This window comes from Nocardia sp. NPDC004860 (assembly GCF_040609015.1).
Classification (GTDB): Bacteria; Actinomycetota; Actinomycetes; order Mycobacteriales; family Mycobacteriaceae; genus Nocardia.
On sequence record NZ_JBEXJI010000002.1, the window covers coordinates 112,181 to 227,523 of the forward strand.

At 68.4% G+C, this 115,343-nt stretch carries 108 protein-coding genes and 1 pseudogene (2 of these 109 running past the window's edge); 61 read left to right on the forward strand and 48 right to left on the reverse strand.

Translation table 11 applies throughout. The annotated features are described in order from the left end of the window. Positions 1–32, forward strand: the 3' portion of a protein-coding gene (locus ABZV44_RS04475) for a hypothetical protein (protein ID WP_354831958.1). 334 nt of this gene lie to the left of the window's left edge; 32 of the gene's 366 nt are visible here — the last part of the coding sequence; its start codon lies off the left edge, out of view; its stop codon occupies positions 30–32. Between the two features lie 96 nt (positions 33–128). Here the strand turns inward: ABZV44_RS04475 and ABZV44_RS04480 are convergent, their stop codons facing one another. Continuing rightward, the gene (locus tag ABZV44_RS04480; RefSeq protein WP_354831960.1) at positions 129–413 is read right to left on the reverse strand and encodes a hypothetical protein; all 285 of its coding nucleotides are present in this window, start codon (positions 411–413) and stop codon (positions 129–131) included. Between the two features lie 7 nt (positions 414–420). Further along, a complete protein-coding gene (locus tag ABZV44_RS04485; RefSeq protein WP_354831962.1) occupies positions 421–810 on the reverse strand; it encodes a hypothetical protein in 390 nt (129 codons plus the stop codon). Between the two features lie 161 nt (positions 811–971). On the opposite strand from ABZV44_RS04485, the gene ABZV44_RS04490 reads away from it, so the two are divergent. From ABZV44_RS04490 to ABZV44_RS04500, 3 genes are all read left to right on the forward strand, one after another. Beyond that, positions 972–1,856, forward strand: a complete 885-nt coding sequence (locus tag ABZV44_RS04490) for a helix-turn-helix transcriptional regulator (RefSeq protein WP_354831965.1) — start codon at positions 972–974, stop codon at positions 1,854–1,856. Positions 1,857–1,858: 2 nt separating this feature from the next. Beyond that, a complete protein-coding gene (locus ABZV44_RS04495; protein WP_354831968.1) occupies positions 1,859–2,071 on the forward strand; it encodes a DUF397 domain-containing protein in 213 nt (70 codons plus the stop codon). A 389-nt stretch (positions 2,072–2,460) separates the two neighbouring features. After that, a complete protein-coding gene (locus ABZV44_RS04500; protein WP_354831969.1) occupies positions 2,461–2,970 on the forward strand; it encodes a hypothetical protein in 510 nt (169 codons plus the stop codon). A gap of 313 nt (positions 2,971–3,283) precedes the next feature. Here the strand turns inward: ABZV44_RS04500 and ABZV44_RS04505 are convergent, their stop codons facing one another. Continuing rightward, the gene (locus ABZV44_RS04505; RefSeq protein WP_354831971.1) at positions 3,284–4,546 is read right to left on the reverse strand and encodes a lipase family protein; all 1,263 of its coding nucleotides are present in this window, start codon (positions 4,544–4,546) and stop codon (positions 3,284–3,286) included. Between the two features lie 364 nt (positions 4,547–4,910). Here ABZV44_RS04505 and ABZV44_RS04510 point away from each other — a divergent pair, with 364 nt between their 5' ends. Further along, positions 4,911–5,474 (forward strand): GNAT family protein, encoded by a 564-nt coding sequence (locus ABZV44_RS04510; RefSeq protein WP_354831973.1) that lies wholly within the window; start codon positions 4,911–4,913, stop codon positions 5,472–5,474. Positions 5,475–5,635: 161 nt separating this feature from the next. Here the strand turns inward: ABZV44_RS04510 and ABZV44_RS04515 are convergent, their stop codons facing one another. Next, positions 5,636–6,112 carry a hypothetical protein gene (locus ABZV44_RS04515; RefSeq protein ID WP_354831976.1) on the reverse strand — a complete coding sequence of 159 codons (477 nt, stop codon included), beginning with the start codon at positions 6,110–6,112 and terminating at the stop codon, positions 5,636–5,638. An 857-nt stretch (positions 6,113–6,969) separates the two neighbouring features. On the opposite strand from ABZV44_RS04515, the gene ABZV44_RS04520 reads away from it, so the two are divergent. The 4 genes from ABZV44_RS04520 (at position 6,970) to ABZV44_RS04535 (ending at position 13,103) form a co-directional block, all read left to right on the forward strand. Beyond that, complete coding sequence (locus ABZV44_RS04520) at positions 6,970–7,449, forward strand: DUF6301 family protein (protein ID WP_354831979.1); 480 nt, start codon at positions 6,970–6,972, stop codon at positions 7,447–7,449. Positions 7,450–8,999: 1,550 nt separating this feature from the next. Then, positions 9,000–10,196 carry an SPFH domain-containing protein gene (locus ABZV44_RS04525; protein WP_354831981.1) on the forward strand — a complete coding sequence of 399 codons (1,197 nt, stop codon included), beginning with the start codon at positions 9,000–9,002 and terminating at the stop codon, positions 10,194–10,196. Positions 10,197–11,531: 1,335 nt separating this feature from the next. Next, positions 11,532–12,578, forward strand: a complete 1,047-nt coding sequence (locus ABZV44_RS04530) for a hypothetical protein (RefSeq protein ID WP_354831984.1) — start codon at positions 11,532–11,534, stop codon at positions 12,576–12,578. A gap of 24 nt (positions 12,579–12,602) precedes the next feature. Further along, entirely contained in the window at positions 12,603–13,103 is a 501-nt protein-coding gene (locus ABZV44_RS04535; protein WP_354831986.1) for a hypothetical protein, read from the forward strand. Positions 13,104–13,108: 5 nt separating this feature from the next. Here ABZV44_RS04535 and ABZV44_RS04540 read toward each other — a convergent pair whose 3' ends face one another. The 3 genes from ABZV44_RS04540 to ABZV44_RS04550 are packed head-to-tail and all read right to left on the reverse strand — an operon-like array spanning position 13,109 to position 15,708. Beyond that, positions 13,109–13,804, reverse strand: a complete 696-nt coding sequence (locus ABZV44_RS04540) for an HAD family hydrolase (RefSeq protein ID WP_354831989.1) — start codon at positions 13,802–13,804, stop codon at positions 13,109–13,111. Then, the gene (locus tag ABZV44_RS04545) at positions 13,801–14,757 is read right to left on the reverse strand and encodes a methyltransferase (protein ID WP_354831992.1); all 957 of its coding nucleotides are present in this window, start codon (positions 14,755–14,757) and stop codon (positions 13,801–13,803) included. The genes ABZV44_RS04540 and ABZV44_RS04545 overlap by 4 nt, the downstream gene beginning before the upstream one ends. 60 nt (positions 14,758–14,817) lie before the next feature. Then, positions 14,818–15,708: a YdcF family protein gene (locus ABZV44_RS04550; RefSeq protein WP_354831995.1), complete on the reverse strand. Its 891-nt coding sequence runs from the start codon at positions 15,706–15,708 to the stop codon at positions 14,818–14,820. Positions 15,709–15,938: 230 nt separating this feature from the next. Here ABZV44_RS04550 and ABZV44_RS04555 point away from each other — a divergent pair, with 230 nt between their 5' ends. Next, the gene (locus ABZV44_RS04555; protein ID WP_354831998.1) at positions 15,939–16,787 is read left to right on the forward strand and encodes a bifunctional 5,10-methylenetetrahydrofolate dehydrogenase/5,10-methenyltetrahydrofolate cyclohydrolase; all 849 of its coding nucleotides are present in this window, start codon (positions 15,939–15,941) and stop codon (positions 16,785–16,787) included. A gap of 101 nt (positions 16,788–16,888) precedes the next feature. On the opposite strand, the gene ABZV44_RS04560 is transcribed toward ABZV44_RS04555, so the two are convergent. Both ABZV44_RS04560 and ABZV44_RS04565 read right to left on the reverse strand, forming a co-directional pair. Continuing rightward, entirely contained in the window at positions 16,889–17,635 is a 747-nt protein-coding gene (locus tag ABZV44_RS04560; RefSeq protein ID WP_354832001.1) for a L,D-transpeptidase, read from the reverse strand. 203 nt (positions 17,636–17,838) lie between these two features. Continuing rightward, complete coding sequence (locus tag ABZV44_RS04565; protein WP_354832002.1) at positions 17,839–18,477, reverse strand: cyclodeaminase/cyclohydrolase family protein; 639 nt, start codon at positions 18,475–18,477, stop codon at positions 17,839–17,841. 126 nt (positions 18,478–18,603) lie between these two features. Between ABZV44_RS04565 and ABZV44_RS04570 the strand changes: the two genes are divergently transcribed. Further along, complete coding sequence (locus ABZV44_RS04570; RefSeq protein ID WP_354832004.1) at positions 18,604–19,641, forward strand: LLM class F420-dependent oxidoreductase; 1,038 nt, start codon at positions 18,604–18,606, stop codon at positions 19,639–19,641. Between the two features lie 94 nt (positions 19,642–19,735). On the opposite strand, the gene ABZV44_RS04575 is transcribed toward ABZV44_RS04570, so the two are convergent. The 7 genes from ABZV44_RS04575 to ABZV44_RS04605 form a co-directional block, all read right to left on the reverse strand. Beyond that, positions 19,736–20,065 (reverse strand): STAS domain-containing protein, encoded by a 330-nt coding sequence (locus tag ABZV44_RS04575; RefSeq protein ID WP_354833096.1) that lies wholly within the window; start codon positions 20,063–20,065, stop codon positions 19,736–19,738. A 197-nt stretch (positions 20,066–20,262) separates the two neighbouring features. Then, positions 20,263–22,566 carry a SpoIIE family protein phosphatase gene (locus tag ABZV44_RS04580; RefSeq protein ID WP_354832007.1) on the reverse strand — a complete coding sequence of 768 codons (2,304 nt, stop codon included), beginning with the start codon at positions 22,564–22,566 and terminating at the stop codon, positions 20,263–20,265. Between the two features lie 87 nt (positions 22,567–22,653). Beyond that, positions 22,654–23,307, reverse strand: coding sequence for a SpoIIE family protein phosphatase (locus ABZV44_RS04585; RefSeq protein WP_354832009.1), 654 nt, complete (start codon positions 23,305–23,307; stop codon positions 22,654–22,656). Beyond that, positions 23,300–23,713, reverse strand: a complete 414-nt coding sequence (locus tag ABZV44_RS04590) for an ATP-binding protein (RefSeq protein ID WP_354833098.1) — start codon at positions 23,711–23,713, stop codon at positions 23,300–23,302. Before ABZV44_RS04590 ends, ABZV44_RS04585 begins: the two co-directional genes overlap by 8 nt. After that, positions 23,703–24,092, reverse strand: coding sequence for an STAS domain-containing protein (locus tag ABZV44_RS04595; protein ID WP_354832012.1), 390 nt, complete (start codon positions 24,090–24,092; stop codon positions 23,703–23,705). The genes ABZV44_RS04590 and ABZV44_RS04595 overlap by 11 nt, the downstream gene beginning before the upstream one ends. Positions 24,093–24,106: 14 nt before the next feature. Then, entirely contained in the window at positions 24,107–25,000 is an 894-nt protein-coding gene (locus ABZV44_RS04600; protein WP_354832015.1) for an STAS domain-containing protein, read from the reverse strand. Between the two features lie 166 nt (positions 25,001–25,166). Continuing rightward, entirely contained in the window at positions 25,167–25,673 is a 507-nt protein-coding gene (locus tag ABZV44_RS04605; protein WP_354832017.1) for a MarR family winged helix-turn-helix transcriptional regulator, read from the reverse strand. Between the two features lie 280 nt (positions 25,674–25,953). Between ABZV44_RS04605 and ABZV44_RS04610 the strand changes: the two genes are divergently transcribed. The 7 genes from ABZV44_RS04610 (at position 25,954) to ABZV44_RS04640 (ending at position 32,305) form a co-directional block, all read left to right on the forward strand. Next, positions 25,954–27,630 (forward strand): fumarate hydratase, encoded by a 1,677-nt coding sequence (locus ABZV44_RS04610; protein ID WP_354832019.1) that lies wholly within the window; start codon positions 25,954–25,956, stop codon positions 27,628–27,630. Positions 27,631–27,648: 18 nt separating this feature from the next. Then, positions 27,649–28,218: a M15 family metallopeptidase gene (locus ABZV44_RS04615; protein WP_354832022.1), complete on the forward strand. Its 570-nt coding sequence runs from the start codon at positions 27,649–27,651 to the stop codon at positions 28,216–28,218. 29 nt (positions 28,219–28,247) lie between these two features. Continuing rightward, on the forward strand, positions 28,248–28,820 hold the full coding sequence (locus tag ABZV44_RS04620; RefSeq protein ID WP_354832024.1) for a M15 family metallopeptidase: 573 nt from the start codon (positions 28,248–28,250) through the stop codon (positions 28,818–28,820). 326 nt (positions 28,821–29,146) lie between these two features. Beyond that, positions 29,147–29,755, forward strand: coding sequence for a carbonic anhydrase (locus ABZV44_RS04625; RefSeq protein ID WP_354832027.1), 609 nt, complete (start codon positions 29,147–29,149; stop codon positions 29,753–29,755). Positions 29,756–29,826: 71 nt separating this feature from the next. After that, entirely contained in the window at positions 29,827–30,297 is a 471-nt protein-coding gene (gene cynS / locus ABZV44_RS04630) for a cyanase (protein ID WP_354832029.1), read from the forward strand. A gap of 126 nt (positions 30,298–30,423) precedes the next feature. Continuing rightward, positions 30,424–31,821, forward strand: coding sequence for a metallophosphoesterase (locus ABZV44_RS04635; protein WP_354832032.1), 1,398 nt, complete (start codon positions 30,424–30,426; stop codon positions 31,819–31,821). A 211-nt stretch (positions 31,822–32,032) separates the two neighbouring features. After that, positions 32,033–32,305, forward strand: coding sequence for a hypothetical protein (locus ABZV44_RS04640; RefSeq protein ID WP_354832035.1), 273 nt, complete (start codon positions 32,033–32,035; stop codon positions 32,303–32,305). A gap of 306 nt (positions 32,306–32,611) precedes the next feature. On the opposite strand, the gene ABZV44_RS04645 is transcribed toward ABZV44_RS04640, so the two are convergent. The 5 genes from ABZV44_RS04645 to ABZV44_RS04665 form a co-directional block, all read right to left on the reverse strand. Beyond that, positions 32,612–33,805, reverse strand: coding sequence for a hypothetical protein (locus ABZV44_RS04645; RefSeq protein WP_354832037.1), 1,194 nt, complete (start codon positions 33,803–33,805; stop codon positions 32,612–32,614). Positions 33,806–34,138: 333 nt separating this feature from the next. Next, entirely contained in the window at positions 34,139–38,605 is a 4,467-nt protein-coding gene (locus tag ABZV44_RS04650) for an SbcC/MukB-like Walker B domain-containing protein (RefSeq protein ID WP_354832040.1), read from the reverse strand. Next, on the reverse strand, positions 38,605–40,044 hold the full coding sequence (locus ABZV44_RS04655) for a TIGR02678 family protein (protein ID WP_354832042.1): 1,440 nt from the start codon (positions 40,042–40,044) through the stop codon (positions 38,605–38,607). The genes ABZV44_RS04650 and ABZV44_RS04655 overlap by 1 nt, the downstream gene beginning before the upstream one ends. Beyond that, positions 40,044–41,630: a TIGR02677 family protein gene (locus ABZV44_RS04660; RefSeq protein WP_354833100.1), complete on the reverse strand. Its 1,587-nt coding sequence runs from the start codon at positions 41,628–41,630 to the stop codon at positions 40,044–40,046. The genes ABZV44_RS04655 and ABZV44_RS04660 overlap by 1 nt, the downstream gene beginning before the upstream one ends. 161 nt (positions 41,631–41,791) lie before the next feature. Then, positions 41,792–42,364 (reverse strand): heme-binding protein, encoded by a 573-nt coding sequence (locus ABZV44_RS04665; protein ID WP_354832044.1) that lies wholly within the window; start codon positions 42,362–42,364, stop codon positions 41,792–41,794. 232 nt (positions 42,365–42,596) lie between these two features. Between ABZV44_RS04665 and ABZV44_RS04670 the strand changes: the two genes are divergently transcribed. The 5 genes from ABZV44_RS04670 (at position 42,597) to ABZV44_RS04690 (ending at position 47,302) form a co-directional block, all read left to right on the forward strand. Continuing rightward, the gene (locus ABZV44_RS04670; protein WP_354832046.1) at positions 42,597–43,772 is read left to right on the forward strand and encodes a sensor histidine kinase; all 1,176 of its coding nucleotides are present in this window, start codon (positions 42,597–42,599) and stop codon (positions 43,770–43,772) included. Further along, positions 43,769–44,410: a response regulator transcription factor gene (locus ABZV44_RS04675; protein ID WP_354832048.1), complete on the forward strand. Its 642-nt coding sequence runs from the start codon at positions 43,769–43,771 to the stop codon at positions 44,408–44,410. Before ABZV44_RS04670 ends, ABZV44_RS04675 begins: the two co-directional genes overlap by 4 nt. Before the next feature lie 263 nt (positions 44,411–44,673). Beyond that, the gene (locus ABZV44_RS04680; protein ID WP_354832051.1) at positions 44,674–45,036 is read left to right on the forward strand and encodes a DUF202 domain-containing protein; all 363 of its coding nucleotides are present in this window, start codon (positions 44,674–44,676) and stop codon (positions 45,034–45,036) included. Beyond that, entirely contained in the window at positions 45,033–45,404 is a 372-nt protein-coding gene (locus ABZV44_RS04685) for a DUF202 domain-containing protein (protein ID WP_354832054.1), read from the forward strand. Before ABZV44_RS04680 ends, ABZV44_RS04685 begins: the two co-directional genes overlap by 4 nt. Further along, positions 45,401–47,302: an alkyl sulfatase dimerization domain-containing protein gene (locus tag ABZV44_RS04690; protein WP_354832056.1), complete on the forward strand. Its 1,902-nt coding sequence runs from the start codon at positions 45,401–45,403 to the stop codon at positions 47,300–47,302. The genes ABZV44_RS04685 and ABZV44_RS04690 overlap by 4 nt, the downstream gene beginning before the upstream one ends. A 129-nt stretch (positions 47,303–47,431) precedes the next feature. Here the strand turns inward: ABZV44_RS04690 and ABZV44_RS04695 are convergent, their stop codons facing one another. Further along, a complete protein-coding gene (locus ABZV44_RS04695) occupies positions 47,432–48,025 on the reverse strand; it encodes a TetR/AcrR family transcriptional regulator (RefSeq protein ID WP_354832058.1) in 594 nt (197 codons plus the stop codon). Between the two features lie 205 nt (positions 48,026–48,230). Here ABZV44_RS04695 and ABZV44_RS04700 point away from each other — a divergent pair, with 205 nt between their 5' ends. Beyond that, positions 48,231–50,306: an alkyl sulfatase dimerization domain-containing protein gene (locus ABZV44_RS04700; RefSeq protein ID WP_354832060.1), complete on the forward strand. Its 2,076-nt coding sequence runs from the start codon at positions 48,231–48,233 to the stop codon at positions 50,304–50,306. Positions 50,307–50,476: 170 nt separating this feature from the next. On the opposite strand, the gene ABZV44_RS04705 is transcribed toward ABZV44_RS04700, so the two are convergent. Both ABZV44_RS04705 and ABZV44_RS04710 read right to left on the reverse strand, forming a co-directional pair. Then, positions 50,477–51,277, reverse strand: a complete 801-nt coding sequence (locus tag ABZV44_RS04705; protein WP_354832063.1) for a DUF2127 domain-containing protein — start codon at positions 51,275–51,277, stop codon at positions 50,477–50,479. A gap of 84 nt (positions 51,278–51,361) precedes the next feature. After that, positions 51,362–52,477 (reverse strand): XRE family transcriptional regulator, encoded by a 1,116-nt coding sequence (locus ABZV44_RS04710; protein WP_354832066.1) that lies wholly within the window; start codon positions 52,475–52,477, stop codon positions 51,362–51,364. Positions 52,478–52,746: 269 nt separating this feature from the next. On the opposite strand from ABZV44_RS04710, the gene ABZV44_RS04715 reads away from it, so the two are divergent. Continuing rightward, a complete protein-coding gene (locus ABZV44_RS04715; protein ID WP_354832068.1) occupies positions 52,747–53,052 on the forward strand; it encodes a hypothetical protein in 306 nt (101 codons plus the stop codon). A gap of 70 nt (positions 53,053–53,122) precedes the next feature. On the opposite strand, the gene ABZV44_RS04720 is transcribed toward ABZV44_RS04715, so the two are convergent. Next, entirely contained in the window at positions 53,123–54,016 is an 894-nt protein-coding gene (locus ABZV44_RS04720; RefSeq protein ID WP_040857388.1) for a PAC2 family protein, read from the reverse strand. 116 nt (positions 54,017–54,132) lie between these two features. Between ABZV44_RS04720 and metH the strand changes: the two genes are divergently transcribed. From metH to ABZV44_RS04740, 4 genes are all read left to right on the forward strand, one after another. Continuing rightward, the gene (gene metH, locus ABZV44_RS04725) at positions 54,133–57,711 is read left to right on the forward strand and encodes a methionine synthase (RefSeq protein WP_354832071.1); all 3,579 of its coding nucleotides are present in this window, start codon (positions 54,133–54,135) and stop codon (positions 57,709–57,711) included. Between the two features lie 81 nt (positions 57,712–57,792). Next, a complete protein-coding gene (locus ABZV44_RS04730; RefSeq protein WP_354832074.1) occupies positions 57,793–59,502 on the forward strand; it encodes a serine/threonine-protein kinase in 1,710 nt (569 codons plus the stop codon). Between the two features lie 81 nt (positions 59,503–59,583). Continuing rightward, a complete protein-coding gene (locus ABZV44_RS04735) occupies positions 59,584–60,255 on the forward strand; it encodes an HAD family phosphatase (protein WP_354832076.1) in 672 nt (223 codons plus the stop codon). A gap of 74 nt (positions 60,256–60,329) precedes the next feature. Further along, positions 60,330–60,701 carry an MmcQ/YjbR family DNA-binding protein gene (locus ABZV44_RS04740; protein ID WP_354832078.1) on the forward strand — a complete coding sequence of 124 codons (372 nt, stop codon included), beginning with the start codon at positions 60,330–60,332 and terminating at the stop codon, positions 60,699–60,701. A gap of 48 nt (positions 60,702–60,749) precedes the next feature. On the opposite strand, the gene ABZV44_RS04745 is transcribed toward ABZV44_RS04740, so the two are convergent. Further along, on the reverse strand, positions 60,750–61,874 hold the full coding sequence (locus ABZV44_RS04745; protein WP_354832080.1) for an epoxide hydrolase family protein: 1,125 nt from the start codon (positions 61,872–61,874) through the stop codon (positions 60,750–60,752). A gap of 117 nt (positions 61,875–61,991) precedes the next feature. Between ABZV44_RS04745 and ABZV44_RS04750 the strand changes: the two genes are divergently transcribed. Next, positions 61,992–62,951, forward strand: coding sequence for a YafY family protein (locus ABZV44_RS04750; RefSeq protein ID WP_354832081.1), 960 nt, complete (start codon positions 61,992–61,994; stop codon positions 62,949–62,951). A 39-nt stretch (positions 62,952–62,990) separates the two neighbouring features. Here ABZV44_RS04750 and ABZV44_RS04755 read toward each other — a convergent pair whose 3' ends face one another. Beyond that, positions 62,991–63,905 (reverse strand): toprim domain-containing protein, encoded by a 915-nt coding sequence (locus ABZV44_RS04755; protein ID WP_354832083.1) that lies wholly within the window; start codon positions 63,903–63,905, stop codon positions 62,991–62,993. A 302-nt stretch (positions 63,906–64,207) separates the two neighbouring features. Between ABZV44_RS04755 and ABZV44_RS04760 the strand changes: the two genes are divergently transcribed. The 6 genes from ABZV44_RS04760 to hisG all read left to right on the forward strand — a co-directional run bounded on the left by ABZV44_RS04760 (position 64,208) and on the right by hisG (position 70,621). Beyond that, positions 64,208–65,107 (forward strand): arpA protein, encoded by a 900-nt coding sequence (locus tag ABZV44_RS04760; protein ID WP_354832085.1) that lies wholly within the window; start codon positions 64,208–64,210, stop codon positions 65,105–65,107. A gap of 13 nt (positions 65,108–65,120) precedes the next feature. Further along, the gene (locus ABZV44_RS04765; protein WP_354832087.1) at positions 65,121–65,951 is read left to right on the forward strand and encodes a class I SAM-dependent methyltransferase; all 831 of its coding nucleotides are present in this window, start codon (positions 65,121–65,123) and stop codon (positions 65,949–65,951) included. A 69-nt stretch (positions 65,952–66,020) separates the two neighbouring features. Beyond that, a complete protein-coding gene (locus ABZV44_RS04770; protein ID WP_354832089.1) occupies positions 66,021–67,382 on the forward strand; it encodes an NAD(P)/FAD-dependent oxidoreductase in 1,362 nt (453 codons plus the stop codon). A gap of 188 nt (positions 67,383–67,570) precedes the next feature. After that, positions 67,571–69,373, forward strand: coding sequence for a choline/carnitine O-acyltransferase (locus tag ABZV44_RS04775; protein WP_354832091.1), 1,803 nt, complete (start codon positions 67,571–67,573; stop codon positions 69,371–69,373). A 43-nt stretch (positions 69,374–69,416) separates the two neighbouring features. After that, the gene (locus tag ABZV44_RS04780) at positions 69,417–69,680 is read left to right on the forward strand and encodes a phosphoribosyl-ATP diphosphatase (RefSeq protein ID WP_033085388.1); all 264 of its coding nucleotides are present in this window, start codon (positions 69,417–69,419) and stop codon (positions 69,678–69,680) included. 89 nt (positions 69,681–69,769) lie between these two features. Continuing rightward, positions 69,770–70,621, forward strand: coding sequence for an ATP phosphoribosyltransferase (gene hisG, locus ABZV44_RS04785; RefSeq protein WP_354832094.1), 852 nt, complete (start codon positions 69,770–69,772; stop codon positions 70,619–70,621). Positions 70,622–70,632: 11 nt separating this feature from the next. On the opposite strand, the gene ABZV44_RS04790 is transcribed toward hisG, so the two are convergent. Beyond that, positions 70,633–71,490, reverse strand: a complete 858-nt coding sequence (locus ABZV44_RS04790) for a RecB family exonuclease (RefSeq protein WP_354832096.1) — start codon at positions 71,488–71,490, stop codon at positions 70,633–70,635. A 103-nt stretch (positions 71,491–71,593) separates the two neighbouring features. On the opposite strand from ABZV44_RS04790, the gene ABZV44_RS04795 reads away from it, so the two are divergent. After that, positions 71,594–72,427, forward strand: a complete 834-nt coding sequence (locus ABZV44_RS04795; protein WP_354832098.1) for a tRNA (adenine-N1)-methyltransferase — start codon at positions 71,594–71,596, stop codon at positions 72,425–72,427. 116 nt (positions 72,428–72,543) lie between these two features. On the opposite strand, the gene ABZV44_RS04800 is transcribed toward ABZV44_RS04795, so the two are convergent. Both ABZV44_RS04800 and ABZV44_RS04805 read right to left on the reverse strand, forming a co-directional pair. After that, a complete protein-coding gene (locus ABZV44_RS04800) occupies positions 72,544–72,969 on the reverse strand; it encodes a hypothetical protein (protein WP_354832100.1) in 426 nt (141 codons plus the stop codon). Positions 72,970–73,003: 34 nt separating this feature from the next. Further along, complete coding sequence (locus ABZV44_RS04805; protein ID WP_354832102.1) at positions 73,004–73,450, reverse strand: hypothetical protein; 447 nt, start codon at positions 73,448–73,450, stop codon at positions 73,004–73,006. 243 nt (positions 73,451–73,693) lie between these two features. Here ABZV44_RS04805 and arc point away from each other — a divergent pair, with 243 nt between their 5' ends. After that, entirely contained in the window at positions 73,694–75,454 is a 1,761-nt protein-coding gene (gene arc / locus ABZV44_RS04810) for a proteasome ATPase (protein WP_354832104.1), read from the forward strand. A gap of 70 nt (positions 75,455–75,524) precedes the next feature. On the opposite strand, the gene ABZV44_RS04815 is transcribed toward arc, so the two are convergent. From ABZV44_RS04815 to ABZV44_RS04825, 3 genes are all read right to left on the reverse strand, one after another. Continuing rightward, complete coding sequence (locus ABZV44_RS04815) at positions 75,525–75,935, reverse strand: hypothetical protein (RefSeq protein WP_354832106.1); 411 nt, start codon at positions 75,933–75,935, stop codon at positions 75,525–75,527. A gap of 118 nt (positions 75,936–76,053) precedes the next feature. Beyond that, the gene (locus tag ABZV44_RS04820; protein ID WP_354832108.1) at positions 76,054–76,494 is read right to left on the reverse strand and encodes a nuclear transport factor 2 family protein; all 441 of its coding nucleotides are present in this window, start codon (positions 76,492–76,494) and stop codon (positions 76,054–76,056) included. Positions 76,495–76,577: 83 nt separating this feature from the next. Then, positions 76,578–77,990, reverse strand: a complete 1,413-nt coding sequence (locus ABZV44_RS04825) for an aminotransferase class I/II-fold pyridoxal phosphate-dependent enzyme (RefSeq protein WP_354832110.1) — start codon at positions 77,988–77,990, stop codon at positions 76,578–76,580. 124 nt (positions 77,991–78,114) lie between these two features. Between ABZV44_RS04825 and ABZV44_RS04830 the strand changes: the two genes are divergently transcribed. From ABZV44_RS04830 to ABZV44_RS04860, 7 genes are read left to right on the forward strand one after another with little or no spacing between them, the layout of a single operon-like run. After that, positions 78,115–78,951, forward strand: coding sequence for a nitrilase-related carbon-nitrogen hydrolase (locus ABZV44_RS04830; RefSeq protein ID WP_354832112.1), 837 nt, complete (start codon positions 78,115–78,117; stop codon positions 78,949–78,951). Continuing rightward, positions 78,948–80,369 carry a dihydropyrimidinase gene (gene hydA, locus ABZV44_RS04835; protein WP_354832114.1) on the forward strand — a complete coding sequence of 474 codons (1,422 nt, stop codon included), beginning with the start codon at positions 78,948–78,950 and terminating at the stop codon, positions 80,367–80,369. Before ABZV44_RS04830 ends, hydA begins: the two co-directional genes overlap by 4 nt. A gap of 30 nt (positions 80,370–80,399) precedes the next feature. Further along, complete coding sequence (locus ABZV44_RS04840; protein ID WP_354832116.1) at positions 80,400–81,437, forward strand: TIGR03842 family LLM class F420-dependent oxidoreductase; 1,038 nt, start codon at positions 80,400–80,402, stop codon at positions 81,435–81,437. After that, positions 81,434–82,387, forward strand: coding sequence for an ABC transporter permease subunit (locus ABZV44_RS04845; RefSeq protein WP_354832118.1), 954 nt, complete (start codon positions 81,434–81,436; stop codon positions 82,385–82,387). Before ABZV44_RS04840 ends, ABZV44_RS04845 begins: the two co-directional genes overlap by 4 nt. A 37-nt stretch (positions 82,388–82,424) precedes the next feature. Continuing rightward, a complete protein-coding gene (locus ABZV44_RS04850) occupies positions 82,425–83,282 on the forward strand; it encodes an ABC transporter ATP-binding protein (protein WP_354832120.1) in 858 nt (285 codons plus the stop codon). Continuing rightward, positions 83,279–84,052 carry an ABC transporter permease subunit gene (locus tag ABZV44_RS04855; RefSeq protein ID WP_354832122.1) on the forward strand — a complete coding sequence of 258 codons (774 nt, stop codon included), beginning with the start codon at positions 83,279–83,281 and terminating at the stop codon, positions 84,050–84,052. The genes ABZV44_RS04850 and ABZV44_RS04855 overlap by 4 nt, the downstream gene beginning before the upstream one ends. Further along, on the forward strand, positions 84,049–85,194 hold the full coding sequence (locus ABZV44_RS04860; protein ID WP_354832124.1) for an ABC transporter substrate-binding protein: 1,146 nt from the start codon (positions 84,049–84,051) through the stop codon (positions 85,192–85,194). Before ABZV44_RS04855 ends, ABZV44_RS04860 begins: the two co-directional genes overlap by 4 nt. Before the next feature lie 353 nt (positions 85,195–85,547). On the opposite strand, the gene ABZV44_RS04865 is transcribed toward ABZV44_RS04860, so the two are convergent. Beyond that, positions 85,548–86,066 carry an NUDIX domain-containing protein gene (locus tag ABZV44_RS04865; RefSeq protein ID WP_354832126.1) on the reverse strand — a complete coding sequence of 173 codons (519 nt, stop codon included), beginning with the start codon at positions 86,064–86,066 and terminating at the stop codon, positions 85,548–85,550. A gap of 131 nt (positions 86,067–86,197) precedes the next feature. Between ABZV44_RS04865 and ABZV44_RS04870 the strand changes: the two genes are divergently transcribed. Then, a complete protein-coding gene (locus ABZV44_RS04870) occupies positions 86,198–86,578 on the forward strand; it encodes a nitroreductase family deazaflavin-dependent oxidoreductase (protein WP_354832128.1) in 381 nt (126 codons plus the stop codon). 61 nt (positions 86,579–86,639) lie between these two features. Here ABZV44_RS04870 and ABZV44_RS04875 read toward each other — a convergent pair whose 3' ends face one another. Next, a complete protein-coding gene (locus ABZV44_RS04875; protein ID WP_354832130.1) occupies positions 86,640–87,143 on the reverse strand; it encodes a nitroreductase family deazaflavin-dependent oxidoreductase in 504 nt (167 codons plus the stop codon). Between the two features lie 154 nt (positions 87,144–87,297). Between ABZV44_RS04875 and ABZV44_RS04880 the strand changes: the two genes are divergently transcribed. Continuing rightward, positions 87,298–88,839: a glycosyltransferase family 39 protein gene (locus ABZV44_RS04880; RefSeq protein ID WP_354833102.1), complete on the forward strand. Its 1,542-nt coding sequence runs from the start codon at positions 87,298–87,300 to the stop codon at positions 88,837–88,839. 100 nt (positions 88,840–88,939) lie between these two features. On the opposite strand, the gene ABZV44_RS04885 is transcribed toward ABZV44_RS04880, so the two are convergent. From ABZV44_RS04885 to ABZV44_RS04895, 3 genes and pseudogenes are all read right to left on the reverse strand, one after another. Continuing rightward, the gene (locus ABZV44_RS04885; protein ID WP_354832132.1) at positions 88,940–91,000 is read right to left on the reverse strand and encodes a CocE/NonD family hydrolase; all 2,061 of its coding nucleotides are present in this window, start codon (positions 90,998–91,000) and stop codon (positions 88,940–88,942) included. Between the two features lie 228 nt (positions 91,001–91,228). After that, complete coding sequence (locus ABZV44_RS04890) at positions 91,229–92,440, reverse strand: helix-turn-helix domain-containing protein (protein ID WP_354832134.1); 1,212 nt, start codon at positions 92,438–92,440, stop codon at positions 91,229–91,231. Between the two features lie 10 nt (positions 92,441–92,450). Further along, positions 92,451–92,870, reverse strand: a pseudogene (locus tag ABZV44_RS04895) (long-chain fatty acid--CoA ligase); the annotation flags it as partial. Positions 92,871–93,169: 299 nt separating this feature from the next. Here ABZV44_RS04895 and glnA point away from each other — a divergent pair. Beyond that, entirely contained in the window at positions 93,170–94,606 is a 1,437-nt protein-coding gene (gene glnA / locus ABZV44_RS04900; RefSeq protein ID WP_354832136.1) for a type I glutamate--ammonia ligase, read from the forward strand. A 419-nt stretch (positions 94,607–95,025) separates the two neighbouring features. Here glnA and ABZV44_RS04905 read toward each other — a convergent pair whose 3' ends face one another. From ABZV44_RS04905 to helR, 6 genes are all read right to left on the reverse strand, one after another. Further along, positions 95,026–95,352: a DUF3467 domain-containing protein gene (locus ABZV44_RS04905; RefSeq protein WP_354832138.1), complete on the reverse strand. Its 327-nt coding sequence runs from the start codon at positions 95,350–95,352 to the stop codon at positions 95,026–95,028. A 98-nt stretch (positions 95,353–95,450) separates the two neighbouring features. Beyond that, a complete protein-coding gene (locus tag ABZV44_RS04910) occupies positions 95,451–95,963 on the reverse strand; it encodes a hypothetical protein (RefSeq protein ID WP_354832140.1) in 513 nt (170 codons plus the stop codon). A gap of 197 nt (positions 95,964–96,160) precedes the next feature. Continuing rightward, positions 96,161–96,520 carry a hypothetical protein gene (locus tag ABZV44_RS04915; RefSeq protein ID WP_354832142.1) on the reverse strand — a complete coding sequence of 120 codons (360 nt, stop codon included), beginning with the start codon at positions 96,518–96,520 and terminating at the stop codon, positions 96,161–96,163. 292 nt (positions 96,521–96,812) lie between these two features. Beyond that, the gene (locus ABZV44_RS04920) at positions 96,813–97,298 is read right to left on the reverse strand and encodes a YbaK/EbsC family protein (protein ID WP_354832144.1); all 486 of its coding nucleotides are present in this window, start codon (positions 97,296–97,298) and stop codon (positions 96,813–96,815) included. 107 nt (positions 97,299–97,405) lie between these two features. Continuing rightward, complete coding sequence (locus tag ABZV44_RS04925; RefSeq protein WP_354832146.1) at positions 97,406–97,645, reverse strand: DUF6374 family protein; 240 nt, start codon at positions 97,643–97,645, stop codon at positions 97,406–97,408. A gap of 198 nt (positions 97,646–97,843) precedes the next feature. Beyond that, complete coding sequence (helR, locus tag ABZV44_RS04930; protein ID WP_354832148.1) at positions 97,844–100,042, reverse strand: RNA polymerase recycling motor ATPase HelR; 2,199 nt, start codon at positions 100,040–100,042, stop codon at positions 97,844–97,846. Positions 100,043–100,541: 499 nt separating this feature from the next. Between helR and ABZV44_RS04935 the strand changes: the two genes are divergently transcribed. The 3 genes from ABZV44_RS04935 to ABZV44_RS04945 all read left to right on the forward strand — a co-directional run bounded on the left by ABZV44_RS04935 (position 100,542) and on the right by ABZV44_RS04945 (position 102,821). Beyond that, the gene (locus tag ABZV44_RS04935) at positions 100,542–100,760 is read left to right on the forward strand and encodes a hypothetical protein (protein ID WP_354832149.1); all 219 of its coding nucleotides are present in this window, start codon (positions 100,542–100,544) and stop codon (positions 100,758–100,760) included. Between the two features lie 278 nt (positions 100,761–101,038). Then, positions 101,039–102,412, forward strand: coding sequence for a hypothetical protein (locus tag ABZV44_RS04940; RefSeq protein WP_354832151.1), 1,374 nt, complete (start codon positions 101,039–101,041; stop codon positions 102,410–102,412). A gap of 46 nt (positions 102,413–102,458) precedes the next feature. After that, on the forward strand, positions 102,459–102,821 hold the full coding sequence (locus tag ABZV44_RS04945) for an arsenate reductase family protein (RefSeq protein WP_354832153.1): 363 nt from the start codon (positions 102,459–102,461) through the stop codon (positions 102,819–102,821). Positions 102,822–102,824: 3 nt separating this feature from the next. Here the strand turns inward: ABZV44_RS04945 and ABZV44_RS04950 are convergent, their stop codons facing one another. Further along, complete coding sequence (locus ABZV44_RS04950) at positions 102,825–103,280, reverse strand: nitroreductase family deazaflavin-dependent oxidoreductase (RefSeq protein ID WP_354832155.1); 456 nt, start codon at positions 103,278–103,280, stop codon at positions 102,825–102,827. Positions 103,281–103,408: 128 nt separating this feature from the next. On the opposite strand from ABZV44_RS04950, the gene ABZV44_RS04955 reads away from it, so the two are divergent. After that, entirely contained in the window at positions 103,409–104,098 is a 690-nt protein-coding gene (locus ABZV44_RS04955) for a TetR/AcrR family transcriptional regulator (protein ID WP_354832157.1), read from the forward strand. Positions 104,099–104,116: 18 nt separating this feature from the next. Here ABZV44_RS04955 and ABZV44_RS04960 read toward each other — a convergent pair whose 3' ends face one another. Together ABZV44_RS04960 and ABZV44_RS04965 are read right to left on the reverse strand one after the other, a co-directional pair. Next, positions 104,117–104,467 (reverse strand): DUF4873 domain-containing protein, encoded by a 351-nt coding sequence (locus ABZV44_RS04960; protein ID WP_354832159.1) that lies wholly within the window; start codon positions 104,465–104,467, stop codon positions 104,117–104,119. Then, positions 104,464–105,384: a diiron oxygenase gene (locus tag ABZV44_RS04965; RefSeq protein ID WP_354832161.1), complete on the reverse strand. Its 921-nt coding sequence runs from the start codon at positions 105,382–105,384 to the stop codon at positions 104,464–104,466. The genes ABZV44_RS04960 and ABZV44_RS04965 overlap by 4 nt, the downstream gene beginning before the upstream one ends. A gap of 94 nt (positions 105,385–105,478) precedes the next feature. Between ABZV44_RS04965 and ABZV44_RS04970 the strand changes: the two genes are divergently transcribed. After that, positions 105,479–106,210, forward strand: coding sequence for a TetR/AcrR family transcriptional regulator (locus tag ABZV44_RS04970; protein ID WP_354832163.1), 732 nt, complete (start codon positions 105,479–105,481; stop codon positions 106,208–106,210). Between the two features lie 74 nt (positions 106,211–106,284). Here the strand turns inward: ABZV44_RS04970 and ABZV44_RS04975 are convergent, their stop codons facing one another. Then, positions 106,285–107,508 carry a DUF418 domain-containing protein gene (locus ABZV44_RS04975; RefSeq protein WP_354832165.1) on the reverse strand — a complete coding sequence of 408 codons (1,224 nt, stop codon included), beginning with the start codon at positions 107,506–107,508 and terminating at the stop codon, positions 106,285–106,287. Between the two features lie 132 nt (positions 107,509–107,640). On the opposite strand from ABZV44_RS04975, the gene dop reads away from it, so the two are divergent. The 8 genes from dop to ABZV44_RS05015 form a co-directional block, all read left to right on the forward strand. Further along, on the forward strand, positions 107,641–109,140 hold the full coding sequence (gene dop / locus ABZV44_RS04980; protein WP_354832167.1) for a depupylase/deamidase Dop: 1,500 nt from the start codon (positions 107,641–107,643) through the stop codon (positions 109,138–109,140). Between the two features lie 192 nt (positions 109,141–109,332). Next, positions 109,333–109,527 carry a ubiquitin-like protein Pup gene (locus ABZV44_RS04985; protein ID WP_033089305.1) on the forward strand — a complete coding sequence of 65 codons (195 nt, stop codon included), beginning with the start codon at positions 109,333–109,335 and terminating at the stop codon, positions 109,525–109,527. Continuing rightward, a complete protein-coding gene (gene prcB / locus ABZV44_RS04990) occupies positions 109,524–110,384 on the forward strand; it encodes a proteasome subunit beta (RefSeq protein ID WP_354832170.1) in 861 nt (286 codons plus the stop codon). Before ABZV44_RS04985 ends, prcB begins: the two co-directional genes overlap by 4 nt. Then, on the forward strand, positions 110,381–111,151 hold the full coding sequence (prcA, locus tag ABZV44_RS04995; protein WP_354832172.1) for a proteasome subunit alpha: 771 nt from the start codon (positions 110,381–110,383) through the stop codon (positions 111,149–111,151). Before prcB ends, prcA begins: the two co-directional genes overlap by 4 nt. 202 nt (positions 111,152–111,353) lie before the next feature. Then, positions 111,354–112,712, forward strand: a complete 1,359-nt coding sequence (pafA, locus tag ABZV44_RS05000; protein WP_354832174.1) for a Pup--protein ligase — start codon at positions 111,354–111,356, stop codon at positions 112,710–112,712. Between the two features lie 134 nt (positions 112,713–112,846). Next, positions 112,847–113,839 carry a YafY family protein gene (locus tag ABZV44_RS05005; protein ID WP_354832176.1) on the forward strand — a complete coding sequence of 331 codons (993 nt, stop codon included), beginning with the start codon at positions 112,847–112,849 and terminating at the stop codon, positions 113,837–113,839. Next, positions 113,836–114,939, forward strand: a complete 1,104-nt coding sequence (locus tag ABZV44_RS05010; protein ID WP_354832178.1) for a YafY family protein — start codon at positions 113,836–113,838, stop codon at positions 114,937–114,939. Before ABZV44_RS05005 ends, ABZV44_RS05010 begins: the two co-directional genes overlap by 4 nt. Further along, positions 114,936–115,343: the beginning of a 2-dehydropantoate 2-reductase gene (locus ABZV44_RS05015; RefSeq protein ID WP_354832180.1), read on the forward strand. The gene runs 624 nt beyond the window's last position; 408 of the gene's 1,032 nt are visible here — the first part of the coding sequence; its start codon is at positions 114,936–114,938; its stop codon lies off the right edge, out of view. The genes ABZV44_RS05010 and ABZV44_RS05015 overlap by 4 nt, the downstream gene beginning before the upstream one ends.

Sequence of the window (115,343 nt, forward strand, 5' to 3'; positions counted from 1 at the left end):
CCTACAGCTGGGACCGTCCTCCCTCGCAGTGAGGTGCCCGCACAGCGGCTTCGACGGGGCAGGCTGTCGACCAGCCATCGGAGACCTGCCGGCTCGGCCAGGTGCCTGCATCGACCCGCTGGCCGGATTCAGTTCACGGGCACGGTGTGGCGGGCGATGACGTCCTCGATCGGTCGGCTCGCGACATCGTGGCTCGCGGGTTCGGTGCCGTCGAGGATGGTGTCCAGAATGGCGGCGCGGTCGAGTGTGGCTGGGAGGCGGTGGGATTCGCGAGCGCTGACGATGACCGCGTGCAGCAGGGTCGCGTAGACGCGGGAGCGGGGGACGGTCAAGCGCCAACCGTGGCGTTCGCGGTCGCGCAGACGGGTTTCGATGGTGTCGAGGACGTCCTGAATGACCTGGATCTCGATCATGTCCGGATCATCGCAGGGCATGGCGACCACCGAAAAGCAGTGTGCTGTACCCGAATACGGCGGCACGTAACAGGGTGAACAGGGATCTGTGCGCGGTCGGCGGCGTTCGCGCCGCACGGGGGTCGAGGACCATGCGCCCGGATGCGACCAGGGCGGTGCGCGCCCGCCAGCGCACCGCGCAGGTGTCGACTCCGCATTGGAGATGCAGTTGCATCGCGACATGTGCTTGTGCGGCAGTCAGTTCGCCGGGATCGGAGTAGCACGACCACAGTCCGCGCACCGAATACCCGACCGTGGCGCTCTCGTTCGATGGAGGTTCGCTGTCGGCGGCTTGTCGCCTCTCTCGTTCGATGCGGTCGATGATCGCCTGTACAGACCACGGGTTGTTGCTGGACATAGTCACCTACCTGTGTGCCGTCGTTGTCGTCCCAGCACACCACCATCGACCTCCTATGACATTGTCATTCCGGGATTTTCGGGAAACGAGGGCAAAGCCCCAGTAGCGGTGTCACTCTGGGATCGGAGCAGTGCCATCCTGACAGAGTCGAGGAGTTAGCGATGCCCGAGGAGAATCCGCGCGCTTCGCTGCCACGTCGGCAGCTCGGGCGATACATACGCCGTCAACGCGAGGAGAACACGGTACTCACGCAGGCCGAGGTTGCGGCTGCGATGCAATGGAGCCACAGCAAATACTCCCGATTGGAGCGGGGTGAGCCCGGCAGGATTCTCGATCGAGACCTTCGTGAGCTCGGCAAGATCCTCGAGATCGCAGACGAGAAGACCGACGCCATGATCGAGCTCGCCCGGCAGGTTGCCGAAAAGACCTGGTACAACAGCTTCAATGACCTCATTCGGGCGAACTTCGATGTCTACATGCGGATGGAAACCGAAGCGGGCGCGATGGAGATCTATCGTCCCGATCTCGTCCCTGGACTGTTCCAAACCTCCGACTACGCCCGATCGCTGAACAGGATCTACTTTCCGAAAGACGGTGAGGAAGAACAGGATCGACGGATCGAACTGAAGCTCAAACGCCAGACGATCATCACTCGCAGGAGGGCTCCCATCGCCATCGATCTCGTGCTCCACGAGTCAGCCCTGCACACAACAGTCGGTAATGACGTGACGATGGCGGCGCAACTGCGGCATCTCGCCGATCTCGGTACCCGCCCGAACATCACCATTCGTGTCCTGCCGTTCCGAGCTGGATTCCCACTCGGGACCCCGGTCGGGCCGTTCGTCACGCTCGACTTCAAACCGGACCCGAAAGGTGTCGCCGAGCCGACGGTCATCTATGTCGAGAGTTACACCGGGGATATGTACCTTGAGGAAGAAGCCGACGTCGGCAAGTACCGCCGGGCGTTCGCGACGATCCAGCACGCCGCGTTGGATGCCGCAACCAGCCGGAACCTGCTGCGGCAGGTCGCAAGAAGGGACTCCTGACAGTGAATGATCGCCTCCGTACCCGGGAGCAGTGGTTCAAGAGCACGTATAGCTCGGGGAACTCCGAATGCGTTGAGGTTGCATTCCTCGATGGGGGACTGGTCGGGATTCGTGACTCCAAGAACCCGACCGGCCCAGCGCTGGTGTTCGCCCCCAGCGAGTGGGACGCCTTCACTACCGGTGTGGTTGACGGGGAACTCGACTCTCCCGCCTGATCCGGGCCGGGCCGGATCCAGTCCTCGCGCAGGATCGCCACCCCATGTCACGTGGACGCCAGGATCGCACTTCTGGATTGGTCTGTGTCATGCTGCGGCTAGTTGGATCCGTCCAGCGGCTGCTGGCGGCCGGAACCTGGTGCGCTGCAGAACATCCGGAAATGCCGGATGTCGAGCAAACGGCGAGATCGGCGCGAACGTGCCGTCTCAACATCAAGGCGGTGCTTGTGGAACATGAAAATGCCTATGGCACTTAGGGTTACGAGGGATCGTTCACCCACGATTCCAAGGTGAGACTGGCGATCGGTCCGCCAGATTTGGGCAGTCAACCCATAGAATGAAGTCTGTCCGGACGACCGGTAATCAGTCCGGCGATCTTTGGGGGACGCGTGATCGCAGCACTACTTGCAGCACTGACTGGGATCGTGGGGCTCGCGGTCGGTCGGCTCTGGGACACGAAATCAGAGTCCACCCGATGGCGACGAGACCAGAAGACCGCCTGCTACCAGCGTCTCGCCGAGGAGTTTCAAGCCACCTACGAGGCGATCCGCATTGTTGCGCTTACCGACTCGGACTCCACATCGCTACAAGCCCTCATCGAACACACCAGAACCGGCGGATTCGCGGCGTGGGACAGTGCGGTCGCAGCGATCTGGTTGCACGGATCGGCAGAGGTAGTAGCCTCTGCGACTCAACTCGACGACGCCATCGGATCGCTCTTCTGCCTGGCAGTGGAACGGCAACTCACGACTGATGACGCCTGGAAGCAGGCGCGAACGCCGGCACGCGAGGCCCTGGAGCGATTCATCGAATCAGCCCGTCGGGAACTGGATCTCCCAGCGGTTCCGGTCAGACTTTTCACGGACGCCAGTGCGCATCCCCCCGGTTCTCCGACCTAAAAGCCCCCGCATCGGAATGTTCTGCGGGCCAGCACTTTCGAGTCATGATCGGTGACCACGACCATCTGTTTGCGATCAGCCAGATCGACCCCGACAATCGCGTTAGTCGCCGGAACCAAGGCTCACAGCCGACTCAGGCGCGCGTTGCGGTTGCGATCACCCCGGGACAGGCCACTACCTTTACTCATGGAACGTCCTCCTATCGGCGATGGGACACCAAGCCCGACAAGCGCATCAGGAGGACGTTCCCCACGTCCAGACACCCGACACGCAGAACGTCTTTCTATGCCGCATACCGGCGGACCTATGTTGCTCAGCGCGGCCCTCGCCGGTCGGCCGAGGTTGCGCTGGCGGCTACCCGGTCAGCAAGGAATGCTTGGGCATCGGGTGTGCGGTGCAACGCCTCCAGACCGTGCTCATCGAGGGGGTCGCGCACGGTGACGATCGTGGCTCCGGCGGCGCGCCAGAGGGCCGTGAGGTGGTCGGCTTGGTCGACCGGCACGATCTCGTCGGTGGTGGCGTGGTAGTTGAAGATCGGCATGGTCGGGGCCGTCGCTCCCAGGGAGTTGTCGCGCAGGAGTTGCGCGAACCGGGGGGCCTGTAGCGGGTCGGCGCCGTGGGCGAGGTCGCTCAACCGGCGGAGCGCGAAGTTGGCGAGCAAATCGTTGACGCAGGCGTCGCCGGCTGCGGCGATCGCGGCGTGACCGCGCTCGTCGAACAGGTCACCGAGGTGGGCTTCGGGGTACTCGCGGTCGTAGGCGACCAGGATTCCGAAGTTGTAGCCGGAGAAGATGCTTCCGTCGAATCGGGCGGTCAGTGTTGTCAGGTCGGCGGGGACCCCGCCGATCGCGGCGCCGGCGAAGGACAGTTCGGGGGCGTAGGAGGGCTGGGTTTGAGCGGCCCACGCGGTCGCGGCCCCGCCGCCGGAGTAGCCGTCGAGCGCCCAGACCGCGTCGGGCCCGATCTCGACGGGCTCGAACTGGCCGGCCGCCCGGATGCCGTCGAGGATCGTGTGCGCGGTCCGCGGCCCGGTCAAGAAGCCCGACTTCGGTCCTTCGTGGTCGGGCACTGCCACGATCCAGCCCTTTGCGAGCATCTGCATGATTGGTTCGGCCGACTGCACGGTGTTCTTCACGAGGGTGTACGACGGTGCGCAGCGGGTGCCGGTCGCGTCCTCGGGGAGCTGTTCGGAGACCACTGGCCGAGGCCCGGGACCGGTCCACGGTGTGGTGGGGACCAGCACGGTCGTCACGCCCAGTTCGGCTCGGTCACGAGAGTCGTTGGTGCGGAACGACAATTGCCAGGCGCGGACTGGTGTGGCCAGGTCGACGGTGACTTCGCGGTGGTCGACGAGTTGCCCGTTGCGGTAGGACTCGAGGTTCGGAGGCGCTGTGTAGAACGGATCGGCGTCGGGCACCACCGAACCGGCGGCCGGGGGGAGGTCCTCGGCCAGGGCCGGTGCGCTCGCCGAGAGCGATCCGTCGTGTTGATCGTTGCCCGGCTCGGCGGTCGCCGAAGTGATCGACAACAAGGTCATTCCGAGTGCGACCGCGGCAATTCCCGCTGTCTGACGCATGTTCCGCTCCTATTCGGTGGTCGTCCGCCGCTCAACGGCGAACGGCTGCCGGGATAGTAACTGACTGAACGGTTAGTCGGCCAGCCGATCGGTGCTTTGCCATGAGAATTCGACCTCATGACGACCACAGATTCCGTGTAGCGATCAGGCGAACTGGTACGTACCTCGATCATCGAGGTGGCGTTCGAGCACTTCGCGCGCCAGCGCGGAGCATTGGAAGATCAACTGGCCGTGCCGATCCGAGGCCGGCGGAACGTCCGCAACTGGACCAAATCCTGGCCGGGATCCGATCCTGACACCAGTCTTAACTAGCCGAGTTAAGTGCATCTGGTAACCACCGGCCGACCCCTGCAAGGATCGGTATGTGATCTGGCCGCCACTTCTCTCCCACGACCGCCTCGACGATGGCGAGGTGTCGTTACGGTCGTACAGCTTCGCCGACGCCGAGGACCTGTTCGAAGCGCTGCGCGATGAACGTGTATGGGAACACATACCTCGCACGGTGCCCAAGGATTTCAGCACGCTTGATGCGGACATCGTGGCCAGCATCGCGTCCGGAATGTGGCTGCCATTCACCGTCCGCCGAGCAGGGGGCGTGGTCGGCAGGACATCGTTGATCTGGGATCCGTCCGCCCCAGAGGGTGTCGAAATCGGGGGAACCCAGTTCACGCCGGCAGTTTGGGGCACCGGAATCAACATGCGAGCGAAGGCGTTGCTGATCGGTGAAGTGTTCGCGCAAGGGGCAGAGTGCATCAGGTTCCGCACCGACGAGCGAAACCTCCGGTCGGCGGCCGCCATTCGCAAGCTGGGCGCGACTGACCTCGGCGTGCACCAGGACACCATCATCCGTCGAGACGGAAGCACGCGTCGTAGCCGCTTCTTTCGCCTCGATCCTCCCACTGAATATGTGTCGACACCGCAGAGCTGAGGTAGTTCAAACATCCGCTACTGCCGCTGACCGCGCTGACCGAACCGGCCAGCGTGGGGCGCCAGCGGTCGGAACCCGCTGCGGCGCAGAACGTCCGCTACTGCCGATGAGCGTGCCAAACACGTCCGCCAGGCCGTGCACTTCGAAACTGTCGCCGGCGTTCAGAGGAGATTGTCCAAGACGAGTTCGCAGAGGTCGGCGTCCACGGCCGCAACAGGGATGAACAGGTCAGCTTCGATCATCATGGTTTGCGCACGGACCGTGATATCCATTGCGGCATAACGGTCGGCGTAGTGGCACGCCATTCCCTCATAGATGAGGTCCTGGGCTCGATTGCCAGGTATACGATCACGATCGCGCATTCCGTACCACAGGATGCTGTAGCGCACCGCCGCGGTGTACTCGTCGAGGAGGCCAAGCCGCCACGAGCGTGCTATAAGCCCGCACACCGTGCCCCAGAATCCCAGTGGCGGCGGCTCGTTCATGTCTTGTTCGGTCTGTTGGGCCAATCGACGCACCGCAGCTTCGATCGCCGGGCCCGGAGCCGTTGCCATGCCGACCAGTTCGGCTGCTGCGGGCCAATCACCGCCGAGAGCGATCGCCCGTTCGGCCAGGTCCGGCCAGTCGAAGTACCACATGCCTAGATCTGGATCAGCCAGGGAATACAGGACCTGTGCCAGTCCGGGCCTCGACGCAGAGGCACCCCCAACTGGAAGTTCATCGTGTGCCAAGAGCAACTTCGGAGCTATGCGGGGCGGATTCCGCTGTAAGGTTGGGTCCTTCGGACAGATCCAGATTGAGAAACTCGCGGCTCCGCGCCGTAGCCAGGGCCTGCCGATACGGCTTCGGTGTGTTGACCAGAAGGCACGGCTGCCCCGGTGACAGGATAACTTCCCGGGTGGGACTGGCCCGCATCAGTTCGATTGTCAGCTCGACTCGGTGGGTGCCAGGCAGCCCCGAGATCTCGACAGTCCTGCCTCTACGTTGCTTTGCTACCTCATGACCGTCCACCACAACGCCGTAGGCGCTCCAGCGCATCTGCCACCCACCTGCCGCGCGGTGCACGACGATCGTCGCTCGCTCTTGCGCCAGCAACCCAGGGTCGGCCGCGGAATAGATCAAAGACCGTGTGATCACCCGTTCCGTTGGTATTGGTGAAGGGTCCGTTGTCGAGGTTCGGTCACCAACCGCGCATCCGAACCACAACACACGCCGAGCCGCCACAGGGTGATGGCTCGGCCGAAATATCGGGCATTAGACCACGTACCCGCCGACATTGGCTACGCAAGATGTTCACACCAACTCGGAGCCGAGTGCTGCCGAACTATGTGGCCACGTGCCTCCAGCAAACGCACGGTCATCAGCGTAAGTCGTTCTACAGCAAGCGGTTCTAGCGTCTTCCATGGCTTCAGTCGACACGAGTGCGCTCTCATGCCGATGGGCGCGCGCCAGACTGTGTTGCGGACCCCCCTTGATGTCACTTTAGGATTCGTGTGTGCTCGACGAGATATGCAAGATCGCATACGCGGTGGATGTGGCAGCACGATTCGACTGGACCTGGGCCAGTACCGATCTGGAGAGATTCTGCGCAGTCCAGGGTTGGACGATCGTTGAACACACCAAGCTCGGTGCCGTCCTCACTACCAACCTGACATTGGCTCGGCCCGAAGCGCGCTGGCGCAGTGAAGACGGGCGCTTCGAGCGAGTGTTCATTTTCGCGGCTGAGAACTCCGGTACCGACGACGTCGAAATAGCACGCCAGAAGTATGACCAATTCGCCGACATCAGCGAGGCGATCGTCTCGACGGTGGGAACACCGACCCAGCGAAAAGCCGGGTCCGACGGAGAGATTCGCTGGGACCTTCCCCGCATCGTGATCCGGCTTCAACTCGTCCACAACCAGTCCTTTCTTGAGTTTGCGAACCCCGAGTACCAGGCATGGCTCGACGCACCGGATGAGGAGCAGCACTGGTGATCGCGGGTAATCAAGATTGGCAAGCCTTGAGTGCCGCGTTGGCACTGACCCTGGCGCGCATGCTCGGGGATGGATGCATGATCGTCGGCGCTCCCGGCAATCGGTTCGCACAGTTTCTCATGGCCCCCGGCGGACTGTGGGCTGAGATCGCGGCCAACTCAGCTATCACCGACCCGGATTACCACATCTCCCCTGCCGGCGAAGCCCTGCTCGCCGCCGACGGTTGGATTCCCCCGTCTGACAACGGATCACTGAACTGGCACCGCCAACTGACTGGCCCGCCCGGTACGCCGACTACGAGGCCCTCGCCGACCGCGTTGCAGCGATACTCTGCGATCTTTTGCAGGTCCCCGCGCCCGCGAAGCTGACCGTGCAATCGTGGGTGAACTTCTCCGACGACGACTTCGACACCAGTGCACTGGCCTGAGCATCACCCAATATCCGCTCTGGCCGCATACCGCGCTGACCGAACCGGCCAGCGCAGGGGTGACGGGAGATCAACTGGCCGTGGCATCCGAGGTCGGCAGAACGCACCATCGTGCCGATTTCACGATGGTCGGCGATGTCGGAGGGCGGCATAGGCTTCTGTGTGGCAGGACTCCGCCGATCGGGCGATCGGCCTGGAATCGCATCTGTCACGGACATACTGGCGGTGCGGATTCGGCGAGGTGGCAGAGTCCTCTCGAACCATAAATGGACAGGAAGGTAGGTTGCGGTGCTGGTAGTCGTGCCCGGCCGAAAGATGCTGGGGCTGATACACGTCCACGCCTGGGTGTTGATCCTCGGCCTTGCCGCGGTAATCGTGCTTTTGGTCAATGTCCCGACTCTGCTGCATGGACTGCCTGCCCCAACCTGCAACGGTGCGCCCATGACGGAGAACAGTTCCTGCCAGGTCCTGGTGGAAGGCTCAGGCTACAAAAGACTCACTTACGATGAAATCCGTCAGCAGCAGCACGGAGGCGAGCACGACAGGGCCGTCATATGGACCATGGTCGGTGTCACCGGATTGGTCATTTCAGCTCTGTTGCTTGTGCCGCCCCGCAAGCGGAGTCCCACACCGTCCGCACGACGGAGAAGGCCCACCGGTCGCACACAGTAGCGCGAAACACTACCGCGTCGGCTCATACGGAGCCATCCCGTATCTTCGGCTATGACGTTGCGTGAAGCTGACCACCGGCTCGCCGACGAACCGCGGGGCATCTGAAGATCGACGGGCAGAGCGTCGTATGGCCGGCGGCAGTGCTCGCTCATGCTGATGTGAGATGAGTTGTGGTACAGGCCATCCGGAATGTTGTGAGGTATGCCTTAGCTTGGTGAAAAACGCCACCTCACGTCGGGATAGCGTGATCAGCTCTGGGCGCGACGGAGACGTGGTAGCGGATTGATATGGCCCGCGCGGGAAAGCTCGCGTGGGCCATGGTCGTTCATGAATGATTAACACTGCCTGTGGTTGGCTCGATAGCCACACGACGGTGACCGCGCGCGCCGGTGACCCTGTGCCATACTCGGCCGGGGTCGGGCGCAGCGCCCGAGGGAGGAAAGAGAACTCAATGGGCCTGTTCGACATGATCCGCGGCGAATTCGTCGACGTCATCGAATGGTTGGATGACACTCGCACCACGCTGGCGTGGCGGTTTCCCCGCTACGAGAACGAGATCAAGAACGGCGCGGAGCTGATCGTCCGGGAGGGTCAGCAGGCGGTCTTCGTCTACCGCGGGCAGCTGGCCGACAAGTTCGGTCCCGGCCACTACCAGCTGACCACCGAGAACATGCCGATCCTGTCCACCCTGCAGGCCTGGCGGCACGGCTTCAACTCGCCGTTCCGGTCCGAGGTGTACTACGTGAACACCCGTGCCGTCACCGACATGCGCTGGGGCACACCGCAACCGGTCACCGTGCGCGACCCCGACTTCCGCATGGTGCAGATCCGCGCCAACGGCACCGCGAATGTCCGCGTCACCGACATCGAGGTGTTCCTGCGCCAGATGATCGGCACCAATGCCGAGGTCGACGCCGACGTGCTCAGCGAGCAGTTGCGCGCCAATGTCGCCCTGGCCTTCTCCGACATGGTGCTGGCCAGCGGCCTGGGCGCCATCGATCTGCAGGGCCGCCAGGTCGAATTGTCCGACAAGCTGCGCGAATTCGTCGGTCAGCGCCTGTCCGGCTTCGGCATCGGGGTCGAGGGCGTCACCATGACGATCTCCCTGCCGGAGGAGATCCAGCAGGCCATGACCCGCGGCGTGGCGCGCGGTGTCGAAGCGGGCGGTTTCATGAACAATGTCGACCTCAACCGCTACCAGCAGATGCAGGCCGCCGACGCCATGCTCGCCGCCGCCCAGAACCCCGGCGGCGGAATGGGAGCCGCCATGCAGGCCGGGATGGGCGTGGTCCTCGGCGGGCAGATGGCCGGCGCGATGCAGGGCAGCATCGCCCAGCCCCAGCAACCCGGCTACGCCCAGCCACAGCAGGGTGGCTACGCGCAGCCCGCCGCGCCCCAGCAGGCGGCACCGCCGCCGCTCCCCGGCCAGCAGCAGTTCCACTTCGACAACGCCGGCCAGGCCGCGGGCCCCTTCCCCATCGAGCAACTACGCCAGTACGTCTCGTCCGGTCAGCTGACCCGCGACACCAACGTCTGGACCGAGGGCATGCCCGGCTGGCAACCCGCTGGCTCCGTCCCCGCCCTCCAGCCCCTCTTCGCCACCCCGCCCCCGCTCCCGGGCACCCCGCCGCCCCTGCCCCCGCAGTAGCAGCCTCCCCCGCCCGGCCCGGCCGGCTCGGCCCGGCCGCACCCGTCGGCACCCTCGAGTGCCGACGGGTCCGCCGCCGTACCCCGCTGGAACCCAACGCCCGACAACTCGGTGCGTCCCGAAAGCCCTTCCACCGCAATGCGCGACCCACGAGTCCGCCGCACCGAGTGAGCCCAGATGAACGACAACCAGCCCCCACACCCCTCCGGCCCGCCGCCGCTCCCGGGCAGCGACCCTGCCACCCCACACACGGCCGACCCTCAACTCTGGACGCCCCCGCTCCCGGCTCATGATTCGAGCCAGAGTGGTCTCCCGCCCATGCACGGGATGACGCCACCCCCACCAGGGCCGAATGCACCCACTGGTGCGCCGCAGTTCGCTCCCGGCGCGGGATCGCCCGTGCCGCCGCAGAATTTCGGGCAGGCTCCGGCCGGTCCGCCTCCGCTGCCGACCTCCGGGCCCGGTGAAGGCGTCCCGGCCACGCCGCAACGCGGGGCGGTCCCGCCTCCGCTGCCAGGTGGCAGAGCCGGACAGCAACAATGGGGGACGCCGGCCGCTTCCGATGCACCGCCGGGACTTCCGTCCGCGCCAGGTGGGCCCGGCGGAGTCCCGCCCATGCCGCAGGCCGCCCCGCCGCAGAACTTCGGTCCGCCACCGGTCGCTGCTGCCGGGCCGGGAACCGTTGCGCCGCCTCCGCTTCCGGGGTCCGGGGCTCCGGCACGAACGTCGGCTCCCATGCCGCCGCCGATCGCCACCGCTGGATCAGGGGTTGCTGCGCCGCCTTCGTCGGGGGCAGGTGGGTTTGGCGGGCCGCCGCCTCTGCCCGGTGGTCCGGGCGAGCAGCAGGGCAGATGGCCGTCGGCGTCCGTTGCGGTGCCTTCGTCTGCTGCGGGGTCGGGAACCGTTGCGCCGCCGCCACTTCCGCACTCAGGGACTCCTCTGCCGTTGCCTGGAACCACGACGCCCGCGGCAGCTGGGCCGGGACCGGTTACGCCGCCGCCACTTCCGGGCGCCGGAGTAACGGCGGGGCCGCCCCCGCTGCCGGGTGGGTACGGTCCTGGGCAGCCGCTGCAAGCGCCCGCGGGTGCACTGCCGCCGCAGGTGATCGTCGCGCCGGTGATCGTGCCGGGTGCCGGGAGTATGGCGCCGGCCGAGGCGGAAAGTCCGGTAGCGCAGCCGGAGGCGGGGGTGCCGGATCGGGCGATGTTGCATCAGACGGAGTTGACTCGGACGTATCCGTGTTCTTCGTGTGGGGCGCAGTTGGTGTTCGATCCGGTGGGGCAGGATCTGCTGTGTCCCAGTTGCGGGAATCGGTCTCCGGTGATGGCGCCGGATGTGGCGGTTCAGGCTCGGGAGTTGGGGCCGGCGATGGCGGCGTTGCGGGAGTTGCAGGCACATGCGGCGGGGCCGCAGGTGACGGGGGAGTGGGAGGTGAAGTGCCAGAACTGTGGTGGGACGACCGGGTTCAATGGGAGTCTCACCGCTACTCGGTGCCCGTACTGCGCCACGCCCATTCAGCGCGATGATGTGCACAATGCGCCGGCCCGGCTGCCGGTCGACGGCGTGGTGCCGTTCCTGGTGGGGGAGAAGCAGGCTCGGGAACTGGTCGAGAAGTGGGTGTCGGGGCGATGGTTCGCGCCGTCGAACTTCCGCAAATATCGGCGGATCGGGGCGTTCTCCAGCCTGTACACCGCGTATTTCACCTACGACGCCGATACCCAGAGCTGGTATCAGGGCGAGCGCGGCGACGACTATCAGGTGCGGGTCGGGACGGATTCGGACGGGGATCCGATCTACGAGACCCGGACCCGGTGGTATCCGGTGGCGGGCGAGGTCGCCAATGAATTCGCGGATCTGCCGGTGCTGGCCAATGACAATATGAACCGCGACCGGATTCGGGCGCTGGAACCGTGGCCGGTGGAGCAGGCGCGCGCCTATTCACCGGAATTCGTGGCCGGGCACCTGTGCCGCACCTACGACAATGATGCCGAGCAGTCGCTCCCGGAAGCGCAGCAGCGGATGGAGTCGGCGATCGAATCCACCGTGCGCGGCGATATCGGCGGTGACCATCAGCGCATCCACCAGCTCAACACCAACTGGAACTGGCTGGCGTACAAGCATCTGCTGCTGCCGATCTGGCTGCTGACGGTCGTCTACATGGACAAGACCTACCAGGTGTACATCAACGGCCTCACCGGCCAGGTGTCCGGCGACCGCCCGTGGAGCAAGGTGAAGATCATCGCCGCGATCCTGGCGGTGCTCGCGATCATCCTCACGGTGATCCTGGTGTACAGCAAGGTGCACGGCCATCACACCCCGGCGCATCCGACCGGGCCGAGCCACTCGACCGTCGCCCCGCCGCGCCCCACCACTCATCGCTGACCGACCGACGAAAGTGAGCCGACCATGTTGATTGTCGTGCTGATCGTGCTGATCGCGATCGGGGCCGCCGTGGGTGGTGTGATGCTGGTGTCCTCCCGTCAGAAGACCGCGATCGCGGCCGCCAACCAGGTCGTCCCCGGCACCCCCACCCGCGCCCCCGCCTCCTGGGCGGGCTCGCACGACCCGGAACCGCGCCTGCATCGCCGCCTGCGCGACGCCATGACGGCCCTGCACACCGCCGATGCCCTCGACGACGCCACCACCATCGTGCTGCGCGCCGAACTCGAGCAGGCCGCCCTGGCCTGGGACGACCGCCTGGTCGCCATGGCCGCCCTGCCCGCCGCCACCCGCGGCGACCAGCTGGCGACCGCGACCACGGCGGTGGAATCGATCGAAGCGGCGGTGGCACAGTACGTTTCGGCCGCCACCCAGCGCACCGCCGCCGACGTGAACGCGGGTCTGACCGCGGCCCGGGCGCAGCTCGAGATCCAGGCCGAGATCCGGAAATCGCTCGAGGCGGGCTGAGCGATTCACCCGGCCGGCGAATCCAGTTCCGCCAGTGAGCGAATGACTGTGATCCCGTCGTCCGGGGCGACTCCCGGACCGCTGCGGACCAGCCAATAGGCCCGCAGCCCCGCATTTCTGGCGCCCAGCGCGTCCCAGTCGTACCGATCGCCGACGTACGCCACCCGCTCCGGCGGCAGCCCGAGCATCTCGCAGCCCGCAAGAAAGATCGCCGGATCGGGTTTGGCCGAACCGAATTCGTCCGAGCACAGGATGGCGTCCCCGAAGTGGTGCAGCAGCCCGACCGTGCGCAGCTTCCCGGTCTGGTACGGCTGGGAGGCGTTCGACACCACGCCGAGCGACCTCCGCCCGGTGAACCGCTCCAGTACCGGCGCGGCATCCGGGAACGCCGACCACGCCGAATCCCGGTGTACCGCATAGCGGGCGAACCACGCGACCGGATCGTCGGCCGTCACACCCAGGTGCGCGAGAAATCGCTCGGTCCGCACCCGCTGCTGTCCCTTGAAGGTGTGCTCACCGGCCAGGAACCGCAGATACTCTTCCTCCTCGATCGCCCGCCACAGCGCCAACGCCGCCCCCGGCGACTCGAAGCGGTCCAGGAGCTGTTCCACCGCGAGATGTCGCAGGAATCCGATCCGCACCGTCGCCGAATAGTCGATGAGCGTGTCATCGACATCGAACAGCACACCGCGAATACTCATGCGCGCGTACCGATCACCACGGTCGCCCCCATGTCCTCACACTCCACGATCCGAGCCGACAGCCCGTACTCCCGCATGATCCCGGCGGCGACCGGAGCCTGCTCCTCGCTCTCCTCCACGAGCAGATACCCACCGGCACAGAGCCATTCGCCCGCCACGGCGGCAATCCGCCGCAGCACGTCCAACCCGTCCGCGCCGCCGTCGAGCGCCCGCCGAGGCTCGTGATCGCGCGCCTCGGGCGGCATCCACGCAATGTCCTCCGACGGCACATAAGGCGTATTCGCCAGCAGAATGTCCACGCGCCCGCGCAGATCCGCGGGCACAGGGTCGAAGAGATCGCCCTCGACGACCCGAGCCCCCACGGTGCCGAGATTCCTCCGCGCACAAGCCACCGCCGCGGGTTCGATATCGGCCGCAGTCAGCTCGACCCGAATACCCTCCTCCGCCATTTCTTTCGCGAATGCCAATCCCAGAGCACCACAGCCGCAACACATATCGAGCGCGACCAGTGTCGAATCCGCATGAGCGACGGTGGTCTCGGCCGGGTCCGTCAGCGTTCGTGGCCGGACGGGCTGATGCGCACCGGCACCGGTACGGGCAGCAGCGCTGGTGGTGCCGGCAGCAGCGCTGGCGGCCGTGCTGTCGTGTGCGATACCGGCGGACACGGGCGGCCGGATCATGCTGCGGCCCAGGGCAATAGCCTGTTCGACCAGAAAGCTCGTGCGTTGTCGTGGGACGAAAACGCCCGGCCCGACGGCCACCCTGAGGCCGCGGAACTCCGCCCACCCCAGCAGATGTTCCAGCGGGAACCCGTCGATGCGCTGCGTGACAAGCGATTCCAGGTGGTCGGCGTCGGTGGCCGCATCCAGCAGCAGCGCGGCCTCGTCCTCCGCGAACACGCAACCGGCCGCACGAAGCCGCGCGACCAGCGTTTCGGTGGCGGAAAGAGTCACCACGTCATTGTGCACGCCCGGACGGCCGCCCCGTTCGCGCGGGGGTCCGAGCGTGGGGGATCAGCGTTCGGCGGGGAGCCGCAAGGTGCGGATGGTGTCGAGGTAGATGCCGCGCTGGCTGCTACGCGCGGGCGGCGGCAGCTGCGAGACGAGCTGCTCGAGGGAGGTGGTCGCGCCGATGACCGGCATTCCGGCGACGATGAAGTCGGCCACCGCGCGGCGAATGTGGTTGGGGGAGGTCACCACAATGGCGCTGGTCGCACCCGCTTCCCTCAGCATCTGCGCGCCGAACAGCGCGTTCTGCACGGTCGACCCGGCACGGTGGTCGGCCACGATGCGGCCGGCGGGAATGCCGTGCCCGATCAGCCAGCCCTGCATGGCCGCCGCTTCGGTGATCCCGTTCTGCGGATTACCGCCGGTCACCAGGATCGGCGACAGGGGCGAGGCGATCGCCTGCAGCCAGGCCGCCTGCATCCGGTTCACCAGCTCGGGCCGCATGGACCCGTCGGGGAGCAGGCCGTAGCCGAGCACCGCGATGCCGGTCTGCGGTCCCGCGATCGCCGGAATCGGATTGGGCAGCGTGCCCACCGCGGCGCCGATGGCCCGGAACAGCGTCCGGGTGTCATCCGCGAGCCGTCCGTCGATGCCGTCGAGGCGGTTCAGCGCCACCTCTCGGGTGATGATGTCGCCGGTGTAATCCGACCAGATCGCCTGCAGCGCCAGCGCCTGCGCGTCATCCGGTGACTCACTGAGCAATTGGCGCAGGTCGGCCAGCCCGGCCGCCTCATTGCCGGCGGTGAAATTGTCCTGCGCGGAGTTGTACAGCGCTGCGGGGTTCGCGTGCGCGGCGCCGCTGCCGAGGATGGTGAGGGCGGCGGCCGCCGCCGCGAGCATGATGGAAAAACGCCTGGCGATCTGCACTGCTGTCGACCTTTCGGGGGTGTCACGCATTGCTTGGTTGCTGGCTATCCATGGAATTAGCTGGCTATTGGCTCCTATCGAATGGAGACACGATACGACTGACCACCCTGGTTGTCGGGTATTTGCCGAACTGATTTCGCCGTTTTGCCCGAAGTCATGGTGAGAACGCGCCGCGTCACGTGTCGTCGCCGGAACACATCGCCCGCCCGGCCTCCGGTGTGCGCGGGGAGCGGCCGGGACTCGGGATAAGCTGTGCACCCGTGGATACGACTTCGCTCATCGGCAAGGAACTCGCCGCCGCCATCAACGCCGACACCAAGCAGCGCGCCGCCGCCCTCACCGAGCAGGGCGCCGCCCCCCGCCTGGCCCTCGTGATCCCGAACGACGACCCCGCCAGCGCCTGGTACGTGAAGTCCCTCAACCGTGCCGCCGAGCGCAATGGAATCGCTTGCGAGAAAGTCGATCTCGGTGTCGACGCCACCGCCGAGCAGATCCGCGCCAAGCTCACCGAGCTGTCGCAGGACCCGTCGGTGGACGCCATCATGCTGCAGACCCCGCTGCCCAAGGGTGTCGGCCTCGACGACGTCAGCTCCGCCATCGCCGCCGAGAAGGATGTGGACGGCGTCAGCCCGCTTTCACTGGGCCTGCTCGCCGCCGGTCTGCCGGGCTTCCCGCCCGCCACCTCCGAGGCGGTCGTGGAACTGGCCAAGTTCCACGAGATCCCGCTCGCCGGTCGGCATGTTGCGGTCGTCGGCCGCTCCAATGTGGTCGGCAAGCCCCTGCTTCAGCTGCTGCTCGCCGAGAACGCGACCGTCACCATCGCCCACTCCCGTACCACCGACCTGCCCGCGGTGACCTCGGCCGCCGACGTCGTCGTCGCCGCGGTCGGCCGCGCGGGCCTCATCACCGCCGACCACGTGCGCGAGGGCGCGGTCGTCATCGATGTCGGCACCAACGAGGACGAGAACGGCAACATCACCGGCGACGTGAACGCGGCCTCGGTCACGGGCAAGGCCGCGGCCCTGAGCCCCGTCCCCGGCGGCGTCGGGCCCGTCACCACCGCACTGCTCATGCGCCACGTGGTCCAGGCCGCCGAGAACGGCCGCTGACAACAGCGAATCAGGGAGCTCTCAGCGCGGGAATCCGTCCGATTCCCCGTGCCGGGAGCTCCCTGATCTTGTCCTGACCGGTAATGGTCACCCGGTAATGGTCACCAGTGCGTGGTGACGGGGTCGCCGACGGAGACGTTGTCGAAGTACCACTCGGCGTCGGCGGGGGCGAGGTTGATGCAGCCGTGGCTGACGTTCGAGTTGCCCTGGGAATCCACGGACCAGGGTGCGGAGTGGACGTAGACGCCACCCCAGGTCAGGCGCTCGGCGAACTCGCCGGTGAGCAGGTAGCCCTCCGGATCGTTGAGCGGGATGCCGATGGTCCGGGAGTCGAAGGTGACCGAGCGCTCGCGGGACAGCACCGGGAAGGTTCCGACCGGCGTTTCGCGCCCCGGCTTACCCATCGACGCGGGCATGGTGTGGGCGACGCCGTCCACCCAGACCGTGAACGTGTGCGCCGACATGTCCGCATCGGCGGTGGTGCCGCCATTGGTCTGGAACTTGGCCTGCTCGCGTCCGGCGCTGACCGTGATCGGCGAGCGGGCGGGCAGGAAGTTCGTGGGTTGCCACATCAGCTGCCGGTCGTCGATCCAGGTGAAGTGGCCGGCGAGGGAGTCCTGCGCGCGGACGTCGACGGAGCGTTCGGCGGCGGCGCGATCGGTGACCGCGTCGGCGAACCGGACGGTCACGGGGGCGGCGACGCCCACCACTTGACCTGAGGCCGGCGTAATGGCTTGGACGGCTGGGAGATTGGGTGTTTCGAGGGCCGCACCCGCGGCTCCGGTTCCGAACGCGGCCGCCGCGGCGACGAAGCTTGCGACGAACAGAGAGCGAATCGGTTTCCGCATTCTTCCATCCCTTCGAGAGGGTGTGGGGCAGGGTTTCTCAGACTATGACTTGGTCATCAGTCCCATCTGGAAATGTACCCGGTTCGTAACCATTGTCCCGGCGTGGGGGTTATGCGAAGTTCGTATCACCAGGTAGAGGGCCGGAAAATGACTGTGCCCCGTTCCATAACGAAACGGGGCACAGTGCAGGCTAATTTGCGCGGTCAGCGGGTGATGGCCGCGACCACATCGTTGTGCAGGGCATCGGCGCGGGCGATGACCTCCTCGATCTGCTTCAGCACCGGCGCGAACTCGGCCGCGGCCGTGCCGTCCAGCGATGTCACATTGATGGCGATGTTCAGCTGCGAGCTGGCCGCCGCGGACCGGGCGCAGTCGGCCGCCGCGCCGATGTCGGTCACCACGTTGGGGTTGCCGATGGGCAGCAGTTCCGTTGCCAGGGAGACGATTTCGTCGGCCTCGGCGACCACGGCGGCGGGCACCCGGGCGGCCTGCAGCAGCGCGGCGGTGATGGCCTCGCCGCGGGCGGCCTGCTCGGCCTCGGACTCCTTGGGCAGCTTGTAGGCCGCGCCGACCGCGGTGAAGGCGGCGGCGTCGGCGTCGGCCAGGGCCAGGGAGCGCTCGCGGGCCACGTCCGCGGCGGCAATGACGCGGTCGATGACCGGGCGATTCTCGGCATCCTTGGCCCGGGTGGTGTACCGCGCGACCATGGCGACCAGGGCCGCGCCCTGGGCCGCGTGCAGCGCCGCGACCGCGCCGCCGCCGGGGGCGGGCACCTTGGCGGCCAGTTCACCCAGGTACCCCCGCAGTGTCGAATCACCGAAGGTGGTGGTGTCCTGAGTCATGAGGGGTGGCCTCCCTTGGCAGTACGGCGAATTCAGGTGATTTCGCCGCCTACCGTACCGGTCGCGGGGCCATGTGCGGCAACCCGCCCGCTGTCGGTGTGCCGACCGGTGAGTAAGGTCCCGGACATGCGTATCGGACTGTCGATCAATTACACCGACGGCTTCAAGGAGACCGCCGCCGAGGTCGCCGACCTCGAACGGGCGGGCCTCGACATCGTGTTCGTGCCCGAGGCGTACTCGTTCGACGCGGTGAGCGCGCTCGGATACCTGGCCGCGAAGACCGACCGGGTGCAGCTGGCCTCGGGCATCCTGCAGCTCTACACCCGCACGCCCACGTTGACCGCCATGACCGCGGCGGGCCTGGACTACGTCTCCGACGGCCGCTTCATCCTGGGCCTGGGCGCGTCGGGCCCGCAGGTCATCGAGGGCTTCCACGGCGTGAACTACGACGCCCCCATCGGCCGCACCCGCGAGGTGCTCGAGATCTGCCGCAAGGTCTGGAAGCGCGAACGCCTCGAGCACAGCGGCAAGTACTACAACATCCCGCTGCCCGAGGGGCAGGGCACCGGCCTGGGCAAGCCGCTCAAGCTCATCAATCACCCTGTGCGCGAGAACATTCCGGTGCTGCTGGCCGCGCTCGGCCCGAAGAACGTGGAGCTGGCGGCCGAGATCGCCGAGGGCTGGCAGCCCATCTTCTTCCTGCCCGAGAAGGCCGACCTGGTGTGGGGCGACTCGCTGAAAGCCGGTCTGGCCAAGCGTGATCCGGCGCTGGGCGACCTCGAGGTGTTCGCCGGCCCCGCGCTGGCCATCGGTGACAATGTCGACAGCTGGCGCGACGGGGTCAAGCCGCACCTGGCCCTCTACATCGGCGGCATGGGCGCCAAGGGCAAGAACTTCTACCACGCGCTGGCCACCAAGTACGGCTACGGCGCCGAGGCGGACCGGATCCAGGAGCTGTACCTGGCGGGCCGCAAGGAAGAGGCCGCCAAGGTGGTTCCGGACGATCTGGTCCGCGACATCAACCTGATCGGTTCGGCCGGATTCGTGAAGGAGCGGATCGCGGCCTTCCGCGAGGCCGGGGTGACCGTGCTGAACGTGGTCCCGATGGCCGGCACCGCGGCCGAGCGCGTGAAGCTGATCGAGCAGCTGCGCGAGCTCCTCTGACCGAGCCGTGAACGCCGCGAAGCCGAGTCCGGAATGAACCGGACTCGGCTTCGTCGTTTCACGGGCGGCCCGCAGCGGTGTGCGGGCAATACCCTCAGCGCAGCGCGCTGAGCGCTTCGTCCAGGGTGGAATGCAGCGAGAACACCTGGTCCAGGCTGGTCATCTTCAACTGGCGGCCGGTGGCGGGCCCGTCGGCCACCACCACGAGGCGGGTGGCCCCGGCGCGCTTGTGGACGCCCACCAGCACCGCCATCCCCGCCGAGGCCAGGAAACTGACCGCGGACAGGTCGATCACCAGTGCGGCGGGCTTGCCCGCGAGGGCCGCGTCGATCGCGCTCTCGAGGGCGGGGGCGGTCGCCAGATCGACTTCGCCGGTCACGGTGAGCACGATGGCCTCAGCGTGCGGGGTGACCGAGGTGGTCATCGTTTCGGCGAAGGGATAGCCGTCTCCGGAAGTAGTGGTCACATTTGTTAAATCTGCCATGATCCGTCCGTTCGTGCTGCATCGTCTACCACATCGGTACTGGTTCGGTAGCGGGCGTTATAGCGAAAACCGCAGCTACCGCACTCTTTCGGAGTCCTCCGAAACCGCCCGCCGAATTTGTGCCGGCGGGCCCAGATTCACATGCGCCCGGCCGCCGAAAATGAAACGGCCATTAGTCGCACCGACATCCGCACCCGGGTGCCCGGACCGGAATTGTCGATGTCGAGCTCATCGGTGAGCGCACGCATCATGGCGATGCCGCGGCCCCGGTGACCGGGATCCGCGGGCAGCGGCCGCCATACCCCGGTATCGGACACCTCGATGGTGAGGGTGTCCACGCCGCAGTCCGCGCTGAGCCGCACCCGGCCGGGCTCGCCGCCCAGATACGCGTGCTCGATGCTGTTGCTACAGGCTTCGTTCGCCGCCGCGACCAGATCGACCGCCGTATCGTGCGGGACCGCGGCGGCGCTGAGCCAGGAACGCAGCGCGCGCCGGATGCCGGCCAGCTCGCGGGCTTCGGCGGGCACGTCCAGGCGCAACGGCCCGGGCGGCTGCCGGTAGACGACCATGGCCACGTCATCGTCGTAGCCGGCGGCCGGCCGCAGCCGCGACAGCACCGAATCGGCCACCTCACGCGGCAATTGCCCTGCCACGCGCGACAATTCGTCGGCGAGTTCGACGAAGCGATCATCGATGTCGACCCCGCGCTGCTCGACCAGGCCGTCGGTGAACAGGACCAGGGTGGAGCCCGGGGCCATGGCCGTCGTGGCCTCCGGGCGGCGCGGAATATCGAAGGTGGCCAACGGGACTGCGCGACCGCCCTCCAGCAGCCGGCCGCGCTTGGCGGGCTCGGCCAGCACCGGTGGCATGTGCCCGGCATTGGAGTAGCGCACCAGCCCGCGCACCGGGTCCAGGATGGCCGCGCACACGGTCGTGCACATGGCCCCCGGAATGCGGGAGGCCACCGTATCCAGTTCGGCCAGCAGCTGGGCCGGGCCCGCACCGCGCAGCAGCAGAGCCCGTGCGGCCGTACGCAATTGGCCCATCACCACCGCCGCGGAGAGACCACGGCCGACGCAGTCGCCGACCACGACGCCGATGGTGCCGTCCTCGAGCCGCACCACGTCGTACCAGTCGCCGCCGATCTCCAGCGGGGGCAAAGCGGGCTCGTAGTGCACCGAGAAGCGCGGCGGCAGTTCGATCGGGCCGAGCATGGCGCGCTGCAGGGTGAGCGAGGTGGAACGGGCCTGGTCGAAGTTGCGCGCCCGCTGCACGGCCAGGCTCAGATGCCCGACCAGCAGTGAGAACAGGGCCCAGTCGCCGGGTGTGATCACCCGTGGCGCGGCGAAGCGCAGCCACAGCGCCGAGTCGCCGCTCTCGCCGAGCGGCGCCACGATGCCCTCCGAACTCGACGCCCCCTCGGGGATGGCGAACATGGTGCGGCCGGGCTGCAATCGGGCGCGGTCGAGCAGGGCGCGGGCCCGGGCGTCCAGGACGCGCCGGGATTCGCCGCCCTCGGCCGGCTCGGCCTCTCCGCGTCGGCGGATGGGCTGGGTGTCGTGCGGGGCCAGGCCCGCGCCGGTGTACGGATTGTCCTCGGAGACATACAGTTCCGGGCCGGTGTGATGGTTGGGCCAGACCGAGACCACCGCGGCCTCCGCGCCGATGGCGCGCCGCAGCTCCTCCAGGCCGACGGTGAGCACCTCGACCACGCTGGTGGCCGCACCGACCGCCGTGGCCAGCCGGGAGACCGCCTGGTCGCGGGCCTGGGCGTCGTGCTCGGCGGTCACATCGCGCAGTGTGCCGACGAAGATCCGTTCCCCGTTCTCGGGTTTCACCAGCGAGGACGTCGATACCGCGAGCCACAGCTGCCGCCCGTCGCGGTGGCGGATGGGCATCACGAAGCGGGCCGCGTCGGTGCCCAGATCCGGGTAGCGCGGCGCCTCGGGCACGGTCCAGGGGTGGGGGAGCGGATACGGAATCCCGTCGGGCCCATAGCCGGTGAGCGCGCCGAACGCCGAGTTGACCTCGACCAGCGTGCCCTGGGCGTCGACGACGAAGAACCCGTCCTGCAGCGACTCCACCAGCGCCGTGCGGAAGGCGTCGCGGCCCGCGAGATCGTCGGCGCGCGAACGCTGTTGCTCGTAGCGCCTGGTCCCGTCGAGGAAGCCGCGGGTGGCGACGTCCAGCGCCGCCATGGTCTGCAGCAGGAACTCCAGCGCCGCCTCGGTGCGGTCGGTGCCGTCGGGCGCGGGCCCGAGGCCCTCGAGTTCGAGCAGCCGGAAGTGGTGCTCGGTGAGGTCGAGGATGCTCACGCCCTCCACCAGCGCCCGCCGCCCGAGCTCGTAGCCCTCGGCCAGGGTGTTCTGATTGGGGGCGCGCAGGTGCAGCCGCAGCGCGGCGGCGTACGCCTCGCGAAACGCGGCCAGTACCGTACTCACGCTGTGCTCCATGGGCGTGAGCGCAGGCCCTGCCTGGTTACGCAAGTTTCCGCCTCCGGGCCTCGACCGCTCATGCCGGGTTCTCGCTCATGGCTTCACACTCGGAATGGGTTGGGAGGGATGGGATTGCCCGCGATGGCGGGCCGCGAGCACGAGCGCGTCGTCGGTGTCCTTGGCGTGGCGGGCCAGGATTTCGGCGGTGATCTCCGCGGTCGGCTTGGACAGGTCGACGGTGTCGGAGAAGTGGCTGGTGATGCCGTCGGTGGACATGAGCAGCAGGTCGCCGGGGCGCACGGCCACGGTCTGCGGCTGCAGGTTCGGCGGCAGCAGGTAGCCGACGATGCCGCCCGAGAGCAGGGCGGTGGCGCGGATGGCCGGTTTGCCGGGAGCCGCTGCGACGATGCGGGATTCGACATTGCCGACGCCCAGCCAGTGCACCCGGTCGCGAGAGTCGAACAGCGCCAGCGAGACCGCCGCGCCGCGGGTGTCGGACATGGCGCGATGGCACAGCAGCAACAGCACATCCAGTGGCTCGGCGCGGTTCTCGGCCAGCACCTGCGCCGCCCGATCGGACGCGTCGGCAGCCGCCGCGCCGTGGCCGAGACCGTCCAGCACGGCGAAGAGCACCGAGCCCCCGCCCGCGTCGAGCACGACCGATCGGTCGCCCGAAACCCGTTGCCCGGGCAGTGCGCGACCGGCGACGGCCCATTCGACCGCGCCGATGAAACCGTCCTCACGCACCGGTGGGCACCCACTTCCACATTTCGACGAGGGTGCCGTGTCCCGGCCTGGAATTGATGACCATGCCGTCCATCAGTCGCTTGGCGCCCGGAAGACCCAGTCCCAGACCGCGTCCGGTGGAGAACCCGTCCTCCATCGCGCGCGGAATGTCGGGAATGCCGGGCCCACTGTCCTTGGCCTGCACCACCATCGAGCGCCGGCCGTCCCGATCCTGCACGGCCAGCCGGATCTCCCCGGTGCCCGCGTAGCTCGTGATATTGCGCGCCACTTCGGAAATGGCGGTCGCGATCATGGTGCGATCGGAGAGCGAGAAGCCGAGTTTGGCAGCCAACTCCAGCCCCGCTTGCCGAGCGGTCACGATGTCGTTCGACACGTTCACCGCGATCACCACGTCGTCAGCGGCCACGTTCACGACCGTCTCGTTGGCCTCGGCTCTGCGTCTTCTTGTTCAGCCAGGACAGGCCTTCCTCGAGGTCCAGCGCCGTGTGCATGTCCTCGAAGGTGAGCCCCAATTGCACCATGGCGAAAGCGACTTCGGGCTGTAGGCCCACGATGACCGTTTCCGCGCCCCGCAGCTTGGTCATGTGGGCGATGGTACGCAGCGATCTAGCGGCAAAGGAGTCCATTACGTCGATTGCGGTGACATCGACGATGATGCCCTGGGCTCGGTATCTGCTGACGTAGGTCATCAGATCGTCTTGCAGGCGTTCGGTATCCGCGTCGGTGAGCGCTGACTGCACCGACGCAATGAGATAGGTGCCCTGCTTCAGAATGGGTACCGGCATCTGACCCGCCCTGATTACCGTCCGTCGCGATCGGTGACGCGCGACACCTCGTAGCCGAGCAGCCGCTCCGCTTCCTCGATGCCACCCTGGAGGTCACCGACGGCATTCATCTTCGACAGATCCAGGCCGATGGTCACCAGGGTAAGCGCGATCTCCGACGACAGGCCGGTAATGATGACATTGGCGCCCATGAGGCCCGACGCGTCGACCGTTTGCACCAGGTGGTTGGCGACCGTGGAGTCGATCGCGGGCACACCGGTGATGTCGATGACGACGACCTTGGCGCGGTTGGCGCGAATGGCGCGCAGCAGCTGTTCGGTGAGCTGACGCGCGCGCTGCGAGTCCAGCACGCCGATGATGGGGAGGATCAGCAGCTGCTCACGCACCTGGAGAACGGGCGTGGACAGCTCGCGAATCGCCTCCTGCTGCTGGCGGATGACGCGCTCGCGCTCCTGCACGAAGGACACGGCCACGGTGTTGGCGATGCGGTTCGCGGCCGGTTCGTAGGCGTCGAGCACCAGCTTCAGCAGCTCGAAGTCGGACTGGTACTTCTCGAAGAGGCTGCGCGCCAGCACGTCTCGCAGCAGGAGCACGATGCCGACGACCTCGTCGGTCTCGACTCCTCTGGGGATGATGCGCTCGGACAGGTCGCGCGCGTAGGCCTGCAGGGCTTCGACGCTACCGGTCTCGAGCACCTCGACGTAGTTGTCGTAGACGGAGGTGGCCTCGGAGAAGATTTCCTCGGGCGTCATGGCGGTGAGCAGCTGGGCATCGGTGATGCGACGGGCCCACTCCTCGCGCAGTTCGGTGCGGTTCTGCCGCAGGTGCTCGACGAGCTGCGGAAGCAGGTTGTCGACGGAACCCGCGGGCAGCGAATCCGCCGAGAGACCGATGGACACGTCGGACATGAAAACTCCTGCCCCTTTCGCTAAGGCCAGGTCGGGTGCTCACTTCTACGACCGATAACCGGCCGTGTGCTCGGTGCCGACCGCCGTCGGAAGCCGGTGCCGAGCCTAGTCTTACCCAGTACCCGATGGGTGCCAAACCAAACGCTGGTGGGCTGGGAATTCGGTGTCAGGTGTGCTCGTCGCGGGTTTCCGGTCTGCGGTGATGGGCCAGCAGTGTGTCGTAGATATCTGCCAGCGCCGTGAGCTGGCCACGATCGAGCACATCCACCATGTGACGCCGCACACTCTCGACATGCGAGGGCGCGGCGGAATCGAGCACCTGCGCGCCCTTTTCGGTGAGGACCGCGGCGGTACGGCGGGCGTCGTCGGGAATGGATTCGCGGGCGACCAGGCCGCGCTTCTCCATCCGGGTGATCTGATGCGAGAGCCGGCTCTGCGACCACTCCAGCACGGCCGCGAGTTCGGCGAAACTGCGCCGGTGGTCCGGGGCGTCGGCGAGCCGGGCCAGCACGGTGTATTCCACGTAGGTCAGATTGGATTCGCGGAGGGAGTCCCGCCCGACCGCGGCGGCGATGAGGTCGCGGGTGAACACGAATCCCAGCCAGGCGCGCATCTCGACATCATCGAGCCAGCGGGGTTCGGCCACAGTTCCACTCCCGGTTTCCGTTGTCATGCTAAATCCTCCCCGCCGCCGACAAGCGCATCATGCACAGGTAACACCCGCTCGGTTGAAGGTGCAACATGTACCTGTTCGCGGCATCCTGTCGCGGATTGCGGTGCCCTCGACAACGACCCATGGTGCCCGTCGCCGCGTCGTGCGCAGCGTCGAACACACTGGCAAACGAGCGAACATGGCCGGGCCTGGTCATCGGCAGGTACGCACGGGTCGGTACAGTCACTCTGCTTGAACCGTCGGCTGACCAGCCCCCAGCCCTGCTCGAGGAGTCCGATTCGTGACCGCGCCTGATTTCCTGTACTCGGATCTGCTGCCCATCGGTACGGACGAGACGCCGTACCGGCTGCTCACCACCGAGGGCGTGAGCACGTTCGAGGCGGGCGGGCGGACCTTCCTGCAGGTGGAGCCCGAGGTGCTGCGCATGCTCACCGCGGAGGCGATGCACGACATCAGCCACTACCTGCGGCCGGCGCACCTCGCGCAGCTGCGCAAGATCATCGACGATCCGGAGTCCAGCGGCAACGACCGGTTCGTGGCGCTGGATCTGCTCAAGAACGTCAATATCTCCGCGGGCGGGATCCTGCCCATGTGCCAGGACACCGGCACCGCCATCGTGATGGGCAAGAAGTCCGAGGGCGTGCTCACCGGAGCCGATGACGCGGAATGGATTTCGCGCGGTGTGTTCGACGCGTACACCAAGCTGAACCTGCGCTACTCGCAGCTCGCCCCGATCACCATGTGGGACGAGAAGAACACCGGCAACAACCTGCCCGCACAGGTCGAGTTGTACTCGCAGGCAGGCGATCCCGCGCACCCGTCCTACAAGTTCCTGTACATGGCCAAGGGCGGTGGCTCGGCCAACAAGTCGTTCCTGTACCAGGAGACCAAGGCGATCCTGAACCCCGATCGCATGCTGGAGTTCCTGGACGAGAAGATCCGTTCCCTGGGCACCGCGGCCTGCCCGCCGTACCACCTGGCGGTCGTCATCGGCGGCACGTCGGCCGAATTCGCCCTGAAGACGGCCAAGTACGCCTCGGCGCACTACCTGGACAACATGCCGACCGAGGGTTCGATGGCCGCGCACGGCTTCCGCGACCTCGAGCTGGAGGAGCAGGTCTTCAAGCTGACCCAGTCCTTCGGCATCGGTGCGCAGTTCGGCGGCAAGTACTTCTGCCACGACGTGCGCGTGATCCGCCTGCCGCGCCACGGCGCGTCCTGCCCGGTCGCCATCGCGGTGTCCTGCTCGGCCGACCGCCAGGCGCTGGCCAAGATCACCCCCGAGGGCGTGTTCCTCGAGCAGCTGGAACGTGAACCGGCGCAGTACCTTCCGGAGCAGACCGACGCCATCCTCGGTGGCGACGTCGTCGAGATCGACCTGAACCGGCCGATGTCGGAGATCCGCAACGAGCTGTCGAAGTACCCGGTGAAGACCCGGCTCTCGCTGACCGGCCCGCTGGTGGTGGCGCGCGACATCGCGCACGCCAAGATCAAGGAGCGCCTCGACGCGGGCGAGCCGATGCCGCAGTACATGCGCGACATGGCCGTCTACTACGCCGGTCCCGCCAAGACGCCCGACGGCTACGCCTCGGGTTCCTTCGGTCCCACCACCGCCGGTCGCATGGACTCGTATGTCGACCAGTTCCAGGCAGCGGGCGGCTCGCACGTCATGCTGGCCAAGGGCAACCGCTCCGCGCAGGTCACCAAGGCGTGCAAGGAGCACGGCGGCTTCTACCTCGGGTCGATCGGCGGTCCCGCCGCGCGGCTCGCGCTGGACTGCATCAAGTCCGTGGAGGTCCTCGAATACCCTGAGCTCGGCATGGAAGCCGTGTGGAAGATCGAGGTCGAGGACTTCCCCGCCTTCATCGTCGTCGACGACAAGGGCAACGACTTCTTCGCCGAGACCTCGAAGCCGATCGCCCTGCGCGTGCGCGAGCGGTCCAAGGAACGCGTCTGACGCCAGGAGGCATGCGAAATGCGGAGGGCTCACCGGATCGAAACTCGGCACCACCCCGATCCGGTGCCTTCCGCCCGGCGTCGCGGCGGCCGCTACGCGGTCGTCTCGCTGGCCGCCGGGGCCGGAATGCTCTGCGGCGCACTGCCCCTCGCGCACGCCGCACCCGCTCCCGCCGTGCGCAGCGGCCCGCTCGCCAGCCCGGTCGCGAGCGAAACCGATGGTCTGGACCCGTGGCTGGCGCTGGCCTACAAATTCGCGCTCGCCGAGGCGCGGGGTCAGGGTGTGTCGTTGTGGATCGTCTCCGGCTATCGCACTCCCGCCGAGCAGGAAGCCCTGTGGGAGGACGGAATTCGCACCTACGGCAGCCCCGACGCCGCTCGTCGGTGGGTGCTGCCGCCCAGCGAATCCACCCACGTCACCGGCCAAGCCATCGACGTCGGCCCGCGTGAGGGCGCGGCCTGGCTGGAGGCGAACGGCAACCGCTGGGGCCTGTGCCGCATGTACGACAACGAATGGTGGCACTTCGAACTGGCCACCCTCCCGGGCTTCGCCTGCCCGGCCCGCCTGCCCGACGCGAGCAGCCGGTGACCGTGACCGTCGAGCCAGGAGGCAAGTGGATGCGCGCGCAGAGCCCTGACCTATCGAGCGCCCGGCGGCGACCGCCGGGAACCCGCAGGGCGGCCGCGGTGGCCGTGCTGGCCGGCGCCGGTCTGATGGGCGGCTCACTCACCGCGGCACACGCTGCCGCCCACCAGCTTTCGGACGCGGCACCCACCGCCGACGGCCTGCCCGCAGCCAAGGCCGTCGCCGCCGGCACCGATGGCCTGGCCCCCCGCCTCGCCGCCGCCTACAACGACGCCGCCACCGAAGCCCACAATGCCGGTGTCTCCCTGTGGATCACCTCCGGCTACCGCACCCCCGCCGAACAGGAAGCCCTGTGGGAGGACGGCCTCCAGACCTACGGCAGCCCCGAGGCCGCCCGCCGCTGGGTGCTCCCCCCGAACGAATCCACCCACGTCACCGGCGAAGCCATCGACGTAGGCCCCCGCGAGGGCGCACAGTGGCTGGAGGACAACGGCTCCCACTGGGGCCTGTGCCGCATGTACGACAACGAATGGTGGCACTACGAACTCGCCACCACCCCCGACGGCCCCTGCCCGTCCCGCCTCCCCGACGCCAGCGACCGCTGACCCCCTCGTCCCACGGGGCATAGGACGCAGGCACCGAGGGTGGGGCCGATGCCCTCCCAACAGTTTTCGACTGTGCGACAACCAATTGCGTTGTGCCCGTGAATCGTTGCGCGCGATCCCGACACCTGCTCGCGTCGGCGATCGCGTATGTTCCGCTCCGGAATTCGCGGGGATGGCAGCGACGATGCGGTTCGGACGTCACGCTCCAGCTATAGATTGCAGTGATCGGCATGATCGATATCAAGTCTTGGACACTATAGCTACAGCTCAGGCACAGTGGAGCAGGTCGGCCCACATGGGTCGTCGAGCCTCGGAGAGGAGTTCCCATGCCGAATCTCGCAGCCGGTCTCGGGCGGTTCCAGCGCGATGTCTTCCCCGCCAAGGCCGGGCTGTTCGCCCGCCTCGCCGGTGATCACCGGCCGGGCGCGCTGTTCGTCGGGTGCTCCGATGCCCGCGTGGTGCCGGAACTGATCACCTCCGCCGAGGCCGGGGAACTCTTCGTCATCCGCACCGCCGGCAATCTGGTGCCGCCGCACACCCCGGGCGCGGCGGACGGTGTGGTGGCGAGCATCGAGTACGCGGTGGGTGTCCTCGGCGTCACCGACATCGTGGTGTGCGGGCACTCGGCCTGCGGCGCCATGACGGCGCTGTCCGAGGGGCAGGACCTGTCGACCCTGCCCGCGGTCGCGGGCTGGCTGGGCCACGCCGACGCCGCCCGGGCGCTGGTCGACCCCGACCTCACCGGTGCCGCAGCGGTATCCGCGCTGGTTCGCCACAATGTGGTGGCACAGCTGGCCAACCTCGCCACCCATCCCGCGGTGGCCCGGGCGCTGTCCCGGCGGACCCTCACCCTGCACGGCTGGGTGTACGACATCGGCACCGGCCGCGTCGAGGCACTCGGTGCCGGGGGCGAGTTCAGCACTCTCGCCGCCTGATTCCCCGTTCTCCCGAAATCCGACCTCCGATTTCGCGTCCGCGAAACGGTTTCCCGAAAGGAGGCACCGCCATGGTGCACGCACAGTTCGATCCGACCGCCCGCGAGGAGGTGGCCGATGCCGCCGTCGCCGCCAAGATCGCCAAGGACCTGACCTGGCAGCAGATCGCCGACGCGGCCGGCCTGTCGGTCGCCTTCGTCACCGCCGCGGTGCTCGGGCAGCACCCGCTGCCGGAGAAGTCCGCGCTCGCGGTGGCCGAACTGCTCGAGCTCGACGACGACGCCGCCCGGCTGCTGCAGACCATCCCGCTGCGCGGCTCGATTCCCGGTGGCGTGCCGACCGATCCGACCATCTACCGCTTCTACGAGATGCTGCAGGTCTACGGCACCACGCTGAAGGCCCTGGTGCACGAGCAGTTCGGGGACGGCATCATCTCCGCCATCAACTTCAAGCTCGACGTCAAGAAGGTCGCCGATCCGGAAGGCGGCGAGCGCGCGGTCATCACCCTGGACGGCAAGTACCTGCCGACCAAGCCGTTCTGAGGCCCGGCCGCCCGGAGATGACCTGAATGTCCGGAACCGGAAGCTGATCGGTCATGTCCGGGCACCTGGCGGTTCAACTGGTGACCGTACCGTCGCGGCTGAGGGATCACGGCGGACGGAGATGTGATGCTGGAACCGCGACTTCGGACCATGTGGCTGGCCAATGCGGCGAGCGGGGCGGCGGCTGTCGCCGTGCGCACGCCGCGCCCGGTGTTCGCCGCCCAGGCACGGCGGGCGCAGCGCGAGGCCGTGGTGGCCTCGGATCTGGAAGTCGTGACGGTGACCGATCATTCGGCCGTCATCACCTGGACGACCCGGACGCGGAACCGGGCGGGGCGGCTGCGGCCCGCGCCCGCCGACACCGAGCTGCGCATCGCTCCCGCCGACGGGCGCGGTGTGCCCCGTGTCCTGGTCTTCGAAGGCATGCGAACGGCGTACCACTATGCCGAGGTCCGGGATCTGGAACCGGGGCGCGCCTATCGATTCGAGGCGTACTCCGACGGGCAGCGCGCGGTGCCCGCCCGGACACTGGTGACGCGACGGTCCGGAACACCGGAATCCACCGGCATTTTCACCACCTTGACGCCGCCGCCGGGGCGGCTGCTGCGGACCCTCGCCCTGGCCAACGACCTGCATTACGGCGAACCGGCCAGTGGGCTGTTCGCGGGACTCTTCGAAGGGCTGCGGCACAGTACCGACGAGTATCCGGAGTTCATGCTGCAGGCCATGCTGGAGGATCTGCGCCTGCCGGATCGTGGGGCGGACCATCTGGTGGTCGCGGGCGATCTGACCGATTCGGGAACGGCCGAGCAGTCGCGCGGAGTCCGGCACAGTCTGGACCAGTGGGGCAATCTGGGCCGGGATTACTTCGTGTGCAGGGGAAATCACGATGTCCGGCCACCGGAGGAGACCGACCACTGGGGTCAGGTGTTCCATGCGCGGGACCGGCTCGTCGAATACTTCGTGGGCGGCCTGCGGCTCATCGGGCTCGACACCACCCGGGCGCGCGGCGCCGGCGGCACCCTCGACCCGGCACAGGTGGCCCACCTGCGCGAACTGCTGCGCGGCGAACCCGACCGGCCGACACTGATCTTCGGTCACCACCCGGTGACCAGGCATGCGGCGGTGAGCAATCCGGGCGGGCCCGGCTTCGTGCTGGATAGGTTCAACGCGGCCGCGCTGCACGCCCTCTACGCCACCGCGCCCGGGGTGTTCCTGCACCACAGCGGCCACACGCACCGGAATCGGCTGAGCCGCCCCGATTCCGGAATCGGTGTGGAATTCCTCGAGGTGGGGGCGGTCAAGGAGTATCCGGGCGGGTACACCCTGGTGCGGATCTACGAGGGCGGCTACATGGTGAACTTCTGCAAGACCCGGTCCGAGGCGGCGCGGCGCTGGAGCACGCGCACCCGCAGCCAGTACCTGGGCATGCACCCCGATCACGCACTGGGCAGTTTTGTCGATCGCAATCACGTCGTCCGGCGTGATTTCTCCGGCCTGTGCGCGGAGCCCACGGCGAGTTGACCAGCAACACACCGGTTGACGCACCGGTAGGTCCGGTCAATACGCCCACAATTCCCGTGCTGTTCGGCATACTGCCTGATGCGAGTGCGCGCCGCCCCACCTGGATCACCTACCCAGGCCCGATCGGATATCGCGATGTCCCTTCGTTCACCGCTGTGCGCGCGCCGCGGTTTCGGCATCCTGGGTTCGGCACTTCTCTAGCAACGGAGGCATGGTGGGCAGGCAGGGCGGGCAGTACCGTACGATTCACGGCACACTCCAGCACCAGCGCCCACCCGTTCGCGTCACCCGGCGCCCCGCCCAACCTGCCCGAGATGACGTATTCGCTACCAGCTGGCTGATTTTCGAACTGCCCACCGCGGTCCTGCTGGCCGTGTTCGTCGGCACCGGCTGGCTCGGCTACCTCCAGCACGCAGGCACCCCGGCTCAGCCGCGCTCTGCCGTAGTGGTGCCCGCCGATACCGCCCGCCCGGGCGCTCACTGAGTCGGTTCGGTACCAGACCCGGCGATCCGACCGGCAGCTCGCGGCCGCGGCGATCAACCGCGAGACCGATTGCGCCACTGAGCGTCCGGGTCGTATTCACCAGCCCGGACGCCGATACCAGCGACGGCACGATCACCGCGCGCGTGGCGTCACGGCGGCCGCGGTGTGCTCCAGCGGAATGCTGCAGCGGCGGATCAGGCCCGGAAGACGACGCCACCCCGGTGCCGCTGGCTGCGGGTCACCGGGGTGCTGGCGCACGGATCGGCCGAAGCTGGTGCAGCGGCGGCCGATTCGGCGCGAAGGGTGTCAGTCGTCGAGGGAGCTGCCGTTGCGGGAGCGCGACGCGGCGCGGGCGCGGCGGCGGGCGGCCTGCAGTTCGGCGAGTTCCTGCTCGAGGGTCTCGGCGATCCGGAACTGGCCGGTGTCATAGACATTCAGCGGCGGGACCGGATCGGTGAGATCGGCGAGCGGGGAACGGTCGTCCTCTTCCTCGGTCTTGCGGCTCTTGCCGGTGGCGGAGCGGCGCTCCTTGTCGGCGGGTTTCGCGGTGTCCGACTGGCTTTCGGCCCGGGCAGGTCGCGGCTCGACCACCTGGGCTTCGGCATCGACGGTCTTCTCGGGCTCAGCGGGAGCCGCGGGAAGGGCCGGGGTGGGAGTCGGCACCGCCGAGGGGGAAGGGCGGCCGGGCCAGGAGACGACGGTGGGCATGGAGCGGCGGATTTGTTCGCCCGGGTCCGGCAGATCCCGGATCTGGTCCGTGGCACGCACGATGGCCAGACCGTACCGACCGGCCGCGGCATTGTGGATCAGCAGCGCCACACCGATCATCACCGGTGCGATGGCGTGCACGGCCACTTCATACCAGCTGCCGTTCTTCAGGTACGGGTAGGTGTTGAGCATGACGGTCAGGCCCAGCAGCGCGAACTCGGCCACCACGACCTGCCGGCGGCTGTCGATCACACCCCACTCGGCCACCTTGTTGGTGCCGATCATGATGATCACGAGGCAGACGCTGATCATGCCTTCGAGCAGGTAGCTGAACCAGTAGAGCGGATCGCTCGCCCCGCCCGGGGCGATGTTGTGCTGCACGTTGACCGCGGACCAGAGCATGCCGGCCGCGACCACACCGGCGAGCGCGCGCTGACTCCACGCCCGATGCTTGTACAGGGACGCCAGTTTGGCGTGCGGGCTCGATTCCCGCCGCTGAGCAGCGATCGCCTTGCGCGCCAGCAGCAAGTCGCGAATGTCGGCCTTCTCAATCTCTATGGTGGTCTGTCGGGCCCGATCGGCCGCTGATGCCGCGGCCTCGGCCTGTTTCCAGCGCTGCGCCCGCTCCTGCTCGCGGATGCGCTCGGCCAGGTCGCGCTCGGCGACGAGCTCGGTCTCCGACAGCGCATCGGTGAGAGCGGGATCGTATTGGTATGCCAGCCGTCCCCGGGCCTTCTCGACCCGTTGCGCCAGCTGGGTGACCTCGTCCTCGCGCGGATGTTCGATCGTCAATTGGTCCCCCGTCCAGGGAGTCCCGATGGCTGACAGGTGATTCCGGTAGGCACGGAGAACATTTCTAGTCGATACACGCCCAACCGCGAAACTGTTGATTTGCCGATGGTCCAATCCTTACGGCGCGCCGCGCTGCGACACGCGGAATTGAGTGGGAGTCAGGGCAGTACGAAGACGTCGTCCGATCGGCTGTCCAGAGGGGTTGCCGACCGAAGTTCGGGCACCACCATATAGGACCCGGTCGCATCGCGCAGGAACCGCGACCCGCACGGGTGAAGCTGCGTGGGCGAAGGATCGAAAGACGGGCGGACGGTGGGAGATTCGGCGCGGGGGTCAGCTGATCGTCTCGAGTTCCTCGTCCAGCGGGATCGCGCCCTCCGGGCCGTGGGGGAGGCGGCGGCGGTTGGGGGAGCCGAGGGCGGTGGTGAGGTCGGTGCCGTCGTGTTCGGCCAGGAGATCGTCGGAGTCCCAGACCAGCAGGGTTGCGCTGACGGTGTTCTCGGCGGCGGAGTGGGCCAGATCGTAGTGGGCGCAGGCGGGGACGTGGGGGTAGGTGATCCAGAGGTCGTAGCCGGTCATGAAGAGGTCGAGATCGAATTGGACGGACAGGCCGAGGAGTTCGCTGCGGCCGTTGTCGTCGACACCGGCGAAGGCCTCGTCCAGGGCCAGCAGGCGAGGGGCCTGGGGGTCGGCCGAATCGAGCATGACGTGGGCGGCGGCGAAGAGCGGAAGGTGCAGGGACACCGACTGTTCGCCGCCGGAGAGGGCGCTGTGCCGGGCGACGGTGAGGCGGTCCTCGGCGCCGTCGGCGGTGACGATGGTGAACGAGAAGACGCGCCAGGTGCGGTAATCGAGGGTGGCCGCGAGGATCTCGGGGAAGGAGCGCTCCGGGTGGGCGGCGCGCGCGGTGCGGATCTCCGCGGCGAAATAGGCGCGGATGGTGGACAGGTCCTCGGGGGTGAGCTCGGCGGAGTCGCGGTCCAGGAGCTTGCAGACCGCGCGGGCCGGCTCGGAGAGATTGTCGGCCAGCACCCAGTGCACGCCGATGGTGTTGCCGGAGGACATCCGGCGCTGCCTCATCTCCGCGCCCATGCGGGAGATGAGATCGCGGGCGTCGCAGGTGCGTTCGTGGATCTGCTGGGCCAGCCCGGTCAGCAACGCGTCCTCCAGGATGCGGCGCTCGGCGTCGGTGAGCAGCAGCTCCTGATCGCGGCGGGCCGCGCCGATGCGCTCGGCGAAATCGGCCAGCGCGGACAGGCCGTGGTCGTCGTGCACCTGCACCACGGTGAGGCCGTCGGCGGCATCCCAGTGCAGGCGATAGTCCTGGCGGGCCGCGGTCAGCGCGGCGTCGAACTCCTGCAGGGCGGTGGTGACCGCGCTGCGGGTCGACTTGCGGGCCGCCTCGCCCGCGCGCACCGAAGCGGTTGCGGCGGCGAGATTCTCGAACAGGGCGGACACCTCGGCGGGCAGCACCGTGGGCTCCTGCTCCGGATCGCCGTTCTCGATCCGGTACAGCAGCTGCTCCGGCGTCGACCACGCGGCATCACTACTGGGCCAGCGGCTGTCGACGGGGGCGCCCAGCAGGCTCAGCAGATCCGGGCGCGCGTACGGGGCCAGATGACGGACGTCGGCGAGCAATTCGGTGAGCGCGGTGCCCAATGTGTCGTGGGCGGCGCGGTGCGCGCCCTCGGCCGTGCCCACCGCCTCGATGGCCTCGGCCGCGGCCTTGCGGGCCGCCTTCTGCTCCGCCCGCGCCGCCTCGATCTTCTCCCGGGCCGCGTCCAGCTCGCGATCGATATCCGCGGCGCCGGCGCCGAGTGCCTCGCGCAGCGTCTCCAGTTTGCGCAGCTGCTCCTCGTACCCGGCCCGCGCGGCCTCGGCCTCCTCCGCGAATGCCTCGGCCAGGTCCTTGGATTCCTCGAGCCGATCCCCGGCCTCCCGGGCCCGCTCGTGCTCGCGCTGATGATCGCCGCGCAAGCGCAGCAGCGCCGTCCCGGCGTTCTCGAAATGGCGGACAGCGGCCGCCAGCGCATCCAACTCGGCAGGATCGCGCGGCGCGCGATGATCGGCCGCGATGGCCCGAACCTTCTTGTCCGCGTTGGTGTATTCCGCCACGGCCTGATCCAGATCCCGTTCGGCCTGGCCCGCCGCTTCCGAGCGCGAGCGCAGCATGCCCGCCGCCTCGGCGACGCTCCGCAGCGCGGCGGTGACCGCGGTGGTCCGCGGCAGCGCCTTGGCCGCCGCCGAAATCCGCCCGAGCTCCGCGGTGGCGGCCTGTTCGTCGGCTTCGGCGGTATCGGCCTCGCCCACAGCCGTTTCGATGGCAGCGGCCAGCTCAGCCAGCCGCAACTCGCGCCGGCGCGCGCGGGCGGTGGTGCCGATGAACTCGGCGTCGGATTTGACGTGCCGGCCGACCTGCACCCCCTGCCGGAACCGGCCGTCGGTGGCGATGGTGAGCTGCCCCTCCGCGCCGACAGGTTGTGCCTCGGCCCCGGTGGCAGTGCGCCCCTTGCCATCCGCGCCGACGGCCGTGATCGACCCGGCGACCTCGTGCAGCGCGATGGAGGCCAGAATGCCGGAGACGATCTGGCGCGGCACGGTCAACGTGCCCGAATCATCCTCGGCGACAAGCATATCGGCGAGCGTGCGGCCGGTGGGGCGCAACTGCGGCGGCAGCGGCGTCAGGAACTGGTCCGAAGCATGATCCGGCAGTTCGGCATCCGCGCACACCCAGGCGTCGAGCAGGTTGGCGGCCTGTAGCGCCGCCTCGATCCCAGCTGCCTCGTGCGCACCGACGCCGTCGGCGAAACGCACCAATCGCCACAGCGGCGCGCCGGCCCGATCGGGTCGAGCATCGGTACGCGCGGCGAAAGCCGGTGGCGCGTCGTCGCGTTCGGCCGCGACCCGCTCCCGCTCGGCGCGCAGTTCGCCCGCCCGTGCGGTCGCCCGGGCCGCCCGCGCCCGCGCCTCCTGCCGCCGCGCCCGGATCTCCTCGGTCAGCGGTTCGGTGCGTTCGGCGAGCACTTCGGCCGGTGTGGCCGGAACGGAGCCGTCGTCGAACACGTCGACAGGTCCCCGGCCGGTCGCAGCCGTGTCGACGGGTCCGCCGCCATCCGGTCCTGTCGCCGAACGCTTTCCGCCCGCCTTTCCGGTTCCGTCCTGGGCCGCCGAGTCGCCGCCGGTGCGAGACCCGGCCCCCATCGCGGCCTTCGTGCCGCCGCCGGCCGGTCGCGGGGGGTGCTCGGTGCCGACGTGCCCGAAGGCGCCGTCGAGCGCCTCGAACAGGCCGTTGCGAATCGGCGCATATACGTCGCGGTGGGCGTCCCACCAATCGCGCAGGGACACAGCGGTGTTCGACCGGGCCAGGGCCACTCCGGCTTCGGCCTCGGCCAATTCGGCGGCGGCGGATTCGCGCAGCTCCACCGCGCGCTGTGCGGCGCGTTCGGCCCGGGTGCGTTCGGTGACGGCCTGGTCGACCAGGGTGAGGGCGCGGCGGACGGCACGGACGTCGGCGTCGCGCTCCTCGGCGTGGGAGCGGACGGTGGTGGTGAGGTGCTCGGCGCGGGCCGATTCGGGCAGGGCCGACCAGCCGATGCCGGCTTCCTCCGCGGCGGTACGGAGTTCGTCCTCGCCGCGGGACAGTGCCGAGGCGGCGTTGGTGACGGCGGCCTGGGCGCGTTCGGATTCCTCGAGCCGCTGGTCCACGGTCTGACGGGACTTGAGGGCCTTGTCGCTGTGCACGGCGGCGGAGGTTTCCAGCCGGCGGACGGCGCCGGCGAGATCGTCGAGCTGCTGCTTACCCTCGTAAGCGCTGGAACGCTGAAGGGTTTCCCGGTCGGCGAGGGCCTGCTCGTAGGCGCGGTCGGCGTCCTCGGCGCGGGTCTCGGCGGCCGCGCGCTCGGTGTCGCGGCGCTTGCGCAGGGCGGCGGCCGCGTGCAGGGCGGTGCTGGAGTGGGTGACCGCGTCCAGGCGCACCCGCACCTGGTCGATGTCCGTCTTCGCCTGCACGGCAAGGTATTTGCGGTAGACATTGACGAAATCGCGGGTCGCGGTGTCGGCCTGGACCAGGCCCTCGAGGGTGCGCCCGACCTCCTCCATATCGCTGAAGGAGCGGGCGGCGTCCAGGATCAGCTGCTCGTCCAGCGGGCGCAGACCATCGGTGAGCGCCTGCGAGAGGCCGCGCGGGTCCAGGTTCTTGGCCAGCTGCGGGCGGCGCAGCGTCAGGATCAGATTGATGAGCTGGTCGTAGCGCTGCTGCCCGAGCCCGAACATGCGGGCGTCGATGGCCGCCCGGTACTCGACCGGCCGGTCCACGATGGCGTCGGAGCCGATCTGCTCGGCCAGCTGCTTGCGGGTCAGCGGCCGGTCGTCGGGGCCCAGCAGCGAGAAGTCCACGCCCACCCGGCCGTCGGCGACGAAATACCAGCGGGTCACCTTGTCGTTGGAGCGGGTGGCGCGCATGCCGATGCCGATGGTGACCGTCTCCGGCCCGGTCCAGCTGCCGCGCGCGAACTCCATCCACACGTACGAGTAGGCCGATTCCTGCTTGCGGTACAGCAGGTTCGACTTCATGGTGCGTTCTTCACCCGCGAACGGATTGAGCCGCCGCGGCTCGATCCGCCCGTCCAGCACGAACGGGAACAGCACCTCGAGGGCCTTGGTCTTGCCCGAGCCGTTGGGCCCGCGCAGCACCAGCCGCCCGTCGGCGAAGCAGAACTCCTGGTCGCGGTAGTCCCACAGGTTGATGATGCCCGCCCGGGTGGGGACGAAGCGCACTCCACCGTGAATGTGGTCGGCCATCAGTTCCCGGATCCCTTCTCTGTCGAGCTGTCCGCGGGCGCTGTCGTGCTGTCCGCGGGCACGGCGTTCGCGCCGAGTTGTGTGGGGGAGATGAACAATTCGGTCTCCGCGCGGGTGCGGACGGTGACGATCGCGCCCCGGTACCGGGCCAGCGCGGGCAGGATGAGCAGGCCGCCGTCGACCGGCTCCACCAGCCGCAGCCGCTCCAGCAGTGAGACCGCCTCGGCGGTCAGGCCCGGCACATCGGCCTGCCACTGGGCGGCGAAGGTGTTGCCGTACCGGTCGGTCAGCATCTGCACGGTGTCGCGGATCCACGACGACTCGAGGAACGGGAAGTCGGGGATCTCGGGCTCGGCCGCTTCCACGTCCGAATCCTCGTGCGGCCCGAAGACATTCGTTGGATTTGCGAGTGGAGCGAACACGGTATTCGACGGAATGGCGGTGTCGAGCTGCTCCACCAGATCCAGCAGCGGGCGGTCCGGCCGCGGCCGGCGTACGACCGGATTGTCGATGTCCAGCACCAGATCCGCGATCTCACCCGCCAGCAGCAGCGCCACCTGCGCGAGCGTGCCCGTGCCCGGGAACCGCACATCCGACAGCCGCCCCGAACTGTCGATCAGCGCAACGCCTTCCGCACGCCGCTCGGCCCGCAGCCCGGTGAGGTACTCGACCTCGGCGACCAGCTTCTCCTGCCCCAGCAGCGAGCGCTGCGGCTCGTCGAGCTCGTCGGCGTAGACCACGGGCTGCTCGACCAGGGCCCGCCGGACCTCGCGTGCCGCCAACGCCAGTGCGGGGGAACGGGTATCGGATCCGCTCGCCTCCTCGCCGAGCAGTCCGGTGACGCTCTGGAGATGCTGCAGCGCCCGCGGCGGCCGGAACAGCGCGAAGACCACCGACCGGTCGATGTCGTAGAGCGCCTCACCGGCCTCCGGGTCGTTCGCCCAGCCCCCGGCATCGCCGTCGGCGAGGGTGACCGCGCCGCGCGCCGCCAGCCAGCCGACCGCGTCGACGAACGCATCCCGATCCGCGGCCCGATCCGGCGCGAGTTCCAGGCCCTCCACCCGTTCGGTGTGGGCGGCCACCTGATCGGCCAACTCCGACAACGTGATCTGATCCCCGGCGCGACCCAGCGCGGCCAGGGCCAGGGCGAGGTAGGCGTAGCGGCGGCGATCGAACAGCCGGTCACCGGTGGTCCGCGCGGGCCGTCCGGCGTCGAGCCGATCCAGCACCGGGAACAGCCGCGCCGTGGTCTCGGTGACCTCCAGCCGATACCCGAACAGCTCGGCCAGATCCTCCCGCAGCTCCGTCGCCCACCGCCGTAGCAGCGGCAGCGCAATGCGATCCGGATACGTGCGGGTGACCAGGTGATTGGCCAGAATCACCCGCGCCGCACGCTGATAACTGTCCAGCGCGAGCGAATCGATACTTCGCGCGTGCATCAGCCCACCTCCCCGCCGCCGACAGCGCCGCCCGCGGGCGTGACCGACGGATCCGGCCGATTCGACTGCGCGGCCGGGGATTTGCGACCACGCAGGGCAGCGGTCTCGCGAACCTCGAGTCGCCGGTTGTTGAGGTGCAGCACGCCCTTGGACGTACGGACGAGTGTGGACCCCTCGTGCTCGGACACGGTGAGTGTCACGCCGTTGTCGGAGCCGGAGGTGCCCGGCACCCGCCCGCTCACCGGCACCCACGCGGTGGACGCGGCGTCGAGCAGTTTGAGCAGCACCTCGGTCTCGCCCTCGTCGAGCTCCCGCTCGTAGAGGTCGGCGGCGGCCAGCGAGCGTGCGGCCTCCGCGCGGGCGCGCTGGGCATCGAGCTGTACCTGGCGCAGGCGGCGAATCCCCGCGTCATTGCGCTGCAGCCGGGCGGGCGCACCCGGCGTCGGCGGCCGCCCGGTCTCGGCGAGGGTGCGGGCGATCTCCAAAGGTGGTGCGTCCCACCAGGATCGGATGGCCGGAATCACATCGGCGTCCGGGTGCTGCATGGCCAGATGGCGGGGACGGCCCAATCCGAAGACGGCGTCATACAGCGCGTGCGCGGCCTCGGCGGTCGGGGCGGCGGTGAACCATCCGGCGAGGTGTCGCAGCGCCGATTCCCGGCTGACTCCGCCCTTGCGGGTCTCGGTGACTCGGCGCAGCAGCGAGAGCACGGCCGCGATGGCGCTCATGGTCGCTTCGCGCAGCCGCTCGCATTCGGTGAGCCCGCCCTCGTCGTCACTGATGAACCAGCCTCGCAGCCCCTGCCAGCGCGCCCGCCAATCCGCTTGGCGCTCAGCGGTATTCAGCAGCACCCGCTCGTCACAGCGGGCCGCGCGTTCGACGAGATCCTCGACCCCGGTGTGCTCCACCTCGCGGATGGCGGTGGCCAGCCGCGGCGCGAAACGCGCCAGGTCCATGGAGAATTCGCGCATGTGCGCCAGCAGTGCGTCCTTGTGCGCGAGGAAGGCTTCGGGGGTGGCCTCGGTGGTCCGCACCAGATCGCCGAGCGTGAGATAGAAGTGCGCCGCCCGCTCGGCCAGATCCGACAGCGCCCGGTCCAGCCGGTTCAGCACCCGGTAGACGCGCGGCGCGTCCGCGCTCTTGTTGGCCTCGGCGAGGGTGTGCAGATCCGCCAGCAGCTCCTGCAGCACCAGCCGCGAGAGCGCGGCCTCGTCCAGCCGCGCCGCCAGCACATCCGAAACCGCCCGATATGCCTGATAACCCGCCTGCGAGAACTGATAGACGAAATGCCGGTTCCGATACTCGGCCAGCGTCGCCGCCCGGGTCCCGTCGTAACTGCGCTCCAGCACACCCCACTGGTGCAGCTGCTCCAGCAGCGGACCCACCTCGGTGGCGGTCAGCGCGGGCGCGCCCGGGCAACGATCGAGCGAGTCGGCGACATCGGAGGCGTGCAACAGCACCACGTAGGCGGCGCGGGCGGTGTCGAAGGCCCGCAACACCCACAGGTAATCGGCCCGTTTCTCGGCGGTGGCGAAGGAGAACAGACGCAGCCGGTCGGCGTCGCTCCGCCTCTCCGCGCTTGGAATCTCCTCGGACCCGACCCCCCTCGGGTCGGGCAGCAATCCGTCAGCGGACTCGGTCACCGGGAGAAGGTTAGTACTCCCTCCCGACCGGTTCGGAATCGTGCCGAGTGTCGGCGCGCCCGATCCGGCCCCCCGATGACCGATTCCGGGTCCGCGATCGCCGGTCAGTTACCGAGCGCGGCCACGCCCGCCTGCGCGAACTTCTCATCCTGATCACCGCTCGGCGCACCCGCGACCCCGATGCCCGCGATCGGCGCGCCACCCTTGGCGGCCACCGGGGCGCCGCCCGCGAGGAACAGGGTGCCCTGGATGTCGGCCAGATGCGGCGCACTGTCGAGGCGCTTGGCCAGCTGCGAGGTCGGCGCGTTCCAGGAGACCGCGGTGAAAGCCTTCTGCTGCGCGGACGAGTAGGACTGCGGCCCGGCGCCGTCGCCGCGCAACGTGACGACGGTATTGCCGTCGCGATCCACCACGGCAACCGTCACGTGCTGGTTCTCCTTCACCGCGGCATCCAGCGCGGCCTGCGCGGCCTTGGTGGCGGCGGCAATGGTCAGATGGGTGCTCTGCTGCAGGTTGCCATTGGCCACATCGGCCGCCACCGGGGCCTTGCTGCCCGGATCCGGGTCCTGCGCGTTGACCGACACCACGCCGATCACCCCGGCGGCCACGACCGCCGCGGCCGCGCCGCCGATGACGAGGCGCTTGCGGTTGGAGCTGGACTGCTGCGGGGTGGTCATGATGTCCTCCACGGATTCTCGGGTGAAAGCTGTTCGCTCTGTTCGCATTCCAGCTTGCTGCCCAGACCGGCCGGGCACATCGGCGCAGCGGCTGGGAATTCGCGCGCGGTCCGGCTGATCCCCGTATCAACCGATCGGATGACCCCGGGAGCGGTGGGGCACGGCAGAATGAGGGTGTTTGTCCATGTCACTGAGTGTTTACCCACGTCGCTGCCGCCGAGGAGGTGCCCGCATGCCGTCTCCGGACCAGGTGGCCGTGCGGCCCCGTGACGACACCCGGTTGCTGGGCACCATCGTGCACAGCGCCTTCTACGTCCTGCTGGCCGCGTCGATGCTGCGGTTCGTGCTCCGCCACCCCGACAGTGCCCGCATGCCGTGGGTGATCGGACTCTCGCTCGGACTGGCCGTGCTCTATGTGCTGAGCGAACTGCGTGCCTCCCGTCGTGTGCTGCTGTTCGCGCTACTGGTGACCGCGTGGGCGGTATTGGTCGTCCTCGCACCGAGTTTCGCCTGGTGCGCGGTGCCGCTGCTCTACACCGGCCTGCGGATCCTCCCGCTGCGTGTCGCCCTCGTGCTGGTCGCCGGGCTGACCGCGCTCGTGGTCCTCGCTCAGTCGAAGCTCGCGGGCTGGGCCGATCCCAACCTGCTGCTGGCCCCGCCCGCCGTCGCCGCCCTCAGCACCGCGCTGTTCGTCGGCCTGATCCGCCAGACCGAACGGCAGGCCGCACTCATCGAGGACCTGCGCGCCACCCGCCGGGAACTCGCGGCCACCGAACGCCGCGAAGGCACCCTCGCCGAGCGGCAGCGTCTCGCCATGGAGATCCACGACACCCTGGCCCAAGGACTTTCGAGCCAGCGCATGCTGCTGCAGGCGGCCGACCGGATCTGGGACAGCGAACCGGACCAGGCCCGCGAGCATGTGCGCAGCGCGGCGGCCGTCGCGGAACACAACCTCGCCGAGGCGCGGCGCTTCGTGCACGACCTCGCGCCCACGGATCTGGCCGCGGGCGGATCGCTGGTCGCGGCGCTGGAGGCGATGGCCCAACGGGAGCGCGGCGACTCGCTCAGCGTGCGCATCCACGTGGAGGGCGCGCCGGTGGGACTGCCCGCGGGCGTGGAGGCGGCGGTCCTGCGAATCGCGCAGGGGGCGTTGGCGAATGCGCGCGAGCATGCCGCCGCGACCGCGGTCACCATCACCCTGACCGACCTCGGTGACCGGCTCGTCCTCGACATTGCCGACGACGGACGGGGTTTCGACCCCGCCGCGACCGCCACCACCGCCGACCGCGGCCACGGCCTGCCCGCCATGCGTGCCCGCCTGCGCCAGCTGGGCGGCACCCTCACCGTCGAATCGGCGCCCGGAGACGGCACCGTCGTCTCCGCCGAAGTCCCCCTGGAGCGGTCGTGACCGAAGCCGAAACCCCTGTCCGCCTGGTGATCTGCGACGACCACGTGGTCGTCCGCGCCGGCCTGCGCGCCCTGCTGGGCAGCACACCCGGCATCGACGTCGTCGGCGAAGCGGGCAGCGGCCCGGAGGTGGTCGCCCTCGCCGAGCGTCTGCAGCCGGACGTCGTGCTCATGGATCTCCAGCTCGGCGGCGACATGGACGGCATCGAGGCCACCCGCCGCATCACCGCGGGCGCCGGTGCGACCCCGCACGTGCTGGTGCTCACCACCTACGACACCGACGCCGACATCACCCGCGCCATCGCCGCCGGCGCGACGGGCTACCTGCTCAAGGCCGAACGCCCCGAGGAGCTGTTCGCGGCGATTCACGCGGCCGCGCAAGGACGTACGGCATTGTCCCCGCCCATCGCGGACCGGGTGCTCAACCGCATGCGAAACCCGCAGCCCGCGTTGACGGCCCGGGAACTGGATATTCTCGGCCAGCTGTCGCAGGGGCTGGGGAATCGGGAAATCGCCCGGGCGCTGCATGTCAGTGAGGCGACCGTGAAGACGCACCTGGGACGAATCTACGACAAGCTGGGCGTCGACAATCGCGCCGCGGCAGTCGCCGTCGCGAACGAGCAACGGCTCCTGAAGTGAGTAACAGCCCCTTGGGCGCAGCCTGCTGCATGAAACCGAAGAGGTAACCGGCCACGCGCCGCATCTGAATCTCCTCGCTGCGCCGTGAATTGCGGGCGAATGCCCGCAGTTGCGGATCGGCCCGCCGGTCGGACTGCGGGCGTCACTTGCCGTGCCCGTCGTGTGTCGAGTATCGAACCCCGTCGCCGATTCGTGGAATGATCGCCCTTACTGATCATTTGCTGTAGTCGGACCGCGATCGCGACACCGGACAGGTGGTGACAGTGGAGAACCAACCCCAGGACAGCGGCGACACGGAACACCCGGAGCTCGACTACCGGTTCACCCTGGCGAACGAACGAACCTTTCTCGCGTGGATCCGCACCGCGCTCGGTCTGCTGGCCGCCGGTGTCGCGGTGCACACGCTGGTGCAGCCGTTCCATCACGCCGGGGTGCGGAGGCTGCTCTCGCTCAGCTGCATCGTGCTGGCGGTCGTGCTGGCCGCCGGCGCGTACACGCACTGGCGCGATGTCCAGGACCGGATGGTGCGCGGCGAGCCGCTGGGGAACACGATGCTCGTCCCGATTCTCGCGGGCGGCATCGCGATCGTCTCGATCTTCGCGGCGATCGCGACGGTGTGGCCGTGACCGCGCCGCCCACCTATGCCGCCGAGCGCACCGCGCTGGCCTGGCGGCGCACCGCGATCGCCGCGATGGGGACCGGGGTGCTGTTCGTCAATCATGCGGCGACCAGCGGCTGGCATCCGGCCGCTATCGCGCCCGCCCTCGCGGCGGTCGGACTCATGTTCGTCGCGGGGCTCAGCGTCCTGCGCAACAACTCGCTGCACCGCGGGCACTGGGCGCACGGGCAGCGGGTCATCGCCATCGCGACGGTCGCGGTGCTGGTGGTGTGCGGGGTGGCGCTCGTCATCGGTCTCACCGATCCCGGTAAACGGCAAGCCTTTTCGATCCCATCGACGCCGGAGATCCCGGCAGTGACAGGAGGCGGACAGTGAGTGCGGTCACCGAACCGAGCACGTTCATCATCGAGCAGAACCAGCGTGCCCGGAAAGAGCTTCCGTTCGACAACACCGCCGACCAGCAGGACGCCGATCGCGGCTTCATCGCCAAGCTGGAACCCGGAATCGTCGAGGACGACAACGGGACTGTGGTCTGGGACGACGACTCCTACAGCTTCCTGCAGGGCTCCTGCCCCAGCTCGGTGCACCCGTCGCTGTGGCGGCAGTCGGGCCTGGTGGTGAAACAGGGCCTGTACGAGGTGGTTCCGGGCATCCATCAGATCCGCGGCCTGGATCTGTCGAATATGACGATCATCGAGGGCGACACCGGTGTCATCGTCATCGACCCGTTGATCTCGGCCGAGACCGCGAAGGCGGGCATGGACCTGTATTTCACGCATCGCGGCCGGAAGCCGGTGACGGGCATGATCTACACCCATTCGCACGTCGATCATTTCGGCGGTGCGATGGGTGTGATGACCGTGGCGGATGCCGAGTCCGGGCGGGTGCCGGTGGTGGCTCCGGCCGGATTCCTCGAACACGCTGTCGCCGAGAACGTCTACGCGGGCACCGCCATGGCCCGGCGCGCGGCCTACATGTACGGCGCGGCACTGCCGCGCGGTCCGAAGGGCCAGGTCGGTGCGGGGCTGGGGCAGACCACCTCGACGGGCGCCGTCACGCTGATCGCTCCGACCCTCGACATCACCTACACGGGGCAGGAGCAGACGATCGACGGCGTGCGCATCGTCTTCCAGATCACTCCCGGCACCGAGGCGCCGTCGGAGATGAACTTCCACTTCCCGGGCTTCCGCGCACTCTGCATGGCGGAGAACGCGACCCACACGCTGCACAACCTGCTGACGCTGCGCGGTGCGCTGGTGCGTGACCCGCACGTGTGGTCCAGCTACCTCACCGAGTCGATCAACCTGTACGGCCGCGAGAGCGACGTCGTGTTCGCCTCGCACCACTGGCCCACCTGGGGCACCGAGCGGCTGGTCGAGTACCTGGAGTTGCAGCGCGACCTGTACGCCTACCTGCACGATCAGACCCTGCGCCGGCTCAACCAGGGCTACGTGGGCAGCGAGATCGCCGAAATGATGGAAATGCCTCCGGCGCTGGTCGATTCGTGGGCCGCGCACGGTTACTACGGGTCGGTCAGCCACAATGTGAAGGCCATCTATCAGCGGTACATGGGCTGGTTCGACGGCAATCCGGCCCACCTGTGGGAGCACCCGCCGGTCGAGGGGGCCAAGCGGCACGTGGAGTTCATGGGTGGCGCGGACGAGGTGCTGCGCAAGGCGCGCAAGTCCTTCGACGAGGGCGACTACCGGTGGGTCGTGCAGGCGGTCAACTACGTGATCTTCGCCGACCCGTCCAACCGGGCCGCCAAGGCGCTGCAGGCCGACGCCTTCGAACAGCTCGCCTTCGGCGCGGAGAACGGCCCGTGGCGCAATTTCTTCCTCTCGGGCGCCTACGAGCTCCGCAACGGCACCTTCGGTACGCCGACCAATGCCGGCTCGTCGTCGATGATGGCGGCGCTCACCGTGGACCAGGTCTTCGACGGCATCGCGCTGCGGCTCGACGGTCCCAAGGCCTGGCACGAAAAGGCCACCAGCGACTGGGTTTTCACCGACGAGAACCGCACCGTCCGGCTGCAGCTGCGCAACGGCGTGCTGTTGCACTGGGATCGCCGCGACGGTGACAAGCTGCCGGCCCCCGACGTGACCTTCACCCTGACCCGGCCCACCCTGATCGGCGTGCTGCTCGCGGGCGAGGACCTGCAGGCGGCCGTGCAGGCCGGCCGGCTCAGGATCGACGGTGATGTCCAGTCCTTCGCCAAACTGGTGGGCCTCTTCGACCAGCCCGACCCGGACTTCGACATCGTGACCCCGTAGTCGCGGAGTCATCAGCAACGTAGCGGCAATGCATGAGGGTTTGCTGAATTCCGGACCTCCGAGTCACCCGCGACGGATGGGGCGGGGGTCCGTGCCCGGCGCGGCGGTCGCCAACGGTGCTCGGCCGGTTCAGCGTTCGAGGGTGAGCATGGCGGTGAGCGCGCGGCCGACCGCCTCGGAGGCGGCGCGTTTGGACAGGCCGCGCCGGTCCATCAGGTGGTGGCGGTACGGCCAGCCCACGGTGGCGTCGACGAGATCGAGCAGCTGCTCGCCCTCGGCGTAGTCCAGTTCCGGTGCGAAGGCGCGGGTGAGCGCGTCCCGAATCCGCTTGTCGGTCAACCGCATCCGGGTGTCCACCGCCGGGGTGCGCAGGGATTCGATGAGCCCGAGCACCCGGGGCTCGCGCTGCAGCGTGAAGATGGCCTCGCTCTGGCGCACCACCGCCTCGATGCGCTGGGCCAGTGGCAGTTCCGGGTCGATCTCGGTCAGTAGCGACTCGACCTGCTCGGACTGCTGATCCACCGCGGCGGTGATCAGCGCTGTCCGGGTCGGGAAGTGCACGAAGATACTGCGTTCCGACACCCCGGCGCGCTCGGCGATGCTACGGGTGGTGGGGTCGAACTCACCGTCGTGGACCGCCGACAGCAGGCCCTCGATGATCGCCCTGCGGGTCTGTTCCGGGTTGCGCCGCCGCCGTGGGCCGTCGCCTTTGCCCTCGCTCATGACGAGAATCCGATCACATCTGGCCGGAGCGCGTGCACGCAGGTCCGGTGGAGAGTTCGCGGGGTCAGGGGTGGTGTCACACGGCCATCGTATTGCAGCAACACTGCAATAGTGATGTACTGTGGCAGCGACGGCAGAACGACAGCGAATGATCGGCTACTCCTGCTGTCGGGCACACCGATTGCATGGAGACAGGAGAGCGCTGATGACCGACGCGGACCTCACGAACAACGGTGACGACCGCGGGCCGGGTGGCTTCACGGTGTCGCGGCGGGGGGTGTTCGGGGTGGGCGCGGCCGCACTGGTGGCCGCCGGTGTCGGAGCCGCGGTCGCCGGATGTGACAGCAACGGCGACAACGGTTCCGCCGCCGAGCGGGCCGGCAAGGATCCGGTCGACCCGAGCGGCCACATCGTCGACCAGCAGCATCGGGCGCAATCCGCATTGCCCTTCGCCGACGAGCAGGACTTCACCGACACCGACAGGGGCTTCATCGCCGGGCTCGAGCCGGACGTGGTGCGGGACGCCACTGGAAAGGTGGTGTGGGACAACGATTCCTACGGATTCATCCAGGGCGCCTGCCCCAACTCTGTGCACCCCTCGCTGTGGCGGCAGTCGCAGCTGGTGGTGAAACAGGGCCTCTACGAAGTGGTTCCGGGCATCTACCAGATCCGCGGTCTCGACCTGTCGAACATGACGATCATCGAGGGCAGAACCGGCATCATCGTCATCGACCCGCTGATCTCGACCGAGACCGCGAAGGCGGGCATGGACCTGTACTTCGCGCACCGCGGTCGGAGGCCGGTGACCGGCATGATCTACACCCACTCCCACGTCGACCACTTCGGCGGCGCCCTGGGTGTCATCAGCCTGGAAGACGCTGCCTCGGGCCGGATTCCGGTGATCGCGCCGCAGGGCTTCGTGGACCACGCGGTCGAGGAGAACGTCTTCGCCGGCACCGCCATGGCCCGCCGCTCGGCCTACATGTACGGCGCGGCGCTGCCGCGTGGTGCGAAGGGCCAGGTCGGCGCGGGCCTGGGCATGACCACCTCGGTCGGCACCGTGAGCCTGATCCCGCCGAACAGGGACGTCACCCACACCGGCCAGGAAGAGACCATCGACGGGATCAAGGTCGTCTTCCAGATCACCCCGGGCACCGAGGCGCCGTCGGAGATGAACTTCTACTTCCCCGACTTCCGGGCGATGTGCATGGCGGAGAACGCCACCCACACCCTGCACAATCTGGTCACCCTGCGCGGCGCGCTGGTTCGCGACGCGCACGTGTGGTCGCAGTACCTGACCGAGACCATCACCATGTTCTCCGACAAGTACGACGTCGCCTTCGCCTCGCACCACTGGCCCATGTGGGAAGCGGACAAGGTCACCGAATGGCTGTCGCTGCAACGGGATACCTACGCCTACCTGCACGACCAGACCCTGCGCATGCTGAACCAGGGCTACACCGGCATCGAGATCGCCGAGATGATCCAGATGCCGCCGGCCATCGAGAGCAAGTGGTACAACCGCGGCTACTACGGGTCGGTCAGCCACGATGTGAAGGCCATCTACCAGCGCTACATGGGCTGGTTCGACGGCAACCCCGCGCACCTGTGGGAGCACCCGCCGGTCGAGTCCGGCAAGCGGCACGTGGACGCCATGGGCGGTGCGAGCGGGGCGTTGAAGGTGGCCCGCGCGGCCTACTCCGACGGCGATTACCGCTGGTGCGTCCAGGTTCTCAACTACCTGATCTTCGCCGACCCGGACAATGAGAAGGCGAAGATGCTGCAGGCCAGCGCTTTCGAGCAGCTCGGCTACGGCTCGGAGAACGCCACCTGGCGCAACTTCTTCCTCTCCGGCGCCTACGAGCTGCGCAACGGCGCCTTCGGCACCCCGACCAAGGCCAACTCCGCCGGCATGATCAGCGCCCTGAGCGTGGACCAGGTCTTCGACTCCGCGGCGTTCCTGATCAACGGCCCCAAGGCGTGGGACCTGCACCTGGTCAACGACTGGATCATTACCGACCAGAACCGGACCTACCGCACCGAGCTACGCAACGGCGTGCTCATCTACTACGTGATCCCCGCCGACTTCAAGGGTCCGGCCCCGGACGCCACCTTCACCCTGTCCCGGCTGGAGCTGATCGCCACCATGACCGGAACCAAGGACATCGTGAAGGAGATCCAGGCCGGCGCGATCAAGGTCAGCGGCGACCCGGCCAAGTTGAAGCAGTTGAAGGACGTCATGGACAAGCCCGACCCGAACTTCAACATCGTCACCCCGTAGTACTCCGCGCGGTGGAATGCCGCGGCGTGACGGGAGTTACCGGGGGCGTCACGCCGCGACACACATGAATAGATGTGGGGGTTACAGCGTTCCGGTTGTGGCCATGAGTCGACTCGTGGCCCACCCTGGCCCACGGTCTCGGTGTGCCCGGGTGACGCGGGCACACCGGGTTAGTGTGCGCGCTGGGTGTCGATGCGTTCGGTCGGCCGCTCGGATTCGGCTGCCACGGCGGCGCGTTCGACCGTCATCAAGCTCTCGGAGTGGTGTTCGGCGTAGTACTTGGCGGCACCGCCGTTGAGCCCGAACAGCGACTTGCTCCACAGCAGCCAGATCACCGCCGCCAGGTTGACGATCAGCGCCGCCGCCCGCAGGAAGGTGATCTTCTCGGTGAGTTCGTAGATCTCGAGCGGCAGGAAGATGCTGGTCGCGATGACCGCGAAGTACTCGCCCCAGCGCTTGACCAGCCAGAGGCCCACCGCCTCGGTGAGCTGGATCGCGGCATAGGCGAACAGCGCCACCGCCACCCAGGTGAGCACGGTGGGGGAGAAGGTGAACGCTTTGTCGATGCCCTTGATGATCTTGGAATGGTCAGGGTTGAAACCGATCTGGTCCGCCAGCTGGCGGATGAGCGGAAGATCCTTGTCCCAGTTGGCCTTCCAGTGCTGGCGCGAACCGCGCAGTTTCAGCACGCCCGCGCCCAGCAGGATCAGCACCAGGGCCCGGCCGATGCGCTCGGCCGCCAGCAGGCGCATGATGATCCGGTCGCGCAGTAGATGCCCGCGCGGCACCTCGGGCGCGTCGTCGGCCGGACCGCTGCGACGCGGCTCGCCCGGCACGAAATCCCCGCAGCGCAGGCAGCGCCAGGATTCACCCGCCGGGGTGGCGACGTGGAGGCGTGCCGCGAGCTCGGGCTCGGCGGGGGCGTAGGTCTCGTGCCCTCGGGCAGCGCAGGTCCACAGACTGAAGTCCATGCGCGTGAGCGTAACCGGTGGGCGGGCGCCGAGGGGTGTCTCAGCGTGCCGCGAGGGATGTCTCGGCGCGCTGCGACGGAGGTCTCAGCCCGCGGCCAGTGCGCGCAGTTGATCCAGATATGTCCGGGTGCGCGGGTCGCCGGGGAAGCGCTCGATCATCTCCCGCGCCGTCTCACCCGCGATCCACATGAGCGAGGGCAACGAGCGGCGTTTGCCGGCGAAGGCCCGCACCCCCTCGTCCAGGGCGAGCTCCAGATTGCGATCGCGGATGGCGACCACCGCCAGCGTCAGGTGCGCCTCGGCGACCCGCATGGGTTTACGGATGCTGCCGTCGGGGCGGGTGGAGGTCAAGATCACCTGCCGGGCATAGTTTTCCGCCAGCCGGTCCTCCCCGGCTACCCGGCAGCAGTCCATGGCGTAGAAGTCGAACTTCTGCGGATCGACCACGAAGTGATTGTCCAGATCGGACGGATGCTCGATGGTGTCCAGTATCGAACGGCCCTGGGCGAGTGCCTTTTCCACCTCGCGGCGGTCACCGAGCCGTGCCCACGCCTTGGCGCGCTGTGCGGCCAGCTGGACGCCGACACCCAGGTGGTCGGTGGTGGCGTACGCGGCCTCGGCGGTCTCGATGGCGCCCCGGTAGTTGGCCTGCGTGAGTGCGAACCAGGCGGCCATTTCGGCTCCCCAGCCGATGATTTCGGCGTGCTCGGCCTCCTGGCCGAGGGAGAGCGCGGCCCGGCGGGTCGCCTCGGCGGCGGTGCGCCAGCCGAGATCGTAATCGACGCAACCGACCAGCAGCGCAACCCATCCGGCCAGCACCAGGACCTCCCGATGCTGCGCGAGAGTCAAGCGACCGTCCAGTAGCGAAGTGATGCGCCGCAGCCACGCCGTGCCCTCGGCGTGCAACTCGTGCGGATCGGCGCACGGATACTCCGAACACAGCCGATCAGCGGTGATGCGAACGGCATCGAGCGTAGAGGCGGACACATCGGACATACGTAGCCGCCCAATGAATTCCAGCGTGTCCATCCCCGTGGCCGAGAGCATCTCGTCGTCCCGATTGGGGCGCGCCTTGGGAAAGAAGGCGGCCGTCACCGTATCGAAAGCCGCCGCGATGATCGGAGCGTAGAAATCGTCCGGCCGCGATTCCCCGGACTCCCAGCGCCGCCAGTTGCGCAGAAGTGTGCTGTCCGTTGGCAAATTGTGGCTCGATTTGCCCCGCATGGCACGGACCGCATCCGCCTGAGACCACCCCCGAGTATCACGTTCGGCACGCATTCGGACGGCCCAGACAGGTCGATCGTCACCGGCGGACACGCTCTGTAGTATCTCACCAGTTAACGAAGGATGGACCCGGATAGGGCATCTCGATGTCAGTGGGTTGACATCTGCAATTGCATTCGTGATTACGCCAAACTGTTCAACAGGGCACATTCATGACAGCGATCCCCAATCCAACGGAGGTTCGGGTGGAAGCGTTGATCTATGGGTACGTGCGTGACGATCTGGCCGACGGCCGCAGCGAAGAGCTGGAGAACGCCATGTGCGTGCTCGCTCGGTCCGCCGGCCTCTGCTTCGCCGCCACGTTCCATGAATCGACCCCCGGCGACGGCACCGCCTTCGCGGAGCTGACGGCCGAACTCAAGCGTGCCGATGCCCACCACGTGGTGGTGCCGTCGCTCGATCACCTTGCGGGGCAGACCATTCCGCGCGACCTTCTGATCGCGAAGCTGGCCCACGAGGCCTCCGTCAAGATCTGGGCCGTCGAGCACTAGCCGTCGAAACGAACGCCGCACCTGCGCGTGAACGCAGGTGCGGCAATGGATTCGGTGCGGGGGCCCGGTGTCAGAGACCGAAGCCGCCCCGTCCGCGGCGGCGCAGGTACTTCTCGAACTCGGCCGCGATGGCGTCACCGTCGATCTTGGCCATGGCGTCGTTGATGTCGACCTCGGCATCGCCGCGCTCCTCGAGCGAGCGCACGTACTCGGCGATCTCCTCGTCGCCGGCGGTCATCTCGTTGACCGCGCCCTCCCACTCCTCGGCCTGCTCGGGCAGACCGCCGAGCGGCACCTCGACATCGAGGACGTCCTCGACCCGGTGTAGCAGGGCGATGATGGCCTTGGGGTTGGGCGGCTGGGAGACGTAGTGCGGCACCGCCGCCCAGAAGGAGATGGCCGGGACGCCCGCGCGCACGCACGCGTCCTGCAGCACTCCGGTAATACCGGTCGGTCCCTCGTAACGGGTCTGCTCCAGGTTGAAGCGCTCCGCGGCTTCCTTGTTGTAAGCGGTCCCGGTGACCGGAACCGGCCGGGTGTGCGGGGTATCGGCCAGCAGCGCGCCCAGGATCACCACCGTGGACACCCCGAGCTGCTCGACGAATTCGAGGATGTCGTTGCAGAAGCTGCGCCAGCGCATATTCGGTTCGACGCCCCGCAGGAGCACGACGTCCCGATCGCTGCCCGGGGGCGAGCAGACCGACAGCATGGCCGAGGGCCACTGGATCTCGCGGGTCACCCCGTCCACCTGCCGGACCGTCGGCCGGTTCACCTGATAGTCGTAATAGTCCTCGGAGTCGAGCTCGGCCAGCGGCTGCGCGTCCCAGATCAGTTCCAGATGCTCGACCGCGCCACTGGCGGCATCGGCGGCATCGTTCCAGCCTTCGAAGGCGGCCACGAGCACCGGATCCCGCAGCGTAGGCAGGTCCGATTCGGGTGGCACCGGGGATTCACTGGCGTTCACCCGGTCAGCCTACGGTGTGCGTAGACGCAGTGTGCATGCGACGCGCAATGTAGGAGTTGGGGTAGCACCGCACACCGACGCAGGGATTGTCGGCGTCTCCCACTACTCTTGAGTACATGTCTGTACGCAGCCGCGCCGAATTCGACACCACCCTCTTGGACACGCTCAGACGGCGTGTCGTGATCGGGGACGGTGCGATGGGCACGATGCTGCAGGCTGCGGATCTCACTCTCGACGATTTCCGCGGCCTCGAGGGATGCAACGAAATCCTCAACGACACCCGCCCCGACGTGCTGCGCCACATCCACCGGGCCTACTTCGAGGCCGGCGCCGACGCCGTCGAGACCAATACCTTCGGGTGCAACCTGCCCAACCTGGCCGACTACGACATCGCCGACCGGATTCGCGACCTGTCCGAGCGCGGCACCCGCCTCGCCCGCGAGGTGGCCGACGAGATGGGACCGTCCGCCGACGGGACTCCCCGGTACGTGTTGGGTTCCATGGGCCCGGGCACCAAGCTGCCCACCCTGGGGCACGCGCCCTACGCCGCCCTGCGCGACGCCTACAGCGAGGCCGCGCTCGGCATGCTCGACGGCGGCGCCGACGCCATCCTCATCGAGACCTGCCAGGACCTGCTGCAGGTCAAGGCCGCGGTCACCGGCAGTCACCGGGCCATGGACCAGGCCGGGCGGCGGATCCCGATCATCACGCACGTGACCATGGAGACCACCGGCACCATGCTGGTCGGCTCCGAGATCGGCGCGGCGCTGACCGCACTCGAGAAGCTCGGCATCGACATGATCGGGCTGAACTGCGCCACCGGTCCGGACGAGATGAGCGAGCATCTGCGGCATCTGTCCAAGCACGCGCAGCTGCCGGTGTCGGTCATGCCGAACGCCGGTCTGCCGATCCTCGGTGCGAACGGCGCGGAGTACCCGCTCACGCCGGAGGAGCTGGCGGTCGCGCTGAGCCAGTTCGTCTCCGAGTTCGGTTTGTCGCTGGTCGGCGGCTGCTGCGGCACCACGCCCGAGCACATCCGGCAGGTGGCCGAGGCGGTGCGCGAGGTCCAGCAGGCCAAGCGGGATCCGGTGCACGAGCCGAGCGTGTCGTCGATCTACAGCTCGGTGCCGTTCGAGCAGGACGCCTCGGTCCTGATGATCGGTGAGCGCACGAATGCCAACGGCTCCAAGGCTTTCCGGGACGCCATGCTGGCCGGCGACTGGCAGAAGTGCCTGGACATCGCCAAGGATCAGACCCGCGACGGCGCCCACATGCTGGACCTGTGCGTGGACTACGTGGGCCGCGACGGCACCGCCGACATGACCGAGCTGGCCTCCCGGCTGGCGACCGCGTCCACCCTGCCGATCATGCTGGACTCCACCGAAGCCCCGGTGCTGAAGGCCGGTTTGGAGCACCTGGGCGGGCGCTGCGCCATCAACTCGGTGAACTACGAGGACGGCGCGGGGCCGGATTCGCGGTTCCAGCAGACCATGGCGCTGGTCGCCGAACACGGTGCGGCCGTGGTGGCGCTGACCATCGACGAGGAGGGTCAGGCGCGCACCGCCGAGAAGAAGGTGGAGATCGCCGAGCGACTCATCGCCGACATCACCGGCAACTGGGGGCTCGACGAGTCCGACATCATCATCGACACGCTGACCTTCACCCTGGGCACCGGCCAGGAGGAGTCCCGGCGCGACGGCATCGAAACCATCGAGGCCATCCGCGAACTCAAGAAGCGGCACCCGAATGTGCAGACCACGCTGGGTCTTTCGAACATCTCCTTCGGCCTGAACGCGGCCGCGCGGCAGGTGCTCAACTCGGTGTTCATGAACGAATGCGTCGAGGCGGGCCTGGATTCGGCCATCGTGCACGCCTCGAAGATCCTGCCCATGTCGCGGATTCCGGAGGAGCAGCGGCAGACGGCGCTGGATCTGGTCTACGACCGGCGCACCGAGGACTACGACCCGCTGCAGAAGCTGATGGCGCTGTTCGAGGGCGTGTCGGCGGCCTCGTCGAAGGCGTCGCGGGCCGAGGAACTGGCGGCGCTGCCGCTGTTCGAGCGGCTCGAGCGGCGCATCGTGGACGGCGAGAAGGCCGGTATGGACGCCGATCTGGATGCCGCCATGGCCGAGGTGCCGCCGCTGCAGATCATCAACGAGACGCTGCTGGCGGGCATGAAAACCGTTGGCGAGCTGTTCGGTTCGGGGCAGATGCAGCTGCCGTTCGTGCTGCAGTCGGCCGAGACCATGAAGGCCGCGGTCGCCTACCTGGAACCGCACATGGAGGCCACCGACGATTCCGGCAAGGGTCGCATCGTGCTGGCCACCGTCAAGGGCGACGTGCACGACATCGGCAAGAACCTGGTGGACATCATTCTGTCCAACAATGGCTACGAGGTCGTGAATCTCGGTATCAAGCAACCGATTGCGACGATCCTGGATGCCGCCGTGGACAAGAAGGCCGATGTCATCGGCATGTCCGGGCTGCTGGTGAAGTCCACCGTGGTCATGAAGGAGAACCTCGAGGAGCTCAACGGCCGCGGTGTCGCGGAGCAGTTCCCGGTGCTCCTGGGCGGCGCGGCACTGACCCGCGCGTACGTGGAGAACGACCTCACCGCGGTCTACGACGGCGAGGTGCACTACGCGCGCGACGCCTTCGAGGGCCTGCGGCTGATGGACGAGATCATGACCCTCAAGCGTGGCGGCGCGGCCGACCCGGATTCTGCCGAGGCCATCGCCGCCCGCGCGAAGGCCGCCGAGCGCAAGGCCCGGCACGAGCGGTCCAAGCGGATCGCCGAGCAGCGCAAGGCCGCCGAGGTGCCGGTCGAGGTGCCCGAGCGCTCGGATGTGGCCGCGGAGCTGCCGGTGCCGACGCCGCCGTTCTGGGGTTCGCGCATCGTGAAGGGCCTGTCGGTCAACGAGTATTCGAGCCTGCTCGACGAGCGGGCGCTGTTCCTGGGTCAGTGGGGCCTGCGCGGCCAGCGCGGCGGCGAGGGACCTTCGTACGAGGAGCTGGTGGAGACCGAAGGCCGTCCGCGCCTGCGGTATTGGCTGGACCGGCTGACCGCCGAGGGTGTGCTGCAGCACGCCGCGGTGGTGTACGGCTATTTCCCGGCCGTGTCCGAGGGCGACGATGTGATTGTTCTCACCGAGCCGAATCCCGATGCGCCGGAACGCTTCCGGTTCACATTCCCGCGTCAGCAACGCGACCGGTTCCTCTGCATCGCGGATTTCATTCGCTCACGCGAGTACGCGAAGCAGACCGGGCAGGTGGATGTGCTGCCGTTCCAGCTGGTCACCATGGGTAAGCCCATTGCCGACTTCGCCAATGTGCTGTTCGCGGGCGACAATTACCGCGACTATCTCGAGGTGCACGGCATCGGTGTGCAACTCACCGAGGCACTCGCCGAGTTTTGGCACCGCCGGATTCGGGAAGAGCTCACACTGGAAGGACATTCGGTCGCCGACGAGGATCCCGCCGATGTGTTGGACTACTTCAAACTCGGATACCGTGGCGCACGGTACTCGTTCGGCTATGGTGCCTGCCCGGATCTCGAGGATCGGGCAAAACTCGTGGAACTGCTGGACGCCGGCCGGATCGGAGTGATCTTGTCCGAGGAGTTGCAACTGCATCCGGAGCAGTCCACGGATGCGTTCGTGCTGCTGCATCCGGAAGCCAAGTACTTCAACGCTTAGTATTTTCACCAGATTTCCGGGCTTTCGCGCAGAGTTGCAGGGGTGCTCGGCCGCGAAAGCCAGCAGGAGGGGCACAACCACATGAGCGCAGACCGGCTGATTGCGGGGCGGTACCGGCTAACGGATCCGATCGGCACCGGTGCTATGGGGGTCGTGTGGCGCGCGACCGATGTTCGGCTGCGGCGCACGGTCGCGGTCAAGCAATTGCTGCTGACACCGGGGCTGACCCGGTCGCAGGCCGTCGAGGCCAGGATGCGGGCGATGCGTGAGGGGCGCATCGCGGCGCGACTGCATCATCCCAACGCCGTCACCGTGTTCGACGTGGCGGAGGAGGACGGACAGCCCTGGCTCGTCATGGAATACGTGGACGCCGTCAGCCTGGCGGCGCTCATGCGGGAGAAGGGGCGACTCGAGCCGGTCGAGGTGGCGCGGATCGGGGCCAAGGTGGCCGACGCGCTGGCCGCGGCCCACAAGGCCGGGATCGTGCACCGGGATGTCAAGCCCGCCAATATCCTGGTGGCCGACGACGGAACGGTGAAGATCACCGACTTCGGCATCTCGCGAGCCACCGGGGACGTGACCGTCACCTCCACGGGGTTCCTGGCGGGCACGCCCGCCTACCTGTCGCCGGAGGTGGCGCGGGGCGAGAACCCGGAGCCCACCTCCGACGTGTTCGCCCTGGGCTCAACGCTTTACGCGGCGGTCGAGGGGAAGCCGCCCTTCGGTGAGGGCGACAACCCCCTGGCGGTGCTGCACTCGGTGGCGCGCGCCCAGGTGCCGCCGCCGACCCATGCCGCCGCGCTCGCGCCGGTGCTGATGGACCTGCTCGCGGCCGAGGGCGCGGACCGGCCGACGATGGTGCAGGCGGCGGAACGGCTGCAGGCGGTGGCGGAGGGGCGGGCCCCGGCCGTGCCGATCCAGCAGACCAAGGTGCTGCCCGCGATGAGTGCCGCTGCCGCCGTGGACGGTTCGGCCGCCACAACGGTGATGTCGACCTCGCGCACCGGCGCGCCCAGCAATGCCACCGACGCCACCGTGCACGTCGACATGGCCCGGGACGTGTCGCCGCCGCGCGGGACGGTGCCGGGCACGCCGCCGCCGGGCGCGACCGGGGGAGCGAAAACCGGTGGCGCGGACCGGAATCCGCGGCGGCTGGTGCTGGTGGCGGCCGGCGTGGTGGCCGCGCTCGTGGCGGCCGTCGTGATCGCCATGTCGGTCAGCCACAACAGCGGTGGCGGCAACCAGCCGCTGGCGAACAACGGCAGCTCGGTCACAGCGGGGGCCTCGCCGATTCCGGCGACCTCCCCGGACAATATGGGCCAGGCCGACGGCGGCACCCAGCAGCCCACGCGCACCGGCGAGGCGGGTGCGGCCACCCACGCGCCGACCACCACGCCCGCGCCGACTTCGTCGGTGGCGCCCACCTCCTCGGCCCGGCCGAGCACGACCACCGTGCCGCCGTCGTCGACCACAGCGTTCGGCCCGCCGCCCGCCGCCTCGGTGACCTCGTTCATCCAGGGCTACTACGCCATGCTTCCGGGCAATGTTGGTGGCGCGTGGTCGATGCTGTCGCCCGGCTACCAGTCCTCCACGGGCGGCTACAACGCGTATGCGCAGTTCTGGGGCGGCATCTCGTCGGTGAGCGTGGGCGCGGTCACGCCCAACGGCGACAACCGGGCGGTGGTGGCGCTGACCTATGTGTCCAAGAACGGGCAGGTGTCCACCGAGAACCGGTGGATCCAGGTCGACTCCTCGACCGGGCACCTGATGATCGCGGCCTCGGGTCTGTGACCGGTCCCCGATAGGCTGAACCGGCTCCGCCCCGCGGCGGAGCCGGTTTTGGTTCAGGTGGTGTGGAAGGAGTTCGAGTCGGTGGCGCGGTTGGACGCGGTGTTGTGGGACATGGACGGAACGCTGCTGGACTCGGAAAAGCTCTGGGACATGGCATTGCGCGAACTGGCCGGCGAGTACGGGCGGGAGCTGACCGACACGGTCCGGCACGCGCTGATCGGCGCGTCCGGCCCGAACGCCTTCCGGATTCTGTTCGACGGCTTGGGTATCGAGCACACCCCCGAGGCCGTCGCCACGGCCTCGGACTGGATGGAGCGACGGGTCACCGAACTGTTCCACGGCCCGGTGCCCTGGCGTCCCGGCGCGCGTGAAGCGCTGGAAATGGTGCAGGCCGCAGGCATCCCGATGGCCCTGGTCACCAACACCAAGCGCTCGCTGACGGAGTACGGCCTGAACACCATCGGCCGCGAGTTCTTCGGCGCCACCGTCTGCGCCGATGAGGTACCCCATGGCAAGCCCGCCCCGGACGTCTACCTCCGAGCCGCCGAACTCCTCGGCGTCGCACCGGAAAACGCGGTCGCCATCGAGGATTCGCCCACCGGCTCGATCGCCGCCCAGGCCGCCGGCTGCGCGCTCCTGGTGGTGCCGTGCGAGGTCGCGGTCCCGGACGCCCCGGGCCGAACCTTCCGCGAGAGCCTGGTCGGGCTGACCATGACCGACCTCGGCGATCTCGTCCCCGCCGGAATCGGCTGACTCCGAACACCATGACCCCGCCGGGGTTCCCATTCGTCCAAGGCCGCAGGTCGTTCGTCGCCTAGCCTGCGGGTATGGAGAGCGTGCTGGCGTTGCTGCGGGGTGTGTGCACCGGGCTGCCCGAGGTGACCGAGCGGGTCAGTCACGGGGAGCCGTGCTGGTTCGCGGGCGGGAAGAAGATGTTCGTGATGTTCGCGGATCATCATCACGACGAGCGGGTCGGATTCTGGTGTGCGGCACCGGCGGGGGTGCAGGAGGAGCTGGTGGCCGCTGAGCCGGAGCGGTTCTTCCGGCCGCCGTATGTGGGGCATCGCGGATGGCTCGGCGTGTATCTGGATACGGCCGTGGAGTGGGACGAGATCGGGGAGATCGTCGAGGACGCCTATCGGGTGGTGGCCGCGAAACGGCTTGTGGCGGAGCTGGATCGGCGGATGGCGTCCGAGTGACGAGAACCGGCCCGGCGGTATCGCCGGGCCGGTTCATGCTTTCCGGGGTCAGCGCAGGGGGCCGAAGAAGGTCTGGAGGTCGCGGGCGAGGTGGGCGGGGGCCTCCATCGCCGGGAAGTGCAGGCCGCGTTCGAATTCGGTCCAGTGGGCGTCGGCGGGGGCGGGGACGACGCGGCGGACGGTCTCGTCCGCGCCGAAGATGGCGAAGCCCTGCGGGACCGACGGGGGAGCGCCCCATTCGGTGGAGTGGGACTGCTCGTAGAGGGTGTGGGCGGCCGACGCGCCGGAGCCGGTGAACCAGTAGAGGCTGACGGTGGTGAGGAGTTGGTCGCGGTCGATGGGGAGGTCGGTCCACGCCTCGAATTTCTCGGCGATCCAGGCCAATTGGAGCAGGGGGGAGTCGACCAGGCCGTAGCCGATGGTCTGGGGGCGGGAATTCTGGATGGCCAGGTAGCCGGAACCCTCGCGGCGGAAGGTGTCCATACGATCCAGGATGACCTTGTCGATCGGGTCGTTGGGATCCAGGCCGTCGGCCAGACCGGGCAGGAAGGTCGCGACATTGGCGGCGGTGAGCGGGTCGGTGACCACATGGATGCCGGTGACGTGCTCGGGGTCCAGGGCCGCGACCAGGCCCGAGACGCCGCTGCCGACATCGCCGCCGTGCACGCCGTAGCGGTCGTACCCCAGGCGGGCCATGAGCTCGATCCACGCGCGGGCGGCGCGGGCCATGCTCCAGCCGACGGCGCTCAGCGGCGTGGACAGCGTGTAGCCGGGCAGGGACGGGGCGATCACATGGAAGGCCGGGCCCTCGGCCGGGTCGGTGAGCAGGCCGATGAGGCCCATGAACTCGGCGATCGAGCTGGGGAATCCGTGGGTGATCAGCAGCGGCCGGGCATCGGGGCGCTCGGAACGGACATGCAGGAAGTGGATGTGCTGGCCGTCGATCTCGGTGGTGAACTGGGGGAAGGCATTGAGCGCGGCTTCCTGTGCGCGCCAATCGAATTCGGTGCGCCAATAGTCGGCCAGCTCGCGCAGGGCGGTTTCGGGGATGCCGCGCTCCCAGCCGGTGCCGGGCAGCTGGACGGCCCAGTGGGCGCGGTCCAGGCGGTCGTGCAGATAGTCCAGGTCGGACTGGGGGACGTCGAGGGTGAAGGGACGAATCTCGGTGCTCATCAGGCTGTTCCGTTCACTGGGGAGAGCCTCGCCGGAGGCTCTTCGTCTTTCGCTCGGCACCACGGTATGGACCATTGCGGAACAGTTCGTTCCGCAATGCGCGAATACCATCGAGAAATGCTGGAAACCTCCGCCCGCCTGCTGCGGCTGCTGTCGCTGCTGCAATCCCGGCGCGACTGGACCGGGGCCGAACTCGCCGCACGGCTCGAGGTCACCCCGCGCACGATCCGCAAGGACATGGATCGGCTGCGCGAACTCGGCTATCCGGTGGCGGCGCGGCCCGGCGTGGACGGGGGATACCGGCTCGGGACCGGTGGCGCGCTGCCGCCGCTGCTGCTCGACGATGACGAAGCTGTCGCGGTGGCCGTCGGATTACGCACCGCCGCAAGCGGTTCGGTCCTCGGCATCGAGGAGACGTCGCTGCGCGCGCTGACCAAACTGCAGCAGATCCTGCCGTCACGGCTGCGGCACCGGGTCAGTGCCTTCCAGAACGCGCTGCCGGTTCCGATGCGCGGGCCCCGGGTCGGCGCCGACACGCTGACCGCCATCGCCGCCGCGTGCCGCGACCACGAGCGCCTGCGGTTCGACTATCGGTCCCACTCGGGCGCATCCTCCCGGCGTGTGGTCGAGCCGTACCGTCTCGTCAACCACCGCCAGCGCTGGTACCTGCTGGCGTGGGATCTCGACCGCGGCGACTGGCGGACCTTCCGCGTCGACCGCACGGACCCGCGCCCACCGGCCGGACCGCGCTTCATTCCGCGTCCCCTGCCACCCGACGCCGAGATCGCGTCCTACGTCGAACGCGGAATCGGCTCGGCGACGTGGCGTTTCCGTGCCCGCGTGATCGTGCACGCCCCCGCCGCTCACGTCCGCGCGCGCATCCCGATCCCCATCGACATCGAGGAACTCGGCGACAACCGCTGCGCCTTCGAGCCCGGCTCCGACCACCCCGAAATGCTCGCCCTCTACCTGGGTCTGCTGGACGCCGATTTCGACATCGTCGATTCCCCCGATCTGGTCGCCGCCCTGCGCACCCTGATCGACCGCTACCAGCGTGCCGTCAGCACTGCCGGTTGAGCGACCGCCCGCGACCGTGCTGACCGCCCGCGATAGTGCTCACCGCCCGCGATAGTGCTCGTCCAGCACGGGCACCGGATCCAGTTCCGACACCTGATGCCCCGCATTGCAGTGATCGGTGAGATCCTTCCCGTCCCGCGCCTGCACCACCCGCAGCTCATCCACGCAATCGACCAGTGACTCGGCAACTTTCGCCGCATGCCGATACCCCGGCGCATCCCGATCGGCGACCACCCACACCCGATGCGCACCCCGCAGCCATTCGGCATGCTCCCGATGCCACCCGTTCGCCCCGCCCGCATTGCAGGTGGCGGTCAACCCGGCACGCGTGGCAGTGAGCACATCCGCCTCACCCTCGCAGACGACGATGTCACGGCCGTCCTCCACGGCGTCGATCACCTCGGGCAAATGGAACGGAAGCCGCTCGAATCCGCCGTACTCCCAACCGGTTTCGGTCCGGCGCTGCTGATAGAAGCTCTTCACGTACCCCTGTCGATGCAGCGTCCGAACCCGGAACACACACCCCGCCGGACTGCCATCCGGCCACCGGTAGATATACGCCGCCACCCGCCGCGACCGCCCGATCGGCGGACCGAAGTCACGCTTGTGCACCGAAAGTGCCAGCCCCGCAGCCAAAATGGCCCGATCCGCCAGCCCCGTCTCCACCGTCCCCCGCGTCGGTGACCCCCGCCGCTCCGCCGGGGCGTCGAACAGGTCCCGCACCCGCAGCCCGAGCCGCTCCAGCACCTCCTCATCCGAACACCCGGCGAAACACCGGACGACCGTCCGCTGCCGCTGCAGGCTGTACACGACCCCCAGCGACGGCCGATGCCGCCGCCCATCCGCCTCGTGCACCGGACACAGGTAGGTAGTCCACTCGGTGCCGCGCCTCCCCGGCCCGGACACCCGATTCAGCGCCCGGTTGATGGTCTCCCACGATCCCTGACTGCCCATCACGCCGGTCCTCTCACTACCGGTGTACCCCGTTGAGCAGCGTTGTCAACCGTCATGAATCCGGTTGTAGCGCAACCGGAATCAACCGCCCGATATCCGCGTCGCCCTGGCGCGGGATGGACTCTCCCGGGCGGTGGATATCGGCTGATCCGGATGGCGTAGAGTCGCCGGAATCGATGGCGGCCGCCACGAAGCGGACGACCGGTACTGCATGAAACCTGCTGGGGCGCAGGAATGGTGAGAATTCACAATCGGAGTGGAACTCGGGCGTGTCGGGCGTTCGGGCGGCAAGAATGGACCGCATGGTTGCGGTCGGGGGTCGGGCAAACTCGTGGGAAGCCGATGCGGCGGCGGGCGGGGGCCCGGTGCCGGGAGTGGATGTCGGGAAGTATCCGCTGGACTCGCCCGGGAGTGCGGCGTGGCTGGCGGCGGTGGGCGAGGCGCGGGCCGAGCTGGCCGCGGATGGATGCTGCGTGCTGCGCGGGTTCATCAGGCCCGAGCTGCTGAATACCTTGCGTGGTGAGGGGGTGGCGTTGGCTCCGCACGCGTATTACACCGTGGAGGACGTCAACGCCTACAACATTCCCCTCGATGCCGATCTGCCGCCGGACCATCCGGGGCGGATCGTGCTGCACCGCGGGAACGCGTTCGTGGCAAGGGATCTCATTCCCGCGGACGCGCTGATCCACCGGCTGTACACCGACCGCCGGTTCCAGCGGTTCGTGGCGGACTGCTTCGGGCTGGCCGAGCTCCACGAGTACACCGACCCGCTGGCGGGGTTGTGCCTCAATGTGGTCGCGCCGGGAATGTCGCATCCGTGGCATTTCGATACCAACGAGTTCACCGTCAGCATGCTCACGCAGGAGCCGGAATGCGGTGGGGTGTTCGAGTACTGCCCGAACATCCGGTCGCGGGAGGCGGAGCACCTCGCGGATGTGCGGGACGTGCTGACGGGGCAGGGGGAGCGGTTCGTCCGGCGGCTGGAGTTGCGGCCGGGGGATCTGCAGCTGTTCCAGGGGAGATTCTCGTTGCACCGGGTCGCGCCCGTAGGCGGGACGATGCAACGGCATTCGGCGATCTTCGCCTACAGCGACACCCCGGGACTGATCGGCACCGCCGAGCGGACCCGGCAGCTGTTCGGGCGGGTACTGCCGGATCATCTGGCCGTCGGTGAGGTCCGCGGCGATCGACTGCTCGACTGAGAGGGAACAGCTCGTGCCGGTTTCGTTACACAGCTCCACCGGAAAAGCCTCGTTCGACCACATCTACGACCGCCCCGATCCACGCGAGTATTACGCGCGCATGGCCGAATTGGATTACCAGATACCGGAATTGGCCAAACCGCATTTCCAGCGGCTACTCGCGGAGTATCGGTCGGCCACCGGCATCGCCACCCCCGCGGTCCTCGACATCGGCTGCTCCTACGGCGTGAACGCGGCCCTGCTGCGCCTGGACACCACCATGACCGACCTGGCCGGACGGTACCGCGGCCGCGGCAGCGACGACACCGCCGCGCTCATCGACCGCGACCGGCAGCTGCTGCACACCCGCGATCAGCTCCCCGGCGTCCGCTTCATCGGCATGGACGCCTCCCGCCCCGCTCTCGACTACGCCGGCGCCGCCGGCTTCCTCCAGGACGCCGTGCACGCCGACCTGGAGTCGGGCGACCCCACCGAGGCCCAGCGCCGCACCCTCGCCGCCGCGGACCTGGTCATCTCCACCGGCTGCGTCGGCTACGTCTCCGAACGCACCCTGCTGCGGGTGGCCCGCGCCCACGGCGGAAAACTGCCCTGGATGGCACATTTCGTGCTGCGCATGTTCTCCTTCGACCCCATCGCCGCTCACCTGGAGACCCTCGGCTATCACACCGAACGCGCACCCGGCGTGTTCCGCCAGCGGCGCTTCGCCTCCGCGGACGAGCAGGCGCGGGTACTGAACACCCTGGCGGACAGCGGAATCGATCCCGCCGGCGCCGAATCCGACGGGTGGCTCTACGCCCAGCTGTATCTGTCGCGGCCGAAAGTCAGCGTCGCGACCGAACAATGAATCGCGTCGCACATCGAATTCACATCCCGGATTCACCTGAAAACTCCCCGCGATTGTTACGGTGAATCGGTGGCACCAGCGAAGATCGTAATTGTCGGCGGTGGTTTCGCGGGCGTCGAGTGCGCCCGATATCTGGAACGCCGAGTGCGGCCCGACGAGGCGTTCATCCAACTCGTCTCGCCGGACGCCGGACTGCTGTATCTCCCGCTGCTACCGCAGGTCGCCTCCGGCACCCTCAACCCTCGGTCGGTCTCGGTGTCCCTGCGCCGGGTCCTGCGCCGCACCGAGGTAGTGCCGGGCATGGCGGTCGGGGTGGACCACGACACCCGGCGGGTGGTGGTGCGCCGATCCACCGGCCGCGAAACCGCCCTCGAGTACGACCATCTCGTCCTGGCCCCGGGCTCCATCACCCGGGTGCTGGACGTGCCGGGGCTCAAGGAGCACGGCTTCGGTATGAAGACCCTGCCGGAGGCCATGTACCTGCGCGACCATGTGCTGCGGCAACTGGACGTCGCCGCGCTGCGCGGCGGGCTGGACGGGGACCGGGAGCGGCTCAACTTCGTCACCATCGGCGCGGGCTACGCCGGGACCGAGACCGCCGCGGTCCTGAACAAGGTCTGCCACGCCGCCGCCAAGCGCTTCTTTCCCGAAACCGAACGCGGCATGGTGCGGTGGCACCTGGTCACCCACGGCGACCGCATCATGCCGGAGCTGGGCGAACGGCTCGGCGCGGAGGCGAAAAGGATTCTGGCCGAACGCGGAATCGAACTCATCCCCGGAGCGTCGGCGGCGGAGGTGACGGCCAACGGGGTGAAACTCACCAATGGGCGATTCATCCCCTCCCGCACCGTGCTGTGGACCGCCGGCGTCACCCCGAGCCCGCTGGCCGGGCACCTCGGCGCGGAAACCGACAAGGGACGCATCATCGCGCACGCCGACCTCTCTGTTCCCGGGCTGGAGGGCGTGTGGGCCATGGGTGACGCCGCCGCCGTCCCGGATTTGACCGACGGCGTCGACAAGGTGTGCGCGCCCACCGCCCAGCACGCCATCCGCCAGGGCCGGCACCTGGGCAAGAACCTGCTGGCGACCTTGCGTGGCGGACGATCCGAACCCTACCGGCATCCGGATCTCGGCATGGTGGTCGACCTCGGCGGCCGGGACGCGCTGGCCCGCCCGCTCGGCATCGGATTGCGTGGTGTCCCAGCCCAATTCGTGGCACGCAGCTACCACCTGATGGCGCTGCGCACCGTCGTCGCCCGCGCCCGCGTGGCGTTCGACTGGACCGTGCACGGCCTCAGCGGCGACGACTTCCTGCGTATCGGCTACGGCGACTACCAGACCCACACCATCGGCGGATTCGAGCAGTCCGGCTGCTACCTGCGGACCGACGAGGTGCCGCGGGTGCTTAAGGGGCTCGGCGATCCCGGGTGACTCCGGAACCCGCATGAAAACTATTGTGGCGCAGTAAATCCACATCCCGTCCGACCGTGTGGTTTCGGGCGAAAGCCTGGCGCTCGGACGGTTTCGATGACAAGAATGGGTGCTGTGACCGCCAGGGGGACGGTCACGCGTGTGCAAATGCCAGGTTGCCCCTATCCGACGACCCACGAGGACACCCCTTGAGCGACAGCACCTTCGCCTTCGACGAGCAGCTGCCCCGCGTCCCGCTGCCCACCCTGGAGGAGAGCTGCACCCGCTTCCTGCACTGGTGCGCGCCCCTGCTGACCTCCGACGAGTACGCCGCCACCGCGGCCGCCGTCGAGGATCTGCTGCGCCCCGACAGCCCCGCCCGCACCCTGCACGCCGATCTGCAGCGGTTCGACGAGACCCCGGGCGTGGGCAGCTGGCTCGACGAGTTCTGGCCCTCCCGCTACCTGGGCCGCCGCGACCGGATCGCGTTGAATGCGAACTTCTTCTTCCTGTTCCGCGACGACACCGCCCTCGCCTCCTCGACCAGCGCCGACCAGAGCGAGCGCGCCGCCGCCCTCATCGCCGCGACGGTCGGCTACAAGCTGCGCCTGGACAAGGAGGAGATCCCGCCCGCCACCCAGCGCGGCACGCGACTCAATATGGCGCAGAACAAGTTCCTGTTCTCCGAGACGCGCATACCGGACGCCCCGCAGGACACCGTGCGGGCGCCCTACAGCGACGACTGGCCCGGACCCTCGGACGCCCGCCACATCGTGGTCTTCTACCGCGGCACCATGTTCCGCATGGACGTCATCGGCCCCGGCGGCGTCCCCTACACCCCCGAGGACCTCGCCGACGGCCTGCGCGCCGTCATGAAGGCCGGTGCGCGCCGCGCCGCCACCAACACCTCGCCCGGGCACCTCACCACGCTCGCCCGCGCCGACTGGGCGCCGGTCTACGCCGCCCTGCGGCCCGCCAATGCCGCCGCCTTCGACACCGTCGAGACCGCGCTGTTCTGCGTCTGCCTCGAGGACTTCGCGCCGCGTGACACCCTGCACGCCTGCGACCAGCTGCTGCACGGCGACAGCGGCAACCGCTGGTTCGACAAGTCGGTGTCGTTCATCGTCTTCGCCGACGGCGAAGCGGGCATCAATGTCGAGCACTGCGGGCTGGACGGCACCACCATCCTGTCCTTCGTCGACACCCTGCTCGAGGCGCCGGTGAGCGACCACGCCGAACAGTCGGGCGCGCAGGCGCAGGGCCTGCCCGCCATCGAACCCGTCGAGTTCGTCCTCGGCCCGGAATCCAAGACCGAGATCGCCTCCGCCGCAGCGTCCTTCGCGCAGTACGCCGCCGACAACGCCACCACCACGGTGTCGTTCGACTTCGGCACCAACCGCGCCAAGCGGCTGGGCATCTCCCCGGACGCCTTCGCGCAGCTGAGCTATCAGCTCGCGCACCGCCGCAGCAAGGGGCTCAACGGCGCCACCTACGAATCCATCGCCACCCGCCAGTTCCGCAACGGCCGCACCGAGGCCATGCGCGTGATCACCCAGGAGATGCTGGATTTCGTTGCCGCCATGGAGGATCCGGCCGTGGACCGGGACCGCAAACTGGTGGCCCTGCGCACCGCCGCCGAGGCACACGTGCGCCGCGCCCAGGAATGCCAGCGCGGCGAGGCCCCCGAACAGCACCTGTGGGAACTGCAGTGGATCCAGCGCCGCCGCGGCGAACAGCTCGGCGCCACGGCCCCGATGGCCTTCTACGACAGCCCCGGCTGGACCATCACCCGCGACGACTACCTGAGCACCAGCTCCGCGCCGTCGGTGAACATCCAGTACTTCGGGTTCGGCTCCACCAGCCCCAAGTGCATCGGCATCGCCTACGTGCTGCTGCCCGACCGCTGGAACCTCTACCTGGCCACGCCCAAGCACGTCGCCCAGCAGATGCACGACTTCGCCGAGCAGCTGCGCGGGGCGGTCGCCGAACTCGCCGAACTGCTCACCGTATAACCGATTGCGGGGAGTGTGCGCCCGTCTGAAAGAATCACTCCCCGTGAAATCTTTCGAAGCCCTGTTCGCCGAGCTGCAGGATCGTGCCGCCAACCGCCCCGAGGGGTCGGGCACCGTCGCCGCCCTGGACGCCGGCGTGCATGCGCAGGGCAAGAAGGTGCTCGAGGAAGCCGGCGAGGTCTGGATCGCGGCCGAGTACCAGAGCGATGAGGAACTCTCCGAGGAGATCTCGCAGCTGCTCTACTGGGTGCAGGTGCTGATGGTGGGCCGCGGGCTGCGGCTCGAGGACGTGTACCGACATCTGTGATGCGCCGGTGCGCCGCACGAACCTGCGGCGCACCGTTCGCTCAGCCCCCTGTCGACACGTCTTCCCTCCCCGTTCCGAAAGGACCTCCCATGCTTCGCGTCGCAGTCCCCAACAAGGGCGCACTCTCCGAATCCGCCCTCGCCATCCTGTCCGAGGCGGGCTACCGCAAGCGCACCGACTCCCGTGAGCTGAGCGTGCTGGACCCGGTCAACCAGGTCGAGTTCTACTTCCTGCGGCCCAAGGACATCGCCATCTACGTCGGTTCCGGCGAGCTCGACCTGGGCATCACCGGCCGCGACCTGGCCCTGGATTCCGGTGCGCCCGTGCAGGAACGGCTCGCTCTCGGCTTCGGCCGCTCCACCTTCCGCTACGCCGCCCCGGCCGGGCGCGAATGGAAGGTCGAGGACCTCTACGACAAGCGCATCGCCACCTCCTACCCGAACCTGGTGCTGACGGACCTGGCGAAGCACGGCATCGAGGCCGAGGTCATCCGCCTCGACGGCGCGGTCGAGATCTCCATCCAGCTCGGCGTCGCCGACGCCATCGCCGACGTGGTCGGCTCCGGCCGCACCCTGCGCCAGCACAACCTGGTCGCCTTCGGCGAGTCGCTGTGCTCCTCGGAGGGCGTGCTCATCGAGGCCGAGGGCGCCGACCAGCACGACAAGGCCCGCAACCAGCTCGTCGCCCGCATCCAGGGCGTGGTCTTCGCCCAGCAGTACCTGATGCTGGACTACGACTGCCCCAAGGCGCTGCTCGAGGAGGCGGTCAAGATCACCCCCGGGCTGGAGTCGCCGACCGTGTCGCCGCTCACCGATCCCGAGTGGGTCGCGGTGCGCGCGCTGGTGCCGCGCAAGAACGGCAACGAGCTCATGGACCAGCTCGCGGACCTGGGCGCCAAGGCGATCCTGGCCACCGACATCCGGTCCTGCCGCGCCTTCTGATTCCGGCCGGGTCAGGACGGGCCGGATTCCGGCTCGTCCTCGCCGGACGGGAAAGGCGGTGGGGTGCCGCCGAATTCGGGGCATAGTCGCTTGAAATCGCAGTACTCGCAGAGCCAACTCGGGCTGGGCGGGAACTCCCCGGTCTCGGCGGCGGTCACGATGGCGGCCCACAGCGCCGACAGGATCCGCTCGAAGCGCAGCAGTTCCTCCGGGTCCGGCGCGTAGGTGAGGGTGACGCCGTCGGCGAGGTACATCAGCCGCAGTTCCGCCGGCGCCCGGCCCTGGGTGCGCAGCAGGACCAGGGCATAGAACTTCAGCTGGAACAGGGCCCGGGTCTCGTAGGTGAGGCCCGGGGCGCGGCCGGTCTTGTAGTCGATGACGTGCAGTTCCCCGTCGGCCGAGCGGTCGATGCGGTCCACGATGCCGCGCAATGGCGTGCCGTCGGGGAGGTCGGCCTCGATGAAGGTCTCGCACGACTCCGGATCGAAGCCGGACGGATCCTCCAGCCGGAAGTACACGCCCACCAGCTTGCGCACCTCGGCCAGGAACCCGGGCAGTTCCTCGGCCGGGATCAGCGACTCCACCTCGGGCTGCGACTCGCGCACCCCCGTCCACGCGGGTTCGACGAGCGCGGCCGCGGCCTCGGCATCCCGCTCGGTGGCGGGCAGCCCGAACAGTGCCTCCAGCACGGCGTGCACCACCGTGCCGCGCACCGCCGCCCGCGAGGGCGGTTCCGGAATCCGGTCGATGACCCGCAGCCGGTATTTCAACGGGCACTGCTTGAAATCGATTGCGCGCGAGGGGGACAGGGCGGGGCCGCGCGGAGCGAACCGCGCTGTCTCCGGGGTACTGATCACGTCAACCGACATACCTGGCAGGCTAAACGCAGGCACCGACAAGGTGCGGACGAATCCGGCGCAGCACATTCGCGGCGACGCACGACTTCACCACAACCACGCAGAACGGAGATTCATGACGGCCAGACGGACCGGCCCATTCCAGATCGGTGACCGGGTACAGCTGACCGACGCCAAGGGGCGCAAGTTCACGGTGATCCTGGAGGCGGGCAAGGAATTCCACACCCACGCCGGCCACATCAACCACGACGACCTCATCGGCGCCGACGAGGGCTGCGTGGTGAACTCCGCCAAGGGCACCCCCTACCTGGCCCTGCGCCCGCTGCTGACCGACTACGTGCTGTCCATGCCGCGCGGCGCGGCGGTCATCTACCCCAAGGACTCCGCCCAGATCGTCCACGAGGGCGACATGTTCCCCGGCGCGAAGGTCCTGGAGGCCGGCGCCGGCTCGGGCGCGCTGACCTGCTCGCTGCTGCGCGCGGTCGGCCCCGAGGGCAAGGTCATCTCCTGGGAGATCCGCGACGACCACGCCGAGCACGCGGTCAAGAATGTCGAGCGCTTCTTCGGCGAACGCCCCGCCAACTGGGAGCTCACCCTCGGCGACGTGGCGGACTACGCCGGCGAACAGGTCGACCGCGTCGTCCTCGACATGCTCAAGCCGTGGGACGCGCTCGAGGCCGTCTCGAAGGCACTGATCCCCGGCGGCGTCTTCCTCGCCTACGTGGCGACCACCACCCAGCTCTCCGAGGTGGTCGAGGCGCTGCGCCGCCAGGGCTGCTGGACCGAGCCCACCGCCTGGGAATCCATGGTGCGCCCCTGGCACGTGGTCGGCCTCGCGGTGCGCCCCGAACACCGCATGCAGGGCCACACCGCCTTCCTGGTCAAGGCCCGCCGGCTCGCCGACGGCGTCACCGCCCCCAAGCCGCAGCGCCGCCCGTCCAAGGGCTAGCGCGCCGGGAAGATATTTCTCGACGCCGGATCCGGCCTCGAAACGAACGCGCCCCCGCCACGGAACGGCGGGGGCGCGTCGTCGTATTCAGCCGGTCGCGAGGCGGTTTCGCGGCGTCAGCAGGGCGCCTTGCCCATGGCCAGGATGGTGCAGCCGGTGTTCTCCGACAACTGCCAGCCCGCGTCGGTGTGCTGCCAGCTCATGGGCACGCCGGGCATGGTGCCGTGCGGGGAGACGATGGCGACCGAGGCATTGGCGGTGTCGCCGTTGGCCTGCACACCCGAGACCGTCCAGCCGATGCTGCCGTAGTTGGCCAGGCCCCGGTTCATCGTCTCGAGGTTCGAGGTGCGCGCACCGCCGTTGACCATCAGGTTCGCCTTGTCGGCGGCGGGCACGGCCGGGTCGGTGAAGCGGGTCAGCGTCGACTGCAACTCGTCGGCGGAGGGCGCGGGGGTGTCGGCGCCGGCGAGGCCCGCACCGGAGGTGAGGGCGACGGCGGCCGCGGCGACGGCCAGGGACAGGCGAACGGAACGAGCGAGCATGAACGAACGGGCCTTTCGGGACTCGAAGGGGTGGTTACTGGCAGGCCGCGCGGGCCATGCCGAGGATCGTGCAGGCGCCGGCGTCGGAGAGCTTCCACGCGCCGTCGCTGTACTGGAAGGTCATCGGGACGTCGGGCATGGTGCCGTGCGGGGAGGTCACCGACACCTTCGCGTCGGCCTTGGTCCCGTCCTGCTTGATCTCACCGACGGTGAACCCGACCTGGTAATGGGCCAGTCCCTGGTTCATGGTGTCGATATTTCCGAGACGTTTGTCGCCGTCGACGACTAGTTTGGCCTTGTCGGCAGCCGGCTTCGCCGGGTCGGCGAAGGCCGTGAGCACGCCCTGCAGGGCGTCCGCGGTCGGCGCGGGCGCGGCGGCGGTGGCCGATACGGTGGTGGTCGAGGACGAAGAACCCTTGTCGTCGGAGCCGCAGCCGGTCACAGTTGCCGTAACGGCCGCGAAGGCCGCGACGGTAGCCACGGAAACACGAAGCGTCCGCGTGACGTTGCGCATACCAGGAGTACGACTGGTGGGAAGGAGCATCAACGGCGCCTTTCGGCTCGGTCCGGCGATTAACTCACCGGAAACAGGTTAGGGCAGGCTAACATGCTCGTCCGGCCTGCAGGCCGCAGCCTAGATGTGATCACGACGAAACCATGTCGGAAAGCGGGAACGGTTAGAGCCCGGTAGCGTTGATAGACCGGGACTGGGAGGAGCAGCATCATGAGCCCCATCGAACATTCGGATTCGGCCGCCTGGAGGGAACTCGAGGCAGTACGTGCCGAGGCCGCTGCACTCCGGAGGCAACTCGCCGACACGCCGGATCGCACACGGGAATTGGAAGCGCGCGTCGATTCGCTGACGATTCGCAATACCAAACTGATGGACACCTTGAAGGAAGCGCGCCAGCAACTGGTCGCTCTCCGTGAGGAAGTGGACCGCCTCGGCCAGCCACCCTCGGGCTACGGCGTCCTCATCGGCGTGTACGACGATCAGACGGTCGATGTGTTCACTTCCGGGCGCAAGATGCGGCTGACGTGTTCGCCGAATATCGACACCACCACCCTCCACTACGGGCAGACCGTGCGTCTCAACGAGGCGCTGACCGTGGTCGAGGCGGGCGGTTTCGACACCATCGGTGAGATCGGCACGCTGCGAGAGGTTCTCGACGACGGGCGCCGCGCGCTGGTCGTCGGGCATGCCGACGAGGAGCGGGTGGTCTGGTTGTCCGGGCCGCTGACCGCCCTGGTCGACGTGGACGACCTCGAGGATCCGGATCGTCCGATTCGCAAACTGCGGCCCGGTGATTCGCTGCTGGTCGACACCAAGGCCGGATTCGCCTTCGAGCGCATCCCCAAGGCCGAGGTCGAGGACCTGGTGCTCGAAGAGGTGCCGGATGTCGGCTACGAGGACATCGGCGGTCTCTCGCGCCAGATCGAGCAGATCCGCGACGCGGTCGAATTGCCGTTCCTGCACAAGGATCTGTTCCGCGAGTACGCGCTGCGCCCGCCCAAGGGCGTGCTGCTCTACGGTCCGCCCGGTTGCGGTAAGACGTTGATCGCCAAGGCCGTCGCCAACTCGCTCGCCAAGAAGATCGCCGAGGCGCGCGGTGAGGATGCCAAGGAAGCCAAGTCGTTCTTCCTGAACATCAAGGGCCCCGAGCTGCTCAACAAGTTCGTGGGTGAGACCGAGCGCCACATCCGGATCATCTTCCAGCGGGCCCGCGAGAAGGCGTCCGAGGGCACCCCGGTGATCGTGTTCTTCGACGAGATGGATTCGATCTTCCGCACCCGCGGTTCGGGCGTCTCCTCCGATGTGGAGACCACCGTTGTGCCGCAGCTGCTCTCGGAGATCGACGGCGTCGAGGGCCTGGAGAACGTGATCGTGATCGGCGCCTCCAACCGTGAGGACATGATCGATCCCGCGATCCTGCGGCCCGGCCGCCTGGACGTGAAGATCAAGATCGAGCGCCCGGATGCCGAAGCCGCGCAGGACATCTTCTCCAAGTACCTGACGGAGACGCTGCCGCTGCACAGCGAGGATCTGCAGGAGTTCGACGGTGATCGCGGCAAGTGCGTGCAGGCCACCATCGAACGCGTGGTGGACCGCATGTACGCCGAGTCCGAGGACAACCGCTTCCTGGAGGTCACCTACGCCAACGGTGACAAGGAGGTCCTGTACTTCAAGGACTTCAACTCCGGCGCCATGATCCAGAACATCGTGGACCGGGCCAAGAAGTACGCCATCAAGTCCGTCCTGGAAACCGGCAATCCGGGTCTGCGCATCCAGCATCTCTACGATTCGATCGTGGACGAGTTCTCCGAGAACGAGGACCTGCCCAACACCACGAATCCCGATGACTGGGCCCGCATCTCGGGTAAGAAGGGCGAGCGCATCGTCTACATCCGCACCTTGGTGACGGGGAAGAACGCCAGCGCCAGCCGCGCCATCGACACCGAGTCGAACACCGGCCAGTACCTGTAAGCCGGAAAAGCCAAGGGGCTCGCATCCTTTCGGATGCGAGCCCCTTCGCACGCGTGGATGCCGATGCGAGTCAGCTGATCCCGGGGATGAAGCCGGGGTAGACCCAGTGCGAGACACCGCCACCCGGGGCGCCGGAGCCGCTCACGTTCGGGAAGTTGAACGGCAGCCGCTTCAGTGCGTGCGGGTTGCCGTCGGCGTCGGCCTGGACGCAGTTGGTGGTGACGCCGTGGAAGCCCGAGCACACGATGCGGGTCGAGGTGCCGAACGGCGAGGTGAGGCGGGCACGGTTGACCAGCGGGTTCCAGAAGTCGGGGTCGCCGGGGGTGAGGAAGTCGTGGGTCTCGAAAACGTAGATGGGGCTGCGGTCCTGCTGGACGGGCCAGTCGTCGGCGGCCGCGGGGCCGGTGCCGAGGACGAGGGCGGCACCGGTGAGGGCGGCCGCGGCGGCCAGGCCGGTGACGCTACGGGTGATCGTGTTCATGTACCCCTCCATGGAACGTCGATTGACAGTGCGCATCGATGAGAGCATCGGCTCGTGCCGGGCGACTGTAACGGACGGCATGGTCGCGGTGGGGGCAATCACCCGCCGGAGACCGTGATCACCGGGTGCTGCGCAGCCGCCGATCCTCGGTCCAGTCGACGATGAGCCGGCGCTGCCGGAACCGCCACGCGCCGCCGTCGCGGGCGAAGGTGTCGTCGTAGCGGATGTGCATGACGAAGACCCGGGAGCCGTCGGCATCGTCGTAGACATGGGAAGCGGTGCAATAGGTTTCGCCCCGCACCTCGTCGCCGGAGAAGTCCAGCAGCTGGTTGGCGATCACGTGCCGGGTGATGCGGTAGCGGTCGAGGGGCCGCATGGCCGCTTCGATCTGGGTGCGGCCGCGCACCGTCGTCGTGGGCTGCTCGCCGCCCCACTCGATGACCAATGTGCCGTCCGCGGTGAAGAGTTCGGCGATGGCCGCATCGCGGCGGCGGTCGGCGTGGGAGGCGTAGCGCTCGGTCAGTTCGCGCAGGGCGAGTCGGGTTTCCAGCTGGTCCATGGGGTCTCCTCGATAGGGTCAAGATCGTTTCTACTGGTCCGGGGCAGGCGTGACCCGCGATTGCCCGCTGGGTGGACGCGGTGTCAGGCCCGCCGGACCCGGCGGTAGGTCGGCACGGCCACCGCGGCGGTCGCGAGATGCCGTGCCACCTCGGGGATTACGGAGTCGGCGAGGGCGGCGACGGTGAGGCGCAGGTGGTCGGTGTGGGGGTGGTCGGTCACCTCGAACGGGCCGCCCGGGGCCGCTTTGATGCCGGCGGCGGCCAGGGAGATGATGGCGGCGTTCTCGTCCGTGACGGGGAACCAGAGGTTGATCCCGTCGCCGCGGGGGAGACGGATGTCGTGGTGCGACAAGGATTTTCGCAGGGCGTCGGCGCGAGCGCGATAGATGCCGCGGGCCGTGGTGACGGTGGTCCGGGCGGCGTCGTCGGTGAGCATGTGCAGCAGCACCCTCTGGAGCAGCCGGCTGGTCCAGCCCGGTCCCAGCATGCGCCGTTCGAGGAGCGGGTCGAGCAGGTCGGCGGGGCCGCCGACGGCGGCCAGGCGCAGGTCCGCGCCGTGGGATTTGGAGTAGGAGCGAATGTGCACGGTGCGGGTCGGCAGGCGGGCTGCGAGGGAGCGCAGGGGCGCGTGGGTGATGCCCGAACTGTGGTCGTCCTCGACGATGACCGGCGTGCCGCCCGCGACGACCGCGGCATCGGCCAGCACGTCGGCCAGTTCGCGCACCCGCCGCGCCGACAGCGAGGCGCCGGTGGGGTTCTGAGCGCGCGGCTGGAGCAGCACGAGGATCGGGGAGCGGGCCGCCAGGGCGGCGGCCAGCCGATCCGGGCGCATACCGGATTCGTCGAGATCGATGGGAACCGCTCGCGCCCCGAGCCGGGCCAGCAGGTCCAGAAACGGCGGGAAGCACGGGTTTTCGACCGCCACCGCGTCACCCAGCCGGACGTGGGCGGCCAGCAGGCGGTCGACGGCGTCGAGCGCGCCGTCGAGGATGGTGAACCGTTCGGCGCGGGTCGGCCAGTCCGCGCGAATGGCGGCTTCGAGCTCGGGGAGCACGGCCTCGCCGAGGTAGGTGGCCGACAGGTCGTCGATGCGGCCGTCGTCGCCGAGACCGCGTAATGCGGCGGTGAGGTCGGGCAGCAGCGCCGGATCGGGGGTGCCGCGTGAGAGGTCGATGCGGAAGACGCTGTCGGAGTGGGGGTGGAGGCGTTGATAGCGTCCGGCGGCGGGCGCGCGGGGGGCGTGCGGCGCGTCCTGGACGAAGGTGCCCGCCCGGCCGCGCGCCACGATCGCCCCGGCGGCCGCCAGCGCCCGCCACGCCTGATTGACCGTCACGGGGGAGACCTTCAGTTCCCGGGCCACCTCGCGCACGGTGGGCAGCCGGGTGCCGGGTGCCAGCGCGCCCGACCGTATCCGCTGGCCGATTCCGGCCGCGATCCCGGCCGCGGTGCGGTCGTGTGCGGCGGCGGCCAGGTCGGCGGCGGATTCGGCGGTCACAGACTCAGTGTGCGAGGGGGACGGGGGTGGCTCCGACGGGTGCGCCGGAGGTTTTACGGTCACGAAATCGTTTCCTTCATCTTGTAACACAAGCGAATTCGTTTCAGGTGCAGTATCACAAACTATGGCGATTGTTCGAGCGGCGCTGGTGCAGACGAGCTGGACCGGCGACAAAGAGTCAATGATCAAAGCGCACGAGGACTACGCGCGGCAGGCTGCTGCGGCGGGGGCGAAGGTGATCTGCTTCCAGGAGCTGTTCTACGGGCCGTACTTCTGCCAGGTCCAGGACACCAAGTTCTACGACTACGCCGAATCGGTGCCGGGTCCCACCGTGGAGCGGTTCGCGGCGCTGGCCCGCGAGCTCGGCCTGGTGATGGTGCTGCCCGTCTACGAGCAGGAGCAGCCGGGACTGCTGTACAACACGGCGGCGGTGGTGGACGCCGACGGGAGCTACCTCGGCAAGTACCGCAAACACCACATTCCGCAGGTCAACGGGTTCTGGGAGAAGTTCTACTTCCGCCCCGGCAATCTGGGTTGGCCGGTCTTCGACACCGCCGTCGGCAGAATCGGGGTCTATATCTGCTATGACCGGCACTTCCCCGAGGGCTGGCGGGCGCTGGGCCTGGCCGGAGCGGAGATCGTGTTCAATCCCTCGGCTACCTCGCGCGGACTGTCGAGCTACCTGTGGAAGCTGGAGCAACCCGCCTCGGCGGTGGCCAACGAGTACTTCATCGGAGCCATCAACCGGGTGGGCATCGAGGAGTACGGCGACGACGACTTCTACGGCACCAGCTACTTCGTCGACCCCGAGGGGCAGTTCGTGGGCGAGGTCGCCTCCGACACCGCCCCCGAGCTGGTGGTCCGCGACCTGGACATGGAACTGATCAATGTGGTGCGCGACCGCTGGGCCTTCTATCGGGACCGGCGTCCGGATGCCTACGGAAAGCTGGTGGAGCCGTGAGCACGACGTTCATCCACGGCGGAATCGTGGTGTCCGCCACCGGATCCCAGCCCCTCGACGTCCTCATCGACGGCGAGACCATCGCCGCGGTGGTGCAGCCGGGATCCACCGCGCTCGGCGCCGACCTGGCCGCCACCGCCGACACCGTCATCGACGCCACCGGCAAGTACGTGATCCCCGGCGGCGTCGACGGCCACACCCATATGCAGCTGCCCTTCGGCGGCACCGAGGCGTCGGACACCTTCGAGACCGGCACCCGCGCCGCCGCGTGGGGCGGTACCACCACCATCGTCGACTTCGCGGTGCAGAAGCCGGGCGAGCGGGTCCAGGACAGCCTGGCGCTGTGGCACGAGAAGGCGGCCGGAAACTGCGCCGTCGACTACGGATTCCATCAGATCGTCGGCTCGGTGGACGCCGAATCCCTCGAGGGCATGAGCGAATTGGTGTCCGAGGGTGTCACCAGTTTCAAGCTGTTCATGGCCTACCCGGGCGTCTTCTACTCCGACGACGGCCAGATCCTGCGCGCCATGCAGACCGCGGGTGAGCTCGGCGCCCTGCTCATGATGCACGCCGAGAACGGGATCGCCATCGATGTACTGGTGGAACAGGCGCTTTCGCGGGGCGAGACCGCGCCGTACCACCACGGCGTCACGCGCCCGTGGCAGATGGAGGAGGAGGCCACCCACCGCGCGATCATGCTGGCGCAGATGACGGGCGCCCCGCTCTACGTCGTCCACGTCTCCGCCAAACAGGCCCTGGAACAGATCGCGGCGGCACGGGGCAAGGGCCAGAACGTCTTCGGCGAGACGTGTCCGCAGTACCTGTACCTCTCGCTCGAGGAGAACCTGGGCGCACCGGGTTTCGAGGGCGCGAAATGGGTGTGCTCGACACCGCTGCGCGCCCGCGCCGAAGGCCATCAGGACGAGCTGTGGCGCTACATCCGCACCGGCGACGTCAGCACCGTGGCCACCGACCACTGCCCCTTCTGCATGAAGGATCAGAAGGAGCTCGGCCTCGGCGATTTCAGCAAGATTCCCAACGGGATCGGCGGCGTCGAGCACCGCATGGACCTGATGTTCCAGGGTGTCAAGGACGGCCGTATCTCCCTGGAGAAATGGGTGGAGGTGTGTTGCACCGCCCCGGCCCGCATGTTCGGGCTCTACCCGCGCAAGGGCGTCATCAGCCCCGGCGCGGATGCGGACGTGGTGATCTACGACCCCCACGGGCACACCAGCATCGGCCTGGGCAAGACCCACCACATGAACATGGACCATTCGGCCTACGAGGGCTTCGAGATCGACGGGCACGTGGACACCGTGCTCTCGCGCGGCCGGGTGATCGTCGACGCGGGGCAGTACCTGGGCAGCGCCGGCCACGGCCGGTACGTCAAACGCGCCCTGTCCCAGAACCTCATCTGACGAACCCGAGCTACGAGGGGAGAGTGCCGCATGGACATCGGTGTGGTGCTGCAGTGCACGCCGCCCGCGTCACGGGTGGTGGAACTGGCGAGAATCGCGGAGACACACGGGTTCTCGCACGTGTGGACCTTCGATTCGCACCTGCTGTGGCAGGAGCCCTACGTCATCTACAGCCAGATTCTCGCCGCGACCCGCAAGATCATGGTGGGCCCGATGGTGACCAACCCGTCCACTCGTGACTGGACCGTCACCGCCTCCACCTTCGCCACCCTCAACGACATGTTCGGCAACCGCACCATCTGCGGTATCGGCCGCGGCGATTCGGCCGTCCGCACCCTGGGCGGGCGGCCCGCCACCCTGGCGACCCTGCGCGAATCCATCGAGGTCATCAGGGAATTGGGCAACGGCCGCAGCGCGCACATCGGCGACACCACCGTTCGCTTCCCGTGGGCGCGGGACTCCCGGCTGCCGGTGTGGGTCGCCGGATACGGTCCGCGCGCCCTGGATCTCACCGGCGAGGTGGCCGACGGGTTCATTCTCCAGCTCGCCGACCCGGACATCACCGCCTGGACCATCGCCCGCGTCCGGGCCGCCGCCGAACGCGCGGGCCGGGACCCGGGGGCGGTGACCATCTGCGTGGCCGCACCCGCCTACATCACCGACGGCACCGTCGGATCGCTGAAACACGCACGGGAGCAATGCCGTTGGTTCGGCGGCATGGTCGGCAACCACGTCGCGGACATCGTCGCCCGCTACGGTTCCGACTCCCAGGTGCCCAAGGCGCTGACCGACTACATCGCCGGGCGGCGCGGTTACGACTACAACGTGCACGGCCGGGCGGGAAATGTGCACGCCGAGTTCGTTCCCGACGACATCGTGGACCGCTTCTGCATTCTCGGCACCCCGGACGAGCACCTGACCCGGCTGCGCCAACTCGAGGCCCTGGGCGTCGACCAGTTCGCGGTCTACCTGCAACACGACGCCAAGACCTCCACCCTCGAGGCCTACGGCGAATCCGTCCTGCCGCGCCTGGCACATCCGATCGAGGCGACGGTGACCGGATCGTGAGCGTGACGACGACCGACCTACCGTCCCCGGCCAGCACCGAGCCACAGGAATTCTCGTTCACCCCTACCGCCCCCGCGGGCCGCGGGCGCGGATGGCGGCTGCTGTATCCGATCATGGCCTTCGCTCTGCTCATCGCGATCTGGGAGCTGGTGAAGGCGCTGGTTCCGGCCAATGGCGTGAGCATCGGGAACCAGCGCGTCCTGCCCCGCACCTCCGACGGCGCGCTGCCGCATTCCTGGGCGGTGCTGACCGTGCTGGGGGAGCGGGACGGGAAGACCACCGTCGGTGCGACCCTGCTGCGCACGGCGGGCTTCACGCTCGAACTCGCGCTGCTGGCGCTGGTGCTGGGCACGGTGGTCGGCGTCGCGCTGGCGGTGCTCATGCAGCGGTTCTCGTGGGTCGAGCGCGGGCTGCTGCCGTATGTGATCGTCTCGCAGACCGTGCCGCTGATCGCGCTGGCCCCGCTGGTGGCGGGGTGGGGCGGCAAGATCGTCATCGCGGGCCGGCCGTGGCAGCCGTGGATGAGCATCGTGGTGATCGCGTCGTACCTGGTGTTCTTCCCGGTCGCCATCGGCACGCTGCGCGGATTGCAGTCTCCGGCACGGGCTTCGGTGGAGCTGCTGCGCAGCTGCGCGGCGGGATGGTGGGCCACCCTGATACATCTGCGGCTGCCCGCGGCGGTGCCGCACATCCTGCCCGCCCTGCGGCTGGGCGCCGCCGCCGCGGTGATCGGCTGTGTGGTGGCCGAGATCTCGACCGGCACCGCGGGCGGGATCGGCCGCCAGATCATCGTCTTCTCCCAGCAGTCGACCGGCAATGCGGCGCGGTTGTACGCCGCGGTGATCGCGGCGGCCCTGCTGGGCGTGGTGCTCACCGGATTGGTCTCGCTCGCCGAGGTGCTGCTGCGCCGCTATGCCCGGCCCGGCCACACCGCGGGAGCAGCCCGGTGACCATCGCTCTACCCGTTCGTTCGTTCGGAGGTACCCCGTGACCGTCGAGACATCCGCGGCCGCACCGGAACCGGCGGTGGCCGCGGCCATACCCGCCGTCGAGTTGCGTGGCGTCGGCAAGATATTCGCCGCCGGCGCGGTGACCGCGCTCGAGGACGTGAGCCTGCGCGTCGCGGCGGGTGAGTTCGTCTCCCTGATCGGCCCGTCCGGGTGCGGCAAGTCGACGCTGCTGCGCATCGTGGCCGACCTGGAACAGCCGAGCTCGGGAACCGTTGTGGTGCACGGGAAGACGGCCAGGCGGGCCCGGCTCGATCAGGAGTACGGCATCGCCTTCCAGCAGGCCGGACTGCTGGATTGGCGGACCGTGCAGGAGAACATCGAACTGCCGTTGCAGCTGCACGGGGTGCGCAAGGCCGAAAGGCGCGCCCGCAGTGCCGAACTGCTCGAGATCACCGGCCTGACCGAATTCGCGCGGCGCTTCCCGGCCGAACTGTCCGGCGGCATGCAGCAGCGCGTCGCCATCGCCCGCGCGCTGGCACGCAAACCACCGCTGCTGCTGATGGACGAGCCGTTCGGCGCGCTCGACGAGATGACCCGCGAGCGCATGCAGGGCGAACTGCTGCGCATCGCCGAAGAGACCGGCGCCGCAGTGGTTTTCGTCACGCACTCGATCCCGGAGGCGGTCTTCCTCTCCGACCGCGTGGTGGTCATGACCCCGCGTCCCGGGCGCATCACCGAGGTGCTGGCCACCGGCGGCCGGGACCGCCACAGCGACGACGAGGTCCGGTCCAGCGAGGAATTCTTCACCGCTGTGGCCGCGGTCCGCGCCGCCCTGCATGAGGGGCACGGCGGCGCAGGCACGCCGAAAAGCGCCGCCGGACGGGACATGCGATGACCCGCGTGCTCCGATCCTGGTTGCCGCCAGTGCTTTTCGGCGTCGCCCTGCTGGTGCTGTGGCAGGTGCTCACCGTCGCGGCGGGCGTCCCGTCGTTCCTGCTGCCCGCGCCCAGCGCCATCGGACAGGCGTTCGCCGACAATCACCACGCCATCCTGGAGGCCGCCCTGGCCACCGGGAAGAACGCGCTGGCCGGCCTGCTCGCCGGTGCGGTGCTCGGCATGGCCGCCGCCACGGTGGCCGTGCGCTTCCGGGTGGTCGACGGGGTGCTCGGCGCGCTGGCGGCCGGCGCGGCGGCGGTGCCCATCGTGGCGCTGGCTCCGCTGCTGAACTCCATGTACTCCACCACCACCGACCTGCCGCGCCGGCTGGTGGCCACCATCGTCGTGTTCTTTCCCGTCTTCGTCAGCACCACACGGGGATTGCGTCAGGTCCCGCGGGTGCACGAAGACCTCATGACCGCCTACGCCGCCACCGGCTGGCAGGTCACCCGCACCGTGCGCCTGCCCGCCGCGCTGCCGCACCTGTTCACGGGTCTGCGCATCGCGGCGCCCGGTGCGGTGATCGCGGCGATCATCGCCGAATACTTCGGCGGTCTGCAGCACGGTTTGGGCAGCCGTATCACCTCCGCGGCGGCCAATACCGCCTATCCGCGCGCCTGGGCCTACGTGGTGGCCGCCATGATCCTCGGCCTGGTGTTCCTGGCCGCCGTGCTGCTGCTCGAACAGCTCACCCGCAGACCCCGCACCATCCCTGGGAGATCGAAATGAGAAGTGCCACCCGCAGATTCCGCATCCGGGCCGTGCTGGCCGCCGCCACCCTGGCGGTGGCCGCACTGTCCGGATGCGGCACCACCGACAATTCCCCGACCACCGCCGATGGGCTCACCAAGGTCAAGCTGCAACTGCAATGGTTCAAACAGGGCCAGTTCGCGGGCTATCTGGCCGCGCAGGCCCAGGGCTACTACAAGGAGCAGGGCCTCGACGTCCAGATCCTCGACGGCGGAACCGATATCGTGCCCCAGACCGTCCTGGCCCAGGGACAGGCCGACTACGCGATCGCCTGGGTGCCCAAGGCCCTGGCCTCCCGGGAGGCCGGTGCGGGCATCACCGATGTCGCCCAGATCTTCCAGCGTTCGGGCACCAAGCAGGTGTCGTTCAAGAGCGCGGGCATCAACGGTCCCGCCGACCTGAAGGGCAAGAAGGTCGGAAACTGGGGCTACGGCAACGAATTCGAACTCTTCGCCGGCATGACCAAGGCGGGCCTGGACCCCGCCAGGGACGTCACCCTGGTTCAGCAGCAGTTCGACATGAACGCCTTCCTCGCTCACGACATCGACGCCGCCCAGGCCATGTCCTACAACGAGTACGCGCAGCTGCTCGAGGTGAAGAACCCCGCTACCGGAAAGCTGTACACGGCAGACGATTTCGCCACCATCGACTGGAACGATCAGGGTGTGGCCATGCTCCAGGACGCCATCTGGGCCAACACCGACAAGCTGAAGGACGCCAAGTACGCCGATCAGACGGTGAAGTTCATCGCCGCCTCGCTGAAGGGCTGGGCCTTCTGCCGCGACAACGTGGACAAATGCCGCGATCTGACCGTGGCCGCCGGGTCGACTCTGGGCGCCAGTCATCAGCAGTGGCAGATCGCCGAGGTGAACAAGCTGATCTGGCCGTCTCCGAGCGGAATCGGGATGATCGACCAGGCGGCGTGGGACCGCACCGTCTCGATCGCGAAGACCACCCGCAACCAGGAGGGCAAGACCGTCCTCACCAAGGATCCCGACGCCGTCGCGTACAGCGTCGAGTACGTCACGAAGGCCCTCGACCAGTTGAAGTCGCAGGGCGTCGATGTCACCGGGAGTTCCTACGTCGCACAGCCGGTCACCCTCGCCGAGGGCGGGAAGTAGCGCGTTCCGGCCATTGTGTGATGTAAGTCACAATTTTATCAAACCGATATAAACCCTGGTGGAACGCGTTCTACCGTGTAGCTCTCGTCGGGTCGGGGAAATGTTTCCCCGGGAAATGGCTTCCCCTCGAATGTGAACCGTGCATGATTCACATGCCCGACATGTCATTTGAAAGATGAGGAGTACCCCGTGTCCGGATCCGCTTCGGATTTCCTGGCTTCGGTTCTGATCAAGACCATCCAGGGTCTGTTCAGCGGCAGTGCCGGCGGCACCACGCCGACCGCCTGAAACCGCAGTAGCACGACGGCCCATCGAATCGCGCGGGATTCGGTGGGCCGTCGGCGTTGGTCGGCTCAGCGCAGCAGGTCCGGGATGAGCACCCGGGTGTCGGGCACGAACGGCCATGCCGGGTTCTCCAGATGCGACCGCAGCTCCTCGTCGGACCACCACCAGCCGTCCGCGATCTCCTCCGGCTGATGCCGGATCGGCCCGTCGTAGCGCAGCTCGTAGGCGAACAGGTGGCACCGCATCGGCCGCCCCGCCCACTCGCCGTCCCAGGACGCGCTCGCCAGTGGCAGCGGCCGATCGTCGTGCGGGCCCAGTTCGATGCCCAGTTCCTCACCCAGCTCCCGGACCGCCGCCGCGGCCGGTTCCTCGCCCGGATCCAGCACCCCGCCCGCCAGGCAGTCGTGCATGCCGGCGAAAACGGCCTTGGTATCGGTCCGCTTGTGCACGTATACCTTCGACCCGTCGCCCGAGCGGACCAGCACGCCCGCACTGGCGTGCCACAGGCCCTCCGCATACACCACCGCGCGCTCCTGCGCGCCGATCTCACGACCGGCGGCGTCGTACACCGCGATCATCTCCGGCATGGACCGGGCTCTCCTTCCTGCCGCGCCGCGGGACCCGGCGCCCTGCTGTGCACAGTAGCGATGCCGCGCGGGCTCCCGGCTCCCGGCGTAGCCTCAGGGGCGCAACCGTTTTCGTCAGGGAGGACGAGATCATGCCGCTGCCGCAGGTACTCGCGAGGATCAATCGGCGGGTCAGCAACCCGGTACTGGGGGTCGGGGCCCGGGTGGTGCCGTTCTTCGGGGTCGTGATCCACCGCGGTCGTCGGTCCGGGCGTGTCTACCGGTCCCCGGTCATGGTCTTCGAGCGCGACGGCGGCTACCGCATCGCCCTGACCTACGGGCGGGACGTGGACTGGCTGAAGAACATTCGGGCGGCGGGGACCTTCGAGTTCGAGACCCGCGGGCACACGGTGACCCTCACCGATCCGGTGGTCGGCCACGACGCCTCCGCCTCGTGGGCCCCGCCGCTGGTGCGTCAGGTGCTGGTGGGCCTGAACGCCGAGGACTACGTCCAGGCCCGGCGCGCCGACTGACGCCCGGCGGGCGGCTCAGCGCCCAGTGAGTCGGGGGCTCGGCGCGTAGTGGGCCAGGAGATCAGCGCACCGTGAGCCGGACGATCACACAACCCTGCTGCCAGCTCTGGTAGGCATCGGCGAGGTTGGGGTTGCCCGCCGCATCGACGCCCATGCCGTTGAACTTGGCCCACTGCTTGTTGTCGCGGGCGATGGCCTCCGACAGCCGCACCACCGATTCGGCATCGGTGACCACCTCGGCGTCGGCGGTGTGCCTGGGCCCGCCGAAGGACACCTCGATGGGCACTCCCTTGCGGATATTGCTGACCCACGGACGCTTGGCGGTGCCGACCAGGATGTCGCCGTCGTGGCGGGTATAGGCGACGGGCACGTGGTAGTGCCTGCCCGATTTGCGGCCGACCACGTGCAGCACGCACAGCCGCTGGCCGACCCGGGCGGACAGCACCGGCACCCGCAGCAGGCCGCGAATGAAGGTATTGAGCAGGTTCTGATAGGACCGGATCGGCTCCGGCCCGGTGGTGGTCGGGGTCCCGTAGGGGTTGGTCTCGGGGGTTCGGTCGGTCATGCCGTCCTCCTTCGCTGAAACGCGTTGTGCGGCAGTCACACCGGCATCGAGTATAGATCTCGTGTCGCCGTGTCCGGAATTTGCTGGAAATAAGCTGTAGATTCCGGAGTGTTCGCATCATGGACCCGCCGGCGAGGAGTGCGCGTTGACCGATGTGATGAATCGCCCAGCTCGGCCGCTCGGTGCCGGACGGCACGCCAAGGCCGAGGAACGCCCGCCCATGGCGTGGTGGACCGTCGCGGCTGTCGCGGTGCCGGCGGCAGTGGTGCTGCTGTTGTCGGCGAGCCGGTACGGGTATTTCGGGGACGAGCTGTACTTCCTGGCCGCGGGCCGGCGGCCGGGGTTCGGGTACGCCGATCAGGGGCCGGTGCTGCCACTGCTGGCGTGGCTGATGGACAGCCTCGCGCCCGGATCGTTCTTCGTGCTGCGGCTGCCGTCGGTCGCGTTGACGGTGACCGCGATCGTGCTCTGCGCCATGCTCGCGCGGGAATTCGATGGCGGCCGGTGGGCGCAGCTGCTCGCTGCGATCGGGTACGCCAGCTCGCCGTTCCTGCTGTTGCAGGGGACCATGCTCACCACCAATGCCCTCGACACCGCGCTGTGGGTGATCATCACCTGGCTGGTGGTGCGCTGGGTGCGGACCCGCGACGACCGGCTGCTGCTGGCCGCCGCCCTGGTCACCGCGCTGGATATGCAGGTGAAGTGGCTGATCCCGTTCTTCTGGATCGCGGTCGTGGCGAGCAGCCTGCTGTGCGGGCCGCGCGAGCTGGCGCGGCGGCCGCTGCTGTGGGTGGGCGGGGCGATCGTGGTGGCCGCCACGGTGCCCGAGCTGATCTGGCAGGCCCGGCACTCCTGGCCGCAGCTGAAGATGGGCGGGGTGATCGGATCCGAGCAGGGGATCCTGGGCGGGCGGCTGCTGTTCGTGCCGATGTCGGTGAGCCTGGCGGGATATCTGGGCGCCCTGCTGCTGTTGTGGGGACTGTGGGTGCTGCTGCGCTGGGATGTGCTGCGGCCCTACCGGTTTCTGGGTGTCACCCTGCTGCTGTTGTACGCGGCGTTCCTGATCACCGGCGGGCGGATCTACTACGCGGCGGGCATGTACGCGGTGCTGATCGCGGCGGGCGCGGTCGGCGTGGTCGGCACGGCCGAGCGGATCGGCTCGGTGTGGCGCCGGGCGATCGCCGTGTGTGTGGCCGTATTGGCGCTGGGCGCAACGGTTTTCACGCTGTACTCGACCCCGTGGCGGCCCGCCGATCAGGTGCATCCGCCCCGTGACGACGCCGAGGCCGCCATCAGTATCGGCGTGTACGGCTCCTTCGGGTGGCACGAACTCACCGACGAGGTGACCCGCGCCTACCGGGCGCTCACCCCGGCCGAGCGCGCGCACGCGGTCATCATCACCGACACCTACTGGCAGGCGAGCGCGCTCGACGAGCTCGGCCGCGACCGGCTACCGCCGCTGTACAGCCCCAGTCGCGGCTTCGGCTACTTCGGCGCGCCCGACGATGCCACCGCGGTGCTGGCCGTCGGCAATTCCGAGGCGGCGCTGCGCAGCCAGTTCGGGCACGTCGAACCCGTCGGCAAGGTGGACACCAGGCTGGGCTTCAAGGGCAATACCCAGGACGTCACCATCTGGAAGTGCTCGGGCCCGAAGCAGCCGTGGTCACAGGTGTGGCCGAACTGGATGCACCTGTAGCGGCGCGCAGCGGGACGACCGTGGGCGCGGGCCCCTCACCGAGCTGCAAGCGCTCCACCGCGGCCGCCAATTCCGGTAGCGGCGCGGTCGGCTGTCCGGCTCAGTGCGTGAACGAGTCCGCCGGTCCGAGTGGAACCACCAGCGCCGACGGATACACCGCGTTCTTCTGGATCTGCTGCGAGGTGCCCAGCAGCCGGCCCAGATCCGCCGGATTGGGGATCGTCGAGGGGAACGTGCCGCTGCTGATCCGCAGCCGCAGCGCGTGGCCGGGCTCGAGCCGGTGGAAGGCGGGCCGGATCTTGACCTCCATCTTCACCACGTCGCCCGGCGTGAGCAGCTGCTCGTTCTCCTTCAGCACGGTGTGCTCGGGCGCGTAGACGGTGCCGTCGGCGGTCGTCCAGGTCTTGCCGTCGTCGAGGGTGCGCTGGCTGGCCAATTGTGAACCGCCCGTAATGTTCACGGCCGTCCCGTCCGGCGCGACATCGTCGAGCCACACCTGGAAGGCCGCGTCGGTGCCGGTGGAGGAGGCGTACAGGGTGACGCTCGACGGCCCGGCCAGCACGGTCGGCTCGGTCACCGCGTCCATGGTGTAGCGCAGGCCCGCCGTCGGATTCTGCACCCATTCGGTGCACGGGTCGGAGACGGTGAAGATCCGGAACACGAAATCGAGCAGGCCCGCCGTGTACTGGCCCAGCGACTCGCGATTGCAGATGTTGTCGATGCCGGTGTAATTCAGGCGATCGGAGGCGTCGGCAGCCGTCGGCTGGTCCGCGACGAGACGGTCACCGTCGAAATAGCGCTGCCGGACGGCCGCCTGCTCGAACGGATAGCGCGCGGTGTCGGCGGCATTGTTGCCGGCGTCGATGACGTGCAGCGGGGTGCCGGTCTCGTCGACGCCATTGTGAATGTCGTAGAGCCACCGGTCGAACCAGGCCAGGGTGATCCGATCGGTGTCCATGCGCGAGCCCGGGCCCAGCCCCAGGCCGACGTGATACCAAGGGCCCATGAGCAATTGGTAGCGCCCGTCGGCCCGCTGGCCGGGAGCCATGGGCGCGAACTGGTCGCGGCCGGCCGCCAGGTTCTGCAGCTGCGCGTAATTGCGCACCGCGCCTTCCTGATACAGATCCCACCAGCCGTCCACCTGGTACATGGCGATGCCGTTGTCGACGAGGTTGTGCAGGCCGGTCTCGAAACGCCGGTCCTGCCACCAGGAGTTGTCGTAAGCGGTGGAGCCGCCGGTGTAGGCGTCGAACAGCAGCTTCACGGTGCTGGTGTCCGGGCCGACCAGCGCCAGCAGGTGATCGCCGAGGGACTCGAGGAACATCTGGGGTGAGACCGCGGCGGTCAGGAACGGCCCGATCAGGCTGAGGTAGGGGACCATCAGCGAGATGACCGTGAGCAGCAGCGGGCTCATCATGCCGTCGTGGTCGAGCACCTCGTCGAAGATGTTGTTGGGCACCGCGAACGGCACGATCGCCCGCAATGGCGAACCGGGGCCGACGGTTTCGGCGGTCCGCATGGCCGACAGGCCCGGGAACGAATAGCCGTACATGCCGACCTTGCCATTGGAGCCGGGCAGCCGCGCGGCCCAGTCCACCAGTTCCGCGCCGTCCTTGCCGTCCTGCTCGGAGGCCGGACTCCACGCGCCCGTCGAACCGCCGGTGCCGCGCACGTCCGCGGTCACCTCGATATAGCCGTGCCGCACCAGCATGTCCTGCATGGAGGTGGCCTGATTGATGATGCGGCGGGCGTCCTTCAGCTGGTCGGGGAGCTGGATGTGCAGATCGTCGATGACGCCGGTGATGGCGGCGGTGAGCGCGCTGGTCACCGCGCCGTAGGTGGTGAAGTTGACGATGACCGGGAACTCGCCCGCCGCCCGCTGCCCGGTCGCCGGATCGGCCGGATAGCGCACCTCGGCCTGCAGCTGGGTGCCATCGGAGAGCGGAACGACCTGTCCCAGTTGATAACCCACTCCATACCGATCGGGAGTCGGCTGATAGCCGGTCGGGAGTCCGAAGTTCACGGGCGCGTCGGGCACCGGCCCGAACACCGGCGCGGCCCCGGCGGGGGTGGTGGACGTGACGGTCATGGCCAGCACCGAGAAACCGGCCACGGCCCACGGGGCCAGACGGCAGCGGCGCGGCCGGAAGGAGCTACTCAACGATCTACCTCTGCGGATGGTCGGGAGGGCGCGGCCGGGTTCGCCGGATCTCCGGCGCCCCGCACGACCTCATCGTCGGAGTTCAGCAGACCGCACAGCGCCCGCGCGCCGCTACCGGCAATCGCCAAGACTGTGGCGCAGGCCATTGTGCACAAGTCCAAGCGGCGGGGGCCGGTGAATCATGAAGGCTCGCAACGAGGATGCGTCGCGGGCCGGTTCGGGAGCGGATTACGGTGCGAAGCAGGCGATTTCGAGCCGACGGGCGATGCGGGCGGCCGACAGTGTCATGGCGTCGGTCGGGCGGTGCGGGTCCAGGCCCGTCAGTTCGTGTACCCGGGCCAGCCGGTAGGTGACGGTATTGCGGTGGATGGTGAGCAGCCGGGCGGTGGCCAGCTGATTGAAGCCGGTGTCCACGAAGACCTCCAGGGTCTCTGCCAGCAGCGGCTGGGAATCCAGCGGCGCGAGCACGGCGGCCAGCCCCGCGCGGGCGGAACCACCTGCGGCAACGGTGTATTCGAACATGAGGTCCGGGCGGCGGCAGACCGGCTGGGGCCGGTCCAGGCAGCGGCCGAGCTCGGCCAGCAGGCGCGCCTCGGCGAAGACCGCGGGGACCTCCGCGTGCGACGCGGCGGTGGCGACGCCCACCCAGAACGGTGCGGGCGGGCCCATCCGGGACAGCGGCGCCTCGGGCTGGGGTGTGGGCCGCGCGGGACCGGGCAGCCGGCTGGTCAGCGCGGTCAGAGTGGCGGTGCCGTCGTCGCCGGGTTGCAGCGGCAGCAGCGCGGTCCAGCCACCGCTGTCCAGCCGCAGGAACACACCCGGAATGGACTCGATGCGATGCCGCAGCTCGCCGGTGTCGGCGCTGCGGGTCGTGCCCAGCCGGAACGCCGCGACCAGGAACGCATCCGGCACCGTGATGGCCGGTTCGTCCGCCCACTCGATGGGGTCGCGGCCGGCGAGCAGCGCGTCCGCGATGGCGCGGCGGCGTTCCAGCAACTCCCAGCGCGGATCGTGCGCGCGCTGCACGCACGCGGCGGCGATGCGGGTGGTGAGCAGGGTGATGTATCGCAGCAGCGACACCGCGGCGTCCTCGAGCAGTTCCCGCTCCGGCTCGGAGGCGGTGTCCTTCAGGCGAGACCACAGGTACTCCGCGCCCATGCTGTAGCGGCCCAGGACGTCTTCGAGGGATTCGCCGTCGCGGACCCGGCTCAGCGCGATCTGCACGACCTCCTGGGTGTCCTCCGGCGAGGGCGCGCGGCCGGAGCGCATGAACTCGAAGAACAGGTCCACATTCAGGCTGATGCCGCGTTCGAAACCGCCGGCCACCAGGGGTTCGGGCAGGGTGCGGTAGCGCGGCATCGCGGCCGGTACCTCCGTGCGCGCCACGACCGCACGCCGGTACAGCTCCTCGAGCGTTCGGTCCCGCAATCGCGCCTGCATCACTCTCCTACTACCAGTACAGCGAGTCGATAGTAGCGGCGTACGTGGTAGCTATCGGTTTGCGTCTGAGTTTCCCGGTAGCCGTGAGGTGATCACTGCCAGGAGCCCACACCTCGGGCAGCACCGCGAACTTCTTGATCTGCTCGACTCGCGAGAGCTTGCTGTTCGCCGCGTCGATGCCCTCTCGCAGGGATTTCAGCACCTGCGGGTGCGCGGCCAGGGCCGGCAGGCTCCGATCGGCCAGCTGATGGCGTTCGGCGAAGGTGGCGGCCAGCTCGGGGTCCAGGCAGATGAGCGCGGTGTTGTAGGCGCGGCCCTCGCCGATGGCCACCACCGTGCCCGCGAGCGGGGTGTTCTCGGTGACCGTGTTCTCGATATTGGTCGGCGACATGTTCTTGCCGGCCGCGTTGATGATGAGTTCCTTCTTACGACCCGTTCCTCCAGCGCCGCTTTGACTTTCACCCACACCCGGGGCACGCGCAGGAACACCGTCGGACGCACCCCGGTGAGCGAAGATCTGCGGGGGCGGATTTGTGCACAGTGACAGGCCGTTCGACGGCTCTCCGCGGTGCGCTGAAGTCTCGGGGAGCCGGTAGTGCTCTTGTAACGCAGTCTCATTCGCGTCCGTCCCCGGATGCCTGCGACGTATCGTGTTAGCACGAGCAGGACCGCCGGACCCCGACCGGGCCGTCCGATCGGGTAGGCGTGCGCGGCCACGAGGAGCGAGCGGTGATCACCCCTACCATCAACGGAGTCCAGAGCTACATCGACGTCGAGGAAGTCGAATACGTCGACATCCGATTCTGCGACGTCCCGGGCATCCAGCAGCATTTCTCGATCCCGGCGAGCATGTTCGGCGCGGATCTGGTCGAGAACGGCATCGCCTTCGACGGTTCGTCGGTGCGCGGCTTCCAGGCCATCCACGAGTCCGACATGCTGCTCCTACCGGATCTGCGCACCGCGCAACCGGATTCGTTCCGCGCCGCCAAGACCCTCAATATCAGCTGCTTCGTCCACGACCCGCACACCCGTGCCGCCTACAGCCGCGATCCCCGCAATGTGGCCCGCAAGGCCGAGGAATACCTGCGCTCCACCGGTATCGCCGACACCGCCTACTTCGGGCCCGAGGCCGAGTTCTACATCTTCGATTCGGTGCGTTACGACACTTCCATGAACGGGGCCTTCTACGAGGTGGATTCGTCGTCGGCCGACTGGAACACCGGCCGGCGCACGAACCCCGACGGCACCCCCAACCGCGGCTACAAGGTCCGGCCCAAGGGCGGCTACTTCCCGGTCGCTCCGTATGACGCGGACGTGGACCTGCGCGACCGCATGTGCACCCATCTGCAGCACGCCGGATTCGAATTGGAGAAGGGGCATCACGAGGTCGGCACCGCCGGGCAGGCGGAGATCAACTACCGGTTCAACACCCTGCTCGCCGCCGCCGACGACCTGATGCTCTACAAGTACATCGTCAAGAACACCGCCTGGGAGTCGGGCAAGACCGTCACCTTCATGCCCAAACCGCTGTTCGGCGACAACGGATCCGGCATGCACGTGCACCAATCCCTGTGGAAGGACGGCTCGCCGCTGTTCTACGACGAGGCCGGCTACGCGGGCCTGTCGGATCTGGCCCGCCACTACATCGGCGGCCTGCTGCACCACGCGCCGTCCCTGCTGGCCTTCACCAACCCGACGGTGAACTCCTACAAGCGCCTGGTGCCCGGATTCGAGGCGCCGGTGAACCTGGTCTACAGCCAGCGCAATCGCTCCGCCGCCGTGCGCATTCCGGTGACCGGCACCAGTGCCGGCGCCAAGCGCCTCGAATTCCGCTGCCCCGACTCCTCCGGCAACCCGTACCTGTCCTTCGCCGCCATGATGATGGCCGGGCTCGACGGCATCACCAACAAGATCGAGCCCGCCCTGCCGGTCGACAAGGACCTCTACGATCTCACCCCCGAGGAGAGCGCCGAGGTCACCCAGACCCCCGGCAGCCTCGAACAGGTCATCGACCGGCTCGAGGCCGACCACGACTACCTCACGCAGGGCGGGGTTTTCACCGACGACCTGATCGACACCTGGATCCGCCTCAAGCGCGACTCCGAGATCGCCGAGATCAACGTCCGGCCCCACCCGTACGAGTTCGAGCTCTACTTCGACGTGTAAACCTGAACTGCGCGAACACAACTGATTCCCGGGTTCGGTGCGCAGTCGATCCGCAGTGGTCGGAAACGAAGCGGCGGTGGCCATCAGTGAATGATGGCCACCGCCGCTGCGTTTCCTGCATGCCTCCTTGGGCAACTGCGCTTGTCTCCTTGCCCGGCAGTAACGAGACAGCCGTAACTGCGCGTGATGGGTGGGAGACGCCGATAATGTCGCAAGCTCGCACACAACCCTCTGTCCGTCATATTCAGGAGGGTTCGGGTTGTCGTTGCGGGGCGGCGGCGACGAGGTAGTGGCGGCCCGCGATTATCTGGGGTCGATACCGTACGGCGGGGTCGCAGACGACGGGACGGTCAGCTGGGCCGGCGATGATGGTGATGGGGCTCGATTTCGGGGTCTGCATGCGTTTCTCCGTGGGCAGGTTATTCGCCGAGGTGGGTGATCGGGCCGAATTGGCGTTCGTAGTTGCTCATGCTGTCGTTGAGGGTTTGCATGAGCCGGAAGATCAGCGCGGGTGGGAACTTCACCCGGGAGGTGACCTGCACCGGTTGTCGCATCATGGGCTGACCGGCCGGGGTGACAGCGCCCGGTTCGGTGGGCAGGTAGACAAGGCAATCGAGGGTGAAGTCGGTGCGGTTGTACCAGCAGGTGAACCCGTTGGCGTACACCCCGGCACTGACGGTCTCCGGCACGATGACCTCGACGTCGACATCGGATTCGTCCGCGGGCGGCGGAACCGGTCCGCTCACCGCGAACCTCCTTGGTAGCAGGGCCGGCGAACCGGCCACACCGGGTGCCCGGTGTGGCCGGCCGCCAGAACTGTGGTCACTGCGTCATCCTCGCCGGGTCAGCGGCCCTGCTGGAGGCGGGCCTGCTGGCGGATCTGCTGGAGCTGTATCTCCCACTGACCGGCGCGGTCCTGTGCCCGGTTGGCCTGGTCCTCGGCCTGCTGCGCCAACTGGCTGGCCTGGTCGGCCTGGTCCTGGGCGGTGCTGGCCCGTTGCTGGGATTGATTGGCCTCGCCCTGGGCCTGCTGGGCCTGGCTCTGAGCCCGGTCGGCCTCGCTCTGGGCCTGCTGGGCCTGGTTGGTGGCCAGGATCGCCTGCTGGCGGGCCTGCTGCGCCTGCTGGTTGGCCTGGTTGGCGTCCTGCTGCGCATGCTGGGCCTGATGCTGTACCTGCCGTGCCTGTGCCTGCGCCTGGCGCGCGAGACCCGAGGCCTGCATCGCGTACTGGCGGGCGTTCTGTGCCTCCTGCCGGGCTTCGTCCATTCGCAGCCGCAGCAATTCCACTTCCGCCTGCACGTCGATGTCCCCGCGTCGAGCTTCCGCCGTCGCAGTACCGCTGCTTTCCTGTGCCATGTTCGAGCTCCCTTTCAACGATGTGTGGATTCGGACACTGAGGTTGTTGCGGGAAGAACTCGTGTGACCGGTGCCATTCTGCCCAATACATCACCGCGCGGTAGTAACTTTTCAGCAACCAGTACGCAAAGCCGACGAAACACAGTTCGACATGCCACGGCGGAGCGGTCTTGCCCTCCCCGTTCGCGACCGTGTACTCATGCGGCTACCGCTCTTTCGGCGCCTGACAACAGAGTCGGCTCACGCGGAATCGGGATCGGTGTCTCGCTGGTCGCCGACTTCGGCGGCTCATCGGGCCACTGCCGCTCCGGGTGAATCGCCCCCAAGGTGCGAAATCGGCATCGGCCATCGGCACCGCCGGCATCCGCGGCCCCGCGAACACGCCCAGCAGCGCAGCCACCCGCAGCGGGGCCGGAAACCGCGTCGGGGGTGCGCTGCACCTGGGCGCGGAACTGCGTGCTCAGGGTCTCGACCGGGGCCAGCTTGGGGTCGAGGACGTCGGAGGCGGCCAGCACGGCGTCGTCGGCCAGCGCCTCCAACGCCGCGGTGCATCGCACACCGCCCAGATCTGTTCGGTAGTGGCCACATCAGGGCTTCTGCTCGCCCATCGGCGGAGATATCTTGCGCGAGTGTTGATTTCGCGCCGGCGGGCCCGCGTGCGCGGCATCATTCATGATCTGCGGCAGCCGCCTGTGTCAGGCAGGGAGAGGGGCAGGCTCCGGGTGTTCGAGCCCGCGCGCAATTCGGCACGGGCAAGTGCGGAGTCGGCCCCAGTCAGCGTGGCGGCAGCGCTGTAGCCACCGTCGTCAAACGTACGGTTGGCGCTTCCGCATCAGTAGTTGCGGGAACTCAGTGGCGGGTGGTTTGCGAGCGGTGGGAAAAGTGTGCTTTCTCGGCCTGTTCCATCAGGCGCATGAACTGGTCGGTCTGCAGGTGGACGAGTGTCTCATGATCACCGGCCTCGAAGTAGATATCCGGCTGCGTGGTGAGACTCTCGTCCATCAGCGTCGTCATGCCGTAGGCGGTGCACATGGGCGGGATTGCGCCGACCTCGCAGTCCGTGAAGGTTTCGCGGAAGTTCGATTCCTTGGCGAGCACCAGCCGTCGACCCGTTTGCGACCAGAGCTTCGCGAGTCGTAGGTGGTAGGTGGATGGCAGCACGGCGGCGACGTAGCCTTGCTCGTCTTCCAGGAGGACCGTCTTTGCGAGGCGGTCGCCCGGGATATGGGCGGTTTCGGCGGTTTCTGAGCTGTTGTGGCTATGCGGATGCGGTACGAGTTCGTACTCGGCGCCCGCATCCGTCAGGCACTGCTGCACGGTTAGCGATATGGACATGACGGACCTCCAATGACTGGTTGGCACCACCATTAACCCCAGCGGACCTGGGATTTCAGCATAGGTCATCGTGAATTTCTCGCGCCGGGACGAGGGCCTGGTCCTGCTCAACGGCTCCGGTAGCGGCGAGGGTTCGAACAGATCGGCCGCGGGCTGTCCGGCCGAGGCTCGGGTGCCGCGTGGCCGGTCTCCTCCTCGTAGACCCGCAAACCCTCTTCGATCTTGCCCGCCGCATTCTCCAGCTGCTCGGGCGTGAGGAACGGCCCGCGGGAGGCCGCGGCGAGCAGCTGGGCACGCACCTGATCGAGATTCATGCGTGCCCATTCCAGGCGAGGCAGTTCCGGCATGATCACAAGGCTACCTCGAGTCGAACAAACTTTCGATAGTAGGCGAGTGGTCCGACAGGTGCGCTGATCGCCTTTCGATCCGGCACAGCTGCGGGAGGCGGCACCGAGCTGGGCTCGGGGCCGCCACCGTCCATGCAGGTAGACAGCAGATACCGCTATCTACCAACTACCGCGAACGCCCAGTGTGGAGGCCGGGCCCTACTTCGACGTGTAGAGGCCGGCGAGGGCCGGTGGGAGCGGGCCCTCGTGCAGGACGCCCAGGCGCTGGGTGGCGCGGGTGAGGGCGACGTAGAGTTCGGCCGCGCCGCGGGGGCCGTCGGCGAGGATGTGCTCGGGCTCGACCACCAGGACCGCGTCGAATTCGAGGCCCTTGGTTTCGGAGGCGGGGACCGTGCCCGGCATGCCGGGCGGGCCGATCACAATGCTGGTGCCCTCGCGGACCGCCTCGTCACGGGTGAATTCCTCGATGGCCGAAGGCATCTCGCCGAGGGTGAGCTGTCGCGCCCACGGCTGCACGCCGCAGGAGCGCACCGACTCCGGCGGCGTGACCTCGGGCGCGAAGCCGGTCAGGACGGCGGCGGCCACGGCCATGATCTCCGCCGGGGTGCGGTAGTTCACCGTGAGCGAGCGGTAGGCCCAGCGGCCGGGAACGTACGGTTCCAGCATGGCGTCCCAGGAGGTCGCGCCCGCCGCGGACCGGCGCTGCGCGAGATCGCCCACCACGGTGAAGGAATGGCTCGGGCAGCGGCGCATCAGCACCCGCCAGTCCATTGCCGACAGCTCCTGCGCCTCGTCGACCACGATGTGCCGGTAGGTCCAATCCCGGTCCGCGGCAGCACGTTCGGCGAGTTCCCGGGTGTCGCGTTCCAGGAAGCGCTCGGCCAGGTCGTCGCCGTAGAGCAGGTCGGTGGCGAACAGGTGATCCTCGTCGTCCATGTGGTCGGCGCGGCCGACCAGCAGGTCGAGCACGCCTTCGGCGTACGCGGCCTGGGCCTTCCGTTCCCGTTCGGCCGCCGCGTCCGCTGCGGAGGTGTCACGGCCCAGCAGATCGACCAGTTCGTCGAGCAGCGGGACATCGGACACCGTCCACGCCGCACCGTCCGCGCGCCACAGCGTCTCGTCGGCGCCGGCCGCGCGCAGCCGGTCGGTGGACGAAAACAGTTCCGCCAGCAACGTTTCCGGTGTCAGCGTGGGCCACAGCTCGTCCATCAGCGCCGTGAATTCGTTGTGCTCGGCGAGTTCGGTGCGCAGATCGGTGCGCATGTTCTCCCAGGCCTCACGGTCGTCGCGGGTCAGCCAGCCCTCGCCGATCCGCTTGATGGCCCGCTCGGTGAGCGCCCAGGTGAGCACCTCGAGGAAGGTCGCGCGAGCCTGGTTGTGCGGCAACCCGCTACCGCGCGCCTCCTGCCGCGCCCAGCCGGCGATATCCGCGCCGATGCGCACCGTCACATCCGACAGCTCGATCGACACCGGCTCCTGCGGCACCCGCTGACGGTCGGCGATCGCGGCCTTCAGCACGTCGAGGATCCGCAGGGAACCCTTGAGCCGCACCGCTTCCGGTCCGTCCTCGGCCGTGATGCTCAGCCCGGGCATGAGATCACCGGTGGTGGTGAACACCACGTTCGTCTCGCCCAGCGACGGCAGCACCCGCCCGATGTGCCTGAGGAAGGCCGTGTTCGGGCCCACCACCAGCACGCCGTTGCGTTCCATCTGCGCACGCTGGGTGTACAGCAGATACGCGACCCGGTGCAGCGCCACCACGGTCTTGCCGGTGCCCGGCCCGCCCTCGATCACCAGCACACCCGGGTGATCGAGCCGGATGATCCGGTCCTGCTCGGCCTGAATGGTGGCCACGATGTCGCGCATACCCTCGCCGCGCGGCGCGTTCACCGCTGCCAGCAGGGCCGCGTCACCGCGCTCGCCGTCACCGGGATGGCCGAACACCTCGTCGGTGAAATCGGCCACCAGCCGCCCGCGCGTGTGGAATTGGCGACGACGCCGCATGTTCTCCGGGCTCGCGGCGGTCGCGATATAGAACGCCTGCGACGCCGGCGCCCGCCAATCCAGCAGCAGCGGTTCGAATTCGTTCGCCTCGTCGAAGATCCCGAGGCGCCCGATATACGAGTGCTCGCCGGTCACGCTGTCCAGCCGCCCGAAACACAGCCCGTTGTCGGCCACCTCGAGGCGCTTGACCTCCTTGCCCAGCGCCCGCACCTCCGCATCCCGCTCCACCAGGGTGGTGCCGCGCGAGCGCAGCGTCTCGCCGTAGCGGCCTTTCACCCGGGCCCGCTCGGCGTCCAGCCGCGCGTACAGCCCGGTCACATACTCCTGCTCCGCGAGCAGTTCCTTCTCGTACCCCTGGTCCGACACCAGCACCACACCTTCCCGCCTGGCCATTCCCCGCTGCCCGCCCGCGCGCCCATTCGCGCAGGTTGCAGCCCTCGGCCAGCGATTGTGCGCCAATACCGGGGCCTTGCCGCAAGTCCCCCACTGTGTTATATGGTTGAAGGGGAAAGGACGACGATCCTTTCCATTCCTTCCTCTTCCTCCCTCCCCATTCCTCTACGCCGCATTGGGTTTTCCCAGGCCGCGGCAGGGCGCTGTCCGCCCGAGGCCAGGGTCAGGATGCGCGGAACCGAGGTGCGCCTCCAGCTGCGGGCGGGTGTCCCCGAGCGCGATGAGCGCACCCAGGAGGTGAAGGCGGCGCGGTCGCAGCGTTCGCTGCGGGGCACGGTTGCGCTCGACGGCGAGGGGCTGTCGGGCCTGCTGTCCGACGATCCGGCGATGGCCGCCCTGGTCGCAGGGGCGCGTGGGCGTCGGATGGAGATGGTGAACAGCGCCCTGACGATCATCGAAGCTGCGCATCGAAAGACTGACCGGGTCGCGATTGTCCGGGTTGCTGTCCATCATTCGCGTAGAGGCGGTCGACGACGCCTGCGCCCGCGGGGCATCCGAGTTATTGCTCGGGGCGGGGCTGCATGGTCACAAATACGCCATCGACGCCGCCGTGGCCGAAATGGCAGTGCGGCAGCCGCCACCCGTGATCGTCATGACCTCGGATCCGCAGGATATGCACACTCTGTGCGGTGATGCGGTGCGAATCGTCTCCCTGTGAGGTGAGCCTCGACGCGCCGAGCGCGGTTGCGGGGCGGGTTGGCGTGTTGTCGTTAGATTGTGGGTCAGGACGGATCGGCCGCGACGCGAGAATGGCCCGCAGGGAGGCGGGTTCGCGTCGGGGTGCGGGAATATCGTTGTGACACAACGTGCCACGCGAATGACAACGCGTGGTCATGTGGGGTGGAGTCGGACTATGACCTTGACCTCACTGGCCACGCACTGTGGTGGCACGGTCATACGATCCGGGGCTGACATATGCGGGAAGGCGAGTAGGCCATGGATCGAAATGCGTTCGTCGAGGTGATGAACGAGGCGAGCGGCATGCTGGACAGCGGCCGGGCCGACGAGGCGCTGGCCCGTTTGTCGGCGTTCGACGACGGGCTCGACGCGGCGCCCGATCCCAAGGAGTACGGCTGGATCGTCTCCTACCGCTTCCGATCGGCCTTCGCCGCGGGCGATTACGCGCAGGCCCTGCGCCTGGCCGAACACGGCCCGGCCCGCTACCCGGCCGACATCCCGCCCGCCACGCTGGCCACCATGTACTCGATGGCCGTCGAGGCCGCCACCCAGCAGAGCCTGCCCGACAGCGCCGTCGTCATGGCCGACCGCTGTATCGACCTGCGGCGCGCCCACGGCGAACACGCCGAGGTGCTGATGGCCGCCATGACCGCGTGCACGCTGCTCGGCGATATCGAAAGACACGATCTGGCAGGCAGATATGCGCAGCTGCTGATCACCGAGGGCGTCGGCCACGACGACTACCGCGGCTACGGCTACTACGCGCTGTGCGCCGCCATCGAACAGGGCGTCGGCGGCCATCTCGTCGATACCCTGCGCGCCGGGCGCGAATGGCTGGAGAGTCAGGACAACGAATTCGCCCGGGTGGCACTGGAATACCTGCAAACCGCGCCCAGCCTGCAGGAACCCCTTGCCGTCAACCTGGATCTGGACGACCCGCTGGGCAACGGTGTGCCGCTGTCGGATCCGATTACCCCCGACGCCATGCAGACCCAGTTCCTGCAGGTCGGCGACGGCGCGCCGCAGGCGGTCTCCGGTCAGTCCCAGCCGCCGGCCGCGCAGCTCGCCGGCGGCGAGACCGCCGACGCCCTCATGGACGCCAACCGGCCCGGCATCGCCGCGGCCGCCTACCGGGCGCTCATCGACGACGCCCTCTCCAGCGGCAGTCCCGATCCGCTCATCATGGGCAAGTCCACGCTGGGCCTGCTCACCGCGCTCATCTTCGACAACCGGGTCGGCGAGGCGCACGCGGTGTGGATCGACGAGCAGGGGCCGACCTACCTGGGCATCTGGTCGCTGGAGAACGGCCAGACCTCGGTCCACGACGCCATCGCCTACAACCTGGTCGCGGCCTTCCTGCACTCGCTGAGCAGCGGCGACCCCAATGCCGCCAACCACGCCGTGGACAGCCTCATGATGCGAAACGTGGAGTGGGCCTACGAGAACGACCAGCAGGCCGTCCCCGCCATGATCAACACCTGGCGGCGTCACCTCTACGAGATCCACGGCGGCGAGCCCGCTCCCGAATACCGCTGGCAGCTCACCCAGGCCGAACAGCGCTGGGGCGCGCCCGTTCCCGAGGGCGGCCTGTACTGGATGCGCCCCTACCGCTGGGTCGTCGACTGGGTCTGATGTGCCGGTGAGCGGTGGCCCGGTCGCCGCCGCCTAGGCTGAACCCATGGCAGCGACCGAAATCTGGCACAACCCGAAGTGCTCCAAGAGCCGTACCGCCAAGGCGGTGCTCGACGACACCGGCACCGACTATGTCGAGCGCCGTTATCTCGACAATCCGCCCTCGGCCACCGAGATCCGCGCCGCCCTGACCAAACTCGGCCTCGAACCGTGGGATATCACCCGAACCGCCGAACCCGAGGCCAAGGAACTGGGCGTCTCGGCGTGGGGCCGGACCCCCGCCGACCGCGACCGATGGATCGAGGCCCTGGCCACGCATCCGCGACTGATCCAGCGCCCCATCGTCTTCACCGCGGACGGCCGCGCCTATCTGGCCCGCGACGAGGAAACCCTCGACGAACTCCGCTGAGCCTCAGGCCAGCGCGAAAACGGGGAAACCCGGGGCGATGTCGGCCAATTCGGCGTCGGTGGCGTGCTTGGTGACGCCCTCGAAGAAGCGGCCGACCTCCCAGCCCCAGCGGTCGAGGTAGGCGCGCAGTACCGGGATCTTGTCGGCGTCGGGGAGTTCGGTGGCGGTGAAGGTCTGGACCTTGCGGCCCAGGCGCAGTTCGCCGGATCCCGCGACGCGCAGGTTGCGGACCCACTGGGTGTGCCCGCGCGGGGCGACCAGGTAGCGGGCGCCGTCGTCGGTGGTGAGGACATTGACCAGGGTGGTGCGCCACTCGCCGGACTTGCGGCCGCGCACGGCCAGCAGCCGGGAGCCGGCGATGCTGATGCCGAGCTTGGGCAGCAGGTTGAAGAAGCGGTTCATGTAGGGGTCTAGGCCCTTCGGGCCGAGGTAGCGGGTGGCGGCGGTGTGGGCGTCCATGGGGCACTTCCTTCGACTTGTGAGAGCGGTGCTCTCTGATGTGATCAGTGTGCTCGCATGGTGTTGGGGCTGTCAAGAGCAGTGCTCTCGAAACTTGTCGGTGATCCGATTCGTGGCACACTGTCGGAATGAGCGTGCCCCGTACCGCCCGCGCCCGCGCCCGCGCCGAGATCACCCGCGAGATCACCGACGCCGCGCGCCGCCAGCTCGCCGAATCCGGCGCACCCGCGCTCTCACTGCGGGCCATCGCCCGCGAACTGGGCATGGTGTCCTCGGCGCTGTACCGGTATTTCCCCAGTCGCGACGAGCTGCTGACCACGCTGATCATCGAGGCCTACAACGCCCTCGGCGATGCCGTCGAGCACGCGGTCGCGACCGAGACCGCCCCCCGCGCCCAGTGGCGGGCCCTGTCGAATGCCGTGCGGGACTGGGCGATCGCGCACCCCCACGAGTACGCGCTGGTGTACGGATCGCCGGTGCCGGGCTATCGCGCCCCGCAGACCACCGTCGCACCCGCGTCGCGCGGACCCCTCGCCGCCCTCGGCATCGTCCACCGGGCCTGGCAGTCCGGCACCCTGGCCACGCCCGCGGAAACCCTCACCCCCGAACTCGAGACCCAATCCGCCCTGATCGCGGCATTCCTGAACTCCGGCATGCCCGAACCGGCGGTGGCGCGCGCCATGGTGGGCCTGACCCAGCTGTTCGGCGTGGTCACCTTCGAGCTGTTCGGGCAGCTGGACAACACGATGGACCCGGCCGGGCCGTTCTTCGCCTACTCGGTCGAGACCATGGCCGACCTCATCGGGCTCACCGAGTAGCACTCGAACCTCGGTGCGCTACAGCGGGAACGGTGGCGCGCCGACCCCGGCGATCCGCAGATTCCCCCACGGGTCCCGCTCCTGGAGCACGCCGGGCGCGGGCGCACTACCCGGCACGGTCAGGAACACCTGCCCGCGGCCGGGATCGGGCAGTTCGCTCCCCTCGACCGCGGAAATCCGCCCGTGCCAGTGGAATTGGCCATCGATCGGATCGAGATGCCCGGTCAATGCCACGCGCACCGCCACCTCGGTACCGGGGGTGTCCAGCAGCGCGGGCCCCGAATAGTCCGGTGCCGCTTCGGGTTCGGTGAAGCCGGCGTGCGGGTCGGCCGCTGCGGGGGAGTCGCGCCGGGTCCGCCGGAACCTCACAGCAGCCCTCGCCGCCGCCAGAGACGTTTGCCGATCGGCCCCATCAGCCCCTGTGCGTCCAGGAACGCACCGAGATTCGCGGCGCCGAGCCCCAGCGCCCGCCGCGAATGCGGGTTGGCGCGGGCCAGCTTCCGGGCCGCCCGCCCGTCCTCGATGCCCGCGCGGACGTACATGTGCCAGTTGGTCATCAGGTAGACGAACAGGGGAGCGGCGACCGCGACACACAGTCGCGTGTACTGCACTTCGGCCTTCGACAGGGTCGGCACCCGGTCTGCCAGGGCCGCGCGCGCGAACCCGATGTGCCGCGCCTCCTCGGTGACGTGAATCCGCATGGCCCGCGCCACCAGCGGCTGCAGCTGTGGATCGTCGAGGGTGCGACGCTGCAGTGCGTCGAAGATCTCCTCGCCCACCAGTGCACCCACCCAGACCATCGAGCCTCGCAGGAAGAGCTGCAGGGCGCTGATCGTGCAGCGCTCGAGCCGGTTCGGCCAGTAGGGCCGCGTGCCGATCCGCTCGATCAGCTTGCCGAACATCATCATGTGCCGGCATTCGTCGCCCATCTCGGTGAGCGTGTAGTGCGCATGCCGGGAGGTCGGATCGCCTGCCATGAGCTCGCGCAGCAGCAGCCGGTTGAGCAGGTTCTCGAACCAGATGCCGACCGACAGCACATTGGCGAGCTCCTCGCGGGAGAGCTCGCGGCGCTGCGCGGGCGTCATGCCCTCCCACAACGGGGTGCCGTAGAGCGAGACGACCTCGGGCGGCAGGAACAGTTTGTCCGGATCCAGCGGGGCGTCCCAGTCCATGTCGACGACCGGGTCGTAGGACTTCTTGACCGATCCGGTCAGCAAGCGCTGAGCGAAGGACTCACGCCCGGACAGTGCGGCGGCCGTGGGGGCGGAGACAGCGTGGTCGCCCATGACAGCTCCTGATTCGTTACTGATACAGGCTGTTACACTCAGATTAGTGCTACATACTGTCTCGGTCAACGGTGAGGTGAGTATCGTGAGGCCCGTGACCGGCACCCGACGCAGACCCGCGCAGCCCTCCCTCCGGGACCGAGAGCGGGCGGCCGACGGTCGCAGCACCCGCTGGAACGGCCACAAGGCCCAGCGCCGTGCCGACATGCTCGATGCGGCGCTGGCCGTCATCGAGGAGAACGGCACCGAGATCTCGGTCCAGCAGATCGCCGACCGCCTGCAGGTCCCGCGCCCGGTCGTCTACCGGCACTTCGACGGTCGCGCCGACCTCGACGACGCCATCCGCCGCCACATCCTGGAATCCCTGACCGCTGAACTGCTGCCGCGCCTGCATCCCGACGGCACCGTCCGCGACCTGGTGCGCGGCGCGGTCGGCAGCTACGTCGGCTGGGTCGAACGCCACCCGGAACTGCACCGCTTCCTGGCCGCCGGCGACCCGCACGGCGAGGCCTCGACCGCTCTGGCCGGCGCTCGCGACCGCATCGGCGGCCGGCTCGCCGACCTGTTCGCCGATGCCCTCGAGCGCTTCGGCATCGACCGGAATCGGGCCCGCCCCATGGCCTTCGGCACCGTCGGCTTCGTCGACGGCGTGGTCAACAGCTGGCGCGCCGCCCCCACCCTGTCCTCCGAGCAAGTCGAGGGCATCCTCGCCGAATCGGTCCTGGCGCTGCTCGAGGGCAACGCCCGCAGCCTGGATGTCCCGCTCACCCGCGACACCGTGGTGAGTGAACTGCTGTCCCGCGCGGAGGCCGCGCGGGTGGTGTAACCAGCACAACCGAATCCGCCTCGCCTGCCTCAGCGACGAGCTCGGGCTGAGTGACTCGGACGGCCGCTGAGTGATCAGCGGCTTCCGCGACCGGTGAGCGCGCGGTAGCTGCGATTCCACAGCCACTCGACCGGCCCGCGGTCGAAGCGGCGCAGCCAGACATGGGCGAACACCAGCATGAGCGCGCAGACCAGCACATAGATCCCGGCGGTGAACGGCACCCGCGCATTCGCCGACACCAGGCTCGCCAGCCCCAGACCCCAGCCGTAGCACAGGAATCCCGACACCAGGTTCTGAACGATGTAGCAGCTCAACGCCATTCGGCCCACCTCGGCGAAGCGGCGCGCGACGAAGCCGGGGTCCGGGCGGTGCGCGTAGCACTCCGCGACCAGGGCCAGGATGGCGAGCGAGACCAGCGGCGCGGTGCCGTAGCGGGTCACCAGAATCAGGTCGCCGCCGGTCAGGCCCAGGATCAGATCGACCGGTGCGGCGACCGCGAACCCGATCACCATGAGGCGCTTGCGGATTCGCGCGCCCTCGGGCCGGAACACCCCGGCCCGGAACAGCCGCGCGCCCACCAGGAACAGCGCGATCGACATCGGGAAGATGAAGATCGGCTCCAGCCGGAACAGCAGCACGTGATCCCAGCGGAAGGCCACCAGATCCCAGAACGAGCCGTCCGCATACGGATTCGGGTCCAGCGGCCGGTGCCCGCCGTCCCCGCCCCCGGGGCCCAGCACGATCGCCACGGCGATCAGCGACAGCATGGTCAGGTGGATGCCCGCCGCCACCATCAGCCAGCGCGGTTGCGCCTGCGGGCTCGTCGCCAGGATGAACGCCACCACCAGCCCGGTGACCGCGTACCCCATCAGCACGTCGAACTCGGCGACGAAGAAGAAGTTGACCAGCCCGTCGAGCAGCAGCAGCCCGGCCCGGACCGGATATCCGCCCGGCCAGGCCCGGCCGCCACGCACCGCCGATCGCTGCTGGATAGCCAGCCCGATGCCGAACATGATGGTCAGCAATCCCAGGAACTTCCCCTGCACCAGCTGCTGCAGCAGCCGCTCGGTCCACAACCAGGCTCCGTGCGGTTCGTCACCGCGCGAGAGATAGCCGAGCAGCCCTTCGGCATTGGTGAAGATCCAGATATTGGTGCCCAGCGTCCCCAGAATGGCGATGCCGCGCAGCACGTCCAGTGCCGCCAGCCGCCCCGAACGTGGCTGCGCGGAAACGGGATTCGGGTCCTCGCCGGGGGTGGGCGCGAGCGCCGGGCGCGGGGCGGAAGCCGATTCGACCATGCCGGTCATTGTGCCGTCGCCGCAGCTCGGCGCGGATCGCCCGGGAGAACGACCCCGGCTACGACCAGCGAATGACCCCAACCCGGACGGTCCAGCCGCGTCCGGGCGTGCCTTTCGCCTAGGCTCGATCGCATGCAGCGCATCATCGGAATCGAGGTCGAGTACGGCATTTCGACGCCTACCGAGCCGTCGGCCAACCCGATTCTCACATCCACCCAGGCGGTGCTCGCCTACGCCGCGGCCGAGGGCGTGCCGCGCGCCAAGCGCACACGCTGGGACTATGAGGTGGAATCGCCGTTGCGCGACGCGCGCGGTTTCGATCTCGGCCGGCTCAACGGGCCCGCGCCGGTGATCGACGCCGACGAGGTCGGCGCGGCCAATATGATCCTCACCAACGGAGCCCGCCTCTACGTCGACCACGCCCATCCGGAGTACTCCGCCCCCGAGGTCACCGACCCGCTGGACGCGGTCATCTGGGACAAGGCCGGTGAGCGCGTCATGGAGGCCGCCGCCCGCTTCGCCTCCAGCGTCCCCGGCGCCCCGCGCATGCAGCTGTACAAGAACAACGTCGACGGCAAGGGCGCCTCCTACGGCACCCACGAGAACTACCTCATGAGCCGCGAGACCCCGTTCAACCAGATCATCCTGGGCCTGACCCCGTTCTTCGCGTCCCGTCAGGTGATCTGCGGCTCCGGCCGGGTCGGCATCGGCCAGTCCGGTGACCAGCCCGGTTTCCAGCTGTCGCAGCGTGCGGACTACATCGAGGTCGAGGTCGGCCTGGAGACCACCCTCAAGCGCGGCATCATCAACACCCGCGACGAACCGCACGCCGACGCCGACAAGTACCGCCGCCTGCACGTCATCATCGGCGACGCCAACCTCGCCGAATGGTCCACCTACCTCAAGGTCGGCACCACCGCCCTGGTGCTGGACCTGATCGAGGCCGGCGAGGACCTCTCGGATCTGCAGCTGGCCCGCCCGGTCACCGCCGTGCACACCATCAGCCACGACCCGACTCTGCGTGCCACCGTTGCGCTTTCGGACGGCCGCGAACTGACCGGCCTTGCGCTGCAACGCATCTACCTCGACCGGGTCGAGAAGTTCATGGACCGCACCGGAAACGACGACGAGCGCACCAAGGACGTCATCGAGAAGTGGGCCCACGTGCTGGACCTGCTCGAGCGTGACCCCCTCGAAACCGCGGACCTGCTCGACTGGACCGCCAAACTGCGCCTGCTCGAGGGCATGCGCAACCGCGAGGGCCTGTCCTGGGCCGCGCCCAAGCTGCACCTGGTCGACCTGCAGTACTCGGATGTGCGCCTGGACAAGGGCCTCTACAACCGCCTGGTGGCCCGCGGCTCCATGCAGCGCCTGGTGACCGAGCAGGATGTCACCGACGCCATGACCAACCCGCCCACCGACACCCGCGCCTACTTCCGCGGCGAGTGCCTGCGCCGCTTCGGCGCGGATATCGCGGCCGCGAGCTGGGATTCGGTCATCTTCGACCTGGGCGGCGACTCCCTGGTCCGCATCCCGACCCTGGAGCCCCGTCGCGGCACCAAGTCCCACGTGGGCAAACTCCTGGACGGCGTGCACACCGCCTCGGAACTGGTCCAGCAGCTGACCCACTAGGCCATGCGGAAGGGGTACGGGAACTGAATCCCGTACCCCTTTTTCGTGTCCGCGACATGGCGGCGGGGAGATCGCGGCAACAGCACAATGACGCTTAATCCGGCATGTTGTCCCCGCTGGTGGGTAGTGTTGGGGGACGAGCATCGGATCTTCTCCGGTGCTCGCCGATGATCACAGAGGAGGTCGGCTGCTATGGCACAAGAGCAGACCAAGCGCGCCGGTGGCGGCGACGAGGACGAGGGCCCGGTCGGCGACGGCGGGGCGGGACAGGAGCGTCGCGAGAAGCTGGCGGAGGAAACCGACGACCTGCTCGACGAGATCGACGACGTGCTCGAGGAGAACGCGGAGGACTTCGTCCGCGCATACGTGCAGAAGGGCGGCCAGTGACCCAAGGTGACCCCCTGCGGCTCCAGTTGGGGTTCGCCCAATCCTCTTTCTCCGAGTACCTGCGTTTGCACGCTCCGGAATTGTTGCCCGGCAACGGAATCCGACCCGACGGCACGCACCCCAATCCGGGCGTGCCGTCGGACATAGCGCCACACGGCACCACCATCGTCGCGGTCAGCTACCGCGGCGGTGTGCTGATCGCGGGCGATCGCCGGGCCACCCAGGGCAACCTGCTGGCCAGCCGTGACATCGAGAAGGTGTACATCACCGACACCTACTCCGCGGCCGGCATCGCCGGCACCGCGGGCATGGCGATCGAGATGATCCGCCTGTTCGCGGTGGAACTCGAGTACTACGAGAAGATCGAGGGCGTGCCCCTCACCTTCGACGGCAAGTCCAACAAGCTGTCGAAGATGGTGCGCGACAACCTCCCCGCGGCCCTGCAGGGTCTCGCGGTGGTGCCGCTGCTGGTCGGCTTCGACCCGGACGCGCAGGACCCGGACAAGTCCGGGCGCATCGTGTCCTACGACGTGGTCGGCGGCCGCAGCGAAGAGCGCTTCGGGTACACCGCGGTGGGGTCGGGTTCACTGTTCGCCAAGTCGTCGCTGAAGAAGACCTACGCGCGCGGGATCGATCAGGACCGGGCGCTGCGGATCGCGATCGAATCGCTCTTCGACGCCGCGGACGACGACACCGCCACCGGTGGGCCCGACACGATGCGGAACATCTACCCGACCGCGATCGTGATCGACGCCGAGGGCTCCGAGGAAGTGACCGAGGAGCGCCTGAAGGAGATCACGCGGGCGATGGTGGAGGAGCGGGCCGCGCTGGCGGCAGAGGGGATCGGCGAAGCATGACACTGCCGTATTACGCGTCGGCCGAACAGATCATGCGCGACAAGACCGAACTTGCGCGCAAGGGCATCGCACGGGGCCGCAGTGTCGTGGTGCTGGTGTACGACAAGGGTGTGGTGTTCGTGGCCGAGAACCCCTCGGCCACCCTCCACAAGATCAGTGAGCTCTACGACCGGGTCGCGTTCGCCGCGGTCGGCAAGTACAACGAGTTCGAGGCGTTGCGCCGCGGGGGCATCCTGCAGGCGGATCTGCGCGGCTACCAGTTCGACCGCCGCGATGTCACCGGCCGCTTCCTGGCCAACCTCTACGCGCAGAGCCTCGGCACCATCTTCACCGACCAGCTCAAGCCCTACGAGGTGGAGATCTGCGTCGCGGAGGTGGGCTATCCGGAGCAGTCCTCGAACTCGGTGCTCTACCGCATCAACTTCGACGGATCCATCGTCGACGAGCGGGAATTCGTGGTGATGGGCGGCAACACCGACCCCATCACCACCGCCCTCAAGGCCTCCTACCAGCCGGGAATGGATCTGCATTCGGCCATCGCCACGGCGGTGGCCGCGCTGCAGAAGGCCGTCCCCGAGGGCGACAAGGACAAACAGCGCACCCTGGGTTCCGCCTCGCTCGAGGTGGCAACCCTGGAGCAGTCCCGGCCGCGGCGGGCGTTCCGCCGCATCCAGGGCGCCGCGCTGCAGGAGTTGGTGACCGGCACGGCGCCGACCGCGAACGCGGCGGCCGAGGCCGAGAAGCCGTCGAGCGGGGACCCGTCATAGGGCCCGCGCCGGCGTAGGCAAATCCCGCTATTCGGGATAAGGCTCCTTTGCACTCTCAATAGCAGAGTGCAAAGGAGCCTTGCTTTTTCGCAGGGTAGAGCGCGTGCCACGTTGCATCCCGTGCTAAATCGTTGTGAATACGTTTGCATCAGCTGTCCGACAAGCCCGTTACCGGCGACAACTCCGCTGTAATGTCGATAGGGTGCAGCGACGAATCATGGGGATCGAGACCGAATTCGGGGTGACGTGCACGTTCCACGGTCACCGTCGGTTGAGTCCTGACGAGGTGGCCCGGTATCTCTTCCGCCGGGTAGTTTCCTGGGGCCGTAGCTCGAACGTGTTCCTTCGTAATGGTGCCCGGCTCTACCTCGATGTCGGTTCCCATCCGGAGTACGCCACGGCCGAATGTGACAGCCTGGTGCAGTTGGTCACCCACGACCGCGCCGGCGAGCGGGTCCTGGAGGATCTGCTCATAGACGCCGAGCAGCGGCTCGCGGAGGAGGGTATCGGCGGTGATATCTACCTGTTCAAGAACAACACCGACTCCGCGGGCAACTCCTACGGCTGCCACGAGAACTTCCTCGTGGTCCGCGCCGGCGAGTTCTCCCGGATCTCCGACGTGCTGCTGCCGTTCCTGGTAACCCGCCAGCTGATCTGCGGTGCGGGCAAGGTGCTCCAGACGCCGAAGGCGGCCACCTTCTGCCTGTCGCAGCGGGCCGAGCACATCTGGGAGGGCGTCTCCTCGGCGACCACCCGTTCCCGGCCGATCATCAACACCCGCGACGAGCCGCACGCCGATGCCGAGAAGTACCGGCGCCTGCACGTGATCGTGGGCGACTCGAACATGGCCGAGACCACCACCATGCTCAAGGTGGGCACGGCCTCGCTGGTGCTCGAGATGATCGAGGCGGGTGTCGCGTTCCGAGACTTCGCTCTGGACAACCCGATTCGCGCCATCCGCGAGGTGTCGCACGATCTGACCGGCCGTCGCCCGGTGCGGCTGGCCGGTGGCCGGCAGGCCTCGGCGCTCGACATCCAGCGTGAGTACTACGCCCGCGCCGTCGAGCACCTGCGCAACCGCGACCGCGACCCGCAGGTCGACGCCGTGGTGGATCTGTGGGGCCGCACCCTGGACGCCGTCGAGGCGCAGGACTTCGCCAAGGTGGACACCGAGATCGACTGGATCATCAAGCGCAAGCTGTTCCAGCGCTACCAGGACCGCTACAACATGGAGCTGTCCGATCCCAAGATCGCCCAGCTGGATCTGGCCTACCACGACATCAAGCGCGGCCGCGGTGTCTTCGACCTGCTCGCCCGCAAGGGTCTGGCCAAGCGGATCACCGAAGACGAGGCGGTCGACGCGGCGGTGACCACGCCGCCGCAGACCACCCGCGCCAAGCTGCGCGGCGATTTCATCACCGCCGCTCAGGAGGCGGGCCGCGACTTCACCGTCGACTGGGTCCACCTCAAGCTCAACGATCAGGCCCAGCGCACGGTGCTCTGCAAGGACCCGTTCCGCTCGGTCGACGAGCGCGTGGATCGCCTCATCGCCTCCATGTGAGCAGTGTGAACGGGCCGCGAACCCTCCGGTTCGCGGCCCGTTCCGCGTTTGTCTCCGGCGGTTCGGGGGCAGATAGAGGGGAAACGCGACCGCCCGTGCTCCACATCGCCTACACGCCCATTACTCTCTACGGGGTGGCGATATCCAAGGTCGAGCGGTTGATGAATCTGGTTATCGCGCTGCTGTCCACCCGGCAGTTCCTGACCGCGGAGCGTATCCGGGAGTCGGTCGCCGGGTACGAGGAGTCCGCGAGCGACGAGGCGTTCAGCCGGATGTTCGAGCGCGACAAGAACGAGCTGCGCGATCTGGGCATACCCCTGGAAATCGGTCCGGTGAGCCGGTATTCGGGTGTCGAGGGCTACCGCATCAACCGGGATGCGTACGAACTGCCCGATATCGATCTGACCAGCGAGGAGTCCGCCGCGGTCGCGGTGGCGGTGCAGCTGTGGGAGTCCCCGGAGCTGGCCGCGGCCGCCGAGGGCGGACTGCTCAAGCTGCGCGCGGCCGGTATCCACGTGGAGCCCGACGCCGGGGTGTCGGCGGTGCCCGCGGTCCCGGCCCGCACCCGCGGCTCGGAACCGGTGCTCGGCAAACTGCTCGCGGCCATCGACGCCGGACGGGCGGTGACGTTCAAACACCGTCAGTCCCACGGAGATCCGGTGGAACGGGACGTACAGCCCTGGGGTGTGGTCACCCACCACGGCCGCTGGTATCTGGTCGCGCACGACAATGTCCGTGACGCGCAGCGCGTGTTCCGCATCTCCCGCATCGACGAGGACGTCACCGAGTACGGCCCGGCCAATGCGGTGCACAAACCCGAGGACCTGGACCTGCGGGCCGTGGTCGCCGAGGTCACCGCGCAGACCCCGATCAGCGGCTCGGCCACGGTGTGGGTGGCGGAGGGCCGCGGGCAGGAGATCCGCCGGCTCGGACCGGTCATGGAGGAGCGCACGCTCGGCGGACGTTCCGGCTCGATCGTGGAGGTGCCCATCCGATCCCGGGACTGGCTGGCCCGGCTCATCACCGGACTCGGCGCGGACGCCCTGGTGCTCGCCCCGGAAGACCTGCGCGAGAATGTGATCGCGCGCCTGAAGTCGGTGCTGGAGCGGACGGAGGTGTCGGCATGAGCGAGGCTGCGTCGCGGAAACGCCGGGGAGACAATGTGATCGACGCCGGCGGCGCGCGCCGGGGTGGAACCGGTGAGGGCGCACGGGCTTCCGATGGTGCGAAGGACCGGCGGGGGAGCGCGGCGGCCAGCACCAGCCGGCTCTCGACCCGGCTGGCCCGGCTGCTCAACATGATTCCGTACTTCCAGGCCAATCCGGGCATCAGTGCGGCGGAGGCGGCGGCCGAACTCGGCGTGTCCTCCAAGCAGCTGATGACCGACCTCAACCAGCTGTGGATGTGCGGCCTGCCCGGATATGGTCCGGGCGATCTCATCGACCTGTCGTTCTCCGAGGAGAGCATCGAGGTCACCTTCTCCGCGGGCATCGACCGACCGCTGCGGCTCACCTCCCTGGAGGCGACCGCGCTGCTGGTGGCACTGCGCTCCATCGCGGACCTGCCCGGCATGGTGGATCCGAGCGCGGCGCACGCCGCCATCGCGAAGATCGAATCCGCCATCACCGGACGGGAATTCGCCGGACCGCCGCTCCCCGTGCCGGTCGAGGCCCCCGCCGTGGCGACCGTCCGGTCCGCGCTCGAGCACGATCACGCGCTATGCCTGGTCTATTACTCGGCCAGCCGCGACGTGGTCTCCGAGCGCATCGTGGACCCGATCCGAATCGTACTGGTGGACAACAACAGCTACCTGCAGGCGTGGTGCCGGCAGGCCGAGGGCGTGCGCCTGTTCCGCCTCGACCGCATCGAGGAGGCCACCGAGCTCGACGAGCCGGCTCGCCCGCCCGCCGAGGCCGCCGCGGACGAGACCGCCGCGCTGGACCTGTTCGTCGACGATCCCGCGGTCCCGCTGGCGCGCTTGCTGATTCGCCCCGACTACGCCTGGGTGCTCGAGCAGTACCCGATGCACCGGGTCACCGCCCACCCGGACGGCAGCGTCGAGGCCACCATGCGCTTCGCCACCCTGGACTGGATGGCGCGGCTGCTGCTCGGCTTCGGCGCCGGCGTCACCGTGCTCGGCCCGGTCGAACTGGTGACCGCGGTGCGCGAGCGGTCCAGCTCGGCGCTGGCCGCCTACGCCGGGCTCGAGGGGGTCGGTCCCGCTTGAGTTTCCGTGTGACGGTGCTGGGGGCGGGCAGCATCGGCTGCTACGTCGGCGGCCGGCTCGCCGCGGCCGGGGCCGAGGTCACCTTCGTCGGACGGCCGCGCGTGGTGGAGGAACTGCGCACCTTCGGGTTGCGGCTGACCGATCTGGACGGCAATGACGCGCGAGTCGAACCGGATGCCTTCCGCGCGGTCACCGAGCCCGCCGGCGATGCCGATCTGGTGCTGATCACCGTGAAATCCGCGGCCACCGCCACCGCCGCCGCCGAACTGGCCGGCCTGCTGCGGCCCGGCACCGTGGTGATCAGCCTGCAGAACGGCATCGGCAACGACGCGGTCATCCGCGAGCTCCTGCCCACCTGTGTGGTGCTGGCCGGGATGGTCATGTTCAATGTCGTTCATCACGGT

Coding starts and splice junctions, on each gene's coding strand:
- ABZV44_RS04615 (WP_354832022.1), top strand. CDS start 27,649: ATGCGGAGGGCTCACCGGATCGAAACTCGGCACCACCCCGATCCGGTG.
- ABZV44_RS04985 (WP_033089305.1), top strand. CDS start 109,333: ATGGCACAAGAGCAGACCAAGCGCGCCGGTGGCGGCGACGAGGACGAG.
- ABZV44_RS05010 (WP_354832178.1), top strand. CDS start 113,836: ATGAGCGAGGCTGCGTCGCGGAAACGCCGGGGAGACAATGTGATCGAC.
- dop (WP_354832167.1), top strand. CDS start 107,641: ATGCAGCGCATCATCGGAATCGAGGTCGAGTACGGCATTTCGACGCCT.
- ABZV44_RS04760 (WP_354832085.1), top strand. CDS start 64,208: ATGGTTGCGGTCGGGGGTCGGGCAAACTCGTGGGAAGCCGATGCGGCG.
- ABZV44_RS04730 (WP_354832074.1), top strand. CDS start 57,793: ATGAGCGCAGACCGGCTGATTGCGGGGCGGTACCGGCTAACGGATCCG.
- ABZV44_RS04605 (WP_354832017.1), bottom strand. CDS start 25,673: ATGACAACGGAAACCGGGAGTGGAACTGTGGCCGAACCCCGCTGGCTC.
- ABZV44_RS04800 (WP_354832100.1), bottom strand. CDS start 72,969: ATGCTCGCTCGTTCCGTTCGCCTGTCCCTGGCCGTCGCCGCGGCCGCC.
- ABZV44_RS04525 (WP_354831981.1), top strand. CDS start 9,000: ATGGGCCTGTTCGACATGATCCGCGGCGAATTCGTCGACGTCATCGAA.
- ABZV44_RS04920 (WP_354832144.1), bottom strand. CDS start 97,298: ATGTCCATATCGCTAACCGTGCAGCAGTGCCTGACGGATGCGGGCGCC.
- ABZV44_RS04650 (WP_354832040.1), bottom strand. CDS start 38,605: ATGGCCGACCACATTCACGGTGGAGTGCGCTTCGTCCCCACCCGGGCG.
- ABZV44_RS04480 (WP_354831960.1), bottom strand. CDS start 413: ATGATCGAGATCCAGGTCATTCAGGACGTCCTCGACACCATCGAAACC.
- ABZV44_RS04640 (WP_354832035.1), top strand. CDS start 32,033: ATGGTGGGCAGGCAGGGCGGGCAGTACCGTACGATTCACGGCACACTC.
- ABZV44_RS04925 (WP_354832146.1), bottom strand. CDS start 97,645: ATGCCGGAACTGCCTCGCCTGGAATGGGCACGCATGAATCTCGATCAG.
- ABZV44_RS04815 (WP_354832106.1), bottom strand. CDS start 75,935: ATGAACACGATCACCCGTAGCGTCACCGGCCTGGCCGCCGCGGCCGCC.
- ABZV44_RS04965 (WP_354832161.1), bottom strand. CDS start 105,384: ATGGGCGACCACGCTGTCTCCGCCCCCACGGCCGCCGCACTGTCCGGG.
- ABZV44_RS04600 (WP_354832015.1), bottom strand. CDS start 25,000: ATGTCCGACGTGTCCATCGGTCTCTCGGCGGATTCGCTGCCCGCGGGT.
- ABZV44_RS04875 (WP_354832130.1), bottom strand. CDS start 87,143: ATGACCGACCGAACCCCCGAGACCAACCCCTACGGGACCCCGACCACC.
- arc (WP_354832104.1), top strand. CDS start 73,694: ATGAGCCCCATCGAACATTCGGATTCGGCCGCCTGGAGGGAACTCGAG.
- ABZV44_RS04790 (WP_354832096.1), bottom strand. CDS start 71,490: ATGTCGGTTGACGTGATCAGTACCCCGGAGACAGCGCGGTTCGCTCCG.
- ABZV44_RS04840 (WP_354832116.1), top strand. CDS start 80,400: ATGGACATCGGTGTGGTGCTGCAGTGCACGCCGCCCGCGTCACGGGTG.
- ABZV44_RS04490 (WP_354831965.1), top strand. CDS start 972: ATGCCCGAGGAGAATCCGCGCGCTTCGCTGCCACGTCGGCAGCTCGGG.
- metH (WP_354832071.1), top strand. CDS start 54,133: ATGTCTGTACGCAGCCGCGCCGAATTCGACACCACCCTCTTGGACACG.
- ABZV44_RS04865 (WP_354832126.1), bottom strand. CDS start 86,066: ATGCCGGAGATGATCGCGGTGTACGACGCCGCCGGTCGTGAGATCGGC.
- ABZV44_RS04635 (WP_354832032.1), top strand. CDS start 30,424: ATGCTGGAACCGCGACTTCGGACCATGTGGCTGGCCAATGCGGCGAGC.
- ABZV44_RS04665 (WP_354832044.1), bottom strand. CDS start 42,364: ATGACCACCCCGCAGCAGTCCAGCTCCAACCGCAAGCGCCTCGTCATC.
- ABZV44_RS04560 (WP_354832001.1), bottom strand. CDS start 17,635: ATGCGGAAACCGATTCGCTCTCTGTTCGTCGCAAGCTTCGTCGCCGCG.
- ABZV44_RS04670 (WP_354832046.1), top strand. CDS start 42,597: ATGCCGTCTCCGGACCAGGTGGCCGTGCGGCCCCGTGACGACACCCGG.
- ABZV44_RS04620 (WP_354832024.1), top strand. CDS start 28,248: ATGCGCGCGCAGAGCCCTGACCTATCGAGCGCCCGGCGGCGACCGCCG.
- ABZV44_RS04505 (WP_354831971.1), bottom strand. CDS start 4,546: ATGCGTCAGACAGCGGGAATTGCCGCGGTCGCACTCGGAATGACCTTG.
- ABZV44_RS04575 (WP_354833096.1), bottom strand. CDS start 20,065: ATGACCACCTCGGTCACCCCGCACGCTGAGGCCATCGTGCTCACCGTG.
- helR (WP_354832148.1), bottom strand. CDS start 100,042: ATGGCCAGGCGGGAAGGTGTGGTGCTGGTGTCGGACCAGGGGTACGAG.
- ABZV44_RS04975 (WP_354832165.1), bottom strand. CDS start 107,508: ATGGTCGAATCGGCTTCCGCCCCGCGCCCGGCGCTCGCGCCCACCCCC.
- ABZV44_RS04945 (WP_354832153.1), top strand. CDS start 102,459: ATGGCAGCGACCGAAATCTGGCACAACCCGAAGTGCTCCAAGAGCCGT.
- ABZV44_RS04485 (WP_354831962.1), bottom strand. CDS start 810: ATGTCCAGCAACAACCCGTGGTCTGTACAGGCGATCATCGACCGCATC.
- ABZV44_RS04755 (WP_354832083.1), bottom strand. CDS start 63,905: ATGGGCAGTCAGGGATCGTGGGAGACCATCAACCGGGCGCTGAATCGG.
- ABZV44_RS04910 (WP_354832140.1), bottom strand. CDS start 95,963: ATGGCACAGGAAAGCAGCGGTACTGCGACGGCGGAAGCTCGACGCGGG.
- ABZV44_RS04565 (WP_354832002.1), bottom strand. CDS start 18,477: ATGACTCAGGACACCACCACCTTCGGTGATTCGACACTGCGGGGGTAC.
- ABZV44_RS04750 (WP_354832081.1), top strand. CDS start 61,992: ATGCTGGAAACCTCCGCCCGCCTGCTGCGGCTGCTGTCGCTGCTGCAA.
- ABZV44_RS04820 (WP_354832108.1), bottom strand. CDS start 76,494: ATGGACCAGCTGGAAACCCGACTCGCCCTGCGCGAACTGACCGAGCGC.
- cynS (WP_354832029.1), top strand. CDS start 29,827: ATGGTGCACGCACAGTTCGATCCGACCGCCCGCGAGGAGGTGGCCGAT.
- ABZV44_RS04745 (WP_354832080.1), bottom strand. CDS start 61,874: ATGAGCACCGAGATTCGTCCCTTCACCCTCGACGTCCCCCAGTCCGAC.
- ABZV44_RS04950 (WP_354832155.1), bottom strand. CDS start 103,280: ATGGACGCCCACACCGCCGCCACCCGCTACCTCGGCCCGAAGGGCCTA.
- ABZV44_RS04695 (WP_354832058.1), bottom strand. CDS start 48,025: ATGAGCGAGGGCAAAGGCGACGGCCCACGGCGGCGGCGCAACCCGGAA.
- ABZV44_RS04700 (WP_354832060.1), top strand. CDS start 48,231: ATGACCGACGCGGACCTCACGAACAACGGTGACGACCGCGGGCCGGGT.
- ABZV44_RS04795 (WP_354832098.1), top strand. CDS start 71,594: ATGACGGCCAGACGGACCGGCCCATTCCAGATCGGTGACCGGGTACAG.
- ABZV44_RS04595 (WP_354832012.1), bottom strand. CDS start 24,092: ATGCCGGTACCCATTCTGAAGCAGGGCACCTATCTCATTGCGTCGGTG.
- ABZV44_RS04955 (WP_354832157.1), top strand. CDS start 103,409: ATGAGCGTGCCCCGTACCGCCCGCGCCCGCGCCCGCGCCGAGATCACC.
- ABZV44_RS04940 (WP_354832151.1), top strand. CDS start 101,039: ATGGATCGAAATGCGTTCGTCGAGGTGATGAACGAGGCGAGCGGCATG.
- ABZV44_RS04860 (WP_354832124.1), top strand. CDS start 84,049: ATGAGAAGTGCCACCCGCAGATTCCGCATCCGGGCCGTGCTGGCCGCC.
- ABZV44_RS04550 (WP_354831995.1), bottom strand. CDS start 15,708: ATGCGTGACACCCCCGAAAGGTCGACAGCAGTGCAGATCGCCAGGCGT.
- ABZV44_RS04705 (WP_354832063.1), bottom strand. CDS start 51,277: ATGGACTTCAGTCTGTGGACCTGCGCTGCCCGAGGGCACGAGACCTAC.
- ABZV44_RS04890 (WP_354832134.1), bottom strand. CDS start 92,440: ATGCAGGCGCGATTGCGGGACCGAACGCTCGAGGAGCTGTACCGGCGT.
- ABZV44_RS04540 (WP_354831989.1), bottom strand. CDS start 13,804: ATGAGTATTCGCGGTGTGCTGTTCGATGTCGATGACACGCTCATCGAC.
- ABZV44_RS04515 (WP_354831976.1), bottom strand. CDS start 6,112: ATGTGGTACTTCGACTGGCCGGACCTGGCCGAACGGGCGATCGCTCTC.
- ABZV44_RS04740 (WP_354832078.1), top strand. CDS start 60,330: ATGGAGAGCGTGCTGGCGTTGCTGCGGGGTGTGTGCACCGGGCTGCCC.
- ABZV44_RS04570 (WP_354832004.1), top strand. CDS start 18,604: ATGCGTATCGGACTGTCGATCAATTACACCGACGGCTTCAAGGAGACC.
- ABZV44_RS04535 (WP_354831986.1), top strand. CDS start 12,603: ATGTTGATTGTCGTGCTGATCGTGCTGATCGCGATCGGGGCCGCCGTG.
- hisG (WP_354832094.1), top strand. CDS start 69,770: ATGCTTCGCGTCGCAGTCCCCAACAAGGGCGCACTCTCCGAATCCGCC.
- ABZV44_RS04870 (WP_354832128.1), top strand. CDS start 86,198: ATGCCGCTGCCGCAGGTACTCGCGAGGATCAATCGGCGGGTCAGCAAC.
- ABZV44_RS04625 (WP_354832027.1), top strand. CDS start 29,147: ATGCCGAATCTCGCAGCCGGTCTCGGGCGGTTCCAGCGCGATGTCTTC.
- ABZV44_RS04830 (WP_354832112.1), top strand. CDS start 78,115: ATGGCGATTGTTCGAGCGGCGCTGGTGCAGACGAGCTGGACCGGCGAC.
- ABZV44_RS04855 (WP_354832122.1), top strand. CDS start 83,279: ATGACCCGCGTGCTCCGATCCTGGTTGCCGCCAGTGCTTTTCGGCGTC.
- ABZV44_RS04655 (WP_354832042.1), bottom strand. CDS start 40,044: ATGCACGCGCGAAGTATCGATTCGCTCGCGCTGGACAGTTATCAGCGT.
- prcA (WP_354832172.1), top strand. CDS start 110,381: ATGACACTGCCGTATTACGCGTCGGCCGAACAGATCATGCGCGACAAG.